Annotated in this window: 101 protein-coding genes and 1 riboswitch (2 of these 102 running past the window's edge); of the genes, 65 read left to right on the top strand and 36 right to left on the bottom strand. The window is 68.6% G+C overall.

Annotated elements, in window-relative coordinates; all coding sequences use genetic code 11:
• The 3 genes from AC07O4_RS09600 to AC07O4_RS09590 all read left to right on the top strand — a co-directional run.
• Positions 1–1,085, top strand: the 3' portion of a protein-coding gene (locus AC07O4_RS09600) for an alkene reductase (RefSeq protein ID WP_307696841.1). It extends 19 nt beyond the left edge of the window; 1,085 of the gene's 1,104 nt are visible here — the last part of the coding sequence; its start codon lies beyond the left edge, outside the window; its stop codon occupies positions 1,083–1,085.
• A 77-nt stretch (positions 1,086–1,162) separates the two neighbouring features.
• Positions 1,163–1,648: a RidA family protein gene (locus AC07O4_RS09595; protein ID WP_493194838.1), complete on the top strand. Its 486-nt coding sequence runs from the start codon at positions 1,163–1,165 to the stop codon at positions 1,646–1,648.
• Positions 1,645–2,121 (top strand): GNAT family N-acetyltransferase, encoded by a 477-nt coding sequence (locus tag AC07O4_RS09590; protein ID WP_495304379.1) that lies wholly within the window; start codon positions 1,645–1,647, stop codon positions 2,119–2,121. The genes AC07O4_RS09595 and AC07O4_RS09590 overlap by 4 nt, the downstream gene beginning before the upstream one ends.
• Before the next feature lie 4 nt (positions 2,122–2,125).
• Here the strand turns inward: AC07O4_RS09590 and AC07O4_RS09585 are convergent, their stop codons facing one another.
• Positions 2,126–3,514: a sensor histidine kinase gene (locus AC07O4_RS09585; protein WP_495304378.1), complete on the bottom strand. Its 1,389-nt coding sequence runs from the start codon at positions 3,512–3,514 to the stop codon at positions 2,126–2,128.
• 8 nt (positions 3,515–3,522) lie between these two features.
• Positions 3,523–4,212 carry a response regulator transcription factor gene (locus tag AC07O4_RS09580; protein WP_056574813.1) on the bottom strand — a complete coding sequence of 230 codons (690 nt, stop codon included), beginning with the start codon at positions 4,210–4,212 and terminating at the stop codon, positions 3,523–3,525.
• 114 nt (positions 4,213–4,326) lie between these two features.
• On the opposite strand from AC07O4_RS09580, the gene AC07O4_RS09575 reads away from it, so the two are divergent.
• The 4 genes from AC07O4_RS09575 (at position 4,327) to AC07O4_RS09560 (ending at position 7,391) form a co-directional block, all read left to right on the top strand.
• Positions 4,327–5,208, top strand: a complete 882-nt coding sequence (locus tag AC07O4_RS09575) for an alpha/beta hydrolase (protein WP_495304377.1) — start codon at positions 4,327–4,329, stop codon at positions 5,206–5,208.
• 17 nt (positions 5,209–5,225) lie between these two features.
• Positions 5,226–5,513, top strand: coding sequence for a phosphopantetheine-binding protein (locus AC07O4_RS09570; RefSeq protein ID WP_095948423.1), 288 nt, complete (start codon positions 5,226–5,228; stop codon positions 5,511–5,513).
• Positions 5,510–6,802: a beta-ketoacyl-[acyl-carrier-protein] synthase family protein gene (locus AC07O4_RS09565; RefSeq protein WP_495304376.1), complete on the top strand. Its 1,293-nt coding sequence runs from the start codon at positions 5,510–5,512 to the stop codon at positions 6,800–6,802. Before AC07O4_RS09570 ends, AC07O4_RS09565 begins: the two co-directional genes overlap by 4 nt.
• Positions 6,803–6,902: 100 nt before the next feature.
• Entirely contained in the window at positions 6,903–7,391 is a 489-nt protein-coding gene (locus AC07O4_RS09560; RefSeq protein WP_495304375.1) for a GNAT family N-acetyltransferase, read from the top strand.
• A 12-nt stretch (positions 7,392–7,403) separates the two neighbouring features.
• Here AC07O4_RS09560 and AC07O4_RS09555 read toward each other — a convergent pair whose 3' ends face one another.
• On the bottom strand, positions 7,404–9,668 hold the full coding sequence (locus AC07O4_RS09555) for a heavy metal translocating P-type ATPase (RefSeq protein ID WP_495304374.1): 2,265 nt from the start codon (positions 9,666–9,668) through the stop codon (positions 7,404–7,406).
• Between the two features lie 161 nt (positions 9,669–9,829).
• Between AC07O4_RS09555 and AC07O4_RS09550 the strand changes: the two genes are divergently transcribed.
• Both AC07O4_RS09550 and cueR read left to right on the top strand, forming a co-directional pair.
• Complete coding sequence (locus AC07O4_RS09550; RefSeq protein WP_062473802.1) at positions 9,830–10,024, top strand: heavy-metal-associated domain-containing protein; 195 nt, start codon at positions 9,830–9,832, stop codon at positions 10,022–10,024.
• The gene (cueR, locus tag AC07O4_RS09545; protein WP_095948420.1) at positions 10,024–10,443 is read left to right on the top strand and encodes a Cu(I)-responsive transcriptional regulator; all 420 of its coding nucleotides are present in this window, start codon (positions 10,024–10,026) and stop codon (positions 10,441–10,443) included. The genes AC07O4_RS09550 and cueR overlap by 1 nt, the downstream gene beginning before the upstream one ends.
• 117 nt (positions 10,444–10,560) lie before the next feature.
• Here cueR and AC07O4_RS09540 read toward each other — a convergent pair whose 3' ends face one another.
• Complete coding sequence (locus AC07O4_RS09540) at positions 10,561–11,511, bottom strand: YcjF family protein (RefSeq protein WP_495304373.1); 951 nt, start codon at positions 11,509–11,511, stop codon at positions 10,561–10,563.
• A gap of 568 nt (positions 11,512–12,079) precedes the next feature.
• On the opposite strand from AC07O4_RS09540, the gene creB reads away from it, so the two are divergent.
• Both creB and creC read left to right on the top strand, forming a co-directional pair.
• Entirely contained in the window at positions 12,080–12,874 is a 795-nt protein-coding gene (gene creB, locus AC07O4_RS09535) for a two-component system response regulator CreB (protein WP_495304372.1), read from the top strand.
• A complete protein-coding gene (gene creC, locus AC07O4_RS09530; protein WP_495304371.1) occupies positions 12,871–14,313 on the top strand; it encodes a two-component system sensor histidine kinase CreC in 1,443 nt (480 codons plus the stop codon). The genes creB and creC overlap by 4 nt, the downstream gene beginning before the upstream one ends.
• Here the strand turns inward: creC and AC07O4_RS09525 are convergent.
• From AC07O4_RS09525 to creD, 4 genes are all read right to left on the bottom strand, one after another.
• Positions 14,307–14,912 carry a hypothetical protein gene (locus tag AC07O4_RS09525; protein WP_062473812.1) on the bottom strand — a complete coding sequence of 202 codons (606 nt, stop codon included), beginning with the start codon at positions 14,910–14,912 and terminating at the stop codon, positions 14,307–14,309. The two genes, creC and AC07O4_RS09525, sit on opposite strands and share 7 nt — an antisense overlap.
• Before the next feature lie 109 nt (positions 14,913–15,021).
• Positions 15,022–17,415, bottom strand: coding sequence for a penicillin-binding protein 1A (locus AC07O4_RS09520; RefSeq protein WP_062473814.1), 2,394 nt, complete (start codon positions 17,413–17,415; stop codon positions 15,022–15,024).
• Between the two features lie 10 nt (positions 17,416–17,425).
• Positions 17,426–18,718, bottom strand: a complete 1,293-nt coding sequence (locus AC07O4_RS09515) for a glycoside hydrolase family 3 N-terminal domain-containing protein (protein ID WP_495304370.1) — start codon at positions 18,716–18,718, stop codon at positions 17,426–17,428.
• Entirely contained in the window at positions 18,715–20,202 is a 1,488-nt protein-coding gene (gene creD, locus AC07O4_RS09510) for a cell envelope integrity protein CreD (RefSeq protein ID WP_495304369.1), read from the bottom strand. The genes AC07O4_RS09515 and creD overlap by 4 nt, the downstream gene beginning before the upstream one ends.
• A gap of 216 nt (positions 20,203–20,418) precedes the next feature.
• On the opposite strand from creD, the gene AC07O4_RS09505 reads away from it, so the two are divergent.
• From AC07O4_RS09505 to AC07O4_RS09470, 8 genes are all read left to right on the top strand, one after another.
• On the top strand, positions 20,419–22,479 hold the full coding sequence (locus AC07O4_RS09505; RefSeq protein ID WP_495304368.1) for a VIT and vWA domain-containing protein: 2,061 nt from the start codon (positions 20,419–20,421) through the stop codon (positions 22,477–22,479).
• Between the two features lie 15 nt (positions 22,480–22,494).
• Positions 22,495–23,427 carry an exosortase Q gene (gene xrtQ, locus AC07O4_RS09500; RefSeq protein ID WP_495304367.1) on the top strand — a complete coding sequence of 311 codons (933 nt, stop codon included), beginning with the start codon at positions 22,495–22,497 and terminating at the stop codon, positions 23,425–23,427.
• On the top strand, positions 23,408–23,977 hold the full coding sequence (locus tag AC07O4_RS09495; RefSeq protein WP_495304366.1) for a hypothetical protein: 570 nt from the start codon (positions 23,408–23,410) through the stop codon (positions 23,975–23,977). The genes xrtQ and AC07O4_RS09495 overlap by 20 nt, the downstream gene beginning before the upstream one ends.
• A gap of 13 nt (positions 23,978–23,990) precedes the next feature.
• Positions 23,991–25,259 carry a biosynthetic peptidoglycan transglycosylase gene (locus AC07O4_RS09490; RefSeq protein WP_495304365.1) on the top strand — a complete coding sequence of 423 codons (1,269 nt, stop codon included), beginning with the start codon at positions 23,991–23,993 and terminating at the stop codon, positions 25,257–25,259.
• Positions 25,256–26,020 carry a GNAT family N-acetyltransferase gene (locus AC07O4_RS09485; RefSeq protein ID WP_495304364.1) on the top strand — a complete coding sequence of 255 codons (765 nt, stop codon included), beginning with the start codon at positions 25,256–25,258 and terminating at the stop codon, positions 26,018–26,020. The genes AC07O4_RS09490 and AC07O4_RS09485 overlap by 4 nt, the downstream gene beginning before the upstream one ends.
• Positions 26,021–26,091: 71 nt before the next feature.
• A complete protein-coding gene (locus AC07O4_RS09480) occupies positions 26,092–26,985 on the top strand; it encodes a pirin family protein (protein WP_062480448.1) in 894 nt (297 codons plus the stop codon).
• A gap of 86 nt (positions 26,986–27,071) precedes the next feature.
• Positions 27,072–28,145 carry a flavodoxin family protein gene (locus AC07O4_RS09475; RefSeq protein WP_062480439.1) on the top strand — a complete coding sequence of 358 codons (1,074 nt, stop codon included), beginning with the start codon at positions 27,072–27,074 and terminating at the stop codon, positions 28,143–28,145.
• A gap of 149 nt (positions 28,146–28,294) precedes the next feature.
• Positions 28,295–28,873, top strand: coding sequence for a Spy/CpxP family protein refolding chaperone (locus tag AC07O4_RS09470; RefSeq protein ID WP_369630747.1), 579 nt, complete (start codon positions 28,295–28,297; stop codon positions 28,871–28,873).
• Between the two features lie 99 nt (positions 28,874–28,972).
• On the opposite strand, the gene AC07O4_RS09465 is transcribed toward AC07O4_RS09470, so the two are convergent.
• Positions 28,973–29,347, bottom strand: coding sequence for a serine/threonine protein kinase (locus AC07O4_RS09465; protein ID WP_240531255.1), 375 nt, complete (start codon positions 29,345–29,347; stop codon positions 28,973–28,975).
• Positions 29,348–29,557: 210 nt separating this feature from the next.
• Between AC07O4_RS09465 and AC07O4_RS09460 the strand changes: the two genes are divergently transcribed.
• The 4 genes from AC07O4_RS09460 to AC07O4_RS09445 all read left to right on the top strand — a co-directional run bounded on the left by AC07O4_RS09460 (position 29,558) and on the right by AC07O4_RS09445 (position 33,239).
• The gene (locus tag AC07O4_RS09460; protein WP_062480435.1) at positions 29,558–30,355 is read left to right on the top strand and encodes an endonuclease/exonuclease/phosphatase family protein; all 798 of its coding nucleotides are present in this window, start codon (positions 29,558–29,560) and stop codon (positions 30,353–30,355) included.
• A gap of 14 nt (positions 30,356–30,369) precedes the next feature.
• Complete coding sequence (gene clsB, locus AC07O4_RS09455; RefSeq protein ID WP_095948531.1) at positions 30,370–31,647, top strand: cardiolipin synthase ClsB; 1,278 nt, start codon at positions 30,370–30,372, stop codon at positions 31,645–31,647.
• The gene (locus tag AC07O4_RS09450) at positions 31,644–32,621 is read left to right on the top strand and encodes a lysylphosphatidylglycerol synthase domain-containing protein (protein ID WP_495304363.1); all 978 of its coding nucleotides are present in this window, start codon (positions 31,644–31,646) and stop codon (positions 32,619–32,621) included. The genes clsB and AC07O4_RS09450 overlap by 4 nt, the downstream gene beginning before the upstream one ends.
• A gap of 117 nt (positions 32,622–32,738) precedes the next feature.
• Positions 32,739–33,239, top strand: a complete 501-nt coding sequence (locus AC07O4_RS09445) for a polyhydroxyalkanoate granule-associated phasin (protein ID WP_307695328.1) — start codon at positions 32,739–32,741, stop codon at positions 33,237–33,239.
• A 12-nt stretch (positions 33,240–33,251) separates the two neighbouring features.
• Here the strand turns inward: AC07O4_RS09445 and AC07O4_RS09440 are convergent, their stop codons facing one another.
• The 3 genes from AC07O4_RS09440 to AC07O4_RS09430 form a co-directional block, all read right to left on the bottom strand.
• Positions 33,252–34,448 (bottom strand): metallophosphoesterase, encoded by a 1,197-nt coding sequence (locus AC07O4_RS09440; RefSeq protein WP_495304362.1) that lies wholly within the window; start codon positions 34,446–34,448, stop codon positions 33,252–33,254.
• 184 nt (positions 34,449–34,632) lie between these two features.
• On the bottom strand, positions 34,633–35,145 hold the full coding sequence (locus AC07O4_RS09435) for a hypothetical protein (RefSeq protein WP_492742954.1): 513 nt from the start codon (positions 35,143–35,145) through the stop codon (positions 34,633–34,635).
• 112 nt (positions 35,146–35,257) lie between these two features.
• The gene (locus AC07O4_RS09430) at positions 35,258–35,755 is read right to left on the bottom strand and encodes a hypothetical protein (RefSeq protein WP_495304361.1); all 498 of its coding nucleotides are present in this window, start codon (positions 35,753–35,755) and stop codon (positions 35,258–35,260) included.
• Positions 35,756–36,190: 435 nt separating this feature from the next.
• On the opposite strand from AC07O4_RS09430, the gene AC07O4_RS09425 reads away from it, so the two are divergent.
• On the top strand, positions 36,191–37,354 hold the full coding sequence (locus tag AC07O4_RS09425; protein ID WP_495304360.1) for an ABC transporter substrate-binding protein: 1,164 nt from the start codon (positions 36,191–36,193) through the stop codon (positions 37,352–37,354).
• A gap of 85 nt (positions 37,355–37,439) precedes the next feature.
• Here AC07O4_RS09425 and gyrB read toward each other — a convergent pair whose 3' ends face one another.
• The 3 genes from gyrB to dnaA form a co-directional block, all read right to left on the bottom strand.
• Positions 37,440–40,061 (bottom strand): DNA topoisomerase (ATP-hydrolyzing) subunit B, encoded by a 2,622-nt coding sequence (gene gyrB, locus AC07O4_RS09420; protein ID WP_159279089.1) that lies wholly within the window; start codon positions 40,059–40,061, stop codon positions 37,440–37,442.
• A 134-nt stretch (positions 40,062–40,195) separates the two neighbouring features.
• Positions 40,196–41,302: a DNA polymerase III subunit beta gene (gene dnaN, locus AC07O4_RS09415; RefSeq protein ID WP_056574900.1), complete on the bottom strand. Its 1,107-nt coding sequence runs from the start codon at positions 41,300–41,302 to the stop codon at positions 40,196–40,198.
• A gap of 89 nt (positions 41,303–41,391) precedes the next feature.
• The gene (gene dnaA / locus AC07O4_RS09410) at positions 41,392–42,771 is read right to left on the bottom strand and encodes a chromosomal replication initiator protein DnaA (RefSeq protein ID WP_062480418.1); all 1,380 of its coding nucleotides are present in this window, start codon (positions 42,769–42,771) and stop codon (positions 41,392–41,394) included.
• Between the two features lie 308 nt (positions 42,772–43,079).
• Between dnaA and rpmH the strand changes: the two genes are divergently transcribed.
• The 7 genes from rpmH (at position 43,080) to AC07O4_RS09375 (ending at position 48,779) form a co-directional block, all read left to right on the top strand.
• The gene (gene rpmH / locus AC07O4_RS09405; protein ID WP_007834827.1) at positions 43,080–43,214 is read left to right on the top strand and encodes a 50S ribosomal protein L34; all 135 of its coding nucleotides are present in this window, start codon (positions 43,080–43,082) and stop codon (positions 43,212–43,214) included.
• 101 nt (positions 43,215–43,315) lie between these two features.
• Positions 43,316–43,738 (top strand): ribonuclease P protein component, encoded by a 423-nt coding sequence (locus tag AC07O4_RS09400; protein ID WP_495304359.1) that lies wholly within the window; start codon positions 43,316–43,318, stop codon positions 43,736–43,738.
• Positions 43,735–44,022 carry a membrane protein insertion efficiency factor YidD gene (yidD, locus tag AC07O4_RS09395; RefSeq protein ID WP_056574909.1) on the top strand — a complete coding sequence of 96 codons (288 nt, stop codon included), beginning with the start codon at positions 43,735–43,737 and terminating at the stop codon, positions 44,020–44,022. The genes AC07O4_RS09400 and yidD overlap by 4 nt, the downstream gene beginning before the upstream one ends.
• Positions 44,019–45,701: a membrane protein insertase YidC gene (gene yidC, locus AC07O4_RS09390; RefSeq protein WP_095948401.1), complete on the top strand. Its 1,683-nt coding sequence runs from the start codon at positions 44,019–44,021 to the stop codon at positions 45,699–45,701. The genes yidD and yidC overlap by 4 nt, the downstream gene beginning before the upstream one ends.
• 74 nt (positions 45,702–45,775) lie before the next feature.
• Positions 45,776–47,188, top strand: a complete 1,413-nt coding sequence (mnmE, locus tag AC07O4_RS09385; protein ID WP_307695323.1) for a tRNA uridine-5-carboxymethylaminomethyl(34) synthesis GTPase MnmE — start codon at positions 45,776–45,778, stop codon at positions 47,186–47,188.
• Positions 47,189–47,289: 101 nt separating this feature from the next.
• The gene (locus tag AC07O4_RS09380) at positions 47,290–47,751 is read left to right on the top strand and encodes a Crp/Fnr family transcriptional regulator (protein ID WP_070063366.1); all 462 of its coding nucleotides are present in this window, start codon (positions 47,290–47,292) and stop codon (positions 47,749–47,751) included.
• An 86-nt stretch (positions 47,752–47,837) separates the two neighbouring features.
• Positions 47,838–48,779, top strand: coding sequence for a zinc ribbon domain-containing protein (locus AC07O4_RS09375; RefSeq protein ID WP_495304358.1), 942 nt, complete (start codon positions 47,838–47,840; stop codon positions 48,777–48,779).
• 16 nt (positions 48,780–48,795) lie between these two features.
• Here AC07O4_RS09375 and AC07O4_RS09370 read toward each other — a convergent pair whose 3' ends face one another.
• A complete protein-coding gene (locus tag AC07O4_RS09370; protein WP_139702954.1) occupies positions 48,796–50,781 on the bottom strand; it encodes a monovalent cation:proton antiporter family protein in 1,986 nt (661 codons plus the stop codon).
• Between the two features lie 86 nt (positions 50,782–50,867).
• Here AC07O4_RS09370 and AC07O4_RS09365 point away from each other — a divergent pair, with 86 nt between their 5' ends.
• The 4 genes from AC07O4_RS09365 to AC07O4_RS09350 are packed head-to-tail and all read left to right on the top strand — an operon-like array spanning position 50,868 to position 53,893.
• Positions 50,868–51,869, top strand: a complete 1,002-nt coding sequence (locus AC07O4_RS09365; RefSeq protein ID WP_095948397.1) for a KpsF/GutQ family sugar-phosphate isomerase — start codon at positions 50,868–50,870, stop codon at positions 51,867–51,869.
• Entirely contained in the window at positions 51,869–52,417 is a 549-nt protein-coding gene (locus tag AC07O4_RS09360; RefSeq protein WP_062473615.1) for a KdsC family phosphatase, read from the top strand. Before AC07O4_RS09365 ends, AC07O4_RS09360 begins: the two co-directional genes overlap by 1 nt.
• A complete protein-coding gene (lptC, locus tag AC07O4_RS09355; RefSeq protein WP_070063362.1) occupies positions 52,414–53,064 on the top strand; it encodes an LPS export ABC transporter periplasmic protein LptC in 651 nt (216 codons plus the stop codon). Before AC07O4_RS09360 ends, lptC begins: the two co-directional genes overlap by 4 nt.
• A 43-nt stretch (positions 53,065–53,107) precedes the next feature.
• On the top strand, positions 53,108–53,893 hold the full coding sequence (locus AC07O4_RS09350; RefSeq protein WP_139702952.1) for an SDR family oxidoreductase: 786 nt from the start codon (positions 53,108–53,110) through the stop codon (positions 53,891–53,893).
• A 109-nt stretch (positions 53,894–54,002) separates the two neighbouring features.
• Here the strand turns inward: AC07O4_RS09350 and rbp are convergent, their stop codons facing one another.
• Complete coding sequence (gene rbp, locus AC07O4_RS09345; protein ID WP_070063360.1) at positions 54,003–54,539, bottom strand: RNA-binding regulator; 537 nt, start codon at positions 54,537–54,539, stop codon at positions 54,003–54,005.
• Positions 54,540–54,798: 259 nt separating this feature from the next.
• Positions 54,799–54,985, top strand: a riboswitch (yybP-ykoY riboswitch).
• A 9-nt stretch (positions 54,986–54,994) separates the two neighbouring features.
• Here rbp and AC07O4_RS09340 point away from each other — a divergent pair.
• From AC07O4_RS09340 to AC07O4_RS09325, 4 genes are all read left to right on the top strand, one after another.
• On the top strand, positions 54,995–55,558 hold the full coding sequence (locus AC07O4_RS09340; protein ID WP_095747370.1) for a TMEM165/GDT1 family protein: 564 nt from the start codon (positions 54,995–54,997) through the stop codon (positions 55,556–55,558).
• A 127-nt stretch (positions 55,559–55,685) separates the two neighbouring features.
• Positions 55,686–56,843, top strand: a complete 1,158-nt coding sequence (metX, locus tag AC07O4_RS09335; protein WP_070063358.1) for a homoserine O-succinyltransferase MetX — start codon at positions 55,686–55,688, stop codon at positions 56,841–56,843.
• The gene (gene metW, locus AC07O4_RS09330; RefSeq protein ID WP_062473606.1) at positions 56,840–57,427 is read left to right on the top strand and encodes a methionine biosynthesis protein MetW; all 588 of its coding nucleotides are present in this window, start codon (positions 56,840–56,842) and stop codon (positions 57,425–57,427) included. The genes metX and metW overlap by 4 nt, the downstream gene beginning before the upstream one ends.
• 37 nt (positions 57,428–57,464) lie before the next feature.
• Positions 57,465–58,052, top strand: coding sequence for an IMPACT family protein (locus tag AC07O4_RS09325; RefSeq protein WP_495304357.1), 588 nt, complete (start codon positions 57,465–57,467; stop codon positions 58,050–58,052).
• Here AC07O4_RS09325 and AC07O4_RS09320 read toward each other — a convergent pair.
• Positions 57,997–58,929 carry an ion transporter gene (locus tag AC07O4_RS09320; protein ID WP_495304356.1) on the bottom strand — a complete coding sequence of 311 codons (933 nt, stop codon included), beginning with the start codon at positions 58,927–58,929 and terminating at the stop codon, positions 57,997–57,999. The two genes, AC07O4_RS09325 and AC07O4_RS09320, sit on opposite strands and share 56 nt — an antisense overlap.
• Before the next feature lie 115 nt (positions 58,930–59,044).
• Here AC07O4_RS09320 and AC07O4_RS09315 point away from each other — a divergent pair, with 115 nt between their 5' ends.
• Positions 59,045–59,560, top strand: coding sequence for a bactofilin family protein (locus AC07O4_RS09315; RefSeq protein ID WP_062473600.1), 516 nt, complete (start codon positions 59,045–59,047; stop codon positions 59,558–59,560).
• 33 nt (positions 59,561–59,593) lie between these two features.
• On the opposite strand, the gene AC07O4_RS09310 is transcribed toward AC07O4_RS09315, so the two are convergent.
• The gene (locus AC07O4_RS09310) at positions 59,594–60,448 is read right to left on the bottom strand and encodes a DUF72 domain-containing protein (RefSeq protein WP_495304355.1); all 855 of its coding nucleotides are present in this window, start codon (positions 60,446–60,448) and stop codon (positions 59,594–59,596) included.
• A gap of 92 nt (positions 60,449–60,540) precedes the next feature.
• Here AC07O4_RS09310 and AC07O4_RS09305 point away from each other — a divergent pair, with 92 nt between their 5' ends.
• The gene (locus AC07O4_RS09305) at positions 60,541–62,052 is read left to right on the top strand and encodes a M20 family metallopeptidase (RefSeq protein ID WP_139702948.1); all 1,512 of its coding nucleotides are present in this window, start codon (positions 60,541–60,543) and stop codon (positions 62,050–62,052) included.
• Between the two features lie 150 nt (positions 62,053–62,202).
• Positions 62,203–63,078 carry an alpha/beta hydrolase gene (locus AC07O4_RS09300; protein ID WP_492744070.1) on the top strand — a complete coding sequence of 292 codons (876 nt, stop codon included), beginning with the start codon at positions 62,203–62,205 and terminating at the stop codon, positions 63,076–63,078.
• A gap of 3 nt (positions 63,079–63,081) precedes the next feature.
• Here AC07O4_RS09300 and AC07O4_RS09295 read toward each other — a convergent pair whose 3' ends face one another.
• The 5 genes from AC07O4_RS09295 to AC07O4_RS09275 form a co-directional block, all read right to left on the bottom strand.
• Complete coding sequence (locus AC07O4_RS09295; RefSeq protein WP_095948392.1) at positions 63,082–64,260, bottom strand: MFS transporter; 1,179 nt, start codon at positions 64,258–64,260, stop codon at positions 63,082–63,084.
• Positions 64,261–64,365: 105 nt separating this feature from the next.
• Positions 64,366–64,830 carry a YidB family protein gene (locus AC07O4_RS09290; RefSeq protein WP_095948391.1) on the bottom strand — a complete coding sequence of 155 codons (465 nt, stop codon included), beginning with the start codon at positions 64,828–64,830 and terminating at the stop codon, positions 64,366–64,368.
• Between the two features lie 100 nt (positions 64,831–64,930).
• A complete protein-coding gene (locus tag AC07O4_RS09285; RefSeq protein ID WP_492744072.1) occupies positions 64,931–66,286 on the bottom strand; it encodes a M20/M25/M40 family metallo-hydrolase in 1,356 nt (451 codons plus the stop codon).
• Between the two features lie 106 nt (positions 66,287–66,392).
• Entirely contained in the window at positions 66,393–67,124 is a 732-nt protein-coding gene (locus tag AC07O4_RS09280) for a 16S rRNA (uracil(1498)-N(3))-methyltransferase (protein WP_492744074.1), read from the bottom strand.
• Between the two features lie 79 nt (positions 67,125–67,203).
• Complete coding sequence (locus AC07O4_RS09275; RefSeq protein WP_492744076.1) at positions 67,204–68,301, bottom strand: aminoglycoside phosphotransferase family protein; 1,098 nt, start codon at positions 68,299–68,301, stop codon at positions 67,204–67,206.
• 132 nt (positions 68,302–68,433) lie between these two features.
• Here AC07O4_RS09275 and AC07O4_RS09270 point away from each other — a divergent pair, with 132 nt between their 5' ends.
• From AC07O4_RS09270 to rsmA, 3 genes are read left to right on the top strand one after another with little or no spacing between them, the layout of a single operon-like run.
• On the top strand, positions 68,434–71,025 hold the full coding sequence (locus tag AC07O4_RS09270) for an LPS-assembly protein LptD (RefSeq protein WP_495304354.1): 2,592 nt from the start codon (positions 68,434–68,436) through the stop codon (positions 71,023–71,025).
• Positions 71,026–71,044: 19 nt separating this feature from the next.
• A complete protein-coding gene (locus AC07O4_RS09265; protein WP_062473582.1) occupies positions 71,045–72,448 on the top strand; it encodes a peptidylprolyl isomerase in 1,404 nt (467 codons plus the stop codon).
• 26 nt (positions 72,449–72,474) lie between these two features.
• Positions 72,475–73,242, top strand: a complete 768-nt coding sequence (rsmA, locus tag AC07O4_RS09260; RefSeq protein ID WP_139702942.1) for a 16S rRNA (adenine(1518)-N(6)/adenine(1519)-N(6))-dimethyltransferase RsmA — start codon at positions 72,475–72,477, stop codon at positions 73,240–73,242.
• 288 nt (positions 73,243–73,530) lie between these two features.
• Here the strand turns inward: rsmA and AC07O4_RS09255 are convergent, their stop codons facing one another.
• From AC07O4_RS09255 to AC07O4_RS09245, 3 genes are all read right to left on the bottom strand, one after another.
• A complete protein-coding gene (locus AC07O4_RS09255) occupies positions 73,531–73,956 on the bottom strand; it encodes a barstar family protein (RefSeq protein ID WP_095747788.1) in 426 nt (141 codons plus the stop codon).
• A 50-nt stretch (positions 73,957–74,006) separates the two neighbouring features.
• Positions 74,007–74,420: a guanyl-specific ribonuclease gene (locus AC07O4_RS09250; protein WP_056574987.1), complete on the bottom strand. Its 414-nt coding sequence runs from the start codon at positions 74,418–74,420 to the stop codon at positions 74,007–74,009.
• A 180-nt stretch (positions 74,421–74,600) separates the two neighbouring features.
• On the bottom strand, positions 74,601–76,949 hold the full coding sequence (locus AC07O4_RS09245) for an NADP-dependent malic enzyme (protein WP_062473579.1): 2,349 nt from the start codon (positions 76,947–76,949) through the stop codon (positions 74,601–74,603).
• Positions 76,950–77,125: 176 nt separating this feature from the next.
• On the opposite strand from AC07O4_RS09245, the gene AC07O4_RS09240 reads away from it, so the two are divergent.
• The 15 genes from AC07O4_RS09240 to AC07O4_RS09170 all read left to right on the top strand — a co-directional run bounded on the left by AC07O4_RS09240 (position 77,126) and on the right by AC07O4_RS09170 (position 98,149).
• Positions 77,126–78,175: an SPFH domain-containing protein gene (locus tag AC07O4_RS09240; protein ID WP_101490731.1), complete on the top strand. Its 1,050-nt coding sequence runs from the start codon at positions 77,126–77,128 to the stop codon at positions 78,173–78,175.
• A gap of 106 nt (positions 78,176–78,281) precedes the next feature.
• Positions 78,282–79,763: a DUF4178 domain-containing protein gene (locus tag AC07O4_RS09235; protein WP_070063341.1), complete on the top strand. Its 1,482-nt coding sequence runs from the start codon at positions 78,282–78,284 to the stop codon at positions 79,761–79,763.
• A gap of 60 nt (positions 79,764–79,823) precedes the next feature.
• A complete protein-coding gene (locus tag AC07O4_RS09230; protein WP_062473571.1) occupies positions 79,824–80,042 on the top strand; it encodes a DUF350 domain-containing protein in 219 nt (72 codons plus the stop codon).
• Entirely contained in the window at positions 80,039–81,595 is a 1,557-nt protein-coding gene (locus tag AC07O4_RS09225; protein ID WP_370869692.1) for a polyamine aminopropyltransferase, read from the top strand. Before AC07O4_RS09230 ends, AC07O4_RS09225 begins: the two co-directional genes overlap by 4 nt.
• Positions 81,596–81,712: 117 nt before the next feature.
• Entirely contained in the window at positions 81,713–83,323 is a 1,611-nt protein-coding gene (locus AC07O4_RS09220) for an FAD-dependent oxidoreductase (RefSeq protein ID WP_495304353.1), read from the top strand.
• Positions 83,320–84,459, top strand: a complete 1,140-nt coding sequence (locus tag AC07O4_RS09215; RefSeq protein ID WP_495304352.1) for a saccharopine dehydrogenase family protein — start codon at positions 83,320–83,322, stop codon at positions 84,457–84,459. Before AC07O4_RS09220 ends, AC07O4_RS09215 begins: the two co-directional genes overlap by 4 nt.
• Positions 84,440–84,946: an SRPBCC family protein gene (locus tag AC07O4_RS09210; RefSeq protein WP_159279106.1), complete on the top strand. Its 507-nt coding sequence runs from the start codon at positions 84,440–84,442 to the stop codon at positions 84,944–84,946. Before AC07O4_RS09215 ends, AC07O4_RS09210 begins: the two co-directional genes overlap by 20 nt.
• On the top strand, positions 84,943–85,320 hold the full coding sequence (locus AC07O4_RS09205) for a DoxX-like family protein (RefSeq protein ID WP_495304351.1): 378 nt from the start codon (positions 84,943–84,945) through the stop codon (positions 85,318–85,320). The genes AC07O4_RS09210 and AC07O4_RS09205 overlap by 4 nt, the downstream gene beginning before the upstream one ends.
• Positions 85,317–85,793, top strand: a complete 477-nt coding sequence (locus AC07O4_RS09200) for a DUF2269 family protein (RefSeq protein ID WP_070063336.1) — start codon at positions 85,317–85,319, stop codon at positions 85,791–85,793. The genes AC07O4_RS09205 and AC07O4_RS09200 overlap by 4 nt, the downstream gene beginning before the upstream one ends.
• Positions 85,794–85,916: 123 nt before the next feature.
• On the top strand, positions 85,917–91,925 hold the full coding sequence (locus AC07O4_RS09195; RefSeq protein WP_495304350.1) for an alpha-2-macroglobulin: 6,009 nt from the start codon (positions 85,917–85,919) through the stop codon (positions 91,923–91,925).
• A gap of 21 nt (positions 91,926–91,946) precedes the next feature.
• On the top strand, positions 91,947–94,268 hold the full coding sequence (pbpC, locus tag AC07O4_RS09190) for a penicillin-binding protein 1C (RefSeq protein WP_495304349.1): 2,322 nt from the start codon (positions 91,947–91,949) through the stop codon (positions 94,266–94,268).
• Positions 94,269–94,342: 74 nt separating this feature from the next.
• Positions 94,343–95,695: an esterase-like activity of phytase family protein gene (locus tag AC07O4_RS09185; protein ID WP_495304348.1), complete on the top strand. Its 1,353-nt coding sequence runs from the start codon at positions 94,343–94,345 to the stop codon at positions 95,693–95,695.
• 149 nt (positions 95,696–95,844) lie between these two features.
• Positions 95,845–96,153 (top strand): DUF3649 domain-containing protein, encoded by a 309-nt coding sequence (locus AC07O4_RS09180; protein ID WP_420906996.1) that lies wholly within the window; start codon positions 95,845–95,847, stop codon positions 96,151–96,153.
• Complete coding sequence (locus tag AC07O4_RS09175; RefSeq protein WP_495304347.1) at positions 96,150–97,802, top strand: PepSY-associated TM helix domain-containing protein; 1,653 nt, start codon at positions 96,150–96,152, stop codon at positions 97,800–97,802. Before AC07O4_RS09180 ends, AC07O4_RS09175 begins: the two co-directional genes overlap by 4 nt.
• Positions 97,802–98,149 carry a DUF3325 domain-containing protein gene (locus AC07O4_RS09170; RefSeq protein WP_095948377.1) on the top strand — a complete coding sequence of 116 codons (348 nt, stop codon included), beginning with the start codon at positions 97,802–97,804 and terminating at the stop codon, positions 98,147–98,149. The genes AC07O4_RS09175 and AC07O4_RS09170 overlap by 1 nt, the downstream gene beginning before the upstream one ends.
• A gap of 7 nt (positions 98,150–98,156) precedes the next feature.
• Here the strand turns inward: AC07O4_RS09170 and AC07O4_RS09165 are convergent, their stop codons facing one another.
• Genes AC07O4_RS09165 through AC07O4_RS09150 form a run of 4 tightly spaced genes read right to left on the bottom strand, consistent with a single transcriptional unit; the run spans position 98,157 to position 101,628 of the window.
• The gene (locus AC07O4_RS09165) at positions 98,157–99,548 is read right to left on the bottom strand and encodes an aminopeptidase P N-terminal domain-containing protein (protein WP_495272634.1); all 1,392 of its coding nucleotides are present in this window, start codon (positions 99,546–99,548) and stop codon (positions 98,157–98,159) included.
• Positions 99,549–99,554: 6 nt separating this feature from the next.
• Positions 99,555–100,499, bottom strand: a complete 945-nt coding sequence (locus AC07O4_RS09160; RefSeq protein WP_495304346.1) for a hypothetical protein — start codon at positions 100,497–100,499, stop codon at positions 99,555–99,557.
• On the bottom strand, positions 100,496–101,224 hold the full coding sequence (locus tag AC07O4_RS09155) for a nucleotidyltransferase family protein (RefSeq protein WP_495304345.1): 729 nt from the start codon (positions 101,222–101,224) through the stop codon (positions 100,496–100,498). Before AC07O4_RS09155 ends, AC07O4_RS09160 begins: the two co-directional genes overlap by 4 nt.
• Positions 101,225–101,238: 14 nt before the next feature.
• Positions 101,239–101,628 (bottom strand): S-adenosylmethionine decarboxylase family protein, encoded by a 390-nt coding sequence (locus tag AC07O4_RS09150; protein WP_062473535.1) that lies wholly within the window; start codon positions 101,626–101,628, stop codon positions 101,239–101,241.
• Between the two features lie 149 nt (positions 101,629–101,777).
• On the opposite strand from AC07O4_RS09150, the gene AC07O4_RS09145 reads away from it, so the two are divergent.
• The 3 genes from AC07O4_RS09145 (at position 101,778) to AC07O4_RS09135 (ending at position 105,659) form a co-directional block, all read left to right on the top strand.
• Positions 101,778–103,883, top strand: coding sequence for a transketolase family protein (locus tag AC07O4_RS09145; protein WP_495304344.1), 2,106 nt, complete (start codon positions 101,778–101,780; stop codon positions 103,881–103,883).
• A gap of 63 nt (positions 103,884–103,946) precedes the next feature.
• Positions 103,947–104,948, top strand: a complete 1,002-nt coding sequence (gene gap / locus AC07O4_RS09140; protein ID WP_056575024.1) for a type I glyceraldehyde-3-phosphate dehydrogenase — start codon at positions 103,947–103,949, stop codon at positions 104,946–104,948.
• Between the two features lie 111 nt (positions 104,949–105,059).
• Positions 105,060–105,659, top strand: a complete 600-nt coding sequence (locus AC07O4_RS09135; RefSeq protein WP_083259363.1) for a hypothetical protein — start codon at positions 105,060–105,062, stop codon at positions 105,657–105,659.
• A gap of 18 nt (positions 105,660–105,677) precedes the next feature.
• Here AC07O4_RS09135 and AC07O4_RS09130 read toward each other — a convergent pair whose 3' ends face one another.
• From AC07O4_RS09130 to AC07O4_RS09120, 3 genes are all read right to left on the bottom strand, one after another.
• Positions 105,678–106,277, bottom strand: a complete 600-nt coding sequence (locus AC07O4_RS09130; protein ID WP_495304343.1) for a hypothetical protein — start codon at positions 106,275–106,277, stop codon at positions 105,678–105,680.
• A gap of 15 nt (positions 106,278–106,292) precedes the next feature.
• A complete protein-coding gene (locus AC07O4_RS09125) occupies positions 106,293–106,883 on the bottom strand; it encodes a hypothetical protein (protein WP_095948372.1) in 591 nt (196 codons plus the stop codon).
• Positions 106,884–106,971: 88 nt separating this feature from the next.
• Entirely contained in the window at positions 106,972–107,280 is a 309-nt protein-coding gene (locus AC07O4_RS09120; RefSeq protein WP_062473527.1) for a putative quinol monooxygenase, read from the bottom strand.
• 208 nt (positions 107,281–107,488) lie between these two features.
• On the opposite strand from AC07O4_RS09120, the gene AC07O4_RS09115 reads away from it, so the two are divergent.
• Positions 107,489–107,779 (top strand): YciI family protein, encoded by a 291-nt coding sequence (locus tag AC07O4_RS09115; protein ID WP_062473524.1) that lies wholly within the window; start codon positions 107,489–107,491, stop codon positions 107,777–107,779.
• Positions 107,780–107,809: 30 nt separating this feature from the next.
• Here the strand turns inward: AC07O4_RS09115 and AC07O4_RS09110 are convergent, their stop codons facing one another.
• Both AC07O4_RS09110 and AC07O4_RS09105 read right to left on the bottom strand, forming a co-directional pair.
• A complete protein-coding gene (locus AC07O4_RS09110) occupies positions 107,810–108,883 on the bottom strand; it encodes a pirin family protein (RefSeq protein WP_495304342.1) in 1,074 nt (357 codons plus the stop codon).
• 148 nt (positions 108,884–109,031) lie between these two features.
• Positions 109,032–109,448: a VOC family protein gene (locus AC07O4_RS09105; RefSeq protein WP_307582369.1), complete on the bottom strand. Its 417-nt coding sequence runs from the start codon at positions 109,446–109,448 to the stop codon at positions 109,032–109,034.
• Between the two features lie 165 nt (positions 109,449–109,613).
• On the opposite strand from AC07O4_RS09105, the gene AC07O4_RS09100 reads away from it, so the two are divergent.
• Positions 109,614–110,934, top strand: the 5' portion of a protein-coding gene (locus AC07O4_RS09100; protein WP_495304341.1) for a CYTH and CHAD domain-containing protein. 257 nt of this gene lie beyond the right edge of the window; only the first 1,321 of its 1,578 coding nucleotides appear in the window; its start codon is at positions 109,614–109,616; its stop codon lies off the right edge, out of view.

The following is a 110,934-nucleotide window of genomic DNA, read 5'->3' as shown; positions in this document are numbered from 1 at the left end:
CCGTCCAGGCCGGCGACCTCCAGCTCGCCAACCGCATCGTGATGGCGCCGCTCACGCGCAACCGCTCGCCCAACGCGATCCCGCCCGACATCGCCGCCACCTACTACGCCCAGCGCGCCAGCGCCGGCCTGCTCATCACCGAAGCCACCGCCATCAGCCACCAGGGCCAGGGCTACGCCGACGTGCCCGGCCTCTACGGCACCGAACAGCTCGACGCCTGGAAGCGCGTGACCGACGCCGTGCACGCCGAGGGCGGCAAGATCGTCGTGCAGCTGTGGCACGTGGGCCGCGTCTCGCACACCGAACTGCAACCCGGTGGCGGCAAGCCCGTCGCGCCCTCGGCCATCACCGCCAAGACCAAGACCGTGCTCATCAAGGACGGCGTGCCCACCTTCGTTGAAACGTCGGAACCGCGCGCGCTCGACGCGGCCGAACTGCCCGGCATCGTCCACGCCTATGCCGCGGCCGCACGCAACGCCGTCGAGACCGCGGGCTTCGACGGCGTCGAACTGCACGGCGCCAACGGCTACCTGCTCGACCAGTTCCTGAAAGACGGCAGCAACAAGCGCACCGACGACTACGGCGGCTCCATCAAGAACCGCGCGCGCCTGCTGCTCGAGTCCACGCGCGCCGTGGTCGATGCCGTCGGCGGCGGCAAGACCGGCATCCGCCTGTCGCCCGTCACGCCGGCCAACGACGTGCACGACAGCGACCCGCAGCCGCTGTTCACCTACGTCGTGCAGCAGCTCGCGCCGCTGAACCTGGCCTACATCCACATCATCGAAGGCGCCACCGGCGGCCCGCGCGAAATCGCCGACCGCCCCTTCGACTACGAAGCCCTCAAGGCCGCCTACCGCGCCGCCGGCGGCAAGGCCGCCTGGATGGTCAACAACGGCTACGACCGCCCCCTGGCCGAAGAAGCCGTGAAGGAAGGCGACGACCTCGTGGCCTTCGGCAAGCCCTTCATCTCGAACCCCGACCTGGTGCGCCGCCTGCGCGAGCACGCGCCGCTGAACGAGCTCGACAAGGCCACGATGTATGGGGGTGGGGTGAAGGGGTATACGGACTATCCGGCGTTGGGCTGAGCCCCAGCGGCCCCTGAGGGCCATGGCAAGATGCGGCGGACCTCTTCATCAACGTCCGTCGGCAGGAGCGCAACGCCATGGCCCGCATCGAACAACGACTCGCAGCACTCGGCCTCGTGCTGCCCCCTCCCGTCACGCCACCACCCGGCGTCGTCCTTCCCTTCCAGTTCGTCCGCCTCATCGGCCGGCGCGCGATCGTCTCGGGCCACGGCCCGCTCACGGCCGATGGCCGCATCGCTGCGCCGCTGGGCAAGCTCGGCGCAGAGCTGACAGTCGACCAAGGCTACGCCGCCGCGCGCCTCACCGGCCTCGCGATGCTCGGCAGCCTGCAGCGCGCGCTCGGCGACCTGGACCGCATCACCGCATGGACGCGCGTGTTCGGCATGGTGGCCTCGGCGCCCGGCTTTCAACAGCAGCCGGCGGTCATCAACGGGTTTTCCGATCTGATCCTCGAGCTCTTCGGTCCCGAGGTCGGCGCCCATGCGCGCAGCGCCGTGGGCATGGCGGAGCTGCCTTTCGGCATCCCGGTGGAGATCGAGGGCGAGGTCGAGTTCGACGCGTGAGCGACAACGCTGCATCCTGGCATCTGCGTCGCGCCACCGCCGACGACGTGGCGACTGTCACCGCATGCGCGGTCGAGGCCTTCCGCACCTACATCCCGCGCCTGGGCCTCACGCCGCGGCCGATGACGCGCGACTACGCGCAGGCCATCGCACATCTGCAGGTGTGGGTGGCCGAGCGACCGGAGCAACAGATCGGCGCCGCACTGCTGCTCGATGTCACAGACGAAGGCTTCCTGATTGATGTCATCGCCGTGCACCCCGACCACCAGGGCAGCGGCGCGGGTCGCGCCTTGCTCGAACTGGCCGAGCGCGAAGCGCTGCGCCAGGGCCACGCATCGATCTACCTGTTCACGAACGAGAAGATGACCGAGAACCTCGCGCTCTACCAGCGCATCGGCTATGTCGAGTTCCGGCGCGAATCCCTCGACGGGCGCACACGCGTCTATCTGCGCAAGCCACTGACACGCGCGTGAACGGTCAGGCGTCGTCCCCGAAGGTCACGCTCACGCGCAGGCCGGTCGGCTCGGCGGCTTCGAGTCGCAGTTCTGCCCCCAGCAGCTCGGCATAGCGCGCCACGATCGACAGCCCCAGCCCCGCGCCTTGCCCCAGCTTCTGGCCTGCGGGCCCTTGCGCCCAGCGTTGCATGAGGTCGCGCTGTGCCTCGAGCGGAATGCCGGGCCCATCGTCGATCACGCTCAGCGTGCGGCCCGCGAGTTCGACGGTGATCGTGCGTCCGCCGTAGCGCAACGCGTTGTCGATCAGGTTGTCGAGGATGCCCTCCACCAGCGCTTCGTTCGCAAGCACCGTCACGCCGTCGTCGAGGCCGCGCGCGCCCAGGTCGACGCCGCGTGCATCGGCGCGCGCGAGGTGGCGCAGCACGGTCTGCTCGGCCAGCATGTCGAGCGACACGGGCGTGCGCTGCAGGTCGGTGCGCGCCTCATCGGCCAATGCCAGCGCCAGCAGCTGGTCGATCAGGTGGCTCGCACGCGCCTGCCGTTCGGACACGCGCGTGAGCTGTTCGCGCCACACCTCGGTGTCGTGCTGCGCGAGCCCGTACTCGGCCAGCGCGCGAATGCCCGCGAGGGGCGTGCGCAGTTCGTGCGCCACGTTGCCCACGAACTCGCGTTGCGCGCGCACGCTGTGGCGCAGCCGGTCGAACAGCGCGTTGACGGCATCGCCCAGGCGCTGCAACTCTTTCGAGGTCTGCGCCACGGTCACCGGCGAGAGGTCACGCACATCGCGGGTGTCGAGTGCGCGCTGCAACTCGCCGAGCGGACGCAGGTCACGTCGGATGCCATGCCAGAGCCACACGGCCAGCAGCACGAGCAGCAGCACCTGCGGCGCCATGGCATAGAACAGCAGCCGCTGAACCAGTGCGGCGCGGCTCAGCGTGGTCTGGGCCACGATCACGCGGTAGGGCATGTGCAGGCCGGGCTCGGCGTCGTGGTCGAGCACCACAGCGCGTAGCACATTGCCGTCGTAGTCGATGTCGGAAAAACGGTAGCGCGAACCTTCGTCGGGCAACGGCGCCTTCAGGTCGCCCCTGCCGGAGATGAGCGTGCCGTCGAGCCGCTGCACCGAGAAGTAGACCTTGTCGGTCTGGTCGAACAGCACGGTCGCCACCTCGCGCGGCGTGAGCAGCAGCTCGATGCCGCGTTCGCCGGCCTGCACGTTGGCCGACAGCGCATAGGCGTCGTCGAGCATGCCGCGGTCGAAGGCCTGTTCCGAAAAATAGTTGGCGATGACGAGTGCGATCACCGCACCGGCCATCCAGGTCAGCGCCAGCGGCACCAGCACGTTGCGCAGCACGCGCCGCGTGAGCGAAGGTGCAGTGCGCGTGACCGGTGGGGTGGTGGCCTCGCTCACGGGCGGCCTCACACCTCGGCTTCGAGCAGGTAGCCGATGCCACGCAAGGTGCGGATGCCCGCGCCCGAGCCGAGCAGCTTCTTGCGCAGGCGCGAGATGAAGGCCTCGAGCGCGTTGTCGCCCAGCGATTCGTCGAAACCCGAGAGCTTGTCCGACAGCGCCCGCTTGCTCACGGTGCGGCCCGGCGGGCTCATGAGTTCCCACAGCACCTCGAACTCGCGCGCCGGCAAATCGAGCGGCGCGTTCGCGACCGCGAAGCGCCGCGCCTTGCGGTCGAGCTTGAGCTGGCCGAGCACCACGATGTCTTCGGTGCCCTTGGCGCGCCGCACCAGCGCGCGCAGCCGCGCCTCCACCTCGGCGAGGTCGAAGGGCTTGCCCAGGTAGTCGTCGGCGCCCGCGTCGAGCCCGGCGATGCGTTCTTCGGTGCGACCGCGCGCCGTGAGCACAAGCACCGGCGTGCGGTCGCCGCGCGCACGGGCCTGTCGCAAGGCCGTGAGGCCGCTCGCCAGGCCGCTGGTGGGGCTGGCGGTGGCGGGCAGGTTGAGATCGAGCAGCACGGCGTCGAAGGGCTGCACGCGCCACAGGTGGTCTGCATCCTCGACGTTGGTCGACACGTCGACCCGGTGGCCGGCGTCGGCGAGGCTGCGCAGCATCACGTCGCGCAGCACGGTGTCATCTTCCACAAGCAGGATTCGCATGGTGAGTGAATGAGTGGTGGGTGATTTGTGGGTCTGCCCTGGCGATGGACGCGTCAGCGGCCGGTCAGTCGCTCACCGCGATAAACGCGACATGAGCATACGACACACCTTCCGATGAGTGCACGCGATCCCTCCGATCCCTTGAGCCTGGTGTCCCCCGCCGTGCAGCGCACCGCGGTGGTTCTGCTGCATGGTTTATGCAGCACGCCTGACGAGTTGCTGACCGTGCAATCGACCCTTCAGCGCCACGGGTATGCGGTGCAGCCGCTCTGCATCGCGGGCTACTCGTTCGACGCCGCCGCGCCGCTGCAGCAGGCCGTGCCTTTCGAACGCTGGCTCGACACCCTCGAGGCGCACGTGAAGGCGCTGCGGCGCACGCACGACCGCGTGATGCTGGTCGGCATCTCGGCCGGCGCCTCGCTGGCCCTGGGCGGCGCCATCCGCTGCGGGCGCGAGGTGGACGCGCTGGTGCTCATGTCGACCACGCTGCGCTTCGACGGCTGGGCCGTGCCGCGCACGCGCTTCCTGCTGCCGTTGGCCTTCTACACACCGCTGGGCCGCCTCTGGCAATACCGCGAGCGCCCGCCCTACGGCGTGAAGAACGAGCGCGTGCGCACCTGGATCGAGCGCGAGCTGCGCCATCGCCAGGTCTCGCGCGCCGGCAGCGCGGTCATCGGCGTGGGTCACCTGCGCGAGCACGACCGGCTGATCCGCCACGTGCGGCGGCGCCTGAACGACGTGCAGTGCGAACAGGTGCTGGCGCTGCATGCGCGCGAGGACGAGGTGGCCAGCCTGTCCAACCTCGACCTGCTGGTGCGCGGGCTGCGCTGCGCCTCGTTGCATACCGTGGTCCTGAACAACAGCTACCACATGATCAGCATCGACAACGACCGCCAGCAGGTCGTGCGCGAGACCCTCGCCTTCGCCGAGACCGTGGCCCACGGCCCGGTGCCCGAACCCGTGTTCCGCGTCCGCGGACTTGCTCTTCACGCCTGAAAGAAAGGAACCTCCTCATGTCTTCCTCTCCCACCTTCAACAGCATCGCCACCATCCTCGAGACCGACTTCCGCGTCGCGCGCACGGCCATCTCGCCGGCCACCGCGCTGTCGGACCTCGGCCTCGATTCGCTGGCGCTCATGGAGTTCGTCTTCGCGGTGGAAGACGCCTTCCACCTGCGCATTCCCGAAGACCGGCTCGACCCGCGCGAGGCCGGCATCACGCTGCAGCGGCTGTGCGAGGTGATCGATGCCGAGGGCGAAGCTGCCGCCGCACGCGCCGAACCCATGGCAGCCGCCGCATGAGCAGCGGCGCCGCCCATGCCGTGCTGGCGGCCACCGCCACGGCCCACACCGCTGCCGCACCCGTGCACGTGAGCGGGCTCGGCTTCATCACGCCGCTCGGACGCAGCATAGAAGCCTTCGACGATGCACTGTTCGCCGGCCGCTCCGCGGTGCGCGCGCAGACCCTCGAGATTCCCGGCATGGACCCGATGGCCATCGCCGCCGCCACCTGCGACTTCGACGCCAGCAGCGTGCGCAGCGCCTCGCGCCTGCCGCTGGACCGCGGCACCGCGATGGCCCTGGCCGCCGCACAAGACGCCGCGGTCGATGCCGGGCTCGACCTCGACACCATCGACCGCGACCGCCTCGGCGTCTTCTGGGGCAGCGGCCTGGCCGGCGCCGGCACTTTCGACGCCACCACGCGCGCGCTCTACGGCGAACAGCGCCGCATGCGCCCCACCACCGTGCTCACCGTGATGCCCAACGCCGCGGTCGCCGAACTGGCGCTGCACTTCGGCGCGCGCGGCGCGGCATTGGCCTATGCCTGCGCCTGCGCTTCCTCCGCGGTGGCCATCGGCGAAGCCATGCGCGCCATCCGCGGCGGCTGGATCGACATCGCCATCGTCGGCGGCCACGACGCGATGCTCACGCCCGGCGTGATGGCCAGCTGGCACGCGATGCGCGTCATGGCACCGCCGCCGGCCGATGCGCCCGCCACCGCCTGCCGTCCGTTCTCGGGCGACCGCGCGGGCTTCGCCATCGGCGAGGGCGCGGCGGCGCTGGTGCTCGAATCGGAGGCCCATGCGCGGGCACGCGGTGCCGGCGCGCAGCCGTTCGTGCTCAGCGGCTACGCCAGCAATTGCGACGGCACGCACATCACCAACCCCGACCCGGCCGGCCAGGTGCGCGCCATGCGTGCCGCGCTGCGCGACGCCGGGCTCGTGCCCTCGGACATCGGCCACATCAACGCCCACGGCACGGCGACGAGCGCGGGCGATGCCGCCGAGGCCGCGTCGATCGGCGAACTCTTCGGCGACGCCGCACCGGTCAGTGCGACCAAGGCGATCCACGGCCACGTGCTGGGCGGCGGCGGTGCCATCGAACTGGTGGCCGCGCTGCGCGCGCTGGCCCGCGAGACCCTGCCGCCCATCGCCCACCTGCACACGCCGGATGCCGCGTTCGGCAACGTCGACTTCGTGCGCGGCGCCGCGCGCGAGGCACGGGGGCTGCGCCATGTGCTGTCGAATTCCTTCGCCTTCGGCGGCACCAACGCGGTGATCGTGGCGAGCCGGCGCTTCCCGGAGGATTGAGCTTCGAGGGAAGAAAAAGGCGGGGCGGTTGTCAGCACCGCCTTGCCATGGCTATGCTCGGCCGCATCCATCCTTGCGGACCTCATTGAAGAAGCGCGACATGCCCCTGCGCCGCCTCGCCACATCCTCGGACTTCGACGCCGTCTTCGATCTCTACATGCACGAGCGGGTCGTGCCCTACCTGGGCTACGACCCGATGCCGCGCGACGACTTTCGCCCGATCTTCCAGGGCCTGCTCGACAGCGGTGGCTTCTTCATCTTCGAAGTCGATGGCCGGCTCGCCGGCTTCTACCGCGTCACGCGCTACCCGGGCCGTGCACAGCATGTGGCGAGCCTGGGCACGCTCGCGGTCGATCCCACATTGCATGGCCGTGGCATCGCGCAGACCATGGTGACCGACGTGCTCGCGCGGCTGAAGGCCGAAGGCGTTCGCCGCGTCGAGCTGATGGCCGAGAGCGACAACGCCACGGCCCTTCGTTTCTATGCCCGGCTGGGCTTCGTGCAAGAAGGCACGCTGCGCCAGTTCTACCGCCGGGCCGGTGAGGCGGACTTCGTCGACGAGCACCTGATGGCGCTGCTGTTCGACTGATACGCGGTTCGGTCAGTGGTGTTGTGGGTGCTTGGGCTTCCAGCGCCGCAGCAACAGCGCATTGGCCATCACGCTCACGCTCGACAGTGCCATGGCCGCGCCGGCCACCACCGGGCTCAGCAAGCCGAAGGCCGCGAGCGGGATGCCGGCCACGTTGTAGGCGAAGGCCCAGAACAGGTTCTGCCGGATCTTCGCCACCGTGCGGCCTGAGAGCTCGAGCGCTTCGGCCACGAGCGCGAGGTCGCCGCGCATCAGCGTGATGCCGGCCGCTTCCATCGCCACGTCGGTGCCGCCGCCCGACGGCGCCATCGCGATGCCCACATCGGCCGCGGCGAGCGCGGGCGCGTCGTTCGCACCGTCGCCGACCATCGCGACCACATGGCCGTTCTTGCGCAGCACGCTCACCTGTTCGGCCTTGTCGGCCGGCAGCACGTCGGCGCGCACATCCTCGGCCGGAATGCCCAGGCGGGCCGCCATCGCCTGCGCCGCGCGCAGGTTGTCGCCCGAGATCATCACCACGCGAAGGCCGCGCGCACGCAAGGTGCGGATCGCTTCGGCAGCTTGCGGCTTCGGCTCGTCGGCGAAGGCCAGCAGCGCCTGCACATGCGCGGAACCGGCATCGTCGAAGCGCAGCAGCGCGGAGACCGTGGCGCCCTGCGACTGCAGGCGCTCGATGTCGGCCTCGGCCGGCATCGCGTCGAGTTCGCGGCACCAGCGCAGGCTGGCGATGGCCCAGGTCGCGCCGTTCACTTCGCCGCGCACGCCCCGCCCCGGCATCGCCTGCATCGCACCGAGCGGCGGCGCCTGCACGCCGCGTTCGGCAGCGGCAGACAACACAGCGCGTGCCAGCGGATGCTCGCTGCCGCCTTGCAAGCTGGCGGCCGTGGCGAGCAGGTCGTTCTCCTTCGCCAGCGCACCGGCCGCGGGCAGCAGCGCCGTGAGCACGGGGCGGCCCACCGTCAGCGTGCCGGTCTTGTCGAAAGCCACGGTGTCGACGCGGTGTGCAATTTCCAAAGCCCGTGCGTCCTTGATGAGGATGCCGTGCTTCGCGGCCACGCCCGTGCCCGCCATCACCGCCACCGGCGTCGCCAGGCCCAGCGCACAGGGACAGGCAATGACCAGCACCGCCACCGCATGGATCAGCGCGGTCTCGACGCCGGCGCCCGCGACCATCCAGCCCGCGAAGGTGACGAGCGCGATCACCAGCACCACCGGCACGAACACGGCCGCCACCTGGTCGACCATGCGCTGGATCGGCGCCTTCGCGGCCTGCGCGTCCTCGACCAACCGGATGATGCGCGCCAGCACGCTCTCGGCGCCGACCGCGCGCACCTCGATCACCATGCGGCCGTCGCCGTTCACCGCGCCGCCGGTCAAGTTGTCGCCGGGGTTCTTGGCCACGGGCAGCGGTTCGCCCGTGAGCATCGATTCGTCGACCTCGGACTGCCCTTCGAGCACGCGCGCATCGGCCGGCACGCGTTCGCCGGGGCGCACGGCGAGGCGGTCGCCGACCATCACCTCGGCCAGAGGCACGTCGCTTTCCTTGCCGCGTGCGTTGATCAGGTGCGCCACTTCGGGCCGCAGCTGCTGCAGCGCGCGGATCGCCGAGGTGGCCTGGCGCTTGGCGCGCGCCTCGAGCCACTTGCCCAGCAGCACCAGCGTGATCACCACCGCCGAGGCTTCGAAGTACAGGTGCGGCACCATGCCGTGCCCCGCATGCTCGCCGGTGGCGGCGCGCCACCACAGCCACAGCGACAGGCCGAAGGCCGCGCTGGTGCCCAGCGCCACCAGCAGGTCCATGTTGCCGGTGCGGGCCCTGGCCGCGTGCCAGCCCGCGCGGTAGAAACGCGCGCCAAGCCAGAACTGCACCGGCGTCGCGAGCAGCAGCTGCACCCAGGGCGGCAGCATCCAACTCTGGCCGACCAGGTCGCCGAGCATCGGCGCCATCAGCGGGATCGACAGCGCCAGGCCGATGGCCACGGGCATGAAGCCGTGCCAGGGCGACAGCGCGGCGGCCTCGTCCTGCGCGGTGCTTTCGGCGCGCGGCTCGTAGCCGGCGGCGCGCACGGCGCGGCGCAGCAGCAGGGCCATGTCCTCGCCGCCGGTGGCCACGATGCGGGCCGACTCGGTCGCGAGGTTGACGCTCACGTTCTGCACGCCGGGCACGTTCTTGAGCGCGCGCTCCACGCGCATCACGCACGAGGCGCAGGTCATGCCGCCGACCGAGAGGTCCAGCGTGGCGGCGGCCGCGGAAGGTTGAGGCTGAATGTGTTCCATGGTCCCGAGGCTAAAGCCTGACACCATGGCAAGGTCAAGCGCGGTGGCTTCAAAGCCCTTGGCTGGACGTTGACATCGTGAGAGGGTTGAAACTGGCGTTGTCCCCGATTCGGGTGTTCAATCCTTCCACCCTTCATTCATTCCGACAAGGAGCAACGACGATGAGCCAGAAATTCCAGGTCTCCGGCATGAGCTGCAACCACTGCGTGGAGGCGGTGCAGGACGCGGTGCAGACGGTCGACCCGCACGCGCAGGTCACGGTCGATCTCGAAACCGGTCATGTGGACGTGTTGAGCCAGCAGCCGCGCCAGGACATCGTGGTCGCGATCGAGAACGCCGGCTACACCGTTCAATGATGACGGCGACCACGGCCCACGGCCGCCAGGTGGCCATCGGCGAGGCCGCGCGGCTGTCGGGCGTGTCGGCGCGCATGGTGCGCCATTACGAAGGCCTGGGCCTGCTGCCCGCGGTGGCGCGCACCGAGAGCGGCTACCGACAGTACAACGACGCCGACATCCACACGCTGCGCTTCATCAAGCGCTCGCGCGATCTCGGGTTCTCGATGGAAGAAATCGCCGAACTGGTCGGCCTGTGGCACAACCGCCGCCGCGCCAGCTCGAGCGTCAAGCGCATCGCCCAGAAGCACCTCGGTGAACTGGAACAGCGCATCGCCGACATGCAGTCGATGCGCAGCACGCTCGCGCACCTCGTGCATTGCTGCCACGGCGATGCGCGGCCGGATTGCCCCATCCTCGACGACCTGAGCCAGGTCTAGCCGGCGGTCCCTTCGTGGAACACCGAGGAACCGGCTTTGCCGGGCCTCAGGTGTTGCCCCCGGTAGGGGGTTGGAGAAGCGACACGAAGTGCGCGAAGCCTGGGGGCGAGCCTGTGATCAGGCGTTCTTGACCAGCGACAACACCTGGCTCGTGTCGAGGGTGCGCGCGCGTTCCTTGATCGCCGGCAGGTACTGCGTCTGCAGGCCCTGCCCTTCCTTCACCACGTTGGAGAACGCGTCCTTCAGCATCTGCGTGGAGAGCGTGCGCCCGCCCGCGTAGTAGCGCTTGGCCACGTGGCCCAGCGCATAGGTCGACGCGAAGCTCATGCCCGAACTCACGGCCTGCTTGCCGAGACCGCCCAGCAAACCGCCGCCGACCTTGCCCAGCAGGCCGCCGAGCAGCTTGCGCCCGGCCTGCTCCAGGTACTGCGAGGTCAGGCCCACGCCCACGGTGGCCAGGAAATCCTTGATGTGGCCGGTGTCCAGCTGATAGCCGTGCGCCTGCCCGATGCGGTAGACCAGCTTCATCTGCAGCGGAATGATCGCCATGGTCGACAGCGTCTCGGGCAGCAGCTCGAGCGCGCCGTTGAGGATGGCGGCGTTGAGGATCGCGCGGTCCAGCTCGGTGCTGTCGGGCGCCTGCGGCGCCGCGGGGGTCGCCGCAGTTGCAGCCGTTACCGCCACAGCCGCCGGCACCGCGGCGGCAATGTCTTCCGCCCGCTGCGAGAACTGCGCCGCCGAGGCGTCCAGGCCGAGCGAGCTGCGCACGTCCATCAGGAAGAGCCGCTCCGGCTCCGACTGCACGCCGTCGGCGTCGCACATGCACACCGCCATCTCGTACGCCAGCTGACGCGACTCAGCGCTTTTCAGCTCGCCGGCCACCGAGGCCAGCGACACCCGCTTCATCAGCACGTCCTGGTAGATCGTCGGCAGGTTCACGCCGTCGGCCTGCGACAGGCCCTCGGCGATGCGCTTGATCTCGGCGCGCTCGCGTTCGTGCTTTTCGCCGTCGACGAAGGCCGCCAGCAGGCTCAGGGTGACGATCGCTTTTGTTTCAGAAGGTGTCATGTTCGAGTTTTTTCGTCATGTGAAGGAGTGGATTGGGTCCGCGTGGCGCCCGAAGGTTCCTCCACGCGTTCTCCCCACAAAACTGGGGCAACTCTGTGGATAACCCCGGCACTGCTCTGTAGGGGCGTTGCAAGTTGTTGATTTTCAATGGAAATCTACAACCTGCTCAATTAACAGGCAATGAATTTCTCGACCCGAAAACCGTCTTCGCAGAATTGGCGAAGGCTGTCAAAGGACAACTCTGGGGAGAGTTTTTGCACAAGCCATCGGTTATCCACAGGGCCGGCGGGTTACCCCATGTTGTCCAAGTTGCGGGTACACCACGGAAGCGCGGGTGCGCACAGTGACGCGGGCATGACAAGTCGTTGTCACGTCAAGGAAAAAGCGACCTTTCCACAGACCGGTGCGACCCTTATCTACTACTACTAATTTGAATAAGAAGAATAAGAAGACAGGAAGAGGAAAAGCCGCGCCCGAAAAAAAAGGCCGCGAAAGGCCGCGCCGGTCGCCGGCGCCTCGGACGGAAAACCGGGCACGGGTGGTCCGTGGCCCTCGCTAACATCGCCGGATGAGCTTCAAACCCCGGATCCTGATTGCCGAAGACGAATCGGGCATCGCCGACACGCTCCAGTACGTTTTGAGCAGCGACGGTTTCCAGCCGGTCTGGTGCGCCACGGCCGAAGAAGCCATCGCGCAGTTCGCGCAGGAGCGCCCCGCGCTCGCGATCCTGGACATCGGATTGCCCGACCTGAACGGCTTCGAGCTCTTCAAACGCCTCCAGGCGCTGAACCAGTCGATGGGCGGCCCGGAGGTACCGATGGTGTTTTTGACGGCCCGCAGCGACGAAATAGACCGCGTGGTGGGCCTCGAACTGGGTGCGGACGACTACATTGCCAAGCCGTTTTCACCCCGCGAGCTGGTCGCCCGCGTGCGGACCATCCTGCGGCGCAGCGCCAGAAACGGCCCAGGAAGCCCACCAGCGGCCGCAGCGCCGATTCATGGGGTACCCCATCAAAACGCGCCGGCGCCGCCTCCAGCGGCGCCACAGACCCCTGCAACCCCCTTTGCGCTCGACAGCGAGCGCATGCAGATCCGGTATTACGGACGGCTGCTGGAACTCTCGCGCTACGAATACGGCCTGCTGAAACTCATGGTCCAGCGCCCGGGGCGCGTGTTCACGCGCGACGAACTGCTCGAACTGGTCTGGGACGACGCCAGCGACAGCTTCGACCGCACGGTCGACGCGCACATCAAGACGCTGCGTGCCAAGCTCAAGACCATCGCGCCGGAGGTGGAGCCGATCCGCACGCTGCGCGGCACCGGCTACGCGCTGCACGAAGATCTGCCCGCCAGCAGGGAATGACGCGGCGCACGCGAATTTTTATCGGCATCCTGCTGATCTACACGGCGGGCATCGCCTTCCTGCTGTACCGCGTCGTTTCCGACATCGACCCGCGCTACCGCGAGTCGGCCGAGGAATCGCTGGTCGAAACCTCGCAGCTCATGGCCAGCCTGGTCGAGCAGGACGTGATCGCCGGCGCCATCAACACCGCGCGGCTGGAGCCGCTCTTTCGCAGCGTCTACACGCGCGAGTTTTCGGCCCAGATCTACAACCTGCACAAGAGCCGGGTCGAGCTGCGCGTGTACGTCACCGACCGCACCGGCCGCGTGATGTTCGATTCGCTCGGCCGCCACCTGGGCAACGACTATTCGCAGTGGAGCGACGTGAAACGCACGCTCGGCGGCCTGTATGGCGCGCGCACCTCGCGCGACGTCGACGGCGACCCGCGCACCTCGGTGATGTACGTCGGCGCGCCGATCCGCTGGAACGACGAGATCGTCGGCGTGGTCAGCGTCGGCAAGCCGGTGCAGAGCTTCGGCCAGTTCGTCGAGGACGCGCGCGTGCGCACCATCTGGGTCGGCGTGGGTTCGGCGCTGGCGCTGCTGCTGCTCACCGTGATCGTCTCGGTCTGGCTGGTGCGGCCCTTCGGCCTGATCCGCGACTACTGGACCTGGGTGCGCGCGCAGCGCAGCCTGAGCCTGTCGCGCATGGCGCGGCGCGCGGTCGATGCGGTGCGCACCGGCTTCGGCGAAATGCGCGATGCGCTCACCGGGCGCAACTACGTGGCCGACTACGTGCAGACCTTCACGCACGAAGTGAAGAGCCCGCTCTCGGCCATCCGCGGCGCGGCCGAGCTGCTGCAGGAACCGCAGATGCCGCACGACCAGCGCGAGCGTTTCCTGAAGAACATCGAACGCGAAACCCAGCGCATCCAGGAAATCGTCGACCGCATGATGGAGCTCACCGCGCTCGAGACGCGGCGCACCCTCGACCGCACCGAACCCGTGGCGCTGGGCCCGCTGATCGAAGACATTGCCGCCAGCGCGCAACCCGCCGCGGGCCGGCGCGGCATTCAGTTGATCGTGAACATTCGCGAGCCCGCGCGCGTCGAGGGCGATCCGTTCCTGCTGCGCCGCGCGATCAGCAACCTGCTCGACAACGCGCTCGACTTTTCACCGCCCGACAGCGAGGTGCTGCTGACGCTGGAAACCACCTCGCGCCTGGCGCGCATCAACGTGCGCGACCACGGCCCGGGCATTCCGGACTACGCGCAGGAAAAAGTCTTCGAGAAGTTCTATTCGCTCGCCCGGCCGCACAGCCAGAAGAAGAGCACGGGGCTCGGCCTGGCGTTCGTGAAGGAAATCGCGACGCTGCACCGGGGCCGCATCGACCTGGGCAATGCGACGCGCGGCGGCGCCGTGGCGACGCTCACGCTGCCGCTGCTGTCAACCCATCACTGACCCACGAGCGCGCGGTAGGCCTCGCGCGTCTCGGGGCTCACGGCGTCGAGCAACTGCTCGTACGAAGTCTGGTGCCGCGCCAGCATGCGTGCCGAGGCCACGGCCTTCGACTTGCAGAACCAGTGGCAGGTGTGCTGCATCAGGAACAGCTCGGCCGACATCGTGAAGGCCTTCGATTTCGGCGAGCGGCCCGCCGCATTTTTCGCCACGCCCGCGATGCCGCGCGCATGAATGCGCAGTGCTTCGCGCAGGTCGAAGCTCGCGGAGGGGAACAGCGTGGTGGCGAACGGCAAGGCCACGGGCAGGCGGCTCACGCGCGTGTCGGCTTCGGGTTCGCGCGCCAGCTCGGCGGCGAAGGTCTCGAACTGGCCCGCGAGCTTTTCCTCGGTGGCGTCGAGCAGGTGCCAGATCTGCTGGCGGCGCTCGGCGTCGTCTTCGCCGAGGCAGCGCAGGTAGCCCTGGGTCAGGCTCTCCATCAGCTTCTCGATCTGGTAGCGGCCCAGATGGCGACCGAGCAGCGCGATGCGCTGGCGCTGTTCCTTGGACTTGAGGATGTAGAAGCCGGCGGCGATCAGGGCCACCAGGGTGAGGATTTCCATGGATGCGAGAAAAGGGGAGAAAAGAGAAGAGACAAAAAAGAAGCGGGGGCCGCGGCACCGAGTGTAGGCACCGCGCGTCCCCCGCGTCTTTGGGTGATCTCGCCGCTGGCTAGCGGAAGAAATCAAGAATGCGGTTGCGTTCCTCGGGCGGTGGCGGCGCACCGACCGGCGCGCCCGTCAGCACCTCCACCGGTTGGATCGGCTGCTCGGCGCTTTCCAGGCCCAGGCTCGCCACGTTGTGGCCCGGCGTGAAGTCGTCGAAGTACCACTCGCCGTCGATGCTCACCACGCCGGGCGGTTCGGCCGGCAGGGTCACGGGCACGCCGCGCAGCGCTGACTGCATGTAGCCGATCCAGATCGGCAGGCTCAGGCTGCCGCCGGTCTCGCCGCGCACGCCGAGCTGGCGCGGCGTGTCGTAGCCGACCCAGGCGATGCCCACGCGCGTGGGCTGGAAGCCCGCGAACCAGGTGTCGAAGGAGTCGTTGGTGGTGCCGGTCTTGCCGTACAGGTCGTCGCGCTTGAGCGCCTGGTAGGCCTTGAAGCCGGAGCCGCCCTTGACCACGCTCTGCAGCAGCGATTCCATGATGAAGGCGTTGCGCGCGGGAATGGCGCGGCGGCTTTCGTCGAGCACCGGGGGCTCGGTTTCCATCAGCACCTTGTCCTTGAGGTCGGTCACGCGGGTCACGAGGTACGGGTTCACGCGGTAGCCGCCGTTGGCGAACACCGAATAGCCCACGGCCATCTGCATCGGCGTGACCGAGCCGGCGCCCAGGCCCATCGGCAGGTTGGCCGGGTGCTTGTCCTTGTCGAAGCCGAACTTGGTGACCCAGTCTTGCGCGTAGGGCGCGCCGATCGACTGCAGCACGCGCAGCGTGACCAGGTTCTTCGACTTCATGAGCGCGTTGCGCAGCGGCATCGGGCCTTCGAAGCCGCCGTCGAAGTTCTTCGGGTCCCAGGGCTGGCCGCCGTTGGCGGCGGCGTCGAACACCAGCGGTGCGTCGTTCACCACGGTGGCGGGCGTGAAGCCCTTTTCGAGCGCGGCCGAGTAGATGAAGGGCTTGAAGCTCGAGCCCGGCTGGCGCCAGGCCTGCGACACGTGGTTGAACTTGTTCTTGCCGAAGTCGAAGCCGCCGACCAGCGCCGTGATGGCGCCCGTGCGCGGGTCCATGCCGATGAAGGCGCCCTCCACTTCGGGCAGCTGCGTGATTTCCCAGGTGTTCTTGGGCGTCTTCGCGACGCGGATCACGGCGCCGCGGCGGATCTTGATGTTGGGCGGCGCCTTCGCGGCCAGGCCGGACTGCGCGGGCTTGAGGCCCTCGCCCGAGATCTCGAAGGCTTCGCCGTTGGCGCGCACCGCGGTCACTTCCTTGGCGCTGGCTTCCAGCACCACGGCCGAGATCACGTCGCCGTTGTCGGGGTGCTCGGCCAGGGCTTCGTCCACCGCCTCGTCGATTTCCTTCTGGCCGCTGGCCGGCAGGTCGACGAACTTCTCGGGGCCGCGGTACACCTGACGGCGCTCGTAATCCATGATGCCCTTGCGCAGCGACTTGTACGCCGCGGCCTGGTCGGCCGCCACCAGCGAGGTGTAGACCTTCATGCCGCTGGTGTAGATGCTGTCGCCGTACTGCGCGTACATCATCTGGCGCACGGTCTCGGCCACGTACTCGGCGTGCAGGCGGTTCGGGTCGGCGGCGTCGCGCAGGTGCAGTTCTTCCTTCTTGGCTTCGGCCGCCTGTTCGGCGGTGATGAAGCCGGTCTCGTGCATGCGGTCGATCACGTAGAGCTGGCGCGCCCGCGCGCGGCGCGGGTTGGCCACGGGGTTGTTGGCGCCGGGCGCCTTCGGCAGGCCGGCCAGCATGGCGGCCTCGGCGATGGTCACCTGCTGCAGCGGCTTGCCGAAGTAGGCCTCGGAGGCGGCGGCGAAGCCGTAGGCGCGGTTGCCCAGGTAGATCTGGTTCAGGTAGATCTCCAGGATCTGGTCCTTGCTCAGCTGCTGCTCGAGCCGGAAGGCCAGCACGATCTCCGAGGCCTTGCGGCTGAGCGTGCGCTCCGAGCTCAGGTAGACGTTGCGCGCCACCTGCATCGTGATGGTCGAGGCGCCCTGCTTGCGCCCGCCCTTGAAGCTGGCCACGGCCGCGCGCGCGAAGCCCTTGTAGTCCACGCCGCCGTGGTCGTAGAAGCGCGCGTCTTCCACGGCCAGCACGGCGTCTTTCATGACCTTCGGAATGTTTGCGAAGGGCGTGAGGTTGCGACGCTCCTCGCCGAATTCGCCGATCAGCGAACCCTCGGCCGTGTACACCCGCAGCGGCAGCTTGGGCCGGTAGTCGGCCAGCTCGGAAATGTCGGGCAGCTTCGGGTAGATGGCGACCACCCCCACGATGGCGGCGCCCAGCAGTGCAACGGCGCCGGCACCGGCCGCGATGGCGCTCCAGCCGGCGATGCGTTTCCACGGGAGCTGGCGCAGCGCACCGGCGGGTTGGGAAGGGCGAGGTTCTTGGGACATGGGATGGGGGCTAGCGAAGAGGTTGGAGCCGTGGCGCGCGCGGGCGTTCCGTCACCCGGGGATCGAGCGCGCCGCGCCGCACGCCTTCCAGCGCGCAGTGCATGGCATCGAAATACTTGTCGTGGTCGTAGGCGATGAGCAGCAGGTCCACCCCGGCGTCGAGTGCGCCCAGCGTGGCGTTGCAAAGACCTCGGTTGTAGGCCCCGCCCATCGTGAGGTCGTCGGTGACGAGCAGGCCCTGAAAGCCCCATTCGCCTCGAATCACCTGCCGCACGATTTTGCGTGAGAAAGAGACCGGCGCGTCCGCGTCGAGTTCCCCGAGGATGACATGGCCGAGCATGATCGCGGCATCCGAATGTTTCGACACGTCTTGAAACGGCTTCCAGTCGTGCGCGGCCAGCCGGGCCACGGGCGTGCGCAGTTCGGCACCCATGTGGTGCGTGTCCTCGGTCACGCCGGCCAGGCCGGGAAAGTGCTTGAGCGTGCCGCGCACGCCAGCCGATTCAAGGCCTTGCTCGTAAGCGAGCGCCACCTGCGCGGTGACGTCGGGGTCGCTGGAAATGGCGCGTTCCTCGATGCGGGTGTGCAGGTCCCAGCGGCCCGGGGCGCGGCCGGGGCGCAGGTCGACCACCGGGCTGAAGTTCAGCGTGATGCCCAGCGCGGCGAGCGCCCCGCCCTGCTGCGCGCCGTAGGCGCGGGCACGTTGCAACAGTTCGTGTGCGGGCACGTCGGCCTCCAGCAAGCTGGCGAGTGCCGGCTGGCGGGGCACCATCGGCGACAGGCGCGAGACGCCGCCGCCCTCCTGGTCGGTCGCCACCACCAGCGGCGGCAGGCCGGCCGCCAGCCGCAGCGCCTGCAGGCTGGCGATTTCGGCGCGCAGGGTGTCGGCGCTGCGGCCCTTCACATTGCGGCCGGTGACGAAGATGCCGCCGATCAGGCCCCGGCGGGCCAGCTCGCGCAGGTCGTTCGCGTCGTCGTAGCCGACGATGAAGCGCGCACCCAGTGCCTGCGCCACCGGGCCCGAAGCCGCGCTCACTTCCAGCCGGTGCTGGCGCGAGGCCAGTTCGTGGCCCAGCGCCGTCAGCGTCGCGCCCACCGTCAGAGCCAGCGCCACGACACGGCGCGCGCCGCGCGCGCTGCGCCAGGCGATCGCGGCGGCGGCGCACAGCGCGGCGAGCAGCAGCGGCAGCTCCTCCTCGCGCAGGAAGCGCAAGTGCGGGTCCTTCAGGTGCCAGGCCCAGGCGCACAGCACGGCCAGCAGCAGCCAGCCGAGCACGCCGGGGATGGCGCGCAGCAGCCTCATGCGTCCACCGTGGCTGCCGGGGTGGACGGGACGGGGTCGCTGCGGCGCGACAGCGCATACCAGTCGACCTTGCGCGTCACGAGCATCAGCGCGGCCAGCATGCCGAAGATCAGCAGCGCGCCCAGCAGCAGCGCATTGCTTTCCGAGGCCAGCAGGCCGTAGAGCGCGCCGTACAGCAGCGCCACGAAGGCGGCGAATGACAGGCCGCGGCGCCAGCCTTCGAGCACCGCGCTGAAGTACACGGCCAGCAGCGCCACGCTGGCACCGGCCGCGCCCGCGTAGGCCATCCAGAAGGCGAACTTCTCCGACAGCGCGAGCAGCAACAGGAAGAACAGCGCGATCGACAGGCCCACCAGCCCGTACTGCACCGGGTGCAGGCGCAGCTTGCGGAACAGCTCGAACATGAAGGCCGCCATCAGCACCAGGCCGATGAAGAGCGCGCCGTACTTGCCGGCCCGCGTGCTCATCGAATACACGTTGACGGGCTGTGCGAGCGACACGTCGAAGGTCTGCAGCGGGCCCGAGGCATGGCGCGACATCGACGCCGAGGGCGCCGTGCGCACGACGGCCGCCGCGGCGTTCTGCGCGGCATCGCCTTCACCGCCCCACAGGCCGGCGCGCACCTGCTCGCGCGCCGTGGTCACGAGCGAGGACACGCGCCAGTGTGCGTCGAAGCCCTGCGGCGTCACCTCGCGCTGCGTGGCCAGGAAGCGACCGCCGAAGCTGGGGTGCGCCCACGGCGAACGCAGGTGCGCGGTGGTTTCCTCGGCGATCGGCACCATCGAGAGCGTGTCCTGGCCCACCAGCGAGAGCTTCATGTCGAAGGCCAGCGGCTTGCCCGTCTGCCAGGCGGCGAGCGCGGCGCCCGTGAGCGGCGCGTGGATGCCGTCGGCGTACGTGGCGTTGTCGGGCAGGCCGGGCACGCGCTGGCGAAAGCGCAGCGCCTCGCCGTTGACGGTGAGCGCGGGCGAGCCGTCGAGGCCGCGCAGGTCGCTCACGTGGAAGGCGACGAACGGCGGGCGGAACTCGATCGACGAACCGCTTTCGCTGTGCGGCACGGCCTGCGGGTCGAAGCCCGCGAAGCCGCCGCCGAGCGCGGCCGTGAGCGTGTAGAACGGAATGCGGAAGATGCCGCGGTAGCGCTCCTGCGGCGCCATGTCGCCCTCGATGTGCAGCTTGTCGGGGAACACGGCGTGCACCATCTCCTTGCTCTGCGGGGCCTGCCCGATCACCTTGCCCTGCGCGTCGCGCAGCGGCTCCATCCAGCGCTCCACGTACGGCACCAGCAGCAGCGGGCCGACCATGGCCTGCGGCCCGGCATAAGACTCGGCGAGCTCGCGCGCGGCCTCCTGCTGGCTTTCGCCGCGGGCGCGGTTCAGGTCGTCGGTCCGTGCCAGCGGAATGCACAGCACCAGCAGCAGGAAGAACAGGCCGGCCACCTTGACCAGCACCGACGCCTGCAGGGCCTTCAACAGTTGAAGCATGGGTTTCTCCCCTCTTTTCCGGGTTTTTTCGTGATGAGGCGCCGATGCTCTCCGGCCGATCCGAAGGCCGTATGAAGCCGCTGCGCCGCGCACTTCACACAGACTTCACACAGCGGTGCCTGCGGGGGTTGCGACTTCAACGCGCCTTCCAACTGCCTTCTCGCACGCTCACGACAGTGAGGGCTGTGCAAGTTCGCACGCAGAAGGACACCCGCCATGGACACCCCCACCACCCCACGCCCCGGCCGTTGGCTCTGGCTCGCCACCGTGAGCCTGGCCACCGTGGGTTTCATCGCCATGGGCGCCCGCCCGGTCCACGCGCAGGAAGCGCCCGCCGGTCCGCGCCTGAAGACCGAGAGCCCGTATTTCTTCGTCAAGAGCGATGACCCCTCGGTCGACCGCCTGCCGCTGAAGGGCACCGAGGTCTCGGTCAAGATTTCGGGTGTGATCGCCGACGTCACGGTCACCCAGACCTACCGCAACGAAGGCCAGCGCGCCATCGAGGCGAAGTACGTGTTCCCCGGTTCCACCAAGGCGGCGGTGAGCGGCCTCAACGTGCGCCTGGCCGACCGCCTGATCACGGCGCAGATCCGCGAGAAGCAGCAGGCCAAGATCGAATACGACACCGCCAAGAAGGAAGGCAAGACCGCCGCGCTGCTCGAGCAGCACCTGCCCAACGTGTTCCAGATGAACGTCGCCAACATCCTGCCGGGCGACGACGTGAAGGTGGAGCTGCGCTACACCGAGCTGCTGGTGCCGCAGTCGGGCAACTACCAGTTCGTGTTCCCGACCGTGGTCGGGCCGCGCTACAACTCGCCGCAGTCGGAGAACGCCAAGGCCTCATGGCCGGCGCAGCCCACGCTGCGCGCCGGCGTGGCACCGAGCACCAGCTTCAAGCTCACGGCAAGCATCGACACGCCGATGGGCCTGAAGGAAATCCGCTCCGCCACGCACACCATCGACGTGAAGAAGCGCGACGAAGACCAGCACGCCGACATCGCGCTCAGCGCCGACGGCCGCCCCGCCGACAACCGCGACTTCGTGCTCGACTACCGCCTGGCGGGTGAAAAGATCGAATCGGGCCTCATGCTCTACAAGGGCCAGGGAGAGAACGCAGAAAACTTCTTCCTCGCCATGGTCGAGCCGCCCAAGGCCGTGACCGCCAGCGCCATCTCGCCGCGCGACTACATCTTCGTGGTCGACATCTCGGGTTCGATGCACGGCTTTCCGCTGGACACCGCCAAGACCGTGCTGGAACGCCTGATCGGCGGCCTGCGCCCCAGCGACACCTTCAACGTGCTGCTGTTCTCGGGCAGCAACAAGATGCTGTCGCCGCAGTCGGTGCCGGCCACGCGCGCCAACATCGAACAGGCGCTCGCCACCATCAAGAACTACAGCGGCAGCGGCAGCACCGAGCTGATCCCCGCGCTCAAGCGCGTGTACGCCGAACCCAAGGCCGCGAACGTGTCGCGCACCGTGGTGGTGGTGACCGACGGCTACGTGACGGTCGAGCGCGAGGCCTTCGAGCTGGTGCGCAACAACCTCTCCAAGGCCAACGTGTTCGCCTTCGGCATCGGCTCGTCGGTGAACCGCAGCCTCATGGAAGGCATCGCGCGCGCCGGCATGGGCGAGCCCTTCATCATCACCGACCCGGTGCAGGCACCCGAGCAGGCCGCGCGCTTTCGCCGCATGGTGGAGTCGCCCGTGCTCACCAACGTGAAGGCCACCTTCGGCGGCCTGGACGTGTACGACGTGGAGCCGCAGGCGCTGCCCGACGTGCTGGGCGAGCGCCCGGTGATCGTGTTCGGCAAGTGGCGCGGTGAGCCCAAGGGCCGCGTGATCATCGAAGGCCAGGCCGCCACCGGCCCCTACCGCGAGGAAGTGCGCATCACGCCGCAGACGCGCCAGGACACCGCCGCGCTGCGCACGCTGTGGGCACGCCACCGCATCCAGAGCCTGAGCGACCAGGAAGCGCTCGAAGGCAGCGCCGCCTTCAAGGACCGCATCACCGAGCTGGGCCTGAAGTACAGCCTGCTCACGCAGTACACCAGCTTCATCGCGGTGGACAAGGTGGTGCGCAACGTCGCGCCGCAGAACAGCGTGGACGTGAACCAGCCGCTGCCGATGCCGCAGGGCGTGAGCGACCTGGCGCTGGGCGCCGAGGTGCCGAGCACGCCGGAGCCGGAAACGCTGGGCGCGATCGCCGTCGTGCTGTCGATGCTGGCCATGCTGCGCCGCCGCGCGCGCCGCAACGACCCGCGCCGCTTCACCGCCTGAACAGGACGCACGACCATGTCTCTGGCAACCCTGGCCCACCAACATCCGCGCGTCGTGGACTGGGCCATCCGCATCGACCGCACGCCGGCCTTCGGCTGGCTCGCGCTGCAGTGCGCCGCGCTCGCACCCACCTGGGCCTGGATGGCGCGACGCCTGCAGGACGGTTCCGACGATCCGCTGGGCCTCGTGGCGCTGGTCGCCCTGGCGGCGCTCGCCTGGCAGTGCCGGCGCGAGCTGCGCGCCTCGCCGCGCCTGGGCTGGCTGGCGCTGGCCGGCGCCGGCACCGTGCTCGCCACGCTGCTGCGCACGGGGCTCGGTGGCCTGCCCGCGCTGCCGCCGCTGGCCTCGGGCCTGGTGGCGGTGCTGTCGCTCGCGGCCGGGCTGCTGGCCTTCGTGCCGCGCGGCGTGGCGGCGCTGCCGGTGGCCGGGCTGTCGGTGCTGGCGCTGCCGTTGCTGTCGTCGCTGCAGTTCTACGCCGGCTACCCGCTGCGCGTGGTGACGGCCGAGGCCAGCCGCTGGCTGCTCGCGCCCGGCTTCGAGGTGGCGCGCGAAGGCGCGACGCTGATGGTCGACGGGCGCCTGGTGATCGTCGACGCGCCCTGCTCGGGCGTGCAGATGGTGTGGCTGGGCTACTTCACGGCCTGCGCGGTCGCGCTGTGGGCGCGGCGCAGCGACCGCGCCTTCCTGCGCCGCCTGCCGGCCGTCGGCCTGCTGGTGCTGGCCGGCAACATCGTGCGCAACAGCGTGCTGATCGCCTGCGAAGGCGCCGGCCATGCGCTCGCGCCCTGGGCGCACAACGCGCTGGGGCTGGTGCTGCTGGCCGTGGTGTGCGGCGCCATCGCGCGCCTGATGGTGCCGGCGCGCGCCGCGCCGCGCATCGAACTCGACCGCCCGCTGCCGGGCCTGATCACCGCCGAAGGAGGCCGCCGTGTCGATACCGTTCGTTGAGTGCTGGTTCGCCAACCATTTCATCAACCGCGTGGGCCACAAGAGCGCCTTCGCGCTGGCGATGCTGCTGTGCGTGCTCTGGTCGGCCGCGGCGGCGCTGCGCGCGCCGGTGGCCGAAGCCGACGCGGTGGGCGCCCACGAATGGCCCAGCCAGTGGGACGGCGTGCCGCTGCGCCCGCTGGCGCTGAGCGAGGTCGAGCAGCGCTTTGCCGATCGCTTCCCGGGCGCCATCGGCCGCATGACCGACGGCCAGCAGACGCTGGTGATGCGCGCCGTGAACCGGCCCACGCGCATGCTGCATCCGGCCGCCGACTGCTACCGCGCGCTGGGCTACCGCATCGAGCAGGCGCGGCTGGAACGCGACGCGCAGGCGCGGATGTGGCGCTGTTTTGTGGCGCAACGGCACGGTACGGCAAATTTCCGCGTCTGCGAGCGCATCGTCGACGCCCAAGGCACGGCTTTCACCGACACTTCGGCTTGGTACTGGGCGGCGGCCAGCGGCCAGTCGCACGGTCCGTGGCAAGCTGTCACCGTGGCAAGACCGATGTGATGAGAACGTGTTTGTGAAGAAGACCCTGCGATTCGTGCTTTTCGGGCTGCTGGCCCTCGTCCTGACCGCCCTGGTGGCCATCTTCCTGATCGCCAAGATCGCCCTTGCGCCGGCGGCGGGCGAATGGAGCACCACGGTAAAGGCCGGCCCGCTCTCGTTCGAGATCGGCGTGCCCACCGCGGTGCGCCTGGCCACCTCGTCCTGGTTCGCGCCGCGGCTGAACGGCCACGCGCTCGACACCCGCTTCGGCACCGTGCATTTCACCTGGGACGAGAAAACCGGCCAGCAGCAGATGCGCTGCGCGCCGTGCAGCGCCGACGTGCCTGCGCTCGGCACGCAGCCCATCAAGGTCGAGCGGCTGGTGGCCACCGTGCGGCGCGACGGCAACACGCTGGCCGGCACCTTCGAGGCCACGCCCCAGGCGGCCGACAGCAACGCCCTGCTGCAGGGCACCTGGACCGGCCGCCTCGCGCCGAAGAACCTGCAGCTCGACGTTCGCGTGCAGGACGCGCCCATCGCCCGCTGGTATGCCGTGCTGGTGCCGGCGCTGCCCGAGCTGCAACGCGCCCGCATCGGCGGCACGCTGGCGGTGCAGGCGCAGCTGCTGCTGCCCGACGCCACCTTCGCGGTGCAGCCGGCCATCGGCCAGTTCACGGTCGAAGGGCTGGGCACCGAGGCCATGCTGGGCGCGCGCACCAGCTGCGGCCCGTCGGCCAAGCTGGCCAATGACAGCTGGCTGGCGCGCGCCGTCATCGCGGCGGAAGACCAGCGCTTCTTCAGCCACGCCGGCTACGACCTGACCGAGATCCTCGCCTCGATCGACCACAACCAGAAGCCCGGCCAGACCCGGCGCGGGGGCAGCACGCTCACGCAGCAGCTGGCCAAGCTGCTGGTCACCGGCAGCGACCGCACGGCCGAGCGCAAGCTGCGCGAGCTGCTCTATGCGGTCGAGATGGAGCAGACGCTGGGCAAGGCCCGCATCCTGCAGCTGTACCTCGACAACGCGCCCTGGGGCGGCAACCTCTGCGGCGGCGAGGCCGCGGCGCGGCGCTACTTCAAGCGCAGCGCGCGCACGCTCGAACCGGCGCAGGCCGTCTGGCTTGCGGCCATGCTGCACAAGCCGCAGGCCGTGCTCGAGCAATGGCGACGCGACGGCCACATCGACGCCGACCGCACCAAGTGGGTGGCCGAGAGCGTGCGCGGCATCAGCCGCAACCAGCGCGAGGCGCTGCTCAAGAGCGTGGCCGCGGCCAAATACGCGCCGCCGGAAGCCGTGCAATGAGCATTGGCCCTCACGACATCGAGGCCATCGAACGTGCCACTGTCGCGGCGGTGGCGCCCGAGGCCTGCGAGGAACTCGACGGCTGGCTGCTGCCCTTCGACCGCGGCACCGTCAAGCGCGCCCGCTCGGCCGTGCCGCTGCACCGCGACCCGGTGGAAGCCGCCACGCTCGACCGCATCGAAGACCGCTGCGACAGCCGCCAGGTCGCGCCCGCGCTGCGGCTGGCCGACGCCGCCTGCTTCGACACGCTGCGCGCCGAACTCGCGCGCCGGCACTACATGGCCGACAGCCCGACCTGCGTGCAGACCGGCTCGGCGCGGCGCATGCGCGACCTCGTCGCGGCGGACGTGCGGCTGGCCGACGTCGACGCGACGCCCGATCCGGACTGGGCCGCGCTGTTCCTGGGCGAAGGCTTCGACCCGGTCGACGGCGTGCACCGCGTGCGTTCGCTGTCGCGCGCCACGGGCTCGCTCTTTGCCAGCGTGCGCGAAAACGGCGCCACCGTGGCGGCCGGCGCCATGGCCTTCGGCCACGGCTGGGCCAGCGTGCACGGCATGCGCACCGAACAGTCGCAGCGCGGGCGCGGCCTGGCCGGGCGCGTGCTCGCCGGCCTGGCGCAGGCGGCGCTGGCGCGCGGCGTCGAACGGGTGTTCCTGCAGGTCGATGCGCAGAACCAGCCGGCGCTGGCGCTGTACCGCCGCGCGGGCTTCGAGACGCGCTGGCAGTACTGCTACTGGCAGCGCCAGCAGTGGCCGCGCTGAGCTGAACGGCTCCGGGCGGCGGGCACCCCCACCGGTGGCGCGGTCGGGGCTTTGGTGCCACCATGGGCGGCATGACGAACGTTCATGCCCACCACCACCCCACCGATCCCGTCGCCACCCCGCGCGGCATCGACCACATCGTGGCCGGTGTTTCCACCAGTGACGGCGACGGCGTCAAACTCACCCGCGTGCTGCAGCAGCCGCTGCAGAAGCGGCTCGACCCCTACCTGATGCTCGATGCCTTCGGCAGCGACAACCCGGGCGACTACATCGGCGGCTTTCCGAACCACCCGCACCGGGGCTTCGAGACGGTCACCTACATGATCGCTGGGCGCATGCGCCACCGCGACAGCGCGGGCCACGAAGGCCTGCTCGAGAACGGCGGCGTGCAGTGGATGACGGCCGGCCGCGGCCTCGTGCACAGCGAGCTGCCCGAGCAGGAAGAAGGCCTGATGGAAGGCTTTCAACTCTGGCTCAACCTGCCCGCCAAGGACAAGATGCGCGAGCCCTGGTACCGCGACATCCGCAGCAGCGAGATCCCCGAGTTCACCACCGCCAGCGGCGCGCACGTGCGCGTGATCGCCGGCACCAGCCACGGCGTCGTGGGCGCGGAGCAGCGCGCGCACACCCACCCGCTGTACCTGGACATCACGCTGCCGCCCGGCGCCGAGTTCGCGCAGCCGCTGCCGCCTGACCACAACGCGCTGGTCTACGTGTTCCGCGAATCGCTGTGGATCGCGGGCAGCGAGGTGCCGACGCGGCGCATGGCCATCCTGGCGAACGACCCCGGCAGCGACGGCACGGTGCTGCGCGCCGGCGCCAGCAACCACAGCCCGGCGCGCGCGTTGCTCATCGCGGGCCGTCCGCTGAACGAGCCGATTGCGCAGTACGGGCCTTTCGTGATGAACACGCCCGAGCAGATCAAGCAGGCGGTGCACGACTTCCAGAACGGCAAGCTCGGCTGAGCCCGAAGCCTCTGTAGTCGCTCGCCTACCGCAAGTCGGCGTCGCGTGCGGTTCGCGCCGGCCGGTGCGCGGCCTAGATTGCGGTCATGCCTCCCACGATACGCAAGGGACAGGCGCCGCCGATGCTGCAGCGCGCCGAGTTCCACGACCGCTTCATGCAGAGCTTCCACGACCCGGCGTTCCGGGCCGAGACCGAGGCGCTGCGGCGCCTGGAAGACATCGCCTGGCAAGCCTACGACGAAGGCCGCAAGGCGCCCGTGACGCGCCGCGCCGGGCCGGGCTATGCCGACCCCGACTACGAGCTCTCGGTCGACTGGCTCGACGCCCGAGCGCGCATCGACGCGGCGCAGGACGCGTGGGGCCGGCCCGAGACGCGCTCGCGCGTGCTGCTCGTCAACGGCTCGCCGCGCAACGACGGCACCTGCCCCGGCGAAATCTCCAAGACCTGGCGCCTCACGCAGTGCGCGCGCGAGGTGCTCGAAGGCGGCGGCATCGAGGTCGACGTGCTCGACCTGAGCCGGCTCACGTCGGACTACGGCCGCCACATTCACCCGTGCAAGGGCTGCGTCTCGACCGCGATGCCGCTGTGCCACTGGCCGTGCAGCTGCTACCCCAACCACGCGCTGCGCCAGACCGGCGACTGGATGAACGAGATCTACGAACGCTGGGTGGCCGCGCACGGCGTGATCGTGCTCACGCCCACGCACTGGTACCAGGCCGCGAGCCCGCTGAAGCTCATGATCGACCGCCTCGTGTGCGCGGACGGCGGCAATCCCGACCCCACCAGCACGCACGGCAAGAAGCCCGACGAGGCCAAGGCCCTGGAGCTCGAAGGCTGGGGCTACCCCAAGCACCTGGAAGGCCGCGTCTACGGCGTGGTGGTGCATGGCGACGTGGCCGGCCCCGAGGGCCTGCGCCGCAACCTCACGGACTGGCTCGACTGGATGGGCCTGGTCGACGCCGGCGCGCAGGCGCGGCTCGATCGCTACATCGGCTACTACGCGCCCTACGCCACCAGCCACGAGGCGCTGGACGCCGATGCCGACGTGCAGGAAGAGGTGCGCAACGTCGCGCGCGCCGTGGTGCTCGCGGTGGCCGCGCTGCGCGCCGGCAAGCTGCAAGCGCCCGACCGCGGGCTGAAGGCGCCCCGGCCCAAATAAGTCACGCTGCAGGCGGCAGGACCGCGCTGCGGTTCATGCTTCTTTACGCACGCTCACGTTCGGCTCACGGACGCGTTACAGAGGCGCTCCACACTTCGTCTCACCCGCTGCCCTTTGGTGGCGGACTTCTTCGAAAGGAAGCGACTCTCATGATCTCTCTTCGCCAACGCATCGTCTGGGCCAGCCTGCTGGGTTCGGCCGCCCTCGCCTCTTCGGGTGCCTTCGCTCAGGCGCCGGCTGCCACCACGCCGTCGACCGCCGCACCCACGGCTGCCACGGCCCCCGCCGATGCCACCGCCGCACCCAAGGCGCAGCACAAGCGCATGGACCCGGCCCAGCGCATGGAGCGCATGAAGGAGCACCGTGCCAAGCGCCTGGCCGCGCTGAAGGACAAGCTCAAGCTCACCAGCGCCCAGGAAGGCGCGTGGAGCAGCTTCACCGAGGCCAGCCAGCCGCCGGCCGGTGCTGCCCGCCCGCAGCGCATGGACCGCGCCGAGTTCGCCAAGCTGACCACGCCGCAGCGCCTGGAGCACATGCAGGCCCGCCAGGCCGAGCGCAGCGCCCGGTTCGCCAAGCGCGCCGAAGCGACCAAGACCTTCTACGCCGCGCTGACGCCCGAGCAGCAGAAGACCTTCGATGCCGAGACCGCGAAGTTCGCAGGCCACGGCCATCGCTTCCATCGCGGTGGGCATGAAGGCCACCATGGTGCAGCGCCTGCCAAGAGCTGACGACCGGGCGGCCGGCTGAAGGGAGCCGGCCTCCAGGAAAGGGCAGAAAAAAGCCCGCGATGCGCGAAGCATCGCGGGCTTTTTCGTGGGCGCGCGGTGTTACTGCGGCGTGCCCGTCTTCTCGGTCGGGTTGGTCGGCACCGCCGGGCGTTCGCCCGGCTGGCCGAAGCGCGGCTTCACGTGCTGCGTCTCGGCGCGCACCTCGGCGCGCGAGCGCTCGCCGGTGGGCGATGGCATCGCGTTGGGCTGGTGGTTCACGGTGGTGCTGGCTTCGCCCTTGGGTACCACGCTGTTGGCGTTGTTGCGGTTCTGCGCGCGGGCCTCGGCCTTCACGGCTTCGCGCGAGACGGGCATCGAGCTGTCGCCCGCCATCGGTTCGACGGGCGCCGGTTTCTGGGCCTGGGCGACGCCCGCGCCCAGCAGGGCGGCGAGCAGCGCGGTGGGGATCGTCAGGCGTTGCAGGGTGGTCATCATGGAAAGCTCCTTTGCAGATGGAAAAAGGCATAAAGCGCGAGCGCGTTGGCATCGGCTTTGAAACCACCGTAGGAGCCTCGTTTCGGGCGCTGTGTGGGGGTGTGGCAGGCCTGCCTGTAGGAGCCCGCCGCCCTTGCGTGAAAGGCACGCGAAGAAGGTGGCGCGTTCCTACAGTCGGCGCGGGCGCGGCCACGTACAACGGGAACACCGATGTCCTCCCCCATCACTTCCCCGCTGCCCGAGGCCGCTGTCGCCGCCGCACCGGCCTCGCTCAAGGTCATGACCGTGAACACCCACAAGGGCTTCACGGCGCTGAACCGTCGCTTCATCCTTCCGGAGCTGCGCGACGCGGTGCGCACCGTGGGCGCCGACGTGGTGTTTTTGCAGGAGGTGATGGGCACGCACGCGCGCCATTCGCGCACGGTGAACAACTGGCCGGAGGCGCCGCACTACGAATTCCTGGCCGACACCATGTGGCCGCAGTTCGCCTACGGGCGCAACGCGGTGTATCCGAAGGGGCACCACGGCAACGCCGTGTTGTCGAAGTTTCCGATCGTGCATTTCCGCAACCACGACGTGTCGGTGAGCGGCCCCGAGAAACGCGGCCTGCTGCACTGCGTGCTGCGCCTGCCCGGGCGCACGGTCGACGTGCATGCGATCTGCGCGCACCTCGGGCTGGCCGAGGCGCACCGCCAGCAGCAGTTGGAACTGCTGTGCCACATCGTGCGCGACGAGGTGCCGGCCGACGCGCCGCTGATCGTCGCGGGTGACTTCAACGACTGGCGCGCCCGCGCGCACGACGTGCTGGCCGAAGGCGCGTCGCTGCGCGAGGTGTTCGTGCATGCCCACGGCCGCGCCGCGCGCACCTTCCCGGCGCGCCTGCCGCTGCTGCCGCTGGACCGCATCTACGTGCGCAACGCGGGCGCGCACGCGCCCGTGGTGCTGCCGCGCCGGCCGTGGTCGCACCTGTCGGACCATGCCCCGCTGGTGGCGGACATCGACCTGTGAGCAGCGAGGTCCCCATGCGCGACACCCCCGAGCGCGCCGGCCACTGGACCGGCGGCAACCGCATCGACCTGCTGGAGAACGGCGAGGAATTCTTTCCGCGTGTGTTCGAGGCGATTGGCGCGGCGCGGCGCGAAGTGATCATCGAGACCTTCATCCTGTTCGAGGACAAGGTGGGCCTGGCGCTGCACGCGGCCATGCGCGCGGCGGCGCAGCGCGGCGTGAAGGTCGACCTGATGATCGACGGCTTCGGCTCGCCCGACCTCTCGCACGCGTACCTCGAGAGCCTGGCCACGGCCGGCGTCAAGGTGCGCGTGTTCGACCCCGGCCAGCGCTTCCTGGGCCAGCGGCTCAACGTGTTCCGCCGCATGCACCGCAAGATCGTGGTGGTCGACGGCGAACGCGCCTTCGTGGGCGGCATCAACTACTCCGAGGACCACCTGCTCGACTTCGGCCCCAAGGCCAAGCAGGACTACGCGGTCGAACTGGCGGGGCCGATCGTGGCCGAGATCCACCAGTTCGTGCTGCGCGCCATCGCGGTCGGCGGCAAGGGCGTGGGCTGGTTCCGGCGAAGGCTGAAACAGGCACCGCCTGCGTCGCAGCTGCAGGCCGCGGCGGGCGAGGCCGACGCGATCTTTGTCACGCGCGACAACCGCCGCCACACCAACGACATCGAGCGCCACTACCGCGCCGCGATCCGCGCCGCGCGCGAGCGCATCGTGATCGCCAACGCGTACTTCTTTCCGGGCTACCGGCTCATCAAGGAGCTGCGGCGCGCGGCGCGGCGCGGCGTCGACGTGCGGCTCATCCTGCAGGGCGAGCCCGACATGCCCATCGTGAAGACGGCCGCCGGCATGCTGTACCACCACCTGCTGCACGCGGGCGTGCGCATCTACGAGTACTGCGACCGCCCGCTGCACGGCAAGGTCGCGCTCATGGACGACCGCTGGAGCACGGTGGGCTCGAGCAACCTCGACCCGCTGAGCCTCTCGCTCAATCTCGAGGCCAACGTGGTCGTGCGCGACACCGCGTTCAACAAGGTGCTGTGGGAGCGCATGGACCATCTCATGCAGCACAGCTGCAAGCAGATCGGCACGCACGATCTGGCCAGCGAATGGAGCGGCTGGCGGCTGGTGCGCAGCTTCTTCGTCTTCCACTTCTTGCGCTGGTACCCGTCGTGGCTGAACCGCCTGCCGCGCCATGCGCCGCGCCTGACGCCGGCCGAGGCGACCGACCTCATGGCGCAGCAGAAGAAGCGCGGCGACGAGGGCACGGCGCGCACGGAGACGGCATGAGCGCATCCCTCGCCCTCACGCACCGGCCCTGGTGGCCGTGGGCGCGGCGCGTGGCGATCTGGGCCTTCTTCGGCGCCATCGCCTGGCTGCTGCTGAAGCAGGCGCGCACCATCGACTGGGCCGAGGTGTTCGCCGCACTGCGCGCATTGCCGGGCGCCACGCTGCTCGCGGCCGGCGCGCTGGCCGCCGCCAGCTTCGGGCTCTACAGCACTTACGACCTGCTCGGGCGCCACCTCACGAAGCACCGGCTCGGCGCGGGCACCGTGGTCGGCGTGACCTTCATCAGCTACGCCTTCAACCTCAACTTCGGCTCGCTGGTGGGCGGCGTGGCCTTCCGCTACCGGCTGTACTCGCGCCTGGGGCTGGGCAACGAGACCATCACGCGCGTGCTGGGCTTCAGCATGCTGACCAACTGGCTCGGCTACCTCGTGGTGGCCGGCGCCGCGTTCTGCTTCTGGCCGATGGCGCTGCCGCCCGACTGGAAGATCGACGGCGGTGGCCTGCGCATGCTCGGCGCGGTGCTGCTCATGGTGTCGCTGGCCTACCTGGCGCTGTGCGCGTTCTCCGATGGCCACGTCTGGCGCGTGCGCGGCCATGCGCTGCGCACGCCGAGCTTGCCGATGGCCTTGCTGCAGCTGGCGATGTCGTGCGTCAACTGGTCGCTCATCGGCGGCGTGATCTGGGTGCTGCTGCAGGGCGAGGTCGGATATCCGCAGGTGCTCGCGGTGCTGCTGGTCGCGGCCGTGGCGGGCGTGGTCACGCACGTGCCGGCGGGGCTCGGCGTGCTGGAGGCCGTGTTCGTCGCGCTGCTCGCGCACGAGGTGCCTAGCACCCGGCTGCTGGGGGCGCTGCTGGCCTACCGCGCGCTGTACTACCTGCTGCCGCTGGCCGTGGCGCTCGTTGCTTACCTCGTCACCGAGGCGCGTGCGCGGCGCTTGCGCGCAGATGCCGGCAACAACCACAACAAACGTTAAATATTGCCCGCAGAAAGCAATCGATCGGTGAAATGACGGTCAGGAATTGTTGCACTGCAACAATTTTCACTTTGCAGGCCTATAGTGGCCCTCTGTTCCCCTACGCGCCCTCTTCCCATGTCGTCCTTCAGTACCACCGCCCGCGTGGCCAGCCCGCTGATGCAATGGGTCGACCTGGCCCTCAAGACCCACGAGACCCTGCTGTCGTCCGGCACGGTGATCCGCATGCGCACCGAGCGCATCGCCAAAGCAGGGCTCACGCCCAGCGCGGCCGACCTTGCGGAATTCCAGTTGATGGGCCACGAAAAGCTCGCGGCAGCCAGCGAATCGGGCCTGGCGATGGCCAGGCAGTGGCACAGCAGCCAGGCCTCGCTGGCCCAGCGTGCATGGCAGCAGTGGCTGCAGGGCGCCACGGCGCTCTTCTCGCTGGCCGGCAGCTTCACGCCGGCGCAGGCGGCCACGCACGGCGATGCGCTCGTGCAGGCCACGGCGCGCGGTGCCAGCACGGCGGGTCAGCTCACGGGGGTGGCGGTGCGCATTGCGCGCGAAGGCCTCAAGCCGATCCACGCGGCCGCCACGTCGAACGCGCGGCGACTGCTGGCCGAACTGCAGGCCTGACGCCGCTGCGTTTCAGGGTTGCGCCGGGACCAGCGTCACCAGCGTGATTTCCGACGGCGCGCCGAAACGCTTCGGCGGCCCCCAGTAGCCGGTGCCCCGGCTCACGTAGATCCACATGTCGTGCAGCCGGTGCAGGCCGGCCGTGAACGGCTGCTGCATCGGCACGAACAGATTCCACGGAAAGAACTGGCCGCCGTGCGTATGGCCCGACAGCTGCAGCTGGTAGCCGGCCGCGGCCGCCACCGGCGCGCTGCGCGGCTGGTGCGCCAGCAGCACGCGCGTGTGCACCAGCGGCGGTGCGTCGTACAGCGCCAGGTGCGGGTCGCTCGCGTGCGCGGCGTCGAAGTGGCCGGCGGTGAAGTCGGTCACGCCGGCCAGCACCAGCGCGCTCTCGAACAGCTCTTCGTCGGTCTGCGCGCCGCGCACGTTGCGCGTCTGCAGCACCACGTGTTCATTGAGTAGCACCTTCAGGCCGAGGCGGCGCAGCTCGTCGATCCAGGCGTGCGCGCCCGCGTAGTACTCGTGGTTGCCCGTGACCACGAAAGTGCCGTGGCGCGCGCGCAGACCCGCCAGCGGCGCGATGTGATCGCGCAGCTCGGGCACGCTGCCGTCGACCAGGTCGCCGGTGATCGCGATGGCGTCGGCGCCGAGCCGGTTCACCGCGTCGACGATGCGCTGGATGTAGCCGTTGCGGATCGTCGGGCCCACGTGGATGTCGCTGAGCTGGGCGATCGTGAAGCCGGCCAGCGCCGCGGGCAGGCCGCGAATCGGCACATCGACCTGCTTCACGCCGGCCGTGCGGCGCGCGTTGACGAAGCCGATCAGCGACACGCCCGTGGCCAGCGCCAGCACCGACAGCGCGCTCCAGGGCGTCACCCGGTCCCAGGGCACCTGCAGGCCGCCGATAGCGCTGGCCAGCCAGGCCAGCAGCAGGCCGAGGTCGCGCACCAGCGTGAGCACGAACAGCGAGGAGAACCAGCCCATGCTGATCAGGCCGATCCAGTGCAGCGTCTCGCCCGCCGGCTTCGCCTTGCGGTCGGCGCGGTGGCTGCGCGACACGAAGGGCAGCGGCATCGTGACCGCCGATACCGCCAGCAGCACGAGCGCGAGCGGCCACGCAGGCGTGAGCGACGCCAGCGCAGGCAGCAGGCGCAGCGCGATGTAGACGTGCAGCAGCGCGGTCAGGACGCTCAGGGGACGGATCGGCATGAGGACTGGGGGAACGCGGGCATCGCCCGGGACACGTCATCTGCAAGGCGCATGCCGCGCATTCAAGGCGTCGAAAGCTGCCAGGGTCGCTATTTTTTCTATAGCGCAGGGCAACCGGATAGCGGGCGTTGGGGCGTCGCGGGCGTGACGTTTCGGTGTCGGCTGCGGCGCGGCGGCGCCGTGCTTACCGCACCGCGCGCGTGCCGGCCGACGCCATGTCGGTGCCCGCCGGCCATTCGAAGAGCGCCTTGGCCGGCGCACCGGGCGACACCAGCAGCGTTTGCTTCAGCGTCTGGCCGCCGATGCGAGCCTCCACTTCATAGCGGCCGGGCTCGAGCCGCGCCACCATGAACGGACCGCCCGAGACCACGTTGTCGAGCAGCGCCGTGCCGTGGCTGTCGCGCACGGTGACGTGGACGCCGGCCGCGAAGTCGGCGCGGCGGCCGTCCTTGATCGCGAATTCGAAGCTCGCGGGCCAGCGCGGCGACACGGTTTCCATCAGTTGCGCCTCGTCCTGGCCGATGCCGCCGCTCATGTATTCGACGCCGTGCGCCATGTGGATGGGCGGGTTCATCGCGGCCTGGGCCGGCTGCGCCGAGAGCGCGCCGCCGAGCAGCACCAGCAAGGCGGCGCCAGCCGCCGCGGCCACAGGCCGGGCGTGCGAGAACAGAAACAGGGGATTGGTGGTGAGAGACATCGGAGCCTTCCTTTCCGGGCGGTGGTGGCGACACGCCACGCAGGAAGGCACTGTGCCGGGCACGACTTAAGGAAGACTTAACTGCGCGCGGGCCGCAGCGGCCCGCGTCGGGTCAGCGCGCGGCGGTTTGTGCCAGCGCCTGGGGCAGCGGTGGCGCGACCGAGGCCATGTCGAAGTTCGACGGCCAGACGAACGAGGCGCGCGCCGGAATGCCCGCGATCACGACCAGTTGCTGCGTGAGCGTGAGCCCGCCCAGCGTCACGTCGACGTCATAGGCGCCCGGTTCGAGCCGCGCGAGCATGTAAGGCGCCTGGGTCTGCACTTGCATCACCGTCTGGCCTGTGTACTTCTGGCGCACCTGGATCGAGGCCTTGGCCGGGAAGCCGGCCTGCTGCGCGCCCTTGCCGTCGTTCACGCGCAAGTCGATGGCGGCGGCCCAGCGCGGCGCCACCATTTCCATGAAGGCAGCCTCGCCCTTGGCGGCACCGCCGCACATGTATTCGATGCCCTGCGCGACCTGGATCGGCGGGTTCGAGAACGCATGGGCCGGCGACACGGCCACGAGGAAGGCCGCGGCGACCGATGCGGCGCCCAGAACCAGTGCAGCCACGGGCTGTTGGAAACGCTTGGGGTTCATTGCTCTGTGTGTCCTCGATCTTGCGTGACAGGAAATCCGTCAGGAATTTTGCTTAGCAAGAGTCGGGCTAGATATAGCGTTTACGAGGAAGCTTCTGCGTTGCGCAGGTGAATGCTATTGTTTTCATAGCTGGTGACGACCGTGTGACGGGCGTCAGTTCCACTTTTCGGGTGTCTTTCATCGGAAACCCTGAGACGGGGCTCGCGGACGCGCTGCGAGCGAGCGCGTTTCGGTCCGTCGCCAGCCCCGCGGCCTGTGCTGAATTAGCAACAAAAGACGGAATTGGTGCGCAATTGACTGGGCATTCCCTAGCTATTGGAGGGCGCGCAAAGAAATTAGGCTCGGCGCTTCCTTTCAAAGCGCGCAAACCAAATGCTTCATCCAAATCGCCGATTCATTTTTTTGCTGATGGGTTTGGGACTGGCCGCCCAGGCAAGCGCAGAGCAGCCGGTGCCGATCCGCATCGGCGTCATCGGCCCTTTCACCGGGCCGTCGGCCGACTTCGGCCTGCCCATGCTCAACGGCGTGAAGATGGCCGTCGACGAAATCAATGCCGTGGGCGGGTATCTGGGCCGCTCGCTCGAACTGGTGATCAAGGACGACCAGGCCAATCCGGACACCGGCCGCTCGCAATCCCAGGCCCTCGTCAATGAAAAAGTGGTCGCGACCATCGGCTTCTGCAACACCGGCGTGGCGATGAATTCATTGGCCGTTTTCAATGACGCGAAATTGCCGCTGATCGTGCCCTGCGCCACCGGATCGCCATTGACTTCGACCTATCCGCCGGCCACGAGCTATGTATTTCGCACCTCGCCCAAGGACAGCATCCAGGCGCCCTTCGTGGTCGACGACCTGCTGGTGCGCGGCTGGAAACGGGTCGCCGTGTTGCACGACAGCACCGGCTACGGCGAGGCGGGCGCCAAGGATGTCGAGAAGGCGCTGGCGGCCAAGCACCTCAAGCCCGTGTACGTGGGCCGCTTTCCGCTCGGCGTGAAAGACCTGACGAAAGAGTTGTCGGAGGCCAAGGCGGCCGGCGCGGACGTCATCTTCAGCTACACCGTGGGCCCCGAGAACGCCGTGATCGCGCGCAGCCGGCAGGCCATCGGCTGGAAGGTGCCGCAGGTCGGGGCCTGGACGCTGTCCTTTCCGTCCTTCATCGAGGGCGCCCGCGAAGCCTCCGAGGGCGCGCTGATGGCGCAGAGCTTCATCGCCGAGCCGAGCAACGAGCGCCGCTCGTCGTTTCTCTCCAACTACGCGCGCAAATTCAACACCAAGCGCATCCCGGTGCCGATGGCCGCCGCGCAGGCCTACGACGCCACCTACCTGCTGGCCCACGCGATGTTCAACGTGCCCAGCGGCAAGCTCGAAGGCCCGTTCATCAAGGCCGCGCTCGAGCAGCCCAAGCGGCCCTACTACGGCGTGGTCACGACCTACGACAAGTCGTTCTCGGAAAACGACAAGGACGCGCTGTCGCCCAACATGCTGGTGATGGGCGTGGTGCGCAACGGGCAGATCAGCTTCGCGTACCCGGAGGACGCCAAGCGCAACCTGTTCGTGCAGCGCAAGCAGTAGGAGGAGTCAAAAAAAAGGGGGCGCTTGCAGGCGCCCCCTTGGTGAACCGCGCGACACCGCCGGTGCCGCGCCATCGATCGATCGATCAGACGTCGATGTTCGCCGCGCGCAGCGCGTTCTGCTCGATGAACTCGCGGCGTGGTTCCACCTCGTCGCCCATCAGCATCGTGAACACGCGGTCGGCCTCGATCGCGTCGTCGATCTGCACGCGCAGCAGGCGACGCACGGTCGGGTCCATGGTGGTTTCCCACAGCTGCTCGGGGTTCATCTCGCCCAGGCCCTTGTAGCGCTGGCGCGAGGTGGCGCGTTCGGCTTCACCGATCAGCCACTTCATGGCCTGGCGGAAGTCGTCGACCTTTTCTTCCTTGGCGCGTTCGCCTTCGCCGCGCTTGACCAGCGCGCCTTCGGCGCTCAGCAGGCCGCGGAAGGTGTTGGCGGCCTGGGCCAGCGCGTCGTAGTCGGCGCCGTGCACGAAGTCCTGCGAGATCACGCTGGACTTGATGTTGCCGTGGTGGCGGCGGCTGATGCGCAGCAGCGGCTTGTCGGTGCGGGCGTCGAACTCGCTGCTCACCTCGGCCGGCACGCCGGTCGTGTTGAGTTCGCGCAGCTTGGCCTGCAGCGCCACGGCCGAGGCCTCGGCGGCGGCCGGCGTGTCGAGGTCGAGCGCCACGCCGTCGGCGATGGCGCGCAGGGCTTCGGCGTCCATGAAGTTGCGCAGGCGCGCAATCACGGCCTCGGCCACCTGGTGCTTGCGCGCCAGCTCGGCCAGGGTGTCGCCCGACAGCGTGGTCGAGGCGGCGCCGCCGGTCTCGATGCTCGCGTCCTTCAGTGCCACCTTGAGCAGGAAGGCGTCCAGCGCGGGGCCGTCCTTCAGGTACTGCTCTTCCTTGCCGACCTTCACCTTGTACAGCGGCGGCTGCGCGATGTAGATGTGGCCGCGCTCGACCAGCTCGGGCATCTGCCGGTAGAAGAAGGTGAGCAGCAGCGTGCGGATGTGGGCGCCGTCCACGTCGGCGTCGGTCATGATGATGATGCGGTGGTAGCGCAGCTTGGCGACGTTGAAGTCGTCCGCGCCGCCGCCCGCGGTGGTCGCGCCGGCGCGGCCGATGCCGGTGCCCAGCGCGGTGATCATCGTGAGAATTTCGTTGCTGGTGAGCAGCTTTTCGTAGCGCGCCTTCTCGACGTTCAGGATCTTGCCGCGCAGCGGCAGGATGGCTTGGAACTTCCGGTCGCGGCCCTGCTTGGCGGAGCCGCCGGCGGAGTCACCCTCCACCAGGTAGACCTCGCACAGGGCGGGGTCCTTTTCCTGGCAGTCGGCCAGCTTGCCGGGCAGGCCCATGCCGTCGAGCACGCCCTTGCGGCGCGTCATTTCGCGGGCCTTGCGGGCGGCTTCGCGGGCGCGCGCGGCCTCGACGATCTTGCCGCAGATGATCTTGGCGTCGTTCGGGCGTTCCTGCAGGTAGTCGGTGAGCAGGCGCCCGACGATGTCTTCCACCGGCGCGCGCACTTCGCTGGACACCAGCTTGTCCTTGGTCTGGCTGGAGAACTTGGGCTCGGGCACCTTCACGCTCAGCACGCAGCACAGGCCTTCGCGCATGTCGTCGCCGGTGACCTCGACCTTCGCCTTTTTCGCGAACTCGTTTTCTTCGATGTACTTGTTGATGACGCGGGTCATCGCGGCGCGCAGGCCCGTGAGGTGGGTGCCGCCGTCACGCTGCGGGATGTTGTTGGTGAAGCAGAGGACCTGCTCGTTGTAGCCGCTGTTCCACTGCATCGCCACTTCGACGCCGATGTGGGTGCCGGGGATGCCGCCGTAGGTGTCGGCCGGTTTCTCGCCCGCCGCGTAGAACGAGTTCGGGTGCAGGACGGTCTTGCCCTTGTTGATGAACTCCACGAAGCCGCGCACGCCGCCGGCGCCGGAGAAGTCGTCCTCCTTGCCGGTGCGTTCGTCGAGCAGGCGGATGCGCACGCCGTTGTTCAGGAAGCTCAGCTCGCGCAGGCGCTTGCTCAGGATTTCGTAGTGGAAATCGTTGTTTTCCTTGAAGATTTCCGTGTCGGGCAGGAAGTGCACTTCGGTGCCGCGCTTGTCGGTGTCGCCGATGACCTTCATGGGCGAGACTTCGAAGCCGTTCACGGTTTCGAGCAGGCGGTTCTGCACGAAGCCGCGGCTGAATTCGAGCTCGTGGATCTTGCCTTCGCGACGCACGATGAGGCGCAGCTTCACGCTCAGCGCGTTCACGCACGAGACGCCCACGCCGTGCAGGCCGCCCGAGACCTTGTAGCTGTTCTGGTTGAACTTGCCGCCGGCGTGCAGTTCGGTGAGCGCGATTTCAGCGGCCGAGCGCTTGGGCTCGTGCTTGTCGTCCATCTTCACGCCGGTGGGAATGCCGCGGCCGTTGTCGGTGACGGAGATCGAATTGTCGGAGTGGATCGTCACGACGATGTCGTCGCAATGGCCCGCGAGCGCTTCGTCGATGGAGTTGTCCACCACTTCGAACACGAGGTGGTGCAGGCCCGTGCCGTCGGAGGTGTCGCCGATGTACATGCCCGGGCGCTTGCGCACGGCTTCCAGACCTTCGAGGATCGTGATCGCACCTTCGCCGTAGCTGGAGTCGGCGGGGACGCCTTCGGGCGCCACGATCTGGATTTCGGGGGTATAGACCGGCTCGGTGTGCGGCACGTCGGGCTTGTTCTCTTCTGCACTCATTCGGATATTCCTCTGTCTCTCACGGGTTTCCCGTGATTTTTCGGGCTCTCAAAAGCTCAATTCGCCGCCTCTTGAAAGCGCAAACCCGCGGGGGGCCGCGGGTCGTGTGCGCAAGGCGCTGTGTTTTCCAGGGTCTAGATGCGCATCGGCATCACGACGTACTTGAAAGATGCGTTCTCGGGGATGGTTAACAAGGCCGAGCTGTTGGAGTCGGCCAGGTCCAGCTTGACCATGTCCTGGTCCATGTTCGACAGCGCGTCGATCAGGTAGGTGACGTTGAAGCCGATTTCGATGCTGTCGCCGCCGTAGTCGATGTCCAGCTCGTCCTGGGCTTCTTCCTGCTCGGCGTTGTTCGACGCGATGCGCAGCGTGCCCGGCTCGATGTTCAGGCGCACGCCCTTGAACTTCTCGCTGGTCAGGATGGCGGTGCGCTGCAGGCTGGCCAAGAGCGGCGCGCGGCCGAGCGTGACGGTGTTCTTGTGGTTCTTGGGAATCACGCGGTTGTAATCGGGGAACTTGCCCTCGACCAGCTTGGTGACGAACTCCATGCCGCCGAAGCTGAACTTGGCCTGGTTGTTCGCGAACTGCATCTCGATGGCGCCTTCGGCGTCGGACAGCAGGCGCTGCATTTCGAGCACGGTCTTGCGCGGCAGGATCACTTCCTGGCGCGGCACTTCGACGTCGAGCATGGCCGAGGAGAACGCCAGGCGGTGGCCGTCGGTGGCCACCAGGCTCAGCTGCTTGCCTTCGGCCACGAACAGGATGCCGTTCAGGTAGTAGCGGATGTCGTGCACGGCCATCGCGAACGAGACCTGCGAGAGCAGGTCTTTCAGCGTCTTTTGCGGCACGCTAAACACGGGGCCGAAATTGGCGGCTTCCTGCACCAGCGGGAAGTCTTCGGCGGGCAGCGACTGCAGCGTGAAGCGGCTCTTGCCGCCCTTGAGCACGAGCTTGCTGGCGCTCGACTCGAGGCTCACGGTCTGGTCGGCCGGCATGGTGCGCAGGATGTCGATCAGCTTGCGCGCGCCGATGGTGGTCGTGAAATTGCCCTCGTCGCCACCGAGTTCGGCGGTGGTGCGGATCTGGATCTCGAGGTCGCTGGTGGTCAGCTGCAGCTGGCCGCCGGTCTTGCGGATCAGCACATTGGCCAGGATCGGCAGGGTGTGACGCCGCTCCACGATGCCGGCCACCGACTGCAGCGCGGCAAGAACTTTGTCTTGGGTTGCCTTCAAAACGATCATGTCTTCTTCCTCTTCTCTTATCTCTTTGAATCAGCTTTCAGGACGCCATTCTCCGCTGTCGCGAGGGGCGTTCTTGATGACATTCGGCTTCAGCCTTTGAGGGTCTGTTCGAGGACGTGCAGCTGCTGGTTGAGTTCGGTGAGCTGCTGGCGCTCGCCCGAAATCTTTCGCACTGCGTGGAGCACCGTCGTGTGGTCGCGACCGCCGAACAGCTCGCCGATTTCCGGCAGGCTCTTCTGCGTGAGCTCCTTGGCTAGGTACATCGCGATCTGCCGCGGCCGTGCAATGCTGGCCGGGCGTTTCTTGCTGTACATGTCGGCGACCTTGATCTTGTAGTAGTCGGCCACCGTCTTCTGGATATTTTCGACCGAGATCTGCCGATTCTGGATCGACAGCAGGTCGCGCAGCGCCTCGCGCGCCAGGGCGATCGAGATCTCCTTCTGGTTGAAGCGCGAGTACGCCAGGATCTTGCGCAGCGCGCCTTCGAGCTCGCGCACGTTGGAGCGCACGTTCTTGGCCACGAAGAAGGCGACCTCCTCGGGCATTTCGGTGCCTTCGACGCGGGCCTTGTTGATCAGAATCGCCACGCGCATCTCGAGCTCGGGCGGCTCGATCGCCACCGTGAGGCCCGAATCGAAGCGCGACACCAGCCGCTCATGGATGTCGGCCAGCCCCTTGGGGTAGGTGTCGCTGGTCATCACGATGTGCGACTTCTTGGCCAGCAAGGCCTCGAAGGCGTTGAAGAACTCTTCCTGCGTGCGGTCCTTGTTGGCGAAGAACTGCACGTCGTCGATCAGCAGCAGATCGAGCGAGTGGTAGCGCTCCTTGAACTCATCGAAAGTCTTGCGCTGATAGGCCTTGACCACATCCGACACGAACTGCTCGGCGTGGATGTAGAGAACTTTGGAATCGGGCCGGTCGGCCAGCAGCCGGTTACCCACAGCGTGCATCAGGTGGGTCTTGCCCAGGCCGACGCCGCCGTAGATGAAAAGCGGGTTGTACAGGTGGCCCGGCATGCCGGCCACGTGCATGGCCGCGGCGCGCGCCATGCGGTTGGCCGTGCCCTCGACCAGGGTGTCGAAAGTGAGCCCCGAATTGAGCCGGTTCTTGAAGCCGGCGGCCGCTGGTTCCTCGCCCGGGCCGGCCACGTCGCGCGGCACATCCGTTTCGGCCATGATGGCCATGGGTGCAACACGGACGGGGGTTTCACGCGGAGCGAGCGCTAACTCGATGGTGACCGGCTGGCCGTACATCTTCTCGGCCATGGCCGCGATCTTGCCCGCGTACTGGGCACGGATCCAGTCGAGCTTGAAGCGGTTGGCGACGAACACCGTCATGCGCGAAAGGTCGTCGGCGACCTGCGCGGTGAGGGGCTTGATCCAGGTGTTGAACTGCTGCTCGGACAGCTCCTGCGCGAGCTGGTCGACGCAGGCCTGCCACAGGCTTTCGCCGATGCCGTCAGTCGACATGGGCGCTTGAAAAAGTGATGGAACCCTCGGGCATTTCTTGTATAGGTATTGTGGATATTCTCTGCTGGAAGGCGCCGGGCATTCTAACTTGTCAAAACCTTATCCACATGCTGCGCTGCACATGGAAAGGCCCGCAAATCCAGTCGAAGATTGTTCCGGCGGCCAATGTTTGCGATAATTGCGGGTTTCCCTGAAAAGCCTTCACAGCGTCTTTCGGGGGCCATCCGAAACTCGCTCCCCCAGCGCTCGCCGGGTTTTTGCATGCCTTCATGCGGAAACCGGCGCAAACAGGGAATCAGGAAACCATCATGAAACGCACTTACCAAGCATCCAAAGTCCGCCGCGCCCGTACCCACGGCTTTCTGGTCCGCATGAAGACCCGTGGCGGCCGCGCCGTGATCAACGCACGCCGCGCCAAGGGCCGCAAGCGCCTGGCCGTCTGACGGCACCCCACCTGCCGTTGTCAGCCGCCGACACGTCCGCGCAGGCTCCTGCAGCCTCTGCGCCTGGCCCCGCCAGCAGCGACGTCCGCGGCCCGGCTTCCTTGCAGCGGCTCAAGACCCGCGCGCAATTCCAGGCCGTCCTCGCAGGTGCCACCGTGGCGCGCACTGCCCATTTCGCATTGCACCGCTGTGCGCTCGATGTTTCCCCATCGGGCGCCGCTTCGCTGTTTCCGTCCGATGAGGTCTGGCTGGGCGCCATGGTGCCCAAGCGCTGGGCACGCCGCGCGGTGACGCGCAACGCCATCAAGCGCCAGATCTACGCCGTGAGCGCCGCGCCCGGCGTCGTGTTGCCGCGTGCCGCGCACGTGGTGCGTCTGCGCGCCGGTTTCGATCGCAAGGCGTTCGTGAGCGCCTCCTCGGACAAGCTCAAGGCCGCCGTGTGCGCCGAGCTCCAGCAATTGCTGGCGCGCGCCGGGCGTCCGCCGGCACCGGCTGTCGCCTCCCCCGCTCCTGCTTCCGCATGAAACGCCTGCTGATCGGCCTCGTGAAGGGCTACCGCCTGTTGCTGAGCCCCTGGCTCGGGCAGTCGTGCCGCTTCACGCCGACCTGCTCGGTGTATTCGATCGAGGCGCTGGAAGTGCACGGCGCGCTCAAGGGCAGTTACCTGACTCTGCACCGCATCGCGCGCTGCCAGCCCTGGTGCCAGGGCGGCCACGATCCGGTTCCACCGAAATCTCAGCGTCGCACTGACAAGTCAGGATCGCTGTTTTCGTCTCTTCTCTCCTCCGACAAGAAGTCTTCGTCATGAACGATATCCGCCGCACGATCCTGTGGGTGATTTTTGGTTTCTCGCTCGTGCTGCTGTGGGACCAATGGCAGGTCTTCAACGGCAACAAGCCGACCTTCCTGCCGTCGACCAAGCCCGCCGCCACGGCGCCGGCCACGGGCAGCGCTGCCAACAACGGCGTGCCGACCGCGGCTGCCGCAGCCGGCGGCACCGCGGGCGCCGTGCCCACGCAGGCGGCCCCGGCCGCGCCGCGCGAGCAGGTCGTGGTGACCTCCGACCTGTTCAAGGCGACGATCGACAGCGAAGGCGCCACGGTCAACCACCTCGAACTGCTCAAGTACGACGAAGCCGACCGCACCAAGCGCGTCGTGCTGTTCGAGAACGGCTCGCCCGCCACGCGCTACGTGGCGCAGACCGGCCTGCTGAACCCCGTGGCCGGCGACGCTTTCCCCAACCACCTGACGGCCATGACGCCCAAGGCCGGTCCGCGCACGATGGCCGACGGCCAGAACACGCTCGAGGTGAGCTTCGAAAGCGCCCCGGTCGGTGGCCTGAAGTACATCAAGACCTACGTGTTCAAGCGTGACGACTACGTCATCGGCGTGCGCCACGAAGTGGTCAACGTGAGCGACCAGCCGCGCGACGCGCAGCTGTACATGCAGCTGCTGCGCCACGGCACCGTGGCCGCCGGCACCATGTTCGGCACCAACACCTTCACCGGTCCGGCCGCGTACACCAACGAGAAGAAGTTCCACAAGCTCGACTTCAAGGACATCGCCAAGGGCAAGGTCGAGCCGCCGCCGCCGGCCAACGACGGCTGGATCGCGATGGTGCAGCACTACTTCGCGTCGGCCTGGCTGCTCAAGGGCGACCCGGCCAGCGAACAGCTGCGCCGCGAATTCCGCGTGAAGGACCTGGGCGACAACCTCTTCACCGTGGCCATGGTCGCCACGCTGCCGAAGATCGCCCCGGGCGCCACGCAGGTCGTGAACAGCGCGCTGTTCGCCGGCCCCGAAGAAGAAAAGAAGCTCGAAGCCATCGCCCCCGGCCTGGACCTGGTGAAGGACTACGGCATCTTCGCGATCATCTCCAAGCCGCTGTACTGGCTGCTCACGCAACTGCACGGCATCCTGGGCAACTGGGGCTGGGCGATCGTGGCGCTGGTGGTGCTGCTGAAGGCGGCCTTCTACTGGCTCAACGCCAAGGCCTACGCCAGCATGGCCAAGATGAAGGCCATCAACCCGAAGATCATGGAAATGCGCGAGCGGCTGAAGGACAAGCCGCAAGAGATGCAGCAGGAAATGATGCGGATCTACAAGACCGAAAAGGTCAATCCGATGGGCGGCTGCTTCCCCATCGTGATCCAGATCCCGGTGTTCATCGCGCTGTACTGGGTGCTGCTGTCGTCGGTCGAAATGCGCCACGCCCCGTGGATCGGCTGGATCACCGACCTGTCGGCACCCGATCCCTGGTACATCCTGCCGATCGTCATGACGGCCACCTCGCTGTTCCAGACCTGGCTCAACCCGACGCCGCCCGATCCGATGCAGGCCAAGCTGATGTGGATCATGCCGCTCGCGTTCAGCGTGATGTTCATCTTCTTCCCGGCCGGCCTGGTGCTGTACTGGATCACGAACAACGTGCTGTCGATCGCGCAGCAGTGGTTCATCAACAAGCGACTGGGCGTGCTGGGCAAGTAAGCCAGCCGGCCTCCGCCACCCGCAAAGGGCCGCATCCGCGGCCCTTTGCTTTTTGCTGAAAGAATCGCGCTGTCATGACCCTCGCCCGCACCACCGATCCCATCGTCGCCATCGCCACCGCCCCGGGGCGCGGGGCGGTCGGCATCGTTCGCGTGTCGGGCGCCCGGCTGGCGCCGCTGGTCCAGGCGCTGTGCGCCCGTGCCCTCAAGCCGCGCGAAGCCACCTACCTGCCCTTTCGCGATGCGCAGGGCGAGCCGGTCGACCACGGCCTGGCGATCCATTTCCCGACGCCGCATTCCTACACCGGCGAAGACGTGCTCGAGCTGCAGGCGCACGGCGGCCCGGTCGTGCTGCAGCTGCTGCTGTCGCGCTGCCTCGAGGCCGCGGCTGAAATCGATCCGGCCACCGGCCGCCCGCGCCTGCCCGGCCTGCGCGTGGCCGAGCCGGGCGAGTTCAGCCAGCGCGCCTTCCTCAACGGCAAGATCGACCTGGCCCAGGCCGAGGCCATCGCCGACCTGATCGACGCGAGCACCGAGGCCGCTGCGCGCAGCGCCGGGCGCTCGCTGTCGGGCGCTTTCTCGCGCGAGATCCACACGCTGCGCGACGCACTGATCCACCTGCGCATGCTGGTCGAGGCCACGCTCGACTTCCCCGAGGAAGAGATCGACTTCCTGCAGAAAGCCGACGCGACCGGCCAGCTGCAGCGGCTGCAGGCGCAACTGGCCGCCGTGCAACAGCGCGCCAAGCAAGGCGCGTTGCTGCGCGAAGGCATCAAGGTGGTGATCGCGGGCCAGCCCAACGCCGGCAAGAGCTCGCTGCTCAACGCGCTGGCCGGTGCCGAGCTGGCCATCGTGAGCGCCATCGCGGGCACCACGCGCGACGTGGTCTCGCAGACCATCCAGATCCACGGCGTGCCGCTGCATGTGGCGGACACCGCGGGCTTGCGCGACAGCACCGACGAGGTCGAGCAGATCGGCGTGGCGCGCGCCTGGGGCCAGATCGAAAGCGCCGACGCCGTGCTGTTCCTGCACGACCTGACGCGCGCCGGCCAGCCCGACTACGCCGCCGCCGACGCCGAGATCCTGGCCGGCCTGCGGCGCAAGCTGCCGGCGAGCGTGCCGGTGCTCGATGTGTGGAACAAGCAGGACGCAGCGGTTTCGGCCTCGCCGCCGTCCGAAGGCATCGCCCTGTCGGCCAAGACCGGCGCGGGCATCGAGGCGCTGCGCGACCAGCTGCTGGCCATGGCCGGCTGGCAGGCCGTGCCCGAAGGTGTCTACCTGGCGCGCGCGCGCCACGTGCAGGCGCTGGCCCGCGTCGAGACGCACCTCGCGCTGGCGGCGGCCCACCTGGCGGCGCAGGCCCAGCTGCTCGACCTGCTGGCGGAGGAGCTGCGGCTGGCGCAGAACGCGCTCAACGAGATCACCGGCGAGTTCGGCGCGGACGACCTGCTGGGGGTCATCTTTTCGCGCTTCTGTATCGGGAAATAGCGACACATGCGTGCGCTTCGCCGGTGAAAGCGTAAACAGTTGTAGCCGAACCTCGGGGGCTTCGCGGATACTTCGGATCACTTGCGGGGGTCGAGAAAAACATGTCCATCCAGAACCTGAGCCGCTCCATTGCGGAGAACTTGAGCGCCGACGCGTTCGCGCTGACCTTGAGCGTCGCGCAGTGGGACACGCTCGCGGGTTATCTGCAGCCCATCGAAACCGCGATCGGCGACGTGCTGATCTCGCAGGGCACGCACGACCGCTCGGTGTTCTTCGTCGAAAGCGGCGCCATCAGCGTGCACCGCGTCAGCAGCAAGGAGCAGATGCGCTTGGCCGTGCTGTCGCCGGGCTCGGTGGTGGGCGAAGGCTCGTTCTTCTCGCGCGAGCCGCATGCGGCCAACGTGGTGGTCACCGGCGCGGGGCGCGTGTGGCGCCTCACGGCCGTGCGGTTCTCCGAGATGTCGAACCGCCAGCCCAACATGGCGCTGGACATCGCGATGGCGCTCGGCGCCGTGATCGCCAAGCGCATGGCGCACCGCTCCAAGCGGGTGGCCGTCACCTGAGCCTTCCGGCTCGCCGCGCGCTGCCAGCCGCAGCACAACAACAAGAACAAGTCTTCGTTTCCGATCCCGAGAATTGCTGGTGAGCCATGGCTTTGATCTGCCCGGTCTGTGACGCGGACAACCGCGAGGGTGCCAATTTCTGCAGGAACTGCGGTGGCCGGCTGTCGGCCGCCGACCGCGTGCCGCCCCCGGCGCCCAGTCCTGCCGACCGCGAATGGGCCACCACCGCACCGGCCCAGTTGCGCGCGCCGACCATTCCCGCGCCGCTGTTCGATCCTTCCGAGTCGAAGCGCGCGTCGTCGCCTGCGTCCAACGGCTGGAGGCCCGAGCCGCCACCACCTCCTCCGCCGGCAACGGATGAAAAAACCGTGATCGTGGCATCGGGGCGTGGGGGTGCCGCATCATCCTTGCCTCCGTCCCCCCGAGCCGACCGGCCAAAGACGCGGATCAAGGTCAAGCGCATCAAACCGCCCGAACCGGTGCTGCGCCCGCGCGGCATCGGGCTGTGGCTGGGGTTGCTTGCGGTCGCGCTGCTGCTGGTGGTCGCGGGCTGGCTGGGCTACGGGACCGGCACCAAGGCGCCCGAGCCGGCCGTGGCACCGACTCCTGTCGTCGCGCCGGCTCCCGCTGCAACGCCAGCGGCGGTCGACGCACCGCCTGTCGCACCCGAGCCTGCGCCGCCCGTGGCCGAAGCGCCACCCGCGGAAGCGGTCGCCGAGCCCGCGGAAGCCGCCCCCAAGTCGACGCCCGTCGCGAAGCCGCGCAAGCCGGCGACACCTCCCCCACCGACGCCCCAGGCCCCGCCCGCCGCGGCGCCCGTGGCGGCTGCACCGGCCCCTGCGCCCGCGTCACCGGCCCCGCCGGCCGACCCGCAGGCCCAATGCGGCGACCGCAACTTCATCGCCAAGGCGCAATGCATGGCGGCCCAGTGCGTGAAGCCCGAGTACAGGTCGCACGCGCAGTGCGAGGCGGTGCGCCGTCAGCAGCGCATCGAAGAAGAAAAGCGCAACCCGTCGCTCTTGAACTGAGCCCGCGCCGGCAGCCTCAGCCCTTTTGCAGCCGCTCGATGGCAATCGCCAGCGCGGCAGGTTTGCCCGACAGCACGAGGGTGTCGCCGTCCGACAGCAGCGTGTCGTCGGCCGGCACGCGCGCCTGGCCGTCCTGGCGGCGCAGGCTGGCCACCCGCACACCCAGCGTCGGCAGCGCAATCCGTCCGAGCGTCTGGCCGATGGCGCGTGCGCCCGGCGTGAGCGTGAAGCTGTTCAGGCGCTCGTGGTCGATCTCGTCGGCGTTGTCGTCGTCGGCGCCGTGGAAGTAGCCGCGCAGCAGGTTGTAGCGCGCGTCGCGCTGGTCCTGCACCACGCGGATCACGCGCCGCATCGGCACGCCGACCAGCGCCAGCGCATGGCTGGCGAGCATCAGCGACCCCTCGATGGCCTCCGGCACCACCTCGGTCGCGCCGGCGGCCTGCAGCTTCTCGAGGTCGTGGTCGTCCTGGGTGCGCACGATCACCGGCACGTGCGGCGCGTGGGCGCGGGTGTTGGCCAGCACCTTCATGGCGCCGCCCACGTCGAGGTAGGTGACGACCACCGCACTGGCGCGCGCCAGGCCCGCGGCCATCAGCGCCTGCAGCCGCGCCGCGTCGCCGAACACCACCGAATCGCCAGCCGCGGCCGCTTGGCGCACGCGGTCGGGGTCCAGGTCGAGCGCCATGTAGGGAATGCCTTCGCGCTCCAGGATGCGCGCCAGGTTCTGGCCGCAGCGTCCGTAGCCGCAGATGATCACGTGCTGCGCGGTGTTGATGGTCTTGCGCGCGATGGTCGTCATCTGCAGCGACTGCTGCAGCCAGTCGCTGGCCACCAGCTTTCGCACGATGGCGTTGCTGTACATGATGATGAAGGGCGTGGCCAGCATCGACAGCACCATCGACGCCAGCACCGGGTTGGCCAGCCACGGCGGCAGCAGGTTGCGGTCCTGCGCGAGCGCCAGCAGCACGAAGCCGAACTCGCCGGCCTGCGCCAGGTACAGGCCGGTGCGCAGCGACACGCCCGAGGTGGCGCCCAGCACCCGCGCCAGCACCGTCACCAGCCCCAGCTTGAACAGCAGCGGCACCAGCAGCAGCACCGCCACCAGCAGCCAGCGCTCGACCACGATGTGCCAGTCGAGCGACATGCCCACGGTGATGAAGAACAGCCCCAGCAGCACGTCGTGGAAGGGGCGGATGTCGGTCTCGACCTGGTGCTTGTATTCGGTTTCCGACACCAGCATGCCGGCGATGAAGGCGCCCAGCGCCAGGCTCAGGCCGGCCAGCTCGGTGAGCCAGGCCAGGCCCAGCGTGATCAGCAGCACGTTCAGGATGAACAGCTCCTCGCTGCGCCGCCGCGCCACGAGCGTGAGCCACCAGCGCATGATGCGCGGCCCGCCGTACAGCAGCACGCCGATGAGGAAGGTGGCCTTCACCAGCGCGAAACCGAGTGCCTTGGCCAGCGCCTCGGGCGGCGCGCCCAGGGCGGGAATCAGCACCAGCAGCGGCACCACGGCCAAATCTTGAAACAGCAGCACGCCCATCACGCGCTTGCCGTGCTCGCTCTCCAGTTCGAGCCGCTCGGCCATCAGCTTGACCACGATGGCGGTGCTGCTCATGGTGAGCGCGCTCGACAGCGCCAGCGTGGTCTGCCACCCCAGCTGCCAGGCCGGCGGCAGCTGCGTGGCGATGATCAGCGCGCCGACGGTGGCCAGCGCCATGGTCAGCAGCACCTGCAGCAGACCCAGCCCGAACACGTGCTTGCGCATGGCGCGCAGCTTGGGCAGGCTGAACTCGAGCCCGATCACGAACATCAGGAACACCACGCCGAATTCGCCCAGGTGCCGGATGCCTTCGGAGTTCTGCGCCAGCGCCAGCGCATGCGGGCCGATGAGCACGCCGGCCGTCAGGTAGCCGAGCATCGGCGGCAGCTTGAGCGACCGGCAGGCCACCACGCCGATCACCGCGGCCAACAGATACAACAGCGTGAGATCGAACGAAGACATAGGCGCCGATGCTAGAGCAATGTCCGTGCCCCGGGCTTCCCCGGGCCATGTGATCCCCGACCGCGCCCGCCTCGTAAAATCCGGCGATGAGCTCCCGCCCCGCCCCGACCCACGTGGTCGACCCCGACGCCATCCTGGCCCGGGCACGCGTCACATTCGACATCGAAGCCGAAGCCGTCCTCGGTCTGAAGGCCCGCGTCGGCCCGAGTTTCGTCGAGGCCGTGCGCAAGATCCTCGAAGTGCGCGGCCGCGTGGTCGTGATGGGCATGGGCAAGAGCGGCCACGTCGGCCGCAAGATCGCCGCCACCCTCGCCTCCACCGGCACGCCCGCGATGTTCGTGCACCCGGCCGAGGCCAGCCACGGCGACCTCGGCATGATCAAGGCGGTCGACCTCGTGCTCGCCATCTCCAACAGCGGCGAGGTCGACGAGCTCACCGTGCTGCTGCCGGTGGTCAAGCGCCAGGGCGTGCCCCTGATCGCCATGACCGGCCGCCCCGATTCCACCCTGGCGCGCCATGCGGACATCGTGATCGACGCCGGCGTCGCCAAGGAAGCCTGCCCCCTGAACCTCGCGCCCACCGCGAGCACCACCGCGCAGATCGCCATGGGCGACGCGCTGGCCGTGGCCCTGCTCGACGCGCGCGGCTTCGGCTCCGAAGATTTCGCCCGCTCGCACCCCGGTGGCGCGCTGGGCCGCAAGCTGCTCACCCACGTGAGCGACGTCATGCGCTCGGACGACGAGGTGCCGTGCGTGCCGCCGACGGCCACCGTCAGCGAGCTGATGCGCGCGATGAGCATCAAGGGCTTCGGCGCCGCCGCGGTGGTCGAGCCCGACGGCCGGGCGCTGGGCATCTTCACCGACGGCGACCTGCGCCGCCTGATCGAGGCCGGCGCCGACCTGCGCACGCCCAAGGCGGCCGACATCATGCACCGCGACCCGCGCACCATCCGCGTCGACGCGCTGGCGGTGGAGGCGGCCGAACTCATGGAGCAATGCGGCATCACCCGCCTGTTCGTGATCGACGGCGCGGGGGTGATCGTCGGCGCGGTGAACACCAACGACCTGATGCGCGCGAAGGTCATCTGATGCCGCTTGATTTCCAGGCCGAGACCCTGCTGGCCGCGCAAGACGTGCGCATCGTCTTCTTCGACATCGACGGCGTGCTGACCGACGGCGGCGTGTACTTCACCGAGCACGGCGAGACGCTCAAGCGCTTCAGCATCCTCGACGGCTACGGCCTCAAGCTGCTGCGCAAGGCCGGCATCACGCCGGCCGTGATCACCGGGCGCGACTCCAAGCCGCTGCGCGTGCGGCTCGAGGCGCTGGGCATCGAGCACGTGCGCTACGGCACTGAAGACAAGCTGCCCGCCGCCGAAGCCATGCTGAAGCAGCTCGGCTTCACCTGGGCGCAGGCCGCCGCCATCGGCGACGACTGGCCCGACCTGCCCGTGCTGACCCGCGTCGGCTTCGCGGCGGCACCGGCCAACGCGCACGCGGAGGTGCGCGCGGTGGCGCGTTACGTCACCACCGCACGCGGCGGCGAAGGCGCGGCGCGCGAATTCTGCGACCTGCTGTTGACGGCCTGCGGCCAGTACCGCCCGCTGCTCGACGCTGCCCTGGGCCCCCGACCATGAGCCCGCAGCTGCGACGCGCCTGGAACCTGACGCGCGATGTGCTCGACCGCACCACCATCTACCTGCCGATCATCCTGATGGCAGGCGTGGCGCTGGGCACCTACTGGCTGGTGCGCAATGCGCCCAAGCTGCTGGAGCCCACCGTCAAGGCGGCGCCCACGCACGAGCCCGACTACTTCATGCGGGACTTCGTCATCAAGAACTTCCTGCCCAACGGCGACCTGCGTAGCGAGCTGCACGGCACCGAGGGACGGCACTACCCGGACACCGACACCATCGAGGTCGACCAGGTGCGCATGCGCTCGGTGTCGCCAGAGGGGCTGGTCACGCGCTCGTCGGCGAACCGGGGCCTGTCGAATTCCGACGGCAGCGAGATCCAGCTGTTCGGCAACGCGATCGTGATCCGCGAACCCGCGGTGAGCGCGAGCGGCAAGGCCACGCCGCGGCTGGAGTTTCGCGGCGAGTTCCTGCATGCGTTCCTCGACACCGAGAAGGTGCAGTCGAACAAGCCGGTCACGCTCATCCGCGGCAGCGACCAGTTCACGGGCGATACGCTCGACTACGACAACCTGAGCGGCGTGGCCAACCTCACGGGCCGCGTGCGCGGCGTGCTGGTGCCGTCGGCCGCCGCAGGCAAGCCGCGCTGAGCGGCTGCCACACAAGAACAAGTTCCCGGGAGACGATCCACGCATGACCACCGCCGCACCGCTCGTCTTCATCACCGGCGCCTCCAGCGGCATCGGCCAGGCCCTGGCCGCGTGCTTCTACGACGCGGGCTACCGGTTGGCGCTGGTCGCGCGGCGCACGGGCGAGATCGACACCTGGGCGACGGGCCGCCAGCTGGACGCGGGCCGCTACCAGGTCTACGGCGCCGACGTGGCGGACACCGACAGCATCGTGGCCGCCGGCTCCGACTGCATCGCGCGCCAGGGCGTGCCCGACGTGGTGATCGCCAACGCAGGCATCAGCATCGGCATCGACACGGCCGAGCGTTCGGACCTCGACGTGCTGGCGCGCACCTTCGCCGTCAACAACGTGGGGCTGGCCGCCACCTTCCATCCCTTCGTGCAGGCCATGGTGCAGCGCGGCAGCGGGCGGCTCGTGGGCATCGGCAGCGTCGCCGCCATCCGCGGGCTGCCGGGGCACGGCGCCTACTGCGCGAGCAAGGCCGGCGTGGTCGCGTACTGCGAAAGCCTGCGCGGGGAACTGCACAACAGCGGGGTGAAGGTCGTCACGCTCTGCCCGGGCTACATCGACACGCCGCTGACGCAGGGCAACCGCTACGGCATGCCCTTTCTCATGCAGCCCGAGGATTTCGCAGCTCAGGCGCTGCGCGCCATCGAGGCTGGCACGAGCTACCGCGTGATTCCGTGGCAGATGGGCGTGGTCGCCAAGGTCATGCGCCTGCTGCCCAATGCCGTGCTCGACCGCGCGGTGCAGGGCCGGGCGCGCAAGAAGCGCAGCGGCGAAGCCTGAGCTTCATTGCCGATTGCACAGCGGGCACAGCACGCAGGCAAAGAAAAAGGCTCCCGAGGGAGCCTTTTGTGTTTGTGTGCCGTGAGGCATGCGAAGGAGTGAACGGGGTTCAGTACCCACCGTTGCCGCCGCCGCCGTAGCCGCCACCGCCGCTGCGACCACCGCCGCCGCCACGGGGACCTGCGCCGTAGGGGCTGCGGAAACCGCCATCGCCACCACCGCCGCCGCCACCCGAACGACCACCACCGCCGCCGTAGCCGCCGCCACCGCCGGAACGGCCACCGCCGCCACCACCGTAGCCGCCACCACCGCCGCCGCCGTAGCCACCGCCACCACCGCCGCCATAACCACCACCGCCGCCGCCGTAGCCGCCGCCACCGCTGCGGGGGGGACGTGCTTCCATGGGACGTGCTTCGTTGACGACCACGCTGCGGCCGCCCAGGGGTTGGCCGTTCATGCCGTTGATGGCGGCCTGTGCTTCCGCGTCACTGCCCATCTCGACGAAGCCGAAGCCCTTCGAGCGACCCGTGTCGCGCTCCATCATGACCTTGGCGCTGGTCACTGCGCCGAACTGGCCGAAGGCCTGCTCGAGATCACCGTCGCGCACCGAGTAAGGCAGGTTGCCGACGTAGAGTTTGTTGCCCATCAAGGGACTCCTATAAACACATCAAGAAAAGCGATGGAGTCCCGAAAGCATCACTCAAACGAGAGCCGCCGAGCCGCGCGAAACTGACCGATCACCGAATTGCTCCCGCCCAAAATCAAGAGGGATGCTCGTGCATTATGGGTGAAATATCAAAAAAGCAAGCAGGAATTTGCGTCTTGAGGTAGCACCTTTCGAAACTAGTAGAAGTTAGCGCACGCCTACCTGTTTGAGCCGGGGGAATTGACGATGCGGCTACAATTCGCCGGTCATTGGGGAGTAGCCGCCTTCCGCATACGAGAAGGGCCCGCGTCAACAGACTTGTCCTTGCCCCACGAGGACATGGCGCGTGCAGTGAACACACCTGGCGAGACCTTTGACCGCACAACTTCGGGAATATGGCCGAAGGTGTTGTGCGGTCAATTGCGTCCTTCGGCCCAAGGAACCCCACATCCATCATGGAAGCTTTTCTCGTTGCAACGGGCGTGGTCGCGCTCGCCGAAATGGGCGACAAGACCCAACTCCTGGCCCTTTTGCTGGCCGCGCGCTTCAGGAAACCCTGGCCGATCGTGCTCGGCATCTTCGTCGCCACGGTCATCAACCACGCGCTGGCCGGCGCGGTCGGCAACTACATCACGCGCTGGCTCGGCCCCGAGGTGCTGCGCTGGATCCTGGGCGGCTCGTTCATCGCCATGGCCGTCTGGATGCTGATTCCCGACAAGCTCGATGAAGACGACGCCCCCGGCGTCTCGAAGTTCGGCGTCTTCGGCACCACCGTGATCGCCTTCTTCCTGGCCGAGATGGGCGACAAGACCCAGATCGCCACCGTCATGCTGGCCGCCCGCTTCACGCAGGACTACGCCTGGGTCGTCGTCGGCACCACGCTGGGCATGATGCTGGCCAATGCGCCGGTCGTGTGGCTGGGCGACAAGATCGTGCGGCGCGTGCCGATCAAGCTCGTGCACGGCATCTCGGCGGCGATCTTCCTGGTGCTGGGCGTCGTGATGATCGTCGGCTGGTAGCAGGAAAAAGTCACGGGGCTATACTTGCCCTGCGCCGATTTGCTTCAGCTTGCGGGCGCTTTATAAATTCTGCTAAAGACGGCTGCCGAACCCGGCTCGTTTTTGGCGAGGCCGGGTTTTTTCATTCATGTCGTCGTCACCTTTGGTCGTCACCCCGCAGTCGATGCAGTTCGCAGGCCCGCTGGCCCTGCGCAGCGGCGCCTCGATCAGCGGCTACACGCTCGCCTACGAAACCTACGGCACCCTCAATGCCGAGCGCAGCAACGCGGTGCTGGTGTGCCATGCGCTCAACGCCTCGCACCACGTCGCGGGCGTGTACGAGGGCCAGGCCCGCTCCGAGGGCTGGTGGGACAACATGGTGGGCCCGGGCAAGCCGCTGGACACCGACCGCTTCTTCGTGATCGGCGTCAACAACCTCGGCTCCTGCTTCGGCTCGACCGGGCCGATGCACGTGAACCCCGCCAACGGCCGCGTCTACGGCGCCGACTTCCCGGTGGTCACGGTCGAAGACTGGGTCGACGCCCAGGCGGCGCTGCTCGATGCGCTCGGCATCCGCACGCTCGCGGCCGTGATGGGCGGCAGCCTCGGCGGCATGCAGGCGCTGTCGTGGACGCTGCAGTACCCCGACCGCGTGCGGCACGCCGTGGTGGTGGCCAGCGCGCCCAACCTCACGGCCGAGAACATCGCCTTCAACGAGGTGGCGCGCCGCGCCATCGTGACCGACCCCGACTTCCACGGCGGCCACTTCTACGAATACGGCGTGGTGCCCAAGCGCGGCCTGCGCATCGCCCGCATGATCGGCCACATCACCTACCTGAGCGACGACGTGATGAACGCCAAGTTCGGGCGCATTTTGCGCAGCGCCGTCGAGGGCGAGGTGGCGGGGCTCGACTACCGCTATTCCACGCAGGACATCGAGTTCCAGATCGAAAGCTACCTGCGCTACCAGGGCGACAAGTTCAGCGAGTACTTCGACGCCAACACCTACCTGCTGATCACCCGCGCGCTCGACTACTTCGACCCCGCGCGCCACCACGGCGGCCAGCTCAGCACCGCGCTCGCGCAGGCCACGGCCAAGTTCCTGCTCGTGAGCTTCAAGACCGACTGGCGCTTCTCCCCCGCGCGCAGCCGCGAGATCGTGAAGGCGCTGCTCGACAACCGCCGCAACGTGAGCTACGCCGAGATCGACGCGCCGCACGGCCACGACGCCTTCCTGCTCGACGACGTGCGCTATATGGGCGTGGTGCGCTCGTACTTCGAACGCGTCGCCAAGGAATTCCAATGAGCGACCTTGCACACCAACGATTGATTGCGGAGCTCGTGCCGAAGGGCTCGCGCGTGCTCGACCTGGGCTGCGGCGACGGCGCCCTGCTCGACCTGCTGCAGCGCGAGCGCGGCTGCACCGGCTACGGCGTGGAGATCGCCGACGGCAACGTGCTGCAGTGCATCCGCCGCGGCGTCGACGTGATCCAGCTCAACCTCGACGAAGGCCTGGCGATGTTCGACGACGCCACCTTCGACGTGGTGCTGCAGATCGACACGCTGCAGCATCTGCGCAACGCCGAGGTCATGCTGCGCGAGACCGCGCGCGTGGGCCGCTTCGGCATCGTCGCCTTTCCCAATTTTGCGCACTGGCCCAACCGCCTGAGCGTGGCGCGCGGGCGCATGCCCGTGACGCGCCGCCTGCCTTACCAGTGGTACGACACGCCCAACATCCGCGTCGGCACCTACAAGGACTTCGAGGTGCTGGCCGGCAAGAACAACCTGCGCGTGCTCGACGCCTTCGGCCTGCAGAACGGCCGCGACGTGCGCTGGCTGCCCAACGCGCGCGCCAGCACGGCGGTGTTCAAGTTCGAGCGGGGCGGCTGAGCACGCCGCCCCTGCACCGCACGGACATCGGGTCGGAATGAGCTTCACGCTCGCGCAGCCGGTTCACAGCGACCTGCTCATCAAGAAAAGCCGCTTCATCGGCTGCGTGCAACCGGTGCCCGACCGCGCGGCCGCGCTGGCGGTGGTCGCCTCGCTGCGCGCCGAACACCCGGGCGCCGCGCACGTGTGCTGGGCCCTGATGGCCGGCGGCCAGTCGGCCGCGAACGACGACGGTGAGCCCGGCGGCACGGCCGGGCGCCCCATGCTCGAGGTGCTGCGCCACCAGCAGGTGGAAGGCGCGCTCGCCACCGTGGTGCGTTACTTCGGCGGCGTGAAGCTCGGTGCCGGCGGCCTCGTGCGGGCCTACACCGACGCCGTGGCCCAGGCCCTGCTCGGCGCCACGCTGGTGCCGCTCGTGCGCCAGCGTCACCTGCAGTGCGCCGTGCCCTATGCGCTCGAGGGGATGGTGCGGCGCGAGCTGGCCGCCATCGGCGCGGTGCTCGAAGACGTGCAGCACGGCGACGACGTGCGTTTTGTCTTCGCGCTGCCCGCGCCCGAGGCCGATGCCTTCATCGCGCGCCTCGACGATGCTGCGCAAGGGCGCGTCGTCTGGCCGACGGCGTGAGCCGCTTCGCCTGCGCCTTGCCTGGCGTCGGCTCTGCCGCCAGCGCGAGCACGCCGCGCGATGCGAGCGCGATCGGCTCCGCCAGGTCGTCGTCGACGCCGCGCCGCGTCATCTCGGCGGTCACGATGCCGGTGGGCACGGCCAGCACGCCCCAGCCCAGCAGCATCATCACCGAGGCGATCGCGCGGCCCAGGTCGGTCTTGGGCACGAGGTCGCCGAAGCCGACCGTGGCCATGGTGGAGATGGCCCAGTAGATCGCCACCGGAATGCTGGTGAAGCCGTGCGTCGGGCCTTCGACCACGTACATCAGCGTGCCCATCACCAGCACCACCAGCATCACGAAGCCCACGAACACCGTGATCTTCCGGCGGCTCGATGCCACCGCCGACACCAGCGCGCGGTACTCCACCGAATAGCGCGACAGCTTGAAGATGCGGAACACGCGCAACAGCCGCAGGATGCGCACGTCGATCAGGTACGCCAGCTCGGGCGCGAAGGCCACGAGAAAGGTCGGCAGCAGCGCCAGCAGGTCGATCACGCCGTAGAAGCTCAGCGCGTAGCGCAGCGGCTTGTTCACGCAGCACAGCCGCGCGATGTACTCCAGCGTGAAGAGAATCGTGAACACCCATTCGAGGGCATTGAACAGTGGGCGCCACTGGTCGCGGATCGATTGCACGCTGTCCAGGATGACGACCAGCACGCTCATCACGATCACCGCGATCAGCGTCAGGTCGAACCACAGGCCGGCGGGGGTGTCGGCCTCGAAGATCACGGTGAACAGCGTGCGCCGCCAGCCGCGCGCGGGCTTGTCGAACCGCGAGTCGGTGGCGGCGGGCGTGGACAGGGCTTCGATGTTCGGTCGGATCAGGCGGGTCATGCGGGGCATTGTCAGGGGCCTCGGGCGACTTATTCAGTTACGCTTATTGCGCAATGAAGTGCCGCATGCCGTGAGTGCGTTCTTACGATAGTCCCCTTTCTTGAGGAGCTCCCCATTGGCCACACAGTCCCCCTTTTTCGGCAAGCGTGATCGTGACACCGACTCGCTGACGTCCCGTCCCGCACCGCTGGTTGGTTCGGGCACCAATCTCTCGGGCACTCCCGTCAATCCCTCCTCGTTGACCGCACAGGCCGGCCTGGCTCCGGCGGCCGCGCCTGCTGCCAAGGAAGGCGGCAGCAAGCTCACCGTCGGCCCGAACATCAAGCTCAAGGGCGTCGAGATCACCGATTGCGACACGCTCGTGGTCGAAGGCCTGGTCGAGGCGACGATGGATTCGCGCCTGATGCAGATCGCCGAACAGGGCGAGTTCAAGGGCTCGGCCGAGATCGACATCGCCGAGATCCGCGGCGTGTTCGACGGCAACCTCACCGTGCGCGAGAAGCTCGTCATCCACTCGACCGGCAAGGTCACCGGCAAGATCCGCTACGGCAAGATCGTGATCGAAGAAGGCGGCCAGCTGTCGGGCGAAATCAGCTTCGGCGCCAAGCCGTCGCTGCAGGCCGCCGCCTGAGGCACCTGACGCGCCCGGTCTGACGATCGTCGATCAGGGCGCTTTCTTTTTCGGTGGGGCCTTCTTGGCCGCCGGCTTCGGCTTGTCCGCGGCGGCGGCCATTGCTGCGTCTGCAGCCGGCGGCGCCCACCCCAGGCGCTGCAGCAAGGCACCGGCCGCGGCCGGTGCCCTTTCCTTGGCGCCGTTGATGAAATACACGAACACGTCGCGCGCCTTCGGCGTCGTGGTCCAGCCTTGCGCGCGCGCGGCCCAGGTGTCCAGCGCCTTGGGCGCGTAGCCGGTCGCGAGCGACGCGTCGGCCATCATGAGCCGCGCATAGGCGACATCGCCCTCGGGCTCCTCGAACGACGGAAACTTGTCGGCGTCGGTGAACACGGTCGACACCTTGTGCTTCTTCGCGAGCGCCTTGTAGGCGGGCACGATGAAGCTCTCGTGGCGCACGTCCATCACGTGGCGCAGCACGCGGCTGCCCTCCTTCTTCGGCAGCAGCTCCAGGAAGGCCTCGAAGTCTTCCGCATCGAACTGCTTGGTCGGCATGAACTGCCAGACGATCGGCCCGAGCTTGTCGCCCAGCTCGGCCACGCCGCTGTCGATGAAGCGCTGGATCGACTCGCCCGCGGTCGCCAGCACCTTGCGGTTGGTGGTGAAGCGCGAGGCCTTCATCGAGAACATGAAGTCGTCGGGCGTGTCGTCGCGCCACTTGCGGAAGGTCTCGGGCTTGAAGGTGCTGTAGTAGGTGCCGTTGATCTCGATGGCGCTGACCTGCCGGCTGGCGTGGTTCAACTCCTTCGCGTGAGCGAGGCCCTTGGGGTAGAAGTTGTCGCGCCAGGGCTCGTAGGTCCAGCCGCCGATCCCCACCTTGATCCGCGTCGATGTTGCCTTGCTCACATTGCGCTCCGGGTTTTGAGATCGCCCGCACTCTACGCGCGCTCGTCGCGAGGCGCAAAATGCGTTTTTTCGTCCCCGCGGAGAATCCCCCGATGAACGCCCCCCTGCACCGTGAAATGCCCGCCGGCACGCTCGACGCGACGCGCGCCCTCTCTGATGTCACCGCCCGATGGGACGGCGACATCGTCAAGCAACTCACCGACTACATCGCCATTCCCGCCAAGTCGCCCGGCTTCGACAAGGACTGGTCGGCCAACGGCTATCTGGAGACCGTGCTGCGCAACGCCGCGGCCTGGGTCGAGGCGCAGAAGGTCGAGGGCCTGAAGCTGGAAATCGTGCGCCTCGAAGGCCGCACGCCGGTGCTGTTCTTCGAAGTGCCGGCCACCGGCACGAACATGGCCGAGACCGTGCTGATGTACGGCCACCTCGATAAGCAACCCGAGTTCACCGGCTGGCGCAACGACCTCGGCCCGTGGACGCCCAAGTACGAGAACGGCCTGCTCTACGGCCGCGGCGGCGCCGACGACGGCTACGCCGTGTACGCCAGCGTGGCCGCGCTGCAGGCGCTCAAGGCCCAGGGCGTGGCGCACCCGCGCATCGTCGGCCTCATCGAGACCTGCGAGGAAAGCGGCTCCTACGACCTGCTGCCCTACGTCGACGCGCTGCGTCCGCGCCTGGGCGAGGTCGAGCTGGTGATCTGCCTGGATTCGGGCGCCGGCAACTACGACCAGCTGTGGCTCACGACCTCGCTGCGCGGCATGGCCAGCGGCACGCTCAAGGTCGAGGTGCTGACCGAAGGCATCCACTCGGGCGACGCCTCGGGCCTGGTGCCCTCGAGCTTTCGCATCATGCGGCAGGTGCTCGACCGCCTCGAGGACAGCGCCACCGGCCGCCTGCTGCCCGCCAGCTTCCATTGCGAAGTGCCGGCCGACCGGCTGGCGCAGGCCAAGGCCACCGCGGCCATCCTCGGCGACGAGGTCTACAAGCGCTTCCCGTGGGCGCACTACGACTGCGGCGGCTCGACCATGTTCGCGCTGCCGACCACCACCGACCCGGTCGAGGCGCTGCTCAACCGCACCTGGAAGCCCACGCTGTCGGTCACCGGCGCCGAAGGCTTCCCGGCCCTGAAGGACGCGGGCAACGTGCTGCGCCCCTACACCGCCTTCAAGCTCTCGCTGCGCCTGCCGCCGCTGGTCGATGCGGCCGAGACGGTGCAAAAGCTCAAGGCCCTGCTCGAAGACAACGCGCCCTACCAGGCGCGCGTCACCTTCGAAAGCGGCGGCGGTGCCACCGGCTGGAACGCCCCCACCATCACGCCGTGGTTCGAGGACGCGCTCAATAAGGCCTCGCGCGCGCACTTCGGCGCCTCCTGCGGCTACATCGGCCAGGGCGGCACGATCCCGCTGATGAACATGCTGAGCGCCGGCTTCCCGACCGCGCAGATGATGGTCTGCGGCGTGCTGGGCCCGAAGAGCAACGCGCACGGCCCCAACGAGTTCCTGCACGTGCCCTACGCCAAGAAGCTGACGGCCGCCGTGGCCGAGGTCATTGCGGCCCTGCCCGTCGCGCACCGCGCCGCGGCTGCGGAGCCGGTGGCGGCTTGAGCGCCGCGCCGGGCCGCCCCAAGCAAGCGCGCTCCCGCTTGGCGGGACGGCGCGCAGCGCCAAGGGTGCACCAATGAGCGCCGCGCCGGGCCGCCCCAAGCAAGCTCGCTCCCGCCTGGCGGGAAGGCGCGCAGCGCCAAGGGTGCACCCATGAACGACGCGCTGCCCCTGCCGCACCGCGTGGCGCTGTCCACGCCGGACGGCGAGACGCTGGCGCTGCGGCGGCTGCCCGCCGCCGGCAGGCCCCGCGCCGTGGTGGTCGTGGTGCACGGGCTGGGCGAGCACGCGGGGCGCTACCACGGCCTGGCCAAGCAGCTGCACGGCTGGGGCTTCGCGGTCTGGGCGCACGACCATCACGGGCACGGCGAATCCACCGGCGCGCGCGGCGGCCTGCCCAGCGAGCTGCGGCTGGTCGACGACCTGGCCCTGGTGATCGACGATGCGCGCCGCGAGAACCCCGGCGTGCCGCTGGTGCTGCTGGGCCACAGCCTGGGCGGCCTGGTCGCCGCGAGCCTGGTGGCGCGCGGCGTGCGGCCGGTCGATGCGCTGGTGTTGTCGTCGCCGGGGCTCGACCCGGGGTTGAACGGCGTCCAGAAGATGCTGCTGGCCGTGCTGCCGCGCATCGCGCCCAACCTGCGCGTGAGCAACGGGCTCGACGACAACTACCTCTCGCACGACCCGGTGGTGGTGCAGGCTTACCGCGACGATCCGCTCACGCACGACCGCATCGGCAGCCGGCTGGCGCGTTTTCTCGCGTACGAAGGCGCCACGGTGCAGCAGCACGCGGCGCGCTGGCCGGTGCCCACGCTGCTGATCTACGCGGGCGACGACCGGCTCGTGCGGCCGGCCGCCAGCCGTGCCTTCGCGGTGGCCGCGGCGCCCAGCGGCAACGTCGAGGCGAAGTGCTTCGACGCGCTGTACCACGAGCTCTTCAACGAGCTCGATGCGGAGCCCGTGTTCGACACGCTGCAGCGCTGGCTCGACCGGCGGTTTCCGGCGGCGGCTGTTCCCGCGCGCGTGGCCTGAGCCTCAGGCCTTGGCCACCGGCGCACGCCGGCGTTGCGTCTGCGCGAGCCAGAGCAGCGCGGCGCCGGTCAGGGCCACCGGCACCAGCGAGCCGTAGTTCAACAGCTGCCAGCCCTGCGTGGTCACCAATACGCCCGAGGCGAACGAGGTCAGCGCCAGCGTCGCGAACACGCAGAAGTTGAGCGCGCCCTGGGCCCGGTCGCGCTCCTCGGCCGTGTAGGCCGTGAGCGAGAGCGTCGTGCTGCCGGTGAACAGGAAATTCCAGCCCACGCCCAGCAGGAACAGCGCGACCAGGAAGTGGTGCAGGTCCACGCCCGACAGCGCCACCACGATGCAGCCGAGGTTCAGCGCCAGCCCCACCCCCATCACCGGCAGCGCGCCGAAGCGGCGGATCAGGTGGCCGGTGAAGAAGCCCGGCGCGAACATGCCGATCACGTGCCATTCGAGCACCAGCGCCGCGTCGGAAAACGGCAGGCTGCAGATCTGCATCGCGATGGGCGTGGCGGCCATCAGCAGGTTCATCACGCCGTAGCTCAGCGCGCCCGCGGCGGCCGACACGATGAACACGGGCTGGCGCATGATCTCGCCCAGCGGCCTGCCGCCGCCGGCTTCCTTGCGGGTCGGCGAGGGCGGGAATTCGATGAAATGCATCACCGCCATCGAGAGCAGCGCCACCGCCGCCAGCGCGATGTAGGCGCCGGCGAAGGGCACGGAGAGCGCCTCGCGCGTGAAGGTCGCTAGGTTCGGCCCCGCCACCGCGCCGATCAGGCCGCCGGCCATCACCATCGACACGGCCTTCTCGCGCCAGGCCGGCAGTGCCAGCTCGGCCGCCGCGAAACGGTAGAGCCCGGCGTTGGCGTTGTAGTAGCCGGCGACCACGGTGGCGAAGCACAGCAGCCAGAAGTTCTTCGAGGACGCCGCGTAGGCGCACAGCAGCGCCGAGCCGACCGCTACCGCCAGCCCGATCTGGAACGAACCGCGGCGGCCGAAGCGCTGCTGCGTGCGCGCCACCAGCCCCGTGCTCAGCGCACCGCCCACCACGTAGCCCATCACGGGCAGCGTGGCCATCCAGCCCTGTGGCGCGATGCCCAGGCCGACGAGACCGTTGATGGCGATGAAGGTGACGTTGTTGGTCAGGAGCAGGCCCTGGCAGATGGCCAGGAGCCACAGATTGCGATTCATGGGGCGCGGTTCTACGCGATTGGCCGGCGAAGGCAAGGCGCCGGCCAAAAAAAAGCGCCCTCGCGGGCGCCGGAATTCTGAGAATGAAATTCGCCGGGTGGCAGGTCAGGTCGGCTTGTTGCCTTGCAGCAGACCGCTGAGCGAGCCCAGCAGGTCGTCCTGGTTGCCGAGACCTTGCTCGGGCACCTTGCCCTGCGGCGTGAGCTGGTTGATGAGGGCCGGCAGCATGGTGGCCAGCATCGGCAGCAGCATTTGTGCGTTGATGCCGAGTTTGGAAGCGATGGCGGCGATCGTGTCGCCGCCCAGCGCGTTCTGCAACTGATCGCCCGACACCGGCTTGTTTTCACCGTTGCCGATCCAGGAGCCGATCACGTCGCCCATGCCCGCCTGCTCGAATTTCGAGACCATGCCGCCGAGGCCGCCCTGCCCGCCGTTGTTGGCAAGCAGGCCGCCCAGGGCGCCGGCGAGGCTTCCGAGATCTCCCAATCCCCCGAGGCCACCGCCTTGCGGTTGCTGCTGTTGTGCAGCGCCTCCTAGCACCTGACCGAGTACCGAATCGAGCAACCCCATGACCATTCCTTGGTGTGTGACAGAAACGCTCACATTTTCCAATGTGGCGACCCGCTTGCCGAAAGTGGCGCGGCCACTTTCGAACTGGCAACGTGACAAATTACTTGCTGCGTGCTGCGCGTTTCGGCAGGAGCGCGGGGCTGACGCCCTGCACACCGACCAGGCCGAGCACGGTGACGAGCGAATTCTGCGCGCCTTTCCATGCATCTGTCACGTCAATCGACTCGCCCAGCGAGTGGAATCCGCCCGACTTGCCGCCGCCGCCGATGATGATGGCCGGGATGCCCAGCGAAATGGGAACGTTCGCATCCGTGCTGCCGCCGCGCAGCAGCGTCTTGTGGCCGAAAGCACTGTTGGCGCGCGTGGCGGCCTCGACGATCACCGAGTCGGGCGCCGTGCGGCCGCCCGGGCGGTCGCCGATGAGCTTGGTGCTCACGCTCAGGCTGGCCACGTTCCAGCGCTTGTTTTCTTCCGCCACGGCCTCGTCGAGCGTGGCGAGGATCTTCTTCTCGGTCTCCAGCAGCGAGGCCATGTCGTCCGAGCGGATGTCGATGGCCATGCGCGCATCGGGCGCGATGGTGTTCACCGAGGTGCCGCCGCCGACGGTGCCGACGGTGAAGGTGGTCTTGGGGAAGCTGGGCGTGCGCACCTCGGCGATCTTGGCGATGGCGCGGCCCATGCCGTGGATCGCGCTGGGCACCTGCCCGAAGGCGCCGAAGCTGTGGCCGCCCGGCCCCTTGAAGGTGACTTCGTAGCGGTGGCTCGCGGTGCCGAGCACCAGCACGTGGCCGTCGGGCGAGGGCTCCAGGCCGACCATGCCGTCGATGTCCAGGTGGTCGCGGAAGATGGCCTTCATGCCGCGCAGGTTGCCCAGCTCTTCCTCGCCGACGTTGGCAACGATCATCAGGTCGCCCACGGTCTGGATCTTGTTGTCGTTGAGCACCTTGAGCCACGACAGCAGCACCGACAGGCCGCGCGTGTCGTCGCCGATGCCGGGCGCGAAGAGCTTGCCGTCGCGCTCCTTCACCTTCACGTCGGTGCCGGCCGGAAAGACCGTATCGAGGTGCGCCGAGATCAGCAGCTTGGGGCCGTTGCCCGTGCCCTTGCGCAGGCCGATCACGTTGCCTTCGGCGTCGATCTTCGCGTCGGGCAGGCCGAGGGCTTTCAGGCGCGCCAGGAAGGCTTCGGCGCGCTTCTGTTCCTTGAAGGGCGGCGCTTCGATCTCGGTCAGCGTCTTCAGTTCTTCGACCGTGCGTTCGTGGTCGGCCTTGACCGATTCCAGCAGCTTGCGGATCGCGGGCGACGCCATGAGCTGGGTGTAGGCCTGGTCGACCGCGGGGCTGACCTGCGCCGGTGTGGGCGCAACGGCCTGGCTTTGGGCGTGAACGGTGGGCATGGCGCACAGCGCGGCCAGGACAAGGGGGGCGAGACGAAACGCGCGGGATGAACGAGGCATGGGGGGAGCGGTCCTTCCGGGAGGCGGAGTGAACAAGGAAAAACGAAGCGGCCATTGTTCCGCAGGCGCCCGGTGTGCGCCTCGCGGAAAACACCCCCCAAACAGTTCAGGCGCCGACGAGCGACACCAGCGCTGCGAGCGCCGCGGTTTCGGCGCGCAGCACCCGCGCACCGAGCGTGGCCGGTGCGAAGCCGCGCGCGATGGCGTCCTGTTCCTCGGTGGCGCTGAGGCCGCCTTCGGGGCCGCTCAGCACGAGCGCCGGTTGCGTGGTGGGTGTCTCGGCGGCCACGGCGGAGACGGCGCGCGTGCCCTCGGCCAGGCTCAGCACCAAGCGCGTCGCTGCCGTATCCGCGGCAGCAGCGCTGCCGAGCCAGCCCGCGAAGGACTGCACCGGATGGATCACCGGCACGCGGTTGCGCCCGCATTGCTCGCAGGCCGCGACGGCGATGGCTTCCCAGTGCGCCCGTTTTTTCTCGGCGCGCTCGCCCGACAAGCGGAGCACGCCGTGCGCCGTGGCCAGCGGCTGGATGCTGGTCACGCCGAGTTCGGTGGCTTTCTCGACCAGCCAGTCCATGCGCTCGTTGGCCGGCATGCCGACCGCCAAGTGCACGGCGCGGGCCGCTTCGCGCTCGACGGGCGTGTGGTCGCCGACCGTCACAGCGACCTCGCTGCGGCCCATGCGCTCGACCGTCGCGGCGTACTCGCCGCCCGCGCCATCGAACAGGGTGAGCGTGTCGCCGGGCTGCATGCGCAGCACCTGCACATGGCGCGCGGCGCCCGGCGGCAGCGCCAGGCTGGCGCCGGCGGTCAGCGGCACGGAGCAGTGAAAACGGGGCATGCGATGAAATCAGGAGCTGACGGCGCCCGTGGTGCGGGCGCTACAGCGATTTTCTTTTTCGGATTTTTTCAGTTTCTCTTCAGACTCGGCCGTAGGCGAAGCCGGTAACGGCCGTGGTGCCCTCGACCTCGTCGATCACGCGCAGCAGCGGCTTCAATTCGATGTAGCGGCTGGTGGTGGCGCGGATGTAAGCGATGAAGCGAGGTGTGTCGGCCAGGTAGCGCGGCTTGCCGTCGCGCAGCGTGAGGCGCGCGAAGATGCCGGCCACCTTGAGGTGGCGCTGCAGGCCCATCCATTCGACCGCGCGGTAGAAGGCGCCGAAGTCCTCGTCGACCGGCAGCCCGGCCTTGCGCGCGGCGGTCCAGTAGCGGATGGTGATGTCGAGCACGAACTCCTCGTCCCAACTCAGGAAGGCGTCGCGCATCAGGCTGGCGATGTCGTAAGTGATCGGGCCGTAGACGGCGTCCTGGAAGTCGAGCACGCCCAGCGGCTGGCCGGCGTCGTCGCCCACCATCAGGTTGCGCGGCATGAAGTCGCGGTGCACGTAGACGCTCGGCGACGCGAGGTTGTTCTCGACGATCAGCGCGAAGGCGCGGTCCAGGCGCTCCTTCAGCTGGCCTTCCACGGCCACGCCGCGGTGCTTGCCGATGTACCACTCGGGAAAGAGCGCCAGTTCGCGCTCGAGCAGGGCCCGGTCATAGGGCGGCAGCACGCCGGGCTTGGAGGCCAGCTGCCAGCGGATCAGCGCGTCGATGGCCAGGTCGTAGAGCGGCCGGTTGGCGTCCGGGCGGGCCGGATCGATCACGTCGAGCATGGTCTGGCGGCCCAGGTCGTCGAGCAGCAGGAAGCCGTGGTCGCGGTCCCATTCGAGCACCTGCGGCGCCGTCACGCCGGCCTCGGTCATCAGCTGTGCCACCTGTACGAAGGGGGCGCTGTTTTCCTTGTCGGGGGGCGCATCCATCACGATGCGCGTGCCGCCGTCGGTGGTGTCGAGGCGGAAGTAGCGGCGAAAGCTCGCGTCGGCCGACGCCAGCCGGACGGTGTCCGGGCGCAGTTGCCGGGCGTCGGCAATGCCGGCCAGCCAGCCCCGGAACGCTTCGGCCCGCTGCGGATCTGTCCAGAGAATGGCCTGGGCGGGGTGTGGGGTCGTGGACGCCGGGGTCGAAGGTGCTGTCATGGATAATCAATTCTACAAATCCGCCTGGCGCGGCACCCCTGCTCGAGGTCGATCCGACCGGGCGGGGTGGCTGCCGGACCCCGCAACCCGCCGGCTTGCCGCGCCGTCCCGACGATTTTTCGTTCCGAATCGATGCCTACGACCCCACGCGCTGCCTTGCGACGTTCGAGCCCGCCGCTGCCACTGGCCGTGCTGTCGCTGGCGCTGCTGCACGCGCATGGCGCCTTTGCCCAGCAAGCCGGTGTGCTTGAGGGACCGCTCACGCTGAAGCGCACGCCGCTGCTCACCGAGACGCTGACGCCCGTGCAACGCAGCCAGCTGCCCAGCCTCGTCACTGGCGACCGCATTTCCGGCCGCCCCGACCTCGAGACCGTGGTCGAGGGCAACGCCACGCTGCGCCGTGGCCCGGTCGCCATCACGGCCGACCGCCTCGAGTATTACCAGCCGGACGACCGCGCCAAGGCCACCGGCAACGTGCGGGTCAACCAGGCCGGCAACGTGTACGAAGGTCCGGAGCTGGAACTCAAGCTCGAGACCTTCGAGGGCTTCTTCAACAACGTGCGCTACCGCTTCCTCGCGACCGGCGGCCACGGCGAGGCCGAACGCATCGACTTCGTCGACTCCAACATCTCGATCGCGCGGCGCGCCAGCTACACCACCTGCCGCCGCGAAGACTTTCCCGGCTGGATGCCGGCCTGGCTGCTGACCGCCGCCACGCTGACCACCGACACCGAGGAAAACGAGGGCGTCGCCATCGATGCGCGCATGAGCTTCATGGGCATCACGACGCCGCCGATCCCGCGCGTGACCTTCCCGCTGTCGAACGAACGCAAGAGCGGCCTGCTGCCGCCCACCATCGGGCTGGACAACACCAACGGCTTCGAGGTCGCGCAGCCCTACTACTGGAACATCGCGCCCAACCGCGACGCCACCTTCACGCCCACGCTGATGAGCAAGCGCGGGCTCAACCTGGCCAGTGAGTTCCGCTATCTCGAGAAGGACTACAGCGGCAGCATCCGTCTGGACCTGATGGGCAGCGACCGCCTCGTGGGCCAGCGCTACAACGAGGCGCGCGCCGAGCAGCTGCAGAAGCTGAACAACGGCGAGATTGCGCTCAAGGACCTGAACTTCGGCAAGCCGCCCGACAGCAGCAAGCGCTGGGGCCTGTGGCTCAACCACCACCACGACTTCGATGCCAAGGCCCTGGGCCTGGATTCGCTGTCCGCCAGCCTCAACATCAACCGCGTCAGCGACAACGACTACTGGCGTGACTTCACGCGCACGCCGACGCTGGCGCAGCGCCAGCTGCCGAACGATGCCTCGCTGAACTGGTCCAAGGGCGACTGGAGCGGCGCCGTGCGCGCCCTGCGCTACCAGACGCTGCAGTACAACCTGTCGCCGGTCGTGCCCTCGTACGACCGCGTGCCGCAGATCACGGCCAACTACGCCAAGTACGACTGGCACGGCTTCGACGTCTCGTTGAACACCGACTACTCGCGCTTTCGCGTCAACAGCATCCTGGCCGGCCAGCCCGGCTTCGACGCCATCCAGCAGTCGCAGCCCGACGGCGACCGCGTGTTCGCGCAGGCGGCGATCAGCCGGCCGTTCCTCACGCCGAGCTCCTTCGTCATCCCCAAGCTGCAGCTGCACGCGACCTCGTACAACTACTACCTGCCGCAGTCGTCCATTCCGAAGGTGTCGGTCAACGGCATCGACTACGTGAACGGGATGCCGTACAACCCGAGCCAGCTGTACTTCTTCCCGACCTCGTCGAACCGCGTCGTGCCGACCTTCAGCCTGGACAGCGGCCTGGTCTTCGAGCGCGACGCCAGCTACTTCGGCCGTGCCTTCCGCCAGACGCTGGAGCCGCGCGCGTACTACGTGTACACGCCGTACCGCAACCAGAGCATGCTGCCGAACTACGACTCGGCCGCCAACGACTTCAGCTTTGCGACCATCTACACCGAGAACGCGTTCTCGGGCGCGGACCGCATCTCGGACACCAACGCGCTCACGCTGGGCGTCACGTCCCGCCTGATCGATCCGGGCACCGGCGTCGAAGCCGTGCGCTTCGGCATCGCGCAGCGCTTCCGCTTCGCCGACCAGAAGGTCACGCTGCCGGGCGTCGCGCCGGTCACCGACCGCACCAGCGACCTGCTGCTGGGCGCCCAGATCAACTGGACGCCCAAGTGGAGCCTGGACACGCTGCTCCAGTACAACCCCGATTCGCGCCGTTCCACGCGCAGCGCGATCAGCGCGCGCTACAACCCGGGCCCGTACCGCAACCTCAGCGCCGCCTTCCGCTACCAGGCGCCGAGCACGCCCACGGCCACCGACGGCAACAAGTCGATCGACTTCGGCTGGCAATGGCCGCTCAACGACCTGTGGGGCGACAAGGGCAAGGACCTCGGCCCGGGCAAGGGCGAAGGCGGCGGGCGCTGGTACGCCGTGGGTCGCCTGAACTACAGCCTGCAGGACAAGAAGCTCACGGACGGCGTGCTCGGGGTCGAGTACGACGGCTGCTGCTGGATCAGCCGCGTGGTGCTGCAGCGCATCACCACCGGCCAGGTGACGGCCAACACCCGCATCATGTTCCAGCTCGAATTCGTCGGTTTCTCCAGCATCGGCTCGAGCCCGATGCAGGCGCTGCGACAGAACATCCAGCGCTACCAGCCGCTGCGTCAACCGACCGAAGCCCCGAGCCGCTTCACCAATTACGACTGAAACGACGACCGTTCACGCCATGAAACACATCCGTTCCCTCATCACCCTGGGTTGCCTTGCGGCCATCGCCGCAACGGCTGGCGCACAGGGCTTTCGTTCCGGCAGCGGCATCACGGACATCATGCGTGCCGGTCCCCGGATCGTGCCGCCGGCGGCGCGCCCGGCCGGTCCCGCGGCGGCGCCGGTGCAGCGCGCGGCCGAGTACATCGTGGCGCTGGTCAACTCCGAGCCGATCACCAACACCGAGGTGCAGTCGCGTGTCACGCGCCTGATCCGCGAGAACCCGGACGCCGAGCGCGTGCCGCGCGCCGAACTCACGCGCCTCGTGCTGGAGCGCCTGATCACCGAGCGCGCACAGCTGCAATTGGCAAAGGAAAACGGCATCAAGGTCGATGACGTGGCGATCGACCAGGCCGAGCAGACCGTGGCCCGCCAGAACGAGATCAGCCTCACCGAGCTGCGCAGCCGCGTCGCGGCCGAGGGCATCTCGCCGCGCGAATTCCGCAACGACCTGCGCGACCAGCTGCTGCTCACGCGCCTGCGCGACCGCGAGGTCGAGTCCAAGGTCAAGATCAGCGACACCGAGGCCGACGAGTACCTGCGCGACCAGCGCGAGAGCGCCGTCAAGAACAACGCCCTGCTCAACCTCAACATCGCCCAGCTGCTGGTGGCCGTGCCCGAGAACGCCACCGAGGCGCAGGTCGCGACCGCGCAGAAGAAGGCCACCGACCTTGCACAGCGCGCGCGCAGCGGCGAAGACTTCGCCAAGCTGGTGCGCGAGAACTCCGACTCGCCCGACCGTGCCAACGGCGGCGCGCTCGGCCTGCGCAGCGCCGACCGCTACCCGCCGGTGTTCGTCGAGGCCACGCAATCGACCGCGGTGAACGGCATCGCCGGACCCGTGCGCTCGGGCGCCGGCTTCCACGTGCTCAAGGTGCTGACCAAGGCGCAGGTAGGTTCGTCGGATGCGTCCATCACCCAGACCCAGGTGCGCCACATCCTGCTGCTGAACGACCCCAAGCGCACGACCGCGCAGGCGGTGGCCCAGCTGCAGGAATTCAAGCGCCGCGTGCAGGCCGGTACCGCCGACTTCGCCGGCCTGGCGCGCGACAACTCGCAGGACGCGAGCGCCAAGGAAGGCGGCGACCTCGGCTGGTCGCGCCCCGGCCAGTTCGTGCCCGAGTTCGAGGAAGCCATGGACCGGCTCACGCCGGGCCAGATCAGCGACCCCGTGGTGTCGCGCTTCGGCGTCCACCTGATCCAGGTGGTCGGCCGTCGCGAAGCCAAGCTGAGCCAGTCGGAGCAGCGCGAAGCCGCGCGTGCCGCGCTGCGCGAACAGCGCGTCGAAGAAGCCTTCACCACCTGGGTGCAGGAAGTGCGCGCGCGCGCCTACGTCGAATACCGCGAGACGCCGCAGTCCTGATGGCCGCGGCAGCGTCTTAGGCCGCGATGGCACAGCACATTGCAAGAAAGCGGTTCGGACAGCATTTCCTGTCCGACGGCGGGATCATCGACGGGATCGTGCAGGCGATCGCGCCGCAGCCCGGCGACGCGATGGTCGAGATTGGGCCGGGGCTGGCGGCGCTCACGCAGCCGCTGGTCGAACGGCTCGGCCGCCTCACGGTCATCGAGCTCGACCGCGACCTGGCCAAGCGGCTGCGCGAACATCCGCAGCTGGACGTCATCGAGTCGGACGTGCTCAAGGTCGACTTCGCCGAGCTCGCGGCCAAGGCCGAACCGAAACCGCTGCGCGTGGTGGGCAACCTGCCCTACAACATCTCCACGCCGATCCTGTTCCACCTGCTGGGCTATGCCCATCTGATCGCCGACCAGCACTTCATGCTGCAAAAGGAAGTGATCGACCGCATGGTGGCCCGGCCTGCCACCTCGGACTACAGCCGCCTGAGCGTGATGCTGCAGTGGCGCTACGACATGGAGAACGTGCTGTTCGTGCCGCCCGAGAGCTTCGACCCGCCCCCGCGCGTGGACAGCGCCGTGGTGCGCATGGTGCCGCTCGCGCAGCCGCCGGCGGTCGATGCGGCACGGCTCGGCGAGATCGTGCAGGTGGCCTTCAGCCAGCGCCGCAAGATCCTGCGGCACACGCTGGGCAAGTGGCTCGGGGAGCACGGCTTCACCGGCGAGTTCGACATCCAGCGCCGCGCCGAAGAGGTGCCGGTGGCTGAATACGTCGCACTGGCCCAAGCCGTTCCCCCATGAAAAAAGCCCGTCGATGACGGGCTTTTTTGTGGCGGTGAGCGGTTGCTGTTAATTAAGCAGCTGCCAGCCAGTAGCCCGCATTGAAGGGGCTGCTCATGCGCAGTGCCAGGGGCGACACGTCGACGAGCTTGTCGGTCGGCATTTTCTCGCCGGCCGGCTCGGTGCTGGCGGCGGGCGTGGCCGCAGCGGCTGCCGTGGCGGTGGTGTTGACTTCGATGCCATCGAGGGTTTCAGCGGTCGGCTGAGCCTCGTTCGCCCGTTCTGCTTGGCTGGTGGATGCAGAACGGGCTACAGAAAAGAATAGAAGCAGCGGAACGGGACCTTGCGATCGCCCCAGTAGTCCGAAGCGTCGCGGAAGATGTCGAGCAGTTGCTCACGCGCTTCCTTGTCGAACTTGGCGTTGGCCGGGATTTGTTCGAGCACGATGACGAAACCAGGCTGCGGGCCCGATTTATGCAACGGGTCGGTCATGCAGTCGTACAGCGCGTCGAAGTTCTTGCCGAAGTGCGCCGGGAAGGTGAACTGCTGGGCAATCAGGTCGAGCACGTCCTGCTTGGTCTGGGCGTTGCCCAGGTTGGCGTACAGGAAGTGCTGGCCGGCCGCGTTGGCGGCATCCTGCAGGTCGTTCACGCGGAACGCGCGGATCGATTGCACGATGTTCGGGCGTACGGCTCGAAGGGATAAGGTCATATCCGCTGGTCTTTCCATAGTCATCATCATCTCGTCGGGGCGCTTCGGGGCGCCGCTCAGGTCGTTGTCATCGCTCATGGCGCAATCCGTCTGAAACTCGCATAGTGGTCCGCCGTGTACCAGCAGGCTTCGGGCGCCGTGCGCTGCTCGCCACCGCAAACGATTCGCCGGGCGCCGCGGTTGCGCGCGCCGGGCGTTGGCACCGTGTACTCGCGGTAATGCCCGCGGCGTGCCGCTGGCAGGATGCGTTCGCGATTGCCGAATACCGTGCCGTCTTTGTCGTACCGGAAGGGGCCACCGTCAAGGATGGCCTGGTAGGTTCGCTGGCCCTGGACCGGCAGATCGGTCAGGGCAATCGATGCCTCGGAGGACGTTTTGTCGGCGCCGAACCATCCGCGGGCCTCGGCCCCCGTCGTCAGAGCCACCAGCATCAAGCTGGTGAGCGCAAACTTAGTGACAGAGGACGTGATCGAGGCGTAAGCCGCCATGGGGCACCACAAGAAAAGAGCGGGGGGTTTGAATTGCGCTCAACCTCGGGGTTAACCCGCAAATTCAAGCCCGCGAGTGTGCACCACGCTGGCGAAAATAGCAAGCGACTGCCCAAAGTTTGAGCAGTCGCGAGGGCAGAAAGCGACGCCTTAAGTTGGCGTCCACTCTCGCCAAATGGCCTATCTCTCGGCGTTTGCGTCGGCCACTGTCAAGGCTGTCATGTTCACGATGCGGCGAACAGTCGCGCTCGCCGTGAGAATGTGCACAGGTTTGGCCGCGCCGAGCAGAACCGGGCCGATGGCGATGTTGCCGCCGGCCGCGGTCTTGAGCAGGTTGTAAGAAATGTTGGCGGCGTCGATGTTGGGGAACACCAGCAGGTTGGCGTCGCCCGCGAGCGCGCTGTGCGGCATGACGACCGCGCGCTGCTTGCTGTCCAGGGCCACGTCGCCGTGCATTTCGCCGTCCACCTCGAGCCAGGGCGCCTGCACGCGCAGCAGGTCGAGCGTCTTGCGCATCTTGACGGCGCTGGGCTCGTTGCTGGTGCCGAAGTTGGAGTGCGACAGCAGCGCGGCCTTCGGCTTGAGGCCGAAACGCATCATTTCCTCGGCCGCCATGGTCGTGATCTCGGCCAGTTCCTCGGGCGTCGGGTCGTAGTTGACGTGCGTGTCGACCAGGAACACCTGGCGGTCGGGCAGCAGCAGGCCGTTCATGCAGGCGTACACGGGCACGTCCTGCGGGGTGCTGGCGCAGCCGCCGGGGCGCTTGCCGATCACCTGGTCGATGTAGTGCAGGTGGATCAGCGTGGTGCCCCAGGTGCCGCAGATCATGCCGTCGACCTCGCCCTTGTGCAGCAGCATGGCGCCGATCAGCGTGAGGCGGCGGCGCATCTCGATCTTGGCGGTCTGCACCGTCTGGCCCTTGCGCTCGGTCATGCGGTGGTAGGTCTGCCAGAAGTCGCGGTAGCGGTGGTCCTGCTCGACGTTGACCACGTCGTAGTCGAGCTCTTCCTTCAGGCGCAGGCCGAACTTCTCGATGCGCTGGGCGATGATGGCCGGACGGCCGATCAGCGTCGGGCGCGCCAGGCCTTCGTCCACCACGATCTGCGCGGCGCGCAGCACGCGTTCTTCCTCGCCTTCGCAGTAGGCCACGCGCTTCTTCGGCGCGCGCTTGGCGGCGTCGAAGATCGGCTTCATGGTGGTGCCCGAGGCGTAGACGAAGCTCTGCAGCTTGTCACGGTAGGCGTCCAGGTCCTTGATCGGGCGCAGCGCCACGCCGCTTTCCTCGGCCGCCTTGGCCACGGCCGGCGCGATCTTCATCATCAGGCGCGGGTCGAAGGGCTTCGGAATCAGGTATTCGGGGCCGAAGCTCAGCTTTTCACCGGCGTAGGCGGCGGCCACGCGCTCGCTCTGCTCGGCCTGGGCCAGCTCGGCGATGGCGTGCACCGCGGCAATCTCCATCTCGTCGGTGATGGTGGTGGCACCCGAGTCGAGCGCGCCGCGGAAGATGTACGGGAAGCACAGGACGTTGTTGACCTGGTTCGGGTAATCGGTGCGGCCCGTGGCCATGATCACGTCGTTGCGCACCGCATGGGCGTCTTCGGGCGCGATCTCGGGGTTCGGGTTGGCCAGCGCGAAGATCACCGGCTTGGGCGCCATCTTGGCGACCATTTCCGGCTTGAGCACGCCGCCGGCCGACAGGCCGAGGAACACGTCGGCGCCAGCGATCACTTCCGACAGCTTGCGCATGTCGGTCTTTTGCATGTACTGGCGCTTGTCGTCGTCCATCAGCTCTTCGCGGCCTTCGTAGACCACGCCGGCCAGGTCGGTGACGAACACGTTTTCGCGCTTCAGGCCCACCTTGAGCAGCAGGTTCAGGCAGGCCAGCGCCGCGGCGCCCGCGCCCGAGGTGACCAGCTTCACTTCGGCGATGTTCTTGCCGGCCACCTTCAGGCCGTTCAGCATGGCGGCTGCCACGGTGATGGCCGTGCCGTGCTGGTCGTCGTGGAACACCGGGATCTTCATGCGCTTGCGCAGCTCGCGCTCGACGTAGAAGCAGTCCGGGGCCTTGATGTCTTCCAGGTTGATGGCGCCGAAGGTGGGCTCCAGCGAGGCGATGATCTCGACCAGCTTGACCGGGTCCTTCTCGTCGATCTCGATGTCGAACACGTCGACACCGGCGAATTTCTTGAAGAGAACGCCCTTGCCTTCCATCACCGGCTTGGAGGCCAGCGGGCCGATGTCGCCCAGGCCCAGCACGGCGGTGCCGTTGGAAATGACACCCACGAGGTTGCCGCGCGAGGTGTACTTGAAGGCGTTGGCCGGGTCCTTGACGATTTCCTCGCAGGGCGCGGCCACGCCGGGCGAGTAGGCCAGCGACAGGTCGCGCTGGTTGACCATCTGCTTGGTCGCCGCGATGGCGATCTTGCCGGGGACGGGAAACTCGTGGTACTCGAGGGCGGCACGGCGCAACAGGGCGCGCTTGTCTTCCGGGGTGGGGGTCGAAGGGGACGATGCGGTCGAATCGGACATGTGCCGTTGCTCCTGGTGGCGCTTCTTCTGGGGGCGCCGATTGTAGACCTCGGTCCATACCGCCCTACGCCGCATGGCCGGTGGCAGGCATGACCAAAAGCACGGGGCGCCGTCAAAGCCCTGTGGCAATATGTGTGGCTGGGACACAAACCGACAACATCTCGAGAGGAACGACCATGGCCCTGATGGATTTCATCAAGAAACAGTTCATCGACATCATCCAGTGGACCGAGTCCGGCGATGGCACGCTGGCCTGGCGTTTCCCGATGGCCGAGATGGAAATTCAGAACGGCGCCTCGCTCACCGTGCGCGAGTCGCAGATGGCCGTGTTCGTCAACGAAGGCCAGGTGGCCGACGTGTTCGGCCCCGGCATGTACAAGCTCACGACGCAGACGCTGCCCGTGCTCACGTACCTGAAGAACTGGGACAAGCTCTTCGAATCCCCCTTCAAGAGCGACGTCTATTTCTTCAGCACCCGCCAGCAGGTCGACCAGAAGTGGGGCACGCCCCAGCCGATCACGATCCGCGACAAGGACTTCGGTGCCGTGCGCCTGCGCGCCTTCGGCAACTACAGCTTCCGCATCGGCGACCCGAAGCTGTTCCACACCGAAATCTCCGGCACGCGCGACATCTACTCCGTGGCCGACCTCGACGGCCAGCTGCGCGGCCTGGTGCTGCAGAACATCAGCAACGCCATCGCCTCCAGCGGCCTGCCCTTCCTCGACCTGGCGGCCAACCAGATCCAGTTCGCGACCGCGCTGGCCACCCAGCTGGTGCCCGAGTTCGAAAAGATCGGCATCAAGCTCGAGAACATCACGGTCCAGAACGTCTCGCTGCCTGAAGAGCTGCAGAAGATCCTCGACCAGAAGATCGGCATGGGCATGGTCGGCAACGACATGGGCAAGTTCATGCAGTACCAGACGGCGCAGGCCATTCCCAAGTTCGCCGAAGGCGCGGCCGGTGGCGGCGGCATCGCGGGCGACGCGATGGGCCTGGGTGCCGGCGTGGCGCTCGGCCAGGTGCTGGCGCAGAACCTCGCGCAGGGCCTGAGCCCGAACGCCGCGGCCCAGGCCGCGGCCACGACGCAGCAGCCGGCCGTGGCCGTGGTGAGCGCCGCCGACGTGATGACCACGCTCGAGAAGCTCGGCGAACTCAAGACCAAGGGCATCCTCACGCAGGAAGAGTTCGACGCCAAGAAGGCCGAACTGCTGAAAAAGCTCGTCTGATTCGTCGCAATGTTTTCGATAGCGACTGACGCCCGCCCAGCGGGCGTCAGAGGCCTTTTGGGCTTGAATCATTCGTGGCCGGCCGCGCCATCGCACCCGGTGCGCCATGGCTGAGGAAACCGGCTCCCAACGCTACTACCGCGCGCCCTGCCCCGGCTGCGGCGCGCCGGTCGAATTCCGCTCGGCGCAATCGACGCACGCGGTCTGCCCGTACTGCCAGAGCACCGTCGTGCGCCAGGGCGACACGCTCGCGCGCACCGGCAAGATGGCCGAGCTGTTCGACGACTTCAGCCCGCTGCAGCTGTTCGCCGCCGGCCGCATCCAGGACAAGCCCTTCACGCTGATCGGCCGGCTGCAGTACACCTACCCCGGCGGGCGCTGGACCGAGTGGATCGCCGCGCTCGACGGCGACCGCACCGGCGTGCTCAGCGAGGACAACGGCGCCTACGTCTTCGCGCTGCCCTTCGACCTGCAGCGCGCCGCGCCACCGCCCGCCGACCTGCGCGTGGGCGCCACCACCGCGTTCGCCGGCCAGAGCTACACCGTCGCCTCCAACGAACAGGTGGCGCTGACCTCCGCGCAGGGCGAGTTGCCGCACCTGCCCGAGCTCGGCCAACCGTTCGCGATGGTCGAGCTGCGCAACGACAAGGGGCTGGTGCTCAGCATCGACTACGGCACCGCCCCGCCCACCGCCTACCTCGGCCGCTCGGTGCAGCTCGACGACCTGCAACTCACCGGCCTGCGCGACGAATCCGCGAAGGACGAGAAGGGCCGCAGCTTCAACTGCCCGAATTGCGGCTCGCCCGTCACGGTCAACCTGGCCGACAGCAAGAGCATCACCTGCGGTTCGTGCAACAGCATCATCGACCTGTCGCAAGGCATCGGCGGCGAGCTCAAGCACGCCGAGCAGAACGAGCCGGTGCGCCCGCTCATCGCGCTGGGCAGCGTGGGCCAGCTGCAGGGCGCGCAGTGGCAGGTGGTGGGCTTCCAGCACCGCATGGGCCAGGAGCCCGGCGACGACGAGCAGTTCGGCTGGGACGAGTACCTGCTGTACAACAAGAAGCGCGGCTTCAGCTTCCTGGTCGATGCCGAAGACGGCTGGAGCATGGTCAAGCCGACCACCGGCGCGCCCGTGATGGCCGAGAACGGCACCACCGCCACCTACCTCAACAAGCGCTACCAGCAGCAGTACGCCTACAACGCCGAGACCACCTACGTGGCCGGCGAGTTCTACTGGCAGGTCGAGCGCGGGCAGAAGACCTTCAACCGCGACTTCGCCAGCGGCGGCGCGCTGCTCTCGATGGAGCGCTCGGCCAACGAGCTGACGTGGTCGTCGGGCAGCAAGATCGACAGCGGCGCGGTGGCCACGGCCTTCAAGCTCGACGCCAAGAAAGACCTGTTCTCGCGCGGCGACGCGCTGCCCGTGAGCGCCGCGTCGGGCATGGGCTGCGGCACGATCATCCTCGTCATCGTGGTCATCCTCTTCGTGCTGATCATGATGAGCAACTGCAGCGGCGGCTCCTCGAGCGGGTACCGCAGCTCGGGCGGTTCGTACGGCGGCTATTCGAGCGGCGGCGGCCACAAATGACGAAGATCGCGCGCAGGCGCTCTCTTGTTTCTCTCTTTATTGCTACGACTGGAGGTCCCCATGGGAATTGAATGGCTGAAACCGGGCGTGGTCCTCGGATCGCTCGTGTATGCGCTGATCGGCGTGGTGGTCTTCTGGATCTGCTTCTTGATCATCGACAAGATCACCCCCTATGACCTGTGGGGCGAGATCGTCGAGAAGCAGAACAGGGCGCTGGCGCTCGTCGTGGCCGCCATGTGCCTGGGCATCAGCGTCATCGTGGCCGCAGCCATCCATTGAGCGACGCGGCCCTGCCCGCGCGCACCCCGGATGCGCGGGGGCCGCAACCCGTGGAGATCGCGCTGCTCGCCAGCGTGTTCGTCGTCGCGGCCTGCGGCCTCGTCTACGAACTGAGCGCGGCCGCGCTGAGCTCCTACCTGCTCGGCGACTCGGTGCTGCAGTTCAGCACCATCATCGGCACCTACCTGTTCGCCATGGGCGTCGGCTCGTGGCTCTCGCGCTACTTCGACCGGCAGCTGCCGGCGCATTTCCTTCGCATCGAACTGCTCGTGGCGCTGATCGGCGGCGCGCTGCCGGCGATCCTGTTCCTGGCCAACGCCTACGTGCCGGGCGCGTTCCGGCTGCTGCTGTACGGCCTCGTGGTGGTGGTGGGCACGCTGGTGGGGCTCGAGATCCCGCTGGTGATGCGCATCCTCAAGCGCAACATCGTGCTCAAGGACCTCGTGTCGCAGGTGCTGACCTTCGACTATCTGGGCGCGCTCGCCGTGTCGGTCGCGTTCCCGCTCATTCTTGTGCCGCAGCTCGGCATGATCCGCACCGGCCTGCTGTTCGGCGTGATGAACGCCGCAGTGGCCGTGTGGGCGCTGTGGCTGTTCCGCCATGAGCTGCGCCGCGCGGGCGCGCACGCGGTGGCCTGCTTTCTCACGCTGGCCGCGCTCATCGGCGCCTTCTGGGGCGCCGACCACATCACGACGCTGGCGGAAGACAAGTTCTACCAGGACCGCATCGTCTTCAGCGCCAGCTCGCCCTACCAGCGCATCGTGGTCACGCGCGGCGCGCTGGGCCACCGGTTGTTTCTCAACGGCAACCTGCAGTTCGCCGAGCGCGACGAGTACCGCTACCACGAGGCGCTGGTGCACCCCGCGATGGCGGCGCACGGCGCGCCCAAGAAAGTCGCCGTGCTCGGCGGCGGCGACGGCATGGCGGTGCGCGAGATCCTCAAGTACCCCTCGGTCGAGTCGGTCACGCTGGTCGAGCTCGATCCGAACATGACGCAGCTCTTCACCACGCACGAGACGCTGGCCGCGCTCAACGGGCACGCGCTCTCGTCGCCGAAGGTGAAGGTCGTCAACACCGACGCGTTCCAGTGGCTGCAGCAGGAGGGCGACACCTTCGACGTCATCGTGGTCGACTTTCCCGACCCGACCAACTTCGCCATCGGCAAGCTCTACACCAACAGCTTCTACGCGCTGCTCGACCGGCGCCTGTCGGCCAGCGGCTACGCCGTGATCCAGACCACCTCGCCGCTGGTGGCGCGCAAGAGCTACTGGACCGTGGCGAGCACCATCGAGTCGGTCGGCCTGAAGGCCACGCCGTACCACGCGCACGTGCCCAGCTTCGGCGAATGGGGCTACATCATCGCCAGCCACCGGCCCTACCGGCTGCCCGACGCGCTGCCGGGCGGCATGCGCTTTCTCACACCGGCGACGCTGCCCCTGATGTTCGACTTTCCGCTCGACATGGCACGCGTGCCGACCGAAGTGAACCGCCTGTCGAACCAGACCCTCGTCACCACCTACGAACAGGAGTGGGGCAAGGTCATGGCTCACTGATATGGCTCGCCCCCAGGCTGCGGGCACTTCGTGTCGCTTCGCCAACCCCCTGCCGGGGGCAACACCAGCGGCCCGGCAAAGCCGGTTCCGCGGTGTTCCACGAAGGAGCCGTGTGCCATGAGGCGCCGTGGCTTTCTTGGCGTCGCTGCCGGTGCAGGCGCCCTGGCGCTGGCCGGCTGCGAGGCGCCGCCGCCGCCCATCGAAGGTGGCTTCACCGGCATCGATGTCGCGCGCGGCCACGCGATGCGCGACGCCACGCTCAAGTCGCAGGCCCCGGCCACCGTCAGGCGCACCCGCGTCGTCATCGCCGGTGGCGGCGTGGCCGGCCTCGCGGCCGCACGCGCGCTGCGCCTCGCGGGCATCGACGACTTCGCGCTGCTCGAACTCGAAGACACCGCCGGCGGCAACGCGCGCGGCGGCTCGGTCGGCGGCATCGCCTGCCCGCTCGGCGCGCACTACCTGCCCACGCCCGGCGACGACGCGCACGAGGTGCAGGACCTGCTCGAAGAACTCGGCCTGCGCCGCCGCGTGGCCGGCCGCTGGACCTACGACGAGCGCCACCTCTGCCACAGCCCGCAGGAACGCCTGTTCTTCCGCGGCGAGTGGCAGGACGGGCTGCTGCCCGTGCACGACGTGGGCGCCGGCACGCAGGCGCAGTACCGCCGCTTCGCGCAGCGCATCGACGCGCTGCAGCACGCTGCCCACTTCGCCATTCCCACGCTGCGCTTCGCCGTCACGCCCGAGCTGCTCGCGCTCGACGCCCTGCCCTTCGCGGGCTGGCTCGACCGCGAAGGCTTCGACGACGCCCACCTGCGCTGGTACCTCGACTACTGCTGCCGCGACGACTACGGCGCCGGCATCGCGCAAGTGTCGGCCTGGGCCGGCATCCACTACTTCGCAAGCCGGCACGGCTTCCATGCGCCCGGTGACGCGAGTGGCAGCGTCAACGACACCAACCCCGACCGCGACGGCGTGCTCACCTGGCCCGAAGGCAACGGCTGGCTCACGAAGCAGCTGGCCGCGCCGCTGGGCGAGCGCCTGCACACCGGCCAGGTCGTCACGCGCATCGCCGAAGGGCGCGCGGGCGTCGAGGTCGATGCATGGGACACCGCCTCGAAATCGATGGTGCGCTGGCAGGCCGAGCGCTGCATCGTCGCGCTGCCCGTCTTCATCGCCGCGCGCGTGGTCGAGAACCCGCCGGCGCTGCTGACGAGCGCCGCCGCGCATGTGCGCTACGCCCCCTGGCTGGTCGCCAACGTGCACCTGCGGGGGCCGCTGGCCGACCGCGTCGGCGCCGCGCCGAGCTGGGACAACGTGATCTACGGCACGCGCGGCCTTGGCTACGTCGATGCGCGCCACCAGACGCTCGACCCCACGCCGCGCGGCACCGTGCTCAGCTGGTACCGCCCGCTGGGCCCGAGCGGCTACGACACCGGCGACGGCCGCCAGCTGCTGCTCGAGCGTCCGTGGACCGCATGGCGCGACGAGCTGCTGGCCGAGCTGTCGGTGCCGCACCCCGACCTGCCCGCGCTCGCCACGCGCGTCGAGATCACGCGCTACGGGCACGCCATGTCGATCCCGCGCCCCGGCCTGCTCGCGCAGATCGGCGCGCACGGCGACCGCGTGGCCGCGGGCCGGCTGTCGTTCGCGCACGCGGACTGGTCGGGCTATTCGATCTTCGAGGAAGCGTTCACGCGCGGCCACATCGCCGGAGCCCGCGTCGCATGAAGACGCTGGTGCTCGGCGGCTACGGCAACTTCGGCGCGCGCATCAGCCGCGTGCTGGCGCAGGACCCGGGCATCGAACTGTGGGTCGGCGGGCGCGACCTCGAACGGGCCACGGCCTTCGCGCAATCGCTGGGCGGCATTGCACGCGGTGTGCGCGTCGATGCGCAGTCGCCCGACCTCGCGCAGGGCCTGGGCTTTCTGGGCGTCGGCCTCGTCATCCACACCGCCGGCCCGTTCCAGGGCCAGGACTACCGCGTGCCGCAGGCCGTGGCAGCTGCCGGCGCGCACTACATCGACCTGGCCGACGGCCGGCGCTTCGTCTGCGACTTTCCCGCCGCGATGGACGCCGCCTTCCGCAGCGCGGGCCGCACCGCCGTGACAGGCGCCAGCACCGTGCCCGCGCTGTCGTCGGCGGTGGTCGATCACCTCGCCGCCGGTTGGCAAGGCATCCGCAGCATCGACATCTGCATCGCGCCGGCACAGGGCGCGCCGCGCGGCGAAGCCACGCTCGCGGGCGTGCTCGCCTACTGCGGCGCGCCGATCCGCGTCTGGCAGGGCGGCCGGTGGACCGAGCAGCCCGGCTGGGCCCATCCCGCAAAGGTGCAGTTCGCGCGCATGAAGCCACGCCGCGGCGCCTTGTGCGACATCCCCGATCTCGAACTCTTTCCGGCGCGCTACGCCGGCGTGCAGTCGGTCATGTTCCGCGCCGCACTCGAAGTCGGCCTGACCCAGCAGGCCTTCGCCTTCCTGGCGTTCCTGCGTCGCACAGGCCTGCTGCGCGCACCGCAGAAGCTGGCGCCGCTGCTGCACGCGACGGGCGGTGTGTTCGATGCGTTCGGCACCGCGCTGGGCGGCATGGTGGTGCGCGTCGAAGGCACCGATGCACACGGCGTCATCGCGCGCCGCGCCTGGCACATCGCGGCCGACGACAACCACGGCCCCGAGATTCCCTGCATGGCCGCCATCCTGCTGGCGCGCCGGCTCGCGCGCGGCGAGGCGTTGCCGGTGGGCGCGCACGCCTGCGCCGGGCTGCTCGCGCTGCCCGAGTTCGACCCCGAGTTCGCGCGCTGGGGCATGGTGACGGACGTGATCGACGAAGGGGCAAGCGCAGCAGGCCATGGCACACCAGCGCTTTGAATTCGACATGCCGGCGCCGGCCGACGTGGTCTTCGATGCCTTCCACTATCACGTCTGGCGTGCGCGCTGGGACTCGCTGGTCGGCAACGCCCGCGTGGTGGGCGGCGCGCCCTGCCCTTTCGTGGGCGCGGAAACCGAGAACACCGGCGGCGGCTGGTTGCGCGGCCTGTCGATGCGCACGCGCTTCGTCACTTTCGACCGGCCGCATGTGGCCGCGGCGTCGATGGTCGGCCGTTCCTTTCCTTTCAGCCGCTGGGCCGCATCGATGCGACACCGGGACACACAGCCCGGTCATTCGGTGCTGATCTACGTCTACACCATCGAAGCCGGACCGAAAGCCTTGCGCTGGTTGCTGGAGCCCGTGGTGGCCCAGGTCTTCGCGCGGCAGACACAGCGGCGCTTCGCGCGCATGCGCGACTTTCTCGCGGGGCATGCGGACGAGGTCGTTCAGTGGCAACGGGCACAGCATGGGAGCGACGCGGCATGACGAAGACGCGTGACGACGACCGCCTGCTGCGCCTGAGCCTCGTCACCGTCTGGCTCTTCACCGCCGTCGCCAGCATCGTCGAACTCGACGGCCAGAGCCGGCGCGTGCTGGCCGACGCGGGCATCGCCTCGCCGCCGTGGCTGGTGCAGGCGTTGATCGTCGGCGGCGCGGCGGCCGATCTTGCGATCGGCCTGGCGCTGTGGCTGCGACCCGGCCGCACCGTCTACCTGGCCGCCTTCGCGTCGATGCTCGCCATGACGCTCGTGGCGACCGTGCTGCAGCCGGACCTGTGGCTGCATCCGCTCGGCCCGCTGCTCAAGAACCTGCCCATTGCCGCGCTGCTCTGGCATCTGTACCGACGCGCCACGCCATGAACACCTACCTCGTCCTCAAGTGGCTGCACATCGTCTCCAGCGTGCTGATGGTCGGCACGGGGCTGGGCTCGGCCTTCTACATGTTCTTTGCCAACCGCAGCGGCAGCGTGCCGGCGCAGGCGGTGGTGAGCCGGCTGGTGGTGCGGGCCGATTGGTGGTTCACCACGCCCACCGTCATCCTGCAGCCGGTCACCGGCTTCGCGCTGGCGCACCTGGCGGGCTGGCCGCTGTCGACGCCGTGGCTGGCGCTCTCGCTGGGGCTGTTCGCGTTCGCGGGGGCATGCTGGCTGCCGGTGGTGTGGCTGCAGATCCGCATGGCGGCCCTGGCGGGGCAGGCGCATCGCGAGAGCACCGCGCTGCCGTCGCTGTATCTGCGCTACCAGCGCTACTGGGAACTGCTCGGCTACCCGGCCTTCGTGGCCATGGCCGTCGTGTTCTGGTTGATGGTGAACAAGCCCGCACTTTCGTTCTGACGTTCGAGACGGGCCGGTGCGCGGGCCCTGTGCGGTTTTCACGCAGACTTCACACACAGCGCCATGGCTTCACAGACCGGGCAGAGACTGTCAGGCGCCAACAAAAACATCGGGGGAGCGTCCATGCTTCAAGTTGCCAATCGAAAACTCGCGTCGCTCAGCGACGTGCTCTTCACCGGACTGGGCCGCGTGCTCGGGTTCCTGCGTCCGCTGGCACGCGGACTCATCGGTTCCTGGCGACCCCCGGGGTGGCTGCGCATCGTGGGCGCCTTTCTTCTCTTCGGGCTGCAGTGGGTGCAGCAACGGCTGGCCTGGGTGGTGCTGTTGGCGCTGCTGGTGCTGGCCGGCTGGTTCGCCAGCCCGCAGGTCCTGAAGTGGTGGCACGGCCTCACGCCCGACCGCGTCGAGCCCGTTGTTTCCACCGCGCAGATCGTGCCGCCGCCGCGCACGCAGATCGAGAACGACAAGGGGCCCAACCCGGTCGTCATCAACTTCTCCGCCTCGGTCGCGCCGATCGCGCGCATCGGCCAGGAGGCGACCGGCGTCAGCATCGAGCCCGCCATTGCCGGGCGTTGGTCGTGGAGCAGCCAGAAGAAGCTCGAATTCCTTCCCGCGCAGGACTGGCCGGTCGGCCAACCCTACAAGGTGCAGCTGGCGAAGGACGCGCTCGCACCGCACATCGAGATCGAGCAGCGCAAGTACGAGTTCACCTCGCCCGAGTTCAACGCGCGCATCGCGGGCGCGGAGTTCTACCAAGACCCGGTGCAGGCCAACGTGCGGCGCGCGCTCTTCCAGGTGCGCTTCTCGCACCCCGTCAACACGGCAGAGTTCGAAAAGCGCCTGGTGCTGACCTATGACCAGGCCTGCGGCACCTCGATCTTCAGCGTGGGCAAATGCGCGAGCGAGAAGTTCACCGTCAGCTACGACAAGCTGCGCCTCACCGCCACCCTCCAGTCCGAGCCGCTGCCCATTCCCGAGAAGACGCGCCCCGTGGTGCTCAGCCTCACCTCCGGCGCGGTCGCGCAGAAGGGCGGCCCCGGCCAGCGCAACGACATCTCGCGCGCGGTCGACATCCCCGGCCTCTTCAGCCTCGACATCGCGAGCATCGACCCCACCATCGTCACGGGCGAGAATGGCGAGCCCGAGCATGTGATGCACATCACCGCCTCGATGCCGGTGCACGAGCGCGAAATGGCGCGCGTGGTGCAGGCCTGGCTGCTGCCCGCCACGGAAGAAGCCAAGGGCGACCCGGAAGAAAAGTTCGACTGGTCCGCCGACCCCTCGAAGGTCACCGACGCCGTGCTGCGTCGCGCGAAGAAGATCAATCTGCAGCCCATCGCCAGCGAACGCGAAGTGACCGAGATGGTCAGCTTCCGCCTCCCGCAAGCCGAGGGTGGCCGCTACCTGCTGGTGCGCGTGGCCAAGGGCCTGAAGACGCCGGGCGGCTACCAGCTCGGCGCGGCGCGGCAAGACGTTCGATTGCTCAAGACCTTCGCGCCCGAGCTCACCATCATGAGCCAGGGCTCGCTGCTCGCACTTTCCGGTGAACGCAAGCTGCCGATCCTGGTGCGCGACCTGCCCGGCATCCGCCTGGAAATCGGACGCCTGCTGCCGCAGCAGCTGCAGCACCTGGTCACGCAGACCAACGGCGACTTCGCGCATCCGCAGTTCAACGGCAGCCTGCAGTCGGACAACCTCGTCGACCGCTTCCAGAAGGAAATTCCGCTCAGCATTCCCGCTGGCAAGGCGCACTACGAGACCGTCGACTTCGCGCAGTACCTGCGCAGCGACGTGGCCGACCGCCGCGGCGTGTTCCTGCTCAAGGTGCAGGGCTACGACCCCAAGGCCAAGAAGAAGGCCGAAGGCGACGCCACGCAGGCGCAGCCCGAGGAAGAGCAACAGGAAGAACAGCCATCGGAAGGCGAAGGCGACCCCGAAAGCGGCAACCCCGAAGACCAGAAGGACCAGCGCCTGGTGCTCGTCACCGACCTGGGCATCGTCGCCAAGAAGTCGCTCGACGGCACGCGCGACGTGTTCGTGCAGAGCATCGCCAACGGCCAGCCCGTGGCCGGTGCGCTGGTCGAGGTGTGGGGCCGCAACGGCATGATCGTCGCGTCGCAATCCACCGACGCCACGGGCGCCGCCAAGCTGCCGAACCTCGCCGGCTACCAGCGCGAGAAGGCGCCGGTGGTGCTGGTGGTGCGCAAGGACGGCGATCTGAGCTTCCTGCCCTTCAACCGCAGCGACCGCACGCTCGACATCTCGCGCTTCGACGTCGGCGGTCTGCGCGCGGCCGGCGTGCCGAACCAGATGACCGCGTACGTGTTCAGCGACCGCGGCATCTACCGCCCGGGCGACACCATGCACATCGCGATGATGGTCAAGGCGGGCAACTGGGCCACGTCGCTGCGCGACCTGCCGCTCGAGGCCGAGATCATCGACGCGCGCGGACTCAGCGTGCGCCGCGAGAAGCTCAAGCTCGGCCCCGGCGGCGCGGCGGAAATCGCCCACGCCACGCAGGACACCTCGCCCACCGGCAACTACACCGTCAACCTCTACCTGCCGCGCGAATCGTCGCCCGGCAACCCCGAGGTGCAGGGCCTGCTGATCGGCAGCACGACGGTGAAGGTGCAGGAGTTCCTGCCCGACCGCACCAAGGTCGTCGCCAAGCTCAGCAACGAGGTGGCCGAAGGTTGGGTCAGGCCCAAGGACCTGAAGGCGCTCATCGACGTGCAGAACCTCTTCGGCACGCCCGCGCCCGACCGCAAGGTCGAAGGCACGCTCACGCTGAGCCCGGCTTTCCCGGTGTTCCGCGCGTTCGCCGACTACGCCTTCTTCGATCCGCAGCGCGCCACCGAGAAGCAGGTCGACGACCTGGGCAGCGTGCAGACCAGTGCCGAAGGCAAGGCCGAGTTCGACCTGCGCCTCTCGCGCTTCGATGCGGCAACGTACCAGGTGCACGTGCTCGCCAAGGCCTTCGAGCCCGAGGGCGGGCGCAGCGTCTCGGCCGAGGCGCAGACACTGGTGAGCGACATGCCCTACCTCGTGGGCGTGAAGGTCGATGGCGACACCAGCTACGTGAGCAAGGGCGCCGCGCGCAATGCCACCGTGATCGCGATCGACCCGCAGGCGAAGAAGACGGCCGTCGACGCCCTGAAGATTGAGCGCGTGGAGCGCAAGGTGCTGTCGGTGCTCGTGAAGCAGGACAACGGCCTCTACCGCTACGAGTCGCGCAAGAAGGAAATCGTGATCGACGAGAAGCCGCTGGCCATCGTCGCGGGCGGCAACACCATCGCGCTGAACACCTCCACGCCCGGCAACTTCGCCTACGTGGTGCGCAATGCCGGCGGGCTGGAGCTGAACCGCGTCGAGTACAGCGTGGCGGGCAACGCGAACGTCTCGCGCTCGCTGGACCGCAACGCCGAACTGCAGCTCACGCTCGACCGCAAGGACTACGAGCCGGGCCAGGAGATCGAGGTGAGCATCCGCGCGCCGTACGTGGGCGCCGGCCTCATCACCATCGAGCGCGACAAGGTCTACGCCCACGCATGGTTCAAGACCGACAAGACCGCCTCGGTGCAGAAGATCGTGCTGCCCAAGGACTTCGAGGGCACCGGCTACATCAACGTGCACTTCGTGCGCGACCCGGCCTCGGACGAGGTCTACATGAGCCCGCTGTCGTACGGCGTCATTCCCTTCGCCACCAGCCTTGCGAAGCGCACCGCCAACCTTCAGCTCACCAGCAGCGAACTCGTGAAACCCGGGCAGACGGTGAAGATGAAGCTCACCAGCGACAAGCCCACGCGCGCCGTGCTGTTCGCGGTGGACGAAGGCATCCTGCAGGTGGCGCGCTACAAGACGCCCGACCCGCTCAAGCACTTCTTCCAGAAGCGGGCGCTCGAAGTGGGCACCTTGCAGACGCTCGACCTGATCCTGCCGGAGTTCAAGAAGCTCATGCAGGGTGCCGCGCCCGGCGGCGACGGCGAAGGTGAACTCGGCAAGCACCTGAATCCGTTCAAGCGCAAGCGCGACAAGCCGGTGGCCTACTGGTCGGGGCTGGTCGATGTGAACGGCAGCCGCGAGTTCAGCTACACCGTGCCCGAGAGCTTCAACGGCAGCCTGCGCGTGATGGCCGTTGCGGTGAACGACGAAACCACCGCCGCCAAGAGCACCCGCACCGTGGTGCGCGGTGACATGGTGATATTGCCGAACGCGCCGCTCGCAATGGCGCCCGGCGACACCGTCGAAGTGGGCGTGGGCCTCGCGAACAACATCGTGGGCTCGGGCAAGGACGTGCCCATTGCGCTCACGCTCACCGCCTCGGGCGGGCTCGAAGTGGTGGGCGATGCGACGCAGACGCTCAAGGTCAACGAGCGCGGCGAAGCGAGCACCAAATTCAACGTGCGCGCCAAGCCGGGCGAGCAGGCGGTGCTGGGCTCTTCCGCGCTGGTGTTCACCTCGACGCACAAGACCTTCAGCGCGCGCCTGTCTACCGAAGTGAGCGTGCGGCCTGCGTCGCCGTTCGTCACGCTGGTGCAGGCGGGCAGCTTCCAGCGCGCGGGCGAGTTGTCGAGCAAGGCCGACCTGTACCCGAATTTCCGCAAGAGCGATGTCGCGGTGTCCGCCGCACCGTGGGCCTTCGCAACCGGCCTCATGCAGTACCTGGAGGTCTACCCGCACGGCTGCACCGAGCAGATCACGAGCCAGACCTTCCCGGCCGTGCTGCTGTCGGGCCGCCCCGAGCTGGTGAAGGAAATGGCGCGCGGCCGCACGCCCGAGCAGGGCCCGATGCCCGAGGCGCGCAAGACCTTCGAGCGCTACCTCGTGCAGCTGCGCGCACGGCAGACGGCCGACGGCGGCTTCGCGTTGTGGCCCGGCGCGGGCACCGATGCGTTCGCCACGCTCTACGCGGTGCACCTGCTGATCGAAGCCAAGGACCACAAGCTGCCCGTGCCGCAGGACCTGCTGCAGAAGGCCAACACCTACCTGCAAGGCTGGCTTGGCAGCGGCGACACCTCGCTCGACGGCTGGCGCCAGCGCACGCAGGCGGCCTACCTGCTCACGCGCCAGGGCATCATCGCGCCGGCCGCACTGGCCAACCTGCGCGAAGCGTGGCGCAACAAGCAGACCCAAGGCTGGAGCGACGACCTGGGCGCCGTGTACCTCGCCGCGAGCTACCAGCTCGTGAAGCAGGAGCAGGTGGCGAACGAGCTGCTCAACCCGGTGTGGTCCGACCTGCTCGCGCGCACCGAGAAAAAACAGCGCCGCAACGTCTGGGGTGCTTACTACGACCCGCTGGTGCACGACAGCATGACGCTGCACCTGGTGGGCCGCCACTTCCCGTCGCGCCTGAAGACGCTGAAGCCGGACGTGTGGGAAGGCATGGGCGCGATGGTGCGCGACGGTTGGTACAACAGCCTGTCGTCGGCCTCGATGCTGCTGGCGGTCGATGCGTATTTCGAAGCGGTGGCGCAGAACGCCGAGGGCAAGCTGACGGCGCAGAGCGTCAACGCGCAAGGGCAGGCCGCGGCGCTCGCACTGGGTTCGGTGAACCCGATCACGCGTGCCGCGGTGCCCGCCGGCACGGCCAGGCTCAAGCTCTCGAACGACAGCGACTTCAACCTGTACTACAGCTGGGCCGAGCAGGGCTTCGAGCGCAACGTGCCCACCACGCCGGTGAACCAGGGCCTGGAGATCTTCCATGAAGTGCTCGATGCCAAGGGCAACCCGATCACCAAGGCCAAGCTTGGCGAAGAGGTCACGGTGCGCGTGCGCGTGCGCAGCCTGGAGCGCGCACAGCTCAACGACGTGGCGCTGGTCGACCTGCTGCCCGGCGGCCTGGAGCCGGTGCTGCAGGCCGTGGGCGACGACGAGGAAGCCAATGCCGATGCGCCGATCTGGAAGAAGCGCCTCGGTGGCGGCGGCTCGTGGAAGGTGCAGTACGCCGACATCCGCGAAGACCGCGTGGTGTTCTACGGCGCCGTCGACAAGAACCTGCTCGAAGTGACCTACAAGGCGCGCGCCACCAACGTCGGCGATTTCGTGGTGCCTGCGGCGTACGGCGAGGCGATGTACGACCGCCGCGTGTATTCGCGCTCGGCGGGTGCGCGCTTCCAGGTCGTGGCGAACTGACGCAAGGCAGCGGAGGCCGTCATGCGCTTCAGCGTGAAGTTGGGAAGGCTGCGCAAGCCTGCGCTGTGGGCGCTGGCGGTTGCTTTCCTGCTCGCGCTGCTGCGCTTGTGGCCGCACGCCCCGCTCAGCGAAACCGTCGGCAGCTCGCGTGCCGTGTATGCGCAAGGCGGAGAGCTGCTGCGCCTCACCCTCGCAAGCGACGAGCAATACCGCCTCTGGGTGCCGCTCGACCGCATCTCGCCGACGCTGGTCGATGCGGTGCTGCTGTACGAAGACCGCCGCTTCTACGCGCACCCCGGCGTCAACCCCGCCGCGCTCGTGCGCAGCGCGTGGCGCATTGCGAGCGGCGAGCGCCGGCAGGGCGGATCGACGCTCACGATGCAACTCGCGCGGCGCGTCTACGGCATCGACAGCCGCACGGCCCTGGGCAAGATCGCGCAGATCGGCGCGGCGCTCTGGCTGGAGGCGCGCTTCAGCAAGCGCGAGATCCTCGAGGCGTACCTCAACACCGCGCCCTACGGCGGCAACATCGAAGGCGTGCAGGCCGCGAGCCTCATCTACTTCCGCAAGGATGCCGCCAAGCTCAGCCTGCCCGAGGCGCTGACGCTTGCGGTGATTCCGCAGAACCCCGTCAAGCGCATTGCCGAGCGCGGTCGCAATGCCGAGCTGCAGTCGGCGCGCGAACGCCTGTGGGCGCTGTGGGCCGAGCGCGATCCGACGGCAAAGCAGCATGCGCCCGATGCGCAGCTCGCGCTCTCCGCGCAGTCGCGCGGCAGCCTCCCCTTTCTCGCGCCGCACGCCACCGACATGCTGCTCGCGCAGGAGCGCGGTGTGCAGGAAGTGCGCACCACCATCGACCTGCGCATGCAGGCCACGCTCGAACGCGTGATGGGCCAGTACCTGCGCACGCACGCCGACGTCGGCATGACCAATGCGAGTGCTCTGCTGCTCGACGCTTCGACCATGCAGGTGCGCGCGCTGATCGGTTCGGCCGACTGGCACAACGACGTCATCGCGGGGCAGGTCAACGGCACGCAGGCCAAGCGCTCGCCGGGGTCCACGCTCAAGCCCTTCATCTACGCACTCGCGCTCGACCAGGGCCTGCTGCATCCGAAGACGATGCTCAAGGACGCGCCGACATCGTTCGGCCCCTACACGCCCGAGAACTTCGACCACCGCTTCGCCGGCCCGCTGCCCGCGCAGGAGGCGCTGATCCGCAGCCGCAACATCCCCGCGGTGGCCGTGGCGGCGAAGCTGTCGAAGCCGGGGCTCTACGACTTCATGCGGCTCGCGGGCGTGCAGAAGCTGCAGAGCGAATCGCACTACGGCCTCGCGCTGGTGCTGGGCGGCGGAGAGGTCACGCCCGAGGAGCTCGCGGGTCTCTACGCCACGCTCGCGAACGGCGGCATCTCGCAGCCGCTGCGCTACACGCAGCCCGCGCCCGACGAGCGGCCGGTGCAGCCGCTGCGCCTCCTGAGCGAAGAGGCCTCGTTCATCACGCTGGATATGCTGCGCCACACGCCGCGCCCCGACACCACGCTGCCCGCACGACCCGCCATCGCATGGAAGACGGGCACGTCGTGGGGCTTTCGCGATGCGTGGACTGCGGGCGTGTTCGGCCGCCATGTGCTCGTGGTGTGGGTCGGCAACTTCGATGGCACGAGCAACCCCGCGCTGGTGGGCGTCGATGCGGCCGCGCCGCTGTTCCTGCGCATGGTCGATGCGCTGCGCGCGGAGCGGCTCGATCCCGGCGAGATCGCGACGCGCCAGCCGGCGGACCTGCGCCAGGTCGAGGTGTGCACCGCGACGGGCGGACTGCCCGATGCGCTGTGCCCGGTGCGCACCACGACATGGTTCATCGCCGGCAAGTCGCCGATCCAGGTGAGCAACCTGCACCGTGCCGTGTGGGTTGATGAAACGACCGGCAAGGTGGTGTGCGGGCCGCAGCCCAACGCGCGCCAGCAGGTGGTCGAGCAATGGGGCAGCGACATGCGGCGGCTGTTCCGTCAAGCCGGCCTGCCGCGCGCGAGCCTGCCGACCGATGGCTGCGAGAAGGGCGAGGCTTCGGAGACGGCACCGCTCATCACCTCGCCCTTGCGCGGCGTGCGGCACACGCTGCGCGTGAAGAGGCCCGAGCCGCTCGTGCTGCGCGCCGAAGCGGCGGCGGGCACGCAGACGATCTACTGGTTCGCCGATGACGCACTGGTCGGCAAGGCGGCGCCCGGCGAAGGCATCACGTGGATGCCCGACATGGCCGAATCGGGACGGCGCTACGTGCTGCGCGCGGTCGATGACCAGGGCCGCGCCGAGTCGCGTGAAGTGACGGTGGACATCGCACCTTGAGCTGAGCGGATGTCACGGCGGCGTCACGCCTGCCCGGCAAGGTCACGCGTTTTCGACTGAAAGCTTTTTCGTTCATGACGCGCTTCGCTTCCCTCTCTCTGGTCGCCCTGGCCACCGCCTTCGCCTGCGGTGGCGCTGTGGCCCAGACCGCCTTCCCCGCCACGCTCTCCGGCCACGCCGTGCTGCCTGCGCAGAGTTTTGTCGCCGCACCGAAAGACGCGCCGGCCGACCTGCAGGTCAGCGGCAAGTTCACCTCGGGCAAGCGCGTCGAGGCGCTGGGCACCGTCGAAGGCCTCTCGGCCGGCCGTGGCACCGGCGTGTCCGTGCCCTTCAAGGGCCAGCCGCTGCAAGGGCACTCGGGCATCAAGAAGATGGACGACGGCACGTTCTGGATCCTCACCGACAACGGCGCCGGCGCGAAGGCCAACTCGCCCGACTTCATGCTCTACCTGAACCACTACAAGGTGGACTTCAAGAGCGGCAAGTTCAATCGCATCAACACCATCTTCCTGCACGACCCCGACAAGAAGGTGCCGTTCCGCATCGTTCACGAAGGCACGAAGCAGCGCTACCTGACGGGCTCGGACTTCGATCCCGAGAGCTTCCAGTTCGCCGGCGGCGCGTTGTGGATCGGCGAGGAGTTCGGCCCCTTCCTGATCAAGGCCGACCTGAAGGGCAAGGTGCTCGCGGTGTTCGACACGCAGGTCGACGGCAAGGCCGTGCGCTCGCCCGACCATCCGGCCGTGACCACGCCGGGCGCACCGGGCGGCGCGGTCGATTTCCAGATCAAGCGCTCCAAGGGCTTCGAAGGCATGGCGTCCTCGAAGGACGGCAGCAAGCTCTATGCGCTGCTCGAAGGCCCGGTGTGGAACGCCGAGGCCAAGGACTACGAGAAGGTCGACGGCAAGGAAGCGCTGCGCGTTCTGGAGTTCGACGTGGCGACGGAAAAATGGACGGGCCGCCATTGGAAGTACGTCCTCGAAGCCAACGGCAACGCCATCGGCGACTTCAACATGATCGACGGCACCACCGGCCTCATCATCGAGCGCGACAACGGCGAAGGCACGAGCGACAAGGCCTGCCCCGAAGGCCAGAAGCGCACCGACTGCTTCCACGACATCGCGAAGTTCAAGCGCGTCTACAAGGTCGAGCTGAGCGACGCGAACGTGGGCGGCGCGGTGCGCAAGATCGGCTACATCGACCTGCTGAACATCGCCGACCCGAACAAGCTCGCGCGCAAGCCGCTGAACGACGGCGTGCTCAAGTTCCCGTTCTTCACCATCGAGAACGTCGATGTGGTCGATGCCACGCACATCGTGGTCGGCAACGACAACAACCTGCCGTTCTCCAGCAGCCGCGAGCCGAACAAGGCGGACGACAACGAGCTGGTGCTGCTCGAAGCCGGCGCGTTGCTGCAGGCGAAGTAAGGCGCCGCGCGCCTTTCAAGGCCCCGCTCGCGGGATGGGCGGGGGCGAGAAAAACCGAGAAGATGAGTATGATTCTCATTCTCCAGGTTTCTCCCCTCCCTCTGTCCCATGAATTTCCGAACGACCTTGCACGTCGTCCGGCGCCCGTCGTGAGCGCCGGCCTCCGCTACCGGATGGGCGTCGCGTCGCGGGCCGTCGCCGCCATCGCGGGCGGCTACGGCGTCGCCGCGCTGTCGGCCGCCGTGCTCGCGCTGGGCCTGCCCGTCCTCTTCGGCATGGCGCGCAGCGAAGCCGCGCTGACCGGCACGCTGGCCTCCTTCCTCGTCTACGCCGTGGCCGTGATGTGGGTCTTCGCGGCGCGCTCGGCGTGGCGCGCCTGGACCGGCCTCGCCATCGCGGCGGCGCTGCAGGGCCTGCTGTTGCTGCTGTGGACCCAGGGCGGCGGAGGTGCCGCATGAAGGAAGGATTCCGTCAGTCGATGGCCTGGCTGCACACCTGGTCGGGCCTGCTGGTCGGCTGGGTGCTCTTCATGGTGTTCGCGGCCGGCACGGCCTCGTACTTCAAGGACGAGATCACCTTCTGGATGAAGCCGGAGCTGCACGCCGTGGCGCCTGGCACGGTGCCGCAGCCGGTGGCCGCCGACAACGCGCTGGGTTTCATGCAGCGCCACGCGCCCGATGCCACGCGCTGGTTCATCACCCTGCCCACCGAGCGCGAGCCCGGCGTGAGTCTGCTGTGGGCCAAGCCGCCGCCGCCGCCCGGTTCGCCGCCCGTGGACCGGCGCCGCAGCTTCGACCGCGCCATGCTCGACCCGGCCACGGGCCAGGCGATCACCGCGCCGCGCGAGACGCGCGGCGGCGAGTTCTTCTACCGCCTGCATTTCGACCTGCACTACATGCCCGCGCTCTGGGCGCGCTGGATCGTCGGCTTCTGCGCGATGTTCATGCTCGTGGCCATCGTCAGCGGCATCGTCACGCACAAGCGCATCTTCAAGGACTTCTTCACCTTCCGCCCGAAGAAGGGCCAGCGCTCGTGGCTCGACGCGCACAACGTCACCGCCGTGCTCGCGTTGCCGTACCACGCCATGATCACCTACACCGGGCTGGTCACGCTGATGTTCATGTACATGCCGTGGGGCCCGCAGGTGGCCTACAAGGCGCACGGCGGCAACGACACCTTCTTCGCCGAGGCCTTCCCGGGCGGCGTGCGCACGCAGATCAAGGCCTCGGGCACCAAGGCCGCACTGGCGCCCCTCGCGCCCATGGTGGCGCAGGCCACGGCCCACTGGGACGGCGCGCCCGTGGGCCGCATCGTGGTGCACCAGCCCAACGACGCCAACGCCGTGGTCTCGCTCACGCGGGCCGAAGGCCGGCACCTGTCGTACGACCAGCCCAGCATGCAGTTCAACGGCACGACCGGCGCGCTCATCGGCACCTTCGGCGACGTGCCCAAGGCCGCGGCCGAGACGCGCGGCGTGCTCTACGGCCTGCACATCGGCCGTTTCGCCGATCCGCTGTTGCGCGCGCTGTTCTTCGTCTCGGGCCTGGCGGGCTGCCTGATGGTGGCCACGGGCCTCTTGTTGTGGGCCGTGAAGGAGCGTCAGAAATACGCCAAGACCCTCAAGCAGGGCGGACGCATCGGCTTCGGCCTGCGGCTGGTCGACGGGCTGAACCTCGGCGCGATTGCCGGCCTGCCCGTGGCGATGGCTGCCTTCTTCTGGGCCAACCGCCTGCTGCCGGTCGACGTGGCCGGCCGCAACGAGGCCGAGATCCGCTGGTTCTTCATCGTCTGGGGCGCCACCGCCGTGCTGGGCCTGCTGCGCCCGACCCTGCGCATGTGGCAGGCGCAGCTTGCGCTCGGCGCGCTGCTGTTCGCACTGCTGCCGGTGCTCAATGCCTTCACCGGCCCCGCGCCGCTCACCGTGAGCCTGCGCAATGGGCCTAGCTCGGTGGCGGGCTTCGACCTCGTGGTCATCGCGCTCGGCCTGGGGTTGGCGGGTGCGACCTGGCTGGTGGAGCGCAAGCGCCGCAAGGCTTTGGCGGCACCCAAGAAAGCCGTCAAGCCGCCGCCGCCAACGGAACTTGCTGCCTCGGGTCAGGGATCGTGATGCCGCTGCTCGGGTTGGTGTTCGCCGCCTCGCTGGCCGGCTTCTGCGCGCTGAGCCTCGCGATGGACCGTCACAGCGAAGACGTCTTCGGCCGCGGCCACACGCCGGGCGCCTGGCGCCGATGGCTGCAGCTCGGGGGCACTGCGCTGCTGTGCCTGTCGCTGTGGGCCAGCCTGGAGGCGGCGGGCGGGTCGGTGGGGTGGGTGTTGTGGCTGGGGGCGTTGACTGCGGCGGCGCTGGCGACGGTCGGGTTGTTGAGTGGCTTGCCGCACCGTTTTCCGCGCATTGCCATGGGCGCGGCGGTGCTCGCGATCGGGCAGGCGCTGTTCTGCGCGCTGCCCGCCTGATTCGCGCTCAGGCGCGCATCAACGCCTCGATCTCATCCGCCTTCACCGGCACCCCCCGCGAAATCAGTTCGCAGCCCGTGGCCGTGACGATCGCGTCGTCCTCGATGCGGATGCCGATGTTGTGGAATTTCTCGGGCACGCCCTCGCCGGGGCGCACGTAGATGCCGGGCTCCAGCGTCAGCACCATGCCCGGGTGCAGGATGCGGCTCGGGCGGTTCTTGATGAGTTCGTTGGACAGCGGGTCCTTGCGCTCGCTCACCTCGCCCACCTGCGTGGGTTCGACATAACTGCCGCAGTCGTGCACGTCCATGCCCAGCCAGTGGCCGGTGCGGTGCATGTAGAACTGGAAGTAGGCGCGCGAGTCGATCACGTCGTCGACGCCGCCGACCTTGTTGCCGTCGAGCAGGCCCAGGTCGAGCATGCCCTGCGCCAGCACCTTCACGGCCGCGTCGTGCGGGTCGTTGAAGCGGTTGCCGGCCTTGGTGGCGGCGGCCGAGGCGTCCTGGCTGGCCAGCACCAGGTCGTACAGCGCGCGCTGCGGGCCGCTGAACTTGCCGTCGGCCGGGAAGGTGCGGGTGATGTCGCTGGCGTAGCCGTCGAGCTCGCAGCCGGCGTCGATCAGCACCAGCTCGCCCTTGCGCACGGGCGCGGCGTCGGCACGGTAGTGCAGCACGCAGGCGTTGGCGCCGGCCGCGACGATGGAGCCGTAGGCCGGGTACTGCGAGCCGCCCAGGCGGAACTCGTGCAGCAGCTCGGCGTCGAGGTGGTACTCGCGCACGTCCTTGCCCTCGCGCAGCATGCGCGCCGACAGCTGCATCGCGCGGATGTGGGCGCGGGCGCTGATCTGTGCGGCGCGGCGCATGATGTCCTGCTCGTGCGCGTCCTTCACGAGGCGCATCTCGTCGAGCGGGCCGCACAGGTCGCGCTGCTCCTCGGGGCACAGCGCGCCGTAGCGCACGCGCGCGCGCACCGACTGCAGCCAGCCGTCGATGCGGGTTTCCAGGCCCTTGTGGGTGGCGAAGGGGAACCACACGGTCGAGCGGTTTTCGAGCAGCTTCGGCAGCTTGGCGTCGAGGTCGTTCACCGAGAAGGCCTCGTCCACGCCCAGCGCGGCGGGGGCGGCGTCAGGGCCGAGGCGGTAGCCGTCCCAGATCTCGCGTTCCAGGTCTTTCGGCGCGCAGAACAGCGTGGCGCGGCCGTCGCCCGCCAGCACCAGCCAGGCGTTGGGCTCGGTGAAGCCGGTCAGGTAGTAGAAGTAGCTGTCGTGGCGGAACAGGAAGTCGCTGTCGCGGTTGCGCTGGCGCTCGGGCGCGGTCGGGACGATGGCGATGCCGTCCTTGCCCAGTTGCGAAGCGAGGCGCGCGCGGCGCTCGGCGTAGATCGTGGTGTCATTGAGCATGGGATTTCACTTTCGATACGGTGCAAGTCCGGGGTCCGCGGGTACCAGATGCCGCCATGGGAACACATCCTGTGCAAAGTGGCTGACGTAGCCGCCGATCGTTGACTGGATGACCATGAATTGCAGCCCCTGCCGCACGCCCTGCAGCTGCTGCAGCTGGGCCAGGTCGAGGCAGGTGTTGCGCAGCCTCAGCACGCGCAGCTGCGCGCCCACGGGGCTGTGCAGCAAGGCCTCGTAGTCTTCGAAGGCCGTGATGCCGCCGGGCGTCCGGTCGGCCGGCCACGCCATCTGCTGCTCGGTGGATTCGGAAAAATCCAGCAGCCTGAGGCCCGGCAGCTGCGTTGCGGCGGCCAGGTGGCGGATGAAGTGCTGCGTGTCGAAATGCGCGCCGACGCACAGACTGGTCAGTTGCGGCAGCGGCACGGCGAAGAAGTCGGCGTTCGGCGCGTTCGGCACTGTCAGTTCGCTCAGGTGCGGCGTCTTGCGCACCCATCGCGCGATGTCGCCGCCTTCCTCGAGGATGCCGTCGCTGGTGCAGACGAGCGACTGGTTGTGGTCCTCCGGCTGCGTCGGCTTGATGAACAGCGAGCGCAGGCGGGGAAACATCACCGGGCTCTCGAGCAGCGGCGTGAACATCCATTCGCGCGAGCCGTTGGCGCCGCTGTCGGGGCCGTTGAACGACAGCGAGGTGATGCAGTCGGCCACGTCCTGCCGGCTCAGGCAGGCCAGGGTTTCGTCGAAGGCGTCGCCCCAGGTGTCGCCGAAGTATTCGACGTGCCAGCCCTGGCGCATGGGCGCGAGGCTCAGGCGCGTGAAGTCGCTCACGTAGAGCGGCACGGTCAGCGGGTCTTCGGGCGCGCCGTCGTTGCGTTCGGCGGCGGTGGCCAGGGCCAGGTCCTGCAGGCGCTGCGGCAGCAGGCGCAGGGCGTCGGGCAGCGGCGCGAGCGTCATGCGCCCGCTGCCGGCGCGACCCCGGCGTTGAGTTGCTGCAGGCGCTGCGGCGTGCCCACGTCGGTCCAGTCGCCGGTGTAGAGCTCGGCGCTCACCTGCTGGTTGTCCATCGCGGCGCGCAGGATCGGTGCCAGCGGGGCCTTGATGCCGCCCGGGTTGCCGGCCGGGATGTCGCTGTACGGCGGCGCGAACAGCGCGGCGCGGTACAGGCCGATGGTCGAGAAGGTGTATTTGTCGGCCGCCTGGTTCAGCGCGAGCCCGTCGGGCGAGAGGCCGAAGTCGCCCTTGAGGTTGTGCGCCGGGTTCGGCACCAGCCACAAGTGGGCGAGCTTGCCGCTGGCCAGGAAGCGGTCGACGGCGGCCTGGGTGAAGCGAAAGCCGGGCGCGAACACGTCGCCGGCCGCGACCCAGAAGACCTCGCCCAGGAGCGGCAGCGCGCGCACGATGCCGCCCGCTGTTTCGAGCGCGCCGCCGAAGTCGCGGCCCTCGTCGGAATACGAAATGGACAGCGCGCCATGCCCTTCCAGCACAGGGTTCGGGCCGAACCGGTCGGCGACCTGCGCGCCAAGCCAGTCGGTGTTGACCACCAGTTCGGTGAAGCCGCCATCGGCCAGCGCTTCCATCGGCCACTGCATCAGCGGCTTGCCGCGCACTTCGAGCAGGGGCTTGGGCGTGGCGTCGGTCAGCGGCCGCATGCGTTCGCCGCGGCCGGCGGCCAGGATCATCGCGCGCACCGCCATCACTGCACCGACCCGGCCACACGGCCGCGTTGCAGTTCGTTGCGTTCGCTGTGGCGGGGCTGGAACAGCGCCACCAGGCAGGCCATCAGCGCGTGCGCCTTGGCCGAGTGGTCGGCGCCGAAGTTGCAGACGTACACGTCGAGCGTCACGCCGCGCTGCTCCGGCCAGGTGTGGATGCACAGGTGCGATTCGGCCAGCAGCAGCGTGGCCGTCACGCCGCCCGGCCCCTGCGGCGTGGCCGGAAAGCCGTGGACCAGCTTGCCCACGGCCTGCAGCCCGGCGGCGGCCACGGCCTTGGTGCAGACCTCGCCGAGCGCGCGCCCGTCGGTGAGCCATTGGAGGCCGCATTGGCAGTCGTGGAGATCGGCGGTGAGGTGCAGCCCTTGCATGGGGGGCAACTCTAGCAGCCGGGCCTGCGACACAAGAGAGCATCAGCGGGGTGTTGGCCCTGTATCGAGGCCGGGCGCGGCTCGCCCGGTAAAATCTCGGGTTCTCCCGTATCCCCCACCCACCCTTTTCCCCCGAAAGCCCACTGCCCATGGCAAACCAAGCCCTGATGGCCAACGCGATCCGCGCGCTGGCAATGGATGCCGTTCAACAAGCCAATTCCGGACATCCGGGCGCACCGATGGGCATGGCCGACATGGCCGTCGCCCTGTGGGGCGAGCACCTGCGCTACAACCCCGCCAACCCGCACTGGTTCGACCGCGACCGCTTCGTGCTGTCCAACGGCCACGCCTCGATGCTGATCTACGCGGTGCTGCACCTCACGGGCTACGACCTGCCCCTGGCCGAGATCAAGAACTTCCGCCAGCTGCACAGCAAGACCGCCGGCCACCCCGAAGTCGACGTCACCCCCGGCGTCGAGACCACCACCGGCCCGCTGGGCCAGGGCATCACCAATGCCGTGGGCTTCGCGCTGGCCGAGAAGCTGCTGGCCGCCGAGTTCAACCGCAAGGACCTGGCCATCGTCGACCACCACACCTACGCCTTCCTGGGCGACGGTTGCATGATGGAAGGCATCAGCCACGAAGCCTGCGCCCTGGCCGGCGCCTGGCACCTGAACAAGCTGATCGCCCTGTACGACGACAACGGCATCAGCATCGACGGCCAGGTCAAGCCCTGGTTCATCGACAACACCGAAGAACGCTTCAAGGGCTACGGCTGGAACGTCGTCGGCCCGATCGACGGCAACGACGCCAAGGAAGTGGCCAAGGCCATCGCCAAGGCCAAGAAGGAAGCCACCAAGCCCACGCTGATCGTCTGCAAGACCACCATCGGCAAGGGCAGCCCGAACCGCGCCGGCACCGCCAAGGCGCACGGCGAGGCGCTGGGCGCCGAAGAAATCAAGCTCACGCGCGAAGCCATCGGCTGGCCCTACCCCGCCTTCGAAATCCCGGCCGAGGTGTATGCCGACTGGGACCACAAGGCCGAAGGCGCCAAGTCCGAAGCCGCCTGGAACGACACCTTCGCCGCCTACACGGCCGCGTACCCCGAACTCGCCGCCGAGTTCACGCGCCGCATGAAGGGCGAGCTGCCCAAGAACTTCCACCAGGTCGCGTTCGACACCGTGGTAGCCGCCCACACCAAGGGCGAAACCGTGGCCAGCCGCAAGGCCAGCCAGCTCGCGCTGGAAGCCTTCACGGCCGCGCTGCCCGAAATGCTCGGCGGCAGCGCCGACCTCACGGGCTCCAACCTCACCAACACCAAGAGCACCGCCGCGCTGCGCTTCGACGCCAAGACCGGCGCCGTCGTGCTGAACGCGCCCCCCGCACCGGTGGTGCCCCAGGGCGGCGAAGACGAAGCCGCACAAGGTGATGCCGTCGAGCCGCCGCACGGCGAGATCGGCCGCCACATCAACTACGGCGTGCGCGAATTCGGCATGGCCGCCATCATGAACGGCGTGGCGCTGCACGGCGGCTACATCCCCTACGGCGGCACCTTCCTCACCTTCAGCGACTACAGCCGCAACGCCATCCGCATGGCCGCGCTCATGAAGCGCCGCGTGGTGCACGTGTTCACGCACGACTCCATCGGCCTGGGTGAAGACGGCCCGACGCACCAGTCGATCGAGCACGCCGCCTCGCTGCGCCTCATTCCCAACCTGGACGTCTGGCGTCCGGGCGACACGGCCGAAACCGCCGTGGCCTGGGCCGTGGCGCTGCAGAACCAGTCGCGCCCGACCGCCCTGCTGCTGAGCCGCCAGAACATCGCCTACGCCGCCAAGAGCGACCTGGGCGATATCAGCCGCGGCGCCTACGTGCTGTCCGAGCCCGAGAACGTCGGCCTCAAGAACAAGAAGACGGCCGCCGTCATCATCGCCACCGGCTCCGAAGTGCAGCTCGCGCTGGCCGCCCAGAAGCTGCTGGCCGACAAGAAGATCGCCGTGCGCGTGGTGTCGATGCCTTCGACCACCACCTTCGACCGCCAGGACCTGGCCTACAAGAAGGCCGTGCTGCCCAAGAAGATCCCGCGCGTCGCGGTCGAAATGGGCTGCACCGACGGCTGGTGGAAGTACGGCTGCGCGGCCGTGGTCGGCATCGACAGCTACGGCGAGTCGGCCCCCGCGCCCGTGCTGTTCAAGCACTTCGGTTTCACGGCGGAGAACGTGGCCGCCACCGTGGAAGCGGCCCTGCGCGACTGAGCGTCGCGCGGTTCGTCCTCTTCCCGTCCGATCAAAAGTTTTTCAACCTTAGGAGCAAGTCAGATGGCTATCAAACTCGGTATCAACGGCTTCGGCCGCATCGGTCGCAACGTGCTGCGCGCAGCCGTGCAGAACTTCAAGAACGACATCGAAATCGTTGCCATCAACGACTTGCTCGAGCCGGAATACCTGGCTTACATGCTCCAGTACGACTCGGTGCATGGCCGCTTCAAGGGCGAGGTCACGGTCGAAGGCAACACGCTGATCGTCAACGGCAAGAAGATCCGCCTGACGCAAGAGCGCGATCCGTCGCAGCTCAAGTGGAACGAAGTCGGCGCCGACATCGTGCTCGAGTCGACCGGCCTGTTCCTCACCAAGGAAACCGCGCAGAAGCACATCGACGCAGGCGCCAAGAAGGTGATCCTGTCGGCCCCCTCGAAGGACGACACCCCCATGTTCGTCTACGGCGTGAACGACAAGAAGTACGCTGGCGAAGCCATCATCAGCAACGCCAGCTGCACCACCAACTGCCTGGCCCCGTTGGCCAAGGTGCTGAACGACAAGTGGGGCATCAAGCGCGGCCTGATGACCACCGTGCATGCCGCCACCGCCACGCAGAAGACCGTGGACGGCCCGAGCAACAAGGACTGGCGCGGCGGCCGCGGCATCCTGGAAAACATCATTCCGTCGTCGACGGGCGCGGCCAAGGCCGTGGGCGTGGTGATCCCCGAGCTCAACAAGAAGCTCACCGGCATGAGCTTCCGCGTGCCGACCTCCGACGTGTCGGTGGTCGACCTGACCGTCGAACTCGTCAAGGACGCCACCTACGCCGAGATCTGCGCTGAAATGAAGGCTCAGAGCGAAGGCGCGCTGAAGGGCGTGCTGGGCTACACCGAAGACAAGGTCGTCGCTACCGACTTCCGCGGCGACCCGCGCACCTCGATCTTCGACGCCGAAGCCGGCATTGCGCTGGACGGTACGTTCGTGAAGCTCGTGAGCTGGTACGACAACGAATGGGGTTACTCGAACAAGTGCCTCGAGATGGTGAAGGTCGTGTCGAAGTAAGACGCCAGACGCCAAAAGAAACGCGCCCGAGGGCGCGTTTTTTATTGGCTGCGCGAGGTGCACTGCTGTGCCTCCTAGAATCAAATAACAATTCATTACGAGGAGAAGCACGTGATTGCAAGACTGGCTGGTATCTGCGCGGGTGCCCTGTTGATCGTGGGCTGCGCTCACCGGGCGGAAGTCGGGAGCACGTCGGCGGCTTACGAGGTCCGCCGTGACCGGGTCCAGTCGAGCAAGGCGTACGTCGCTGTGTCGAGTGATCTGGCGACGCTCGAGAAAACCGTCAAGCCGGGCCACATCTGCGGTCCGCACAACTTCCCGGTGGCACTGGGCCCAGCCATCAAGACGTCCATCGTGCGTACGGTCTCGGGGGCGCACTCATCGGTGGTGCCGATTTCGACAGCCTCGGAAGCGGGCCGCGATGGCGTGCTCTACACCTTTGCCCTCGATGACTTCAACCCGCGCCTGCGGTTCCAGCCGGGCTTCTTCGTTCCCACCGCGGATGCGAGCGTCGAGATCTCCATCAAGACCACGGCAGTTTCCGCCGATGGACGGGAACTCGCGACGACCACGGTGCGCGGCTTTGGCCAGGAGTCGCTCGATGGCCAATGCCCTGTGGGTGCAGAGGCCCTTGGGAAAGCCACTGAAAAGGCGATCCGGGTCTCGCTGGAAAACTTCGTGGCGCGTGTGATCAACCAGCGTCTGGACTGACGTCCGTCTGCGAAAGCTTCAGCGCAGCTTCTCGTTGCGCCGTATCTCGCTGCTGAGCTGCGCCGTCATCCGCGTGGCCGCGCGCCGGGCGGCCAGGCCGTAGTCGCCGTTGAACTCGCCGAACTCCGCCGTGCCGTTGCCGACCGCGCGCACGCGCGTGACTTCGGCGCCCGCGGTGTCGGTCACCACGCAGGCCACCTCGGCCGTGAAGGCGGTGGGCGGCCAGGTGATCCACGAGGACGAGCTCGAATCGGTCCTGATCTGCGGCGTGAACACCAGCGACACGCCCGCCGCCTCGTTGGCCTTGGCATCGCCGGCGGTGCGCAGCACGACCACGTTGCGGTAGACCGCGCGCAGTGCGTCGCGGATCGATTTCTCGAGGTCGCGGTACGGGTAGTAGCTCACGCGGTCACCGCTGCCGCCGGCGGTGGTCACCTGCAGGTCGCGCTGCGCGTCGGTCATCACGTAGGCCACCTTCTTGGGAATGAGGTGGGCGGCCGACCGGGGCGGTGCGGTCTCGGTGATCATCGTGATCGGGTGGGCGCAGCCCGCCAGCAGCACGGCGGTTGCCAGCGCTGTGGCCAGCCGGGGCATCGGAGAAGTAAGAAGAAACGACATGGTGCTTCTCCGGCCTTACTGCGCAGGCGGCGCGATGGCCGCGACGAATTGCGGATCGGCATACACCTGCCGCAGCAGCGCCCGCACCAAGCGCGGGTACGCGGCCTGCCCGGCGGGCACGGCCACGATGTTGGCGTAGCTCGAGTCGAAGGCAATCTCGCCGCGGTAGGTCTTGCGCAGCGTCTGCGCGGCGTTGCGCGTGACGGTGACTTCGACGTCCATGCGGCCCGAGCCGTTGATCACGCCCAGGTCGAGCTCGTTGACGAGGATGCGCGCCGCGATGCGGGTCGGCGCCTTGGGGTCGTAGACCGAGATCTCGCTCAGGTCGCGCATCAGCGCATCTTCGAGGTACTGGGCGAAGGTGCCGCTGGGCGACACGAGCCTGGCGCGGCGCAGGCCCAGGGTGTTGATCCTGTCGTTGGGGTCGGTGGGTTGCACCTTGGCCACCGCGACCTTGCCGGGGTTGTGGGCCTCGAGCCGGTCGAGCGCCTCGTAGTCGGCGGCATAGGGCGGTGCGCCGAGCTGTGCGCAGCCCGTGGCCAGTGCCGCCAGCAGGAGCGCGCCAGTGCGCCAGCGCACGCCTTGCGGTCTGGAGACGATCGCCATGTCTTGAACCCCCTCGTCCGAGATGTCTTCTTCTCCCCGGCGCGAGGGTAGCAGGCATCGCGCCGCGCGCGAAGGCGGCGCGAAAGACTCAGATCGGTTCGAGCACGTGGATGCGCTTGCTCTCGGTGAGCTCCCTGGTCTGGGCGCTGAAGGCCGCCATGTGCGGCGCGACCGCGTGCGCCTGCAGGGCCGGCAGCGAGGCCCACTTCTCGATCACCACGAAGGTGTCGGGTCCGAAGCTGGCCTTGGACGGGGGAATGCCCTGCGCGTCGATCGTGGCGGCGTACTCGATGCAGCCCTCTTCGGCGAGCACGGCGGCGCGGTTGGCCTTGAAGGCTTCGAGCAGCAGGGCGCGCTGGCCGGGCTTGGCGGTGATGACGGCAACGACTTGGATCATGGAACAGGGTCTCCGGTGAAGTGACATGAACAGAGGAATGCAACGGCCGAATCTACGAGATCGCACGCCGGTGCGCAGGTCCGGTGGGCGACAAGGCCGGCATGCACATGCCGCATGCGACAGTTACCCGCGAGACACACTCTCGCCCCGCCACGGTCGTGGCGAGGTCATAGGATCGGGTCATCTTCCGCATTGACCTGCCTTTGCCATGTTCATCGTCACCCTGACCTACATCCGTCCGCTCGAGGAACTCGACGCGCTGATGGATGCGCATGTCACCTGGCTCAAGAAGCACTACGCCAGCGGCCTGTTCGTGGCCTCGGGGCGCCAGGTGCCGCGCAAGGGCGGCGTGATCCTCGCGCGCTCGGGCGACCGCGAGGGGCTCGAGGCGGTGCTGGCGCGCGACCCCTTCGTGCAGGGCGGCGTCGCGCGCACCGACGTGATCGAGTTCATCCCGAGCATGACCGCGCTGAGCGTCGAGGTGCTGCGCGGCTACTGAGAACCGCGCAGCCCCGGAAGCCGATGTAGATCAGGCTCCCGGCACTTCCTCGCGCCCGTCCGGGTGCCGCGCAAAGCGCGCGGCCTCGGCGCCATGCACCGGCGCCGGGTCGGTCCAGGGCCAGCCGCCGAACTGCGTGCGGCGGTAGTCGGCCATCGTCTGCGCGATCTCGGCCTGCGTGTTCATCACGAAGGGGCCGTACTGCGCCACCGGCTCGCCGATCGGGCGGCCCTGCAGCAGCAGGAACTCGCCGTCACCCTCGGGGCCGTTGCACAGTTCCACGGCCGCGTCGGCGCGCAGTTCGATGGCCGCCGGTCCGTCCACGCGCCGCCCCGCCACTTGCGCGGTGGCGCCCTTGAAAAAATACAGCATGCGCCGCGTGCCCTCGCCGGCGGCGGGCGGCAGCGTCCAGCGCGCGCCGGGCGTCATGCGCAGCGTCCAGATCGCCAGGTCGGCACCCGCCTGCGCGGCCCACGAATCGGGCGGCGGCGCGAGCGGGTCGATGGCCGCCTGGGCCTGCGCGTCATCGCGGCCGAAGCGCCCGGCGATCACCGCCACCTCGGTGCGGCCGCCCTGCGCGTCGTCCGAGGCGAAGCGCGGAATCGCCTCCGACCAGAACATCGTGAAGTGCGGCTCGGCCATCTTGTTCTTCGCCGGCAGGTTGAGCCAGATCTGGAACAGCTCCAGCGGATTGGGCGCGCCGGCGTCCAGCAGCGGGAACATCTCCGAATGCACGATGCCCTTGCCGGCCGTGAGCCACTGCACGTCGCCGCCGCCGAAGCGCGCCGTGGCGCCCAGCGAGTCGGAGTGGTCGACCAGGCCCTTGCGCACGATGGTCACCGTCTCGAAGCCGCGGTGCGGGTGCGAGGGAAAGCCCGGCACCGTCTCGCCGTGGTACATGCTCCAGCCGTCCTTGCGGCTGAAGTCCTGGCCGATCTGGCGGCCGGCCAGCGAGGCCTCGGGGCCCATGCGGCCGTTGCCCTTCGGGTACGCGTCGTCGTGATAAACGCAGAACAGGAAGGGGTCCAGCGTCTGCCACGGGAAGCCGAGCGGCTGGACCTGGACGATGGGAGACGCGCTGCGGTTGTCGTTGCTGTCGGACATGTCGGTATTCCTTGGTGAGGCAGGCATGGCCGCCATGCGGGCCGTGCCGGAACCAGGAATATCGGGGCGCCGCCGCCTTTCGGTAGGTGCCTTCCGCGCAACGATCAAGAGCGCATATGGAACGATGGGCATCGTCCGGCCCCCACGTTCACTGCGAGGGCATCTCGGCGTTCGGGTCCATGTAGACCAGTTCCCAGATGTGGCCGTCCAGGTCCTGGAAGCCGTGGCCGTACATGAAACCGTAGTCCTTCGGCTCGCGCGGCGTCGTGCCGCCGGCGGCCACCGCCTTCGCGACCAGCTCGTCGACCTCGGCGCGGCTCTCGCACGACAGGCACACCAGCACTTCGTTCTCCTTGCGGGCGTCCGCGATGCCCTGGTTCGTGAAGGTCTTGAAGTAGTCCTCCATCAGCAGCATCGCGTGGATGCTGCCTTCGTGGATGACCATGCAGGCGGCGTTCGCGTCGGTGAACTGCGGGTTGAAGGTGTAGCCCAGCGCGCCGAAGAAAGCCTTGCTCTTGTCGAGGTTCCGGACGGGGAGGTTCACGAAGATCTGCTTGGTGGCCATGGTGAGGTTCCTGTGTCGATGAAGGGTGGATCGGGTGTTTTTCGACGTCTTTGTGTACGCCGTCCACAAAAGATATCAAAGAAAATGGACGGTGTCCACATGATTTTTCGATGCACCGGAAATCGGCCGGCACCACGTCGCTGAGGGGGAAAAAGAGCGGGCATCATGAACACCATGGAAATCGAGTTCAAGTTCTGCATTCCCGCCGGCCGCCTGAAGGCCGTCGAAGCCGCGTTGCGGCGCGGCGCCGTCGTGCGCACGCGCCTGCAGGCCCGCTATTTCGACACCGCCGACCAGCGCCTCGTCGCCGATGGCATGGTGCTGCGGCTGCGCAAGGAGGGCCGGCGCTGGGTGCAGACCGTCAAGGCCGCCGGCGACAACGCGTTGCACCGGCTCGAGCACAACGTCGACCTGGGCACCGGCGCCGCCGCGCCCGCCATCGACCCCGCACGCCACGCCGGCACGCCCGTCGGCGAGCGGCTGGCCCGCCTGCTGCAAGCGGCCGACGGTGGTGCGCTGCCGCTGGTCGAGCGCCAGTCGACCGACATCGTGCGGCTTACGCGCGACCTGCGCGTGAGCGGCCCGGCCGGCGCCGTGGTCGAGATGGCACTCGACGTCGGCAAGGTCGTCGCGCACGCGGGCACGCCCGCGCAGCGCGCCTCGCCTGTGTGCGAGCTGGAGCTCGAACTCAAGAGCGGCGACGTGCAGGGGCTCGTGGCGCTCGCGCGGCGCTGGTCGCAGCAGCATGGCCTGTGGTTCAGCACCGTCTCGAAGGCCGAGCGCGGCATGCGCCTGCTGGCCGAACAGGAGACCGTGCCCGCCGTCAAGGCCGAGGCGCCGCGCTTTTCCACTCATGGCCGAGACGGCCGCGCCCTCCAGCAGGCCGTGGTCGCGTCGTGCCTGGACCAGATGCTGCCCAACGCCAGCGAGATCGCCGCGGGCAGCACCGACGAAGAACAGATCCACCAGCTGCGCATCGGCATCCGCCGCCTGCGCACCGCGCTGCGCGAACTGGCGGGGCTCGACGCTGACACCAGCCGCTTCGACGCCGCCGCCTGGGAGCCGCCGCTGGTCGACGCCTTCCGCGCGCTCGGCGAACTGCGCGACCGCGAACAGGTCGTGAAGCTCGCGCAGCCGCGGCTGCGCGAAGCGGGAGCGCCGGAGGTCGATCCGCTGGTGGGCGATGTCGACAGTGCCGCTGCCGCGCCGGCACCGACACCCGGCGACATCGTGCGCGCCGCCGCGTTCCAGGACGTGCTGGTGTCGCTGATCGGCTTCACCGCTGCCGCACCCGAGTCGACGGGCCCGACGCCGCTCGCTGCCGACGCGGCCCTTCAGTTGCTGCGCGAGCGGCTCCAGCGCTTGCACAAACAGGCGGTGCGCGACGGCCCGCGTTTCGAATCGCTCGCCACCGAACACCAGCACCGCGCGCGCAAGCGGCTCAAGCGCCTGCGCTACCTGGCGGAGTTCGCGGCGCCGCTGTTCG

The sequence above is a fragment of the Variovorax sp. GW821-FHT09D04 genome (assembly GCF_059416405.1).
This window is presented reverse-complemented; position numbering and strand designations above follow the sequence as displayed.

What these genes read in the sequence shown, in the direction of transcription:
- AC07O4_RS09595 (WP_493194838.1), top strand. Translation starts at nt 1,163, where the DNA reads ATGGCCCGCATCGAACAACGACTCGCAGCACTCGGCCTCGTGCTGCCC.
- AC07O4_RS09580 (WP_056574813.1), bottom strand. Translation starts at nt 4,212, where the DNA reads ATGCGAATCCTGCTTGTGGAAGATGACACCGTGCTGCGCGACGTGATG.
- AC07O4_RS09575 (WP_495304377.1), top strand. Translation starts at nt 4,327, where the DNA reads ATGAGTGCACGCGATCCCTCCGATCCCTTGAGCCTGGTGTCCCCCGCC.
- AC07O4_RS09570 (WP_095948423.1), top strand. Translation starts at nt 5,226, where the DNA reads ATGTCTTCCTCTCCCACCTTCAACAGCATCGCCACCATCCTCGAGACC.
- AC07O4_RS09565 (WP_495304376.1), top strand. Translation starts at nt 5,510, where the DNA reads ATGAGCAGCGGCGCCGCCCATGCCGTGCTGGCGGCCACCGCCACGGCC.
- AC07O4_RS09560 (WP_495304375.1), top strand. Translation starts at nt 6,903, where the DNA reads ATGCCCCTGCGCCGCCTCGCCACATCCTCGGACTTCGACGCCGTCTTC.
- AC07O4_RS09555 (WP_495304374.1), bottom strand. Translation starts at nt 9,668, where the DNA reads ATGGAACACATTCAGCCTCAACCTTCCGCGGCCGCCGCCACGCTGGAC.
- AC07O4_RS09550 (WP_062473802.1), top strand. Translation starts at nt 9,830, where the DNA reads ATGAGCCAGAAATTCCAGGTCTCCGGCATGAGCTGCAACCACTGCGTG.
- cueR (WP_095948420.1), top strand. Translation starts at nt 10,024, where the DNA reads ATGACGGCGACCACGGCCCACGGCCGCCAGGTGGCCATCGGCGAGGCC.
- AC07O4_RS09540 (WP_495304373.1), bottom strand. Translation starts at nt 11,511, where the DNA reads ATGACACCTTCTGAAACAAAAGCGATCGTCACCCTGAGCCTGCTGGCG.
- creB (WP_495304372.1), top strand. Translation starts at nt 12,080, where the DNA reads ATGAGCTTCAAACCCCGGATCCTGATTGCCGAAGACGAATCGGGCATC.
- creC (WP_495304371.1), top strand. Translation starts at nt 12,871, where the DNA reads ATGACGCGGCGCACGCGAATTTTTATCGGCATCCTGCTGATCTACACG.
- AC07O4_RS09525 (WP_062473812.1), bottom strand. Translation starts at nt 14,912, where the DNA reads ATGGAAATCCTCACCCTGGTGGCCCTGATCGCCGCCGGCTTCTACATC.
- AC07O4_RS09520 (WP_062473814.1), bottom strand. Translation starts at nt 17,415, where the DNA reads ATGTCCCAAGAACCTCGCCCTTCCCAACCCGCCGGTGCGCTGCGCCAG.
- AC07O4_RS09515 (WP_495304370.1), bottom strand. Translation starts at nt 18,718, where the DNA reads ATGAGGCTGCTGCGCGCCATCCCCGGCGTGCTCGGCTGGCTGCTGCTG.
- creD (WP_495304369.1), bottom strand. Translation starts at nt 20,202, where the DNA reads ATGCTTCAACTGTTGAAGGCCCTGCAGGCGTCGGTGCTGGTCAAGGTG.
- AC07O4_RS09505 (WP_495304368.1), top strand. Translation starts at nt 20,419, where the DNA reads ATGGACACCCCCACCACCCCACGCCCCGGCCGTTGGCTCTGGCTCGCC.
- xrtQ (WP_495304367.1), top strand. Translation starts at nt 22,495, where the DNA reads ATGTCTCTGGCAACCCTGGCCCACCAACATCCGCGCGTCGTGGACTGG.
- AC07O4_RS09485 (WP_495304364.1), top strand. Translation starts at nt 25,256, where the DNA reads ATGAGCATTGGCCCTCACGACATCGAGGCCATCGAACGTGCCACTGTC.
- AC07O4_RS09480 (WP_062480448.1), top strand. Translation starts at nt 26,092, where the DNA reads ATGACGAACGTTCATGCCCACCACCACCCCACCGATCCCGTCGCCACC.
- AC07O4_RS09475 (WP_062480439.1), top strand. Translation starts at nt 27,072, where the DNA reads ATGCCTCCCACGATACGCAAGGGACAGGCGCCGCCGATGCTGCAGCGC.
- AC07O4_RS09470 (WP_369630747.1), top strand. Translation starts at nt 28,295, where the DNA reads ATGATCTCTCTTCGCCAACGCATCGTCTGGGCCAGCCTGCTGGGTTCG.
- AC07O4_RS09465 (WP_240531255.1), bottom strand. Translation starts at nt 29,347, where the DNA reads ATGATGACCACCCTGCAACGCCTGACGATCCCCACCGCGCTGCTCGCC.
- AC07O4_RS09460 (WP_062480435.1), top strand. Translation starts at nt 29,558, where the DNA reads ATGTCCTCCCCCATCACTTCCCCGCTGCCCGAGGCCGCTGTCGCCGCC.
- clsB (WP_095948531.1), top strand. Translation starts at nt 30,370, where the DNA reads ATGCGCGACACCCCCGAGCGCGCCGGCCACTGGACCGGCGGCAACCGC.
- AC07O4_RS09450 (WP_495304363.1), top strand. Translation starts at nt 31,644, where the DNA reads ATGAGCGCATCCCTCGCCCTCACGCACCGGCCCTGGTGGCCGTGGGCG.
- AC07O4_RS09445 (WP_307695328.1), top strand. Translation starts at nt 32,739, where the DNA reads ATGTCGTCCTTCAGTACCACCGCCCGCGTGGCCAGCCCGCTGATGCAA.
- AC07O4_RS09440 (WP_495304362.1), bottom strand. Translation starts at nt 34,448, where the DNA reads ATGCCGATCCGTCCCCTGAGCGTCCTGACCGCGCTGCTGCACGTCTAC.
- AC07O4_RS09435 (WP_492742954.1), bottom strand. Translation starts at nt 35,145, where the DNA reads ATGTCTCTCACCACCAATCCCCTGTTTCTGTTCTCGCACGCCCGGCCT.
- AC07O4_RS09425 (WP_495304360.1), top strand. Translation starts at nt 36,191, where the DNA reads ATGGGTTTGGGACTGGCCGCCCAGGCAAGCGCAGAGCAGCCGGTGCCG.
- gyrB (WP_159279089.1), bottom strand. Translation starts at nt 40,061, where the DNA reads ATGAGTGCAGAAGAGAACAAGCCCGACGTGCCGCACACCGAGCCGGTC.
- dnaN (WP_056574900.1), bottom strand. Translation starts at nt 41,302, where the DNA reads ATGATCGTTTTGAAGGCAACCCAAGACAAAGTTCTTGCCGCGCTGCAG.
- dnaA (WP_062480418.1), bottom strand. Translation starts at nt 42,771, where the DNA reads ATGTCGACTGACGGCATCGGCGAAAGCCTGTGGCAGGCCTGCGTCGAC.
- rpmH (WP_007834827.1), top strand. Translation starts at nt 43,080, where the DNA reads ATGAAACGCACTTACCAAGCATCCAAAGTCCGCCGCGCCCGTACCCAC.
- yidD (WP_056574909.1), top strand. Translation starts at nt 43,735, where the DNA reads ATGAAACGCCTGCTGATCGGCCTCGTGAAGGGCTACCGCCTGTTGCTG.
- yidC (WP_095948401.1), top strand. Translation starts at nt 44,019, where the DNA reads ATGAACGATATCCGCCGCACGATCCTGTGGGTGATTTTTGGTTTCTCG.
- mnmE (WP_307695323.1), top strand. Translation starts at nt 45,776, where the DNA reads ATGACCCTCGCCCGCACCACCGATCCCATCGTCGCCATCGCCACCGCC.
- AC07O4_RS09380 (WP_070063366.1), top strand. Translation starts at nt 47,290, where the DNA reads ATGTCCATCCAGAACCTGAGCCGCTCCATTGCGGAGAACTTGAGCGCC.
- AC07O4_RS09375 (WP_495304358.1), top strand. Translation starts at nt 47,838, where the DNA reads ATGGCTTTGATCTGCCCGGTCTGTGACGCGGACAACCGCGAGGGTGCC.
- AC07O4_RS09370 (WP_139702954.1), bottom strand. Translation starts at nt 50,781, where the DNA reads ATGTCTTCGTTCGATCTCACGCTGTTGTATCTGTTGGCCGCGGTGATC.
- AC07O4_RS09365 (WP_095948397.1), top strand. Translation starts at nt 50,868, where the DNA reads ATGAGCTCCCGCCCCGCCCCGACCCACGTGGTCGACCCCGACGCCATC.
- AC07O4_RS09360 (WP_062473615.1), top strand. Translation starts at nt 51,869, where the DNA reads ATGCCGCTTGATTTCCAGGCCGAGACCCTGCTGGCCGCGCAAGACGTG.
- lptC (WP_070063362.1), top strand. Translation starts at nt 52,414, where the DNA reads ATGAGCCCGCAGCTGCGACGCGCCTGGAACCTGACGCGCGATGTGCTC.
- AC07O4_RS09350 (WP_139702952.1), top strand. Translation starts at nt 53,108, where the DNA reads ATGACCACCGCCGCACCGCTCGTCTTCATCACCGGCGCCTCCAGCGGC.
- rbp (WP_070063360.1), bottom strand. Translation starts at nt 54,539, where the DNA reads ATGGGCAACAAACTCTACGTCGGCAACCTGCCTTACTCGGTGCGCGAC.
- AC07O4_RS09340 (WP_095747370.1), top strand. Translation starts at nt 54,995, where the DNA reads ATGGAAGCTTTTCTCGTTGCAACGGGCGTGGTCGCGCTCGCCGAAATG.
- metX (WP_070063358.1), top strand. Translation starts at nt 55,686, where the DNA reads ATGTCGTCGTCACCTTTGGTCGTCACCCCGCAGTCGATGCAGTTCGCA.
- metW (WP_062473606.1), top strand. Translation starts at nt 56,840, where the DNA reads ATGAGCGACCTTGCACACCAACGATTGATTGCGGAGCTCGTGCCGAAG.
- AC07O4_RS09325 (WP_495304357.1), top strand. Translation starts at nt 57,465, where the DNA reads ATGAGCTTCACGCTCGCGCAGCCGGTTCACAGCGACCTGCTCATCAAG.
- AC07O4_RS09320 (WP_495304356.1), bottom strand. Translation starts at nt 58,929, where the DNA reads ATGACCCGCCTGATCCGACCGAACATCGAAGCCCTGTCCACGCCCGCC.
- AC07O4_RS09305 (WP_139702948.1), top strand. Translation starts at nt 60,541, where the DNA reads ATGAACGCCCCCCTGCACCGTGAAATGCCCGCCGGCACGCTCGACGCG.
- AC07O4_RS09300 (WP_492744070.1), top strand. Translation starts at nt 62,203, where the DNA reads ATGAACGACGCGCTGCCCCTGCCGCACCGCGTGGCGCTGTCCACGCCG.
- AC07O4_RS09295 (WP_095948392.1), bottom strand. Translation starts at nt 64,260, where the DNA reads ATGAATCGCAATCTGTGGCTCCTGGCCATCTGCCAGGGCCTGCTCCTG.
- AC07O4_RS09290 (WP_095948391.1), bottom strand. Translation starts at nt 64,830, where the DNA reads ATGGGGTTGCTCGATTCGGTACTCGGTCAGGTGCTAGGAGGCGCTGCA.
- AC07O4_RS09285 (WP_492744072.1), bottom strand. Translation starts at nt 66,286, where the DNA reads ATGCCTCGTTCATCCCGCGCGTTTCGTCTCGCCCCCCTTGTCCTGGCC.
- AC07O4_RS09280 (WP_492744074.1), bottom strand. Translation starts at nt 67,124, where the DNA reads ATGCCCCGTTTTCACTGCTCCGTGCCGCTGACCGCCGGCGCCAGCCTG.
- AC07O4_RS09275 (WP_492744076.1), bottom strand. Translation starts at nt 68,301, where the DNA reads ATGACAGCACCTTCGACCCCGGCGTCCACGACCCCACACCCCGCCCAG.
- AC07O4_RS09270 (WP_495304354.1), top strand. Translation starts at nt 68,434, where the DNA reads ATGCCTACGACCCCACGCGCTGCCTTGCGACGTTCGAGCCCGCCGCTG.
- AC07O4_RS09265 (WP_062473582.1), top strand. Translation starts at nt 71,045, where the DNA reads ATGAAACACATCCGTTCCCTCATCACCCTGGGTTGCCTTGCGGCCATC.
- rsmA (WP_139702942.1), top strand. Translation starts at nt 72,475, where the DNA reads ATGGCACAGCACATTGCAAGAAAGCGGTTCGGACAGCATTTCCTGTCC.
- AC07O4_RS09255 (WP_095747788.1), bottom strand. Translation starts at nt 73,956, where the DNA reads ATGACTATGGAAAGACCAGCGGATATGACCTTATCCCTTCGAGCCGTA.
- AC07O4_RS09250 (WP_056574987.1), bottom strand. Translation starts at nt 74,420, where the DNA reads ATGGCGGCTTACGCCTCGATCACGTCCTCTGTCACTAAGTTTGCGCTC.
- AC07O4_RS09245 (WP_062473579.1), bottom strand. Translation starts at nt 76,949, where the DNA reads ATGTCCGATTCGACCGCATCGTCCCCTTCGACCCCCACCCCGGAAGAC.
- AC07O4_RS09240 (WP_101490731.1), top strand. Translation starts at nt 77,126, where the DNA reads ATGGCCCTGATGGATTTCATCAAGAAACAGTTCATCGACATCATCCAG.
- AC07O4_RS09235 (WP_070063341.1), top strand. Translation starts at nt 78,282, where the DNA reads ATGGCTGAGGAAACCGGCTCCCAACGCTACTACCGCGCGCCCTGCCCC.
- AC07O4_RS09230 (WP_062473571.1), top strand. Translation starts at nt 79,824, where the DNA reads ATGGGAATTGAATGGCTGAAACCGGGCGTGGTCCTCGGATCGCTCGTG.
- AC07O4_RS09220 (WP_495304353.1), top strand. Translation starts at nt 81,713, where the DNA reads ATGAGGCGCCGTGGCTTTCTTGGCGTCGCTGCCGGTGCAGGCGCCCTG.
- AC07O4_RS09215 (WP_495304352.1), top strand. Translation starts at nt 83,320, where the DNA reads ATGAAGACGCTGGTGCTCGGCGGCTACGGCAACTTCGGCGCGCGCATC.
- AC07O4_RS09210 (WP_159279106.1), top strand. Translation starts at nt 84,440, where the DNA reads ATGGCACACCAGCGCTTTGAATTCGACATGCCGGCGCCGGCCGACGTG.
- AC07O4_RS09205 (WP_495304351.1), top strand. Translation starts at nt 84,943, where the DNA reads ATGACGAAGACGCGTGACGACGACCGCCTGCTGCGCCTGAGCCTCGTC.
- AC07O4_RS09200 (WP_070063336.1), top strand. Translation starts at nt 85,317, where the DNA reads ATGAACACCTACCTCGTCCTCAAGTGGCTGCACATCGTCTCCAGCGTG.
- AC07O4_RS09195 (WP_495304350.1), top strand. Translation starts at nt 85,917, where the DNA reads ATGCTTCAAGTTGCCAATCGAAAACTCGCGTCGCTCAGCGACGTGCTC.
- pbpC (WP_495304349.1), top strand. Translation starts at nt 91,947, where the DNA reads ATGCGCTTCAGCGTGAAGTTGGGAAGGCTGCGCAAGCCTGCGCTGTGG.
- AC07O4_RS09185 (WP_495304348.1), top strand. Translation starts at nt 94,343, where the DNA reads ATGACGCGCTTCGCTTCCCTCTCTCTGGTCGCCCTGGCCACCGCCTTC.
- AC07O4_RS09175 (WP_495304347.1), top strand. Translation starts at nt 96,150, where the DNA reads ATGAAGGAAGGATTCCGTCAGTCGATGGCCTGGCTGCACACCTGGTCG.
- AC07O4_RS09170 (WP_095948377.1), top strand. Translation starts at nt 97,802, where the DNA reads ATGCCGCTGCTCGGGTTGGTGTTCGCCGCCTCGCTGGCCGGCTTCTGC.
- AC07O4_RS09165 (WP_495272634.1), bottom strand. Translation starts at nt 99,548, where the DNA reads ATGCTCAATGACACCACGATCTACGCCGAGCGCCGCGCGCGCCTCGCT.
- AC07O4_RS09160 (WP_495304346.1), bottom strand. Translation starts at nt 100,499, where the DNA reads ATGACGCTCGCGCCGCTGCCCGACGCCCTGCGCCTGCTGCCGCAGCGC.
- AC07O4_RS09155 (WP_495304345.1), bottom strand. Translation starts at nt 101,224, where the DNA reads ATGATCCTGGCCGCCGGCCGCGGCGAACGCATGCGGCCGCTGACCGAC.
- AC07O4_RS09150 (WP_062473535.1), bottom strand. Translation starts at nt 101,628, where the DNA reads ATGCAAGGGCTGCACCTCACCGCCGATCTCCACGACTGCCAATGCGGC.
- AC07O4_RS09145 (WP_495304344.1), top strand. Translation starts at nt 101,778, where the DNA reads ATGGCAAACCAAGCCCTGATGGCCAACGCGATCCGCGCGCTGGCAATG.
- gap (WP_056575024.1), top strand. Translation starts at nt 103,947, where the DNA reads ATGGCTATCAAACTCGGTATCAACGGCTTCGGCCGCATCGGTCGCAAC.
- AC07O4_RS09130 (WP_495304343.1), bottom strand. Translation starts at nt 106,277, where the DNA reads ATGTCGTTTCTTCTTACTTCTCCGATGCCCCGGCTGGCCACAGCGCTG.
- AC07O4_RS09125 (WP_095948372.1), bottom strand. Translation starts at nt 106,883, where the DNA reads ATGGCGATCGTCTCCAGACCGCAAGGCGTGCGCTGGCGCACTGGCGCG.
- AC07O4_RS09120 (WP_062473527.1), bottom strand. Translation starts at nt 107,280, where the DNA reads ATGATCCAAGTCGTTGCCGTCATCACCGCCAAGCCCGGCCAGCGCGCC.
- AC07O4_RS09115 (WP_062473524.1), top strand. Translation starts at nt 107,489, where the DNA reads ATGTTCATCGTCACCCTGACCTACATCCGTCCGCTCGAGGAACTCGAC.
- AC07O4_RS09110 (WP_495304342.1), bottom strand. Translation starts at nt 108,883, where the DNA reads ATGTCCGACAGCAACGACAACCGCAGCGCGTCTCCCATCGTCCAGGTC.
- AC07O4_RS09105 (WP_307582369.1), bottom strand. Translation starts at nt 109,448, where the DNA reads ATGGCCACCAAGCAGATCTTCGTGAACCTCCCCGTCCGGAACCTCGAC.